Genomic DNA, 111,668 nt, shown 5'->3' on the forward strand with positions numbered 1-111,668 from the left:
AAGCACGATCGCACCGAGACCGTGGACAACAACGAGACCATCACCATCGGCGTCGACCGCACCGAGAAGGTCGGCAACAACGAGAAGATCAGTATCGGCGCGAACCGCACCGAGGACGTCGGCAGCAACGAGACCATCAGCATCGGCGTTGACCGCACCGAGAAGGTCGGCAGCAACGAGAAGATCAGCATCGGTGCCAATCGCACCGAGGACGTCGGCAACGACGAGACCATCAGCATCGGCGCGAACCGTAGCGAGTCGGTGGGCAACAACGAGACGATCAGCATCGGCGCCGACCGCAGCGAGTCGGTGGGCGCCAACGAGACCATCGACATAGGCGGCAACCAGAGCACCAGCATCGGCAAGAACGAGTCGCGCAGCGTCGGCCAGGGCCGCGATACCTCGGTGGGCAAGGACGATAGCCTGGACGTGGGCAAGAGCTTCACGCTCAACGCCGGCGACTCGATCACCCTGGTCACCGGTGCCGCCAGCATCCGCATGAAGAAGGACGGCAGCATCGTCATCAGCGGCAAGAACATCACCATCGACGGATCCGGGGCGATCAACGTCAAGGCCGACAAGAACGTGGTGGTGAAGGGACGCAAGATCCTCCAGAACTGAAGCGGCGCAGAGCCAGGGAGTCAGCGCATGAGTGTCGAGATCCATCTACCTGGGGCCACGACGGCCCTTCCCGCGCGGCTGGACGGCGTTGTCATCGGCGTCCTCCTCGACGTGCCGGACGCCGCCGCTCCGGTGGTCGCCTATCCCGGTTGCCCGAGCGAGCACGGCCTGGCGGCGGCCACCACCACTCAGCTCAGTCGCGCCGACATCGGCGCCCAGGTAGCGCTGATGTTCGTCGCCGGCGATCCGCGCCAGCCGCTGCTGATCGGCCGCATCCAGCGCCTGCCGCAGGAAGCGCTGGCGCAACTGGACGGCGAGCGCCTGGAGTTCAGTGCCGAACGCGAGATCGTCCTGCGCTGCGGCAAGGCCAGCATCACCCTGACCCGCGCCGGCAAGGTGATCATCCATGGCGCCTACCTCTCCAGCCGCTCCACCGGGGTCAACCGGATCAAGGGCGGTTCGGTGCAGATCAACTGAGCGCGGCGGGCCGGACATGGAACTGTTGAACGCCACCCCGCTGGCCGCCGCCTACAACCAGGGGCTCGACGCCGAAGGCCGGGAGTCGCTGGTGGTGATCGCCAAGGGCAGTTTCGACCTGCCGCTGGACGGTCGCGAGGCGCGCCTGCTGGACGAGCAGCAGGCGCTGCTGATGGTCGATGAATTCTATGGCGAGCCGGGGCTTTCCGCGCCGCGCCGGGAGTGCGAGTTCGTTCCCTTCAAGCCGTTCTGCGATGTGCTGGTGCTGGGCAGCGCCCAGGCGCCCGGCGGGCGGCCGGTACAGCAGTTGACCGCGGGCATCCGCGTCGGCCGGGTGAGCAAGGCGCTGACGGTGCATGGGCCGCGCCAGTGGGAACCGGGATTGCTCGGTGCCGGCGCGGGCGTCGCGCAGCCGTTCCAGCGCCAGGACATTTCCTACGCCAGTGCCTTCGGCGGCAGCCATGCCTCGCCGGACAACCCTGATTTCATGGATTGCTACATGGCCAATCCGGCCGGATGTGGCTGGTTTCCGCGCAGCGCCGACACCGCCGAGATCGTCGGCACGCCGATGCCGGCCACGGAAAAACTCGGCGAGCCGGTGGACAGCCCCCACGGCCGCTTCACGCCGATGGCGCTCGGCCCGCTCGGTCGCCACTGGCAGGCCCGGGTCGGCTTTGCCGGCCGCTACGACGACGCCTGGCTGGCCGAGCGCTTCCCGTTCCTGCCCGCCGATTTCGACGAGCGTTACTTCCAGTCCGCGCCGGCCGACCAGTGGACCGACCATCTGCGCGGCGGCGAGGAGGTCCTGCTGCTCAACCTCACCGGCGAGGAGCGCGCGGCCTTCCGCGTGCCGCGCAGGGAGGTGCCGGTGACCTTCTTCCTGAAAAAGGGTGGCCACGAAACCGCGCAGGCACGGATCGATACCCTGCTGGTGGACTGCGACGCCCGTCGCGTGGAAGTCACCTGGCGCATTCGCCGGCCGTTGAAGCGCAACCTGTTCGAGGTCGCCCAGGTGCTGGTCGGCAGCAAGTCCGCCGCCTGGTGGCGCGCCCGCGAGCTGGGCAAGGACTACTACCCCTCGCTTGCCGCACTGGTACGCAGCCGCCAGGCCGAGGAGGACGAGGCATGAGCCAGGTCCTGAGCATCGTCGCCTCCGGCATGGTCAGCGCGGTCGGCCTCAGCGCGCCGGCCAGCTGCGCGGCGATCCGCTGCGCCCTGGACAACTTCCAGGAGACGCGTTTCATCGACCAGGGCGGCGAATGGTTGGTCGGCGCTCCGGTGATGCTGCCCGAGCCGTCCTCCGGCTACGCGCAATTGGTGGGGATGGCTGCCATGGCCATCGCCGAATGTGTGGCCGGGTTGCCCGCCGAGGACATTCGCGAAATGCCGTTGCTGCTTGGCGTTGCCGAAGTCGACCGGCCCGGACGACTGGCGGGGTTGGAGCAGCCTTTGCTACAGGCCATCGAAGAGCGCCTGGGTTACCGCTTCCATGAACGTTCCTGCGTCATCCCGCGCGGTCGGGTGAGCGCCGCGGTGGCGCTCCTCAACGCGCGCAAGCTCATCGAACAGGGGTGTTCGAAGGTGCTGATCGCCGGAGTCGATTCCTACCTGACCGCGGCGACGCTGGCGGCCTACCAGGAACGCGACCGGCTGCTGGGCAGCCACTGCCAGGATGGCTTCATCCCCGGTGAAGGCGCGGCGGCGGTACTGGTGACGGCCGCGTGCGCCAGCGAGGAACCGCAATTGCTGTGCCTGGGGCTGGGGTTCGGGGTGGAGAAGGCTACCGTCGAAAGCGAGGGCCTGCCGCTGCGGGCGGACGGCCTCACCCAGGCGGTGAAAGCGGCGTTCGCGGACTGCGGGTTCGGTTACGAACTTGTCGACTATCGCCTGGCAGACCTCCCCGGCGAGCAGTATTACTTCAAGGAGGCCGCGCTGGCCTTGAGTCGAACCCTGCGGGTGCGCAAGGAGCGCGTCGAACTCTGGAGCCCTGCGGATTGCATCGGCGAGTGCGGAGCGATGACAGGCCCCGCGCTGCTGTGCATCGCCCTTGCCGCCTCACGCAAGGGGTATGCACACGGCCCGCAGGTACTCTGTCATTCGGGCAACGATGCTGGCGAACGGGCCGCGGTGGTGCTTGGCTACCAGCGAGTGAGGGCGAACTAGATGGCCAACGAGGTCTATGCCAACGGCCGCGAGCTCTCCTGCAAGTCGGCCTCGGGGAAATCGATAGCGTCGTTCCCCGACGTCTGCTTCACGCCGCCTCAGGCACCACCGACGCCGTTGGGCGTGCCGGTCCCCTACCCTAATACCGGCATGTCGAAGGACACCACCCGAGGTAGCCGGACCGTAAGGATCACCCGCAAGGAAGTGATGCTCAAGAACAAGAGCCACTTCAAGAAGAGCTACGGCGACGAGGCTGGGCGTGCGCCGAAGAAAGGCATCATCACCAGTACCAATACCGGCAAGGTCTATTTCACTTCATGGTCGATGGACGTGAAGATCGAAGGCCTGAACGTCGTCCGCCATCTCGACCTGACCACCCACAACCACAACCCCTCTCCCGGCAATACCGCGACCTGGCCGCACACCTCGAAGATGAAGGCGGCCTTCAAGCCGGGCGGCAAGTGTGCCGGCATGGAGCACCTGCGCCTGCAGCCCTACAGCAAGGCGTGCCCTAGCACGGCGGGCGGGGGCGCACAGACCGGCCACCACCTGATTCCTGGTCGCTGTATGCGCGGCAAGGCCGGCTACAGCCACTCCAAGGCCCCGGTGATCTGTGTGTCGCGCGGCAACCAGCACCAGGGCTCGCACAAGCGTTGTCACGCGAAGTTCGATCCGGTCGAACTGGACCACTTCGACAAAGGCAAGCCGTTCAAGTACGAAACCGCGCGCAACACCGCGGCTGCTTCGGCAGGGGGAGCGTTGAGCCCGCCGCGCGAGCTGACGAAAAAAGAAAAGGAGTGCGTCGCCTTCCAGCTCGACCAGTACTACAAGGCCAAGCCCAAGAAGGGGCCGGGCTGCACCACCGCCACGAACCTCCGCGCCTCGGGCGCGGCGGGAAAAGTCATACCACCCGCGCGTTCCGCGCCGGCACCTGCGGGACGTCCATAGGAACTGAACCATGGCAAAGAGCGAGACCGCCCTCTATTTCACCAACGTCATTGCGATCGGGCCTCAAGAGGCGCTGCTCGCCGGGCACCTCTACCTGGAGGGCGCGGAACCCAGCGTGACCCGGGTGATGATGATCGACCAGGACGACTGGTTCCACGTCTACGATATCCCCGAAGTCGTCTACAGCGCCCTGCAGAGGAGTCCGCGGCGCGGGCAGCAGAAAGGTGACTACTGCTTCCTGGGACGCGCCGGCCTGTTGCGTGAACACCCGTCCGGGCAGTCCAGCACGGATGCCACGCTGGACATCGACAACGTCTACCTGATGGATCTCTGCGAGGTGGACGGTGAGCTCTATGCCTGCGGCACCCAGAACCAGGTGCTGCGGCAGAACAAGGGCGTTTGGCAGCGTATCGACCAGGGGCTTTATGTCCCCCTGGGGGACGAGGTTACCGCTTGCCTGAACGGTATAGACGGGTTTTCGCGCGACGATGTGTATGCCGTCGGCGATGCCGGCGCCATCTGGCATTGGGACGGCAAGGGCTGGCAGGCATCGGCGGCGCCCACCAACCTGCCGCTCTACTGCGTGCACTGCGCCGCCGATGGCACTGTCTACATAGGCGGTTCCGGCGGCATCCTGCTACGCGGCAGCGCACAGGTCGGCTGGACCGATATCGGCGACCGCGACCTGTGCTCGGAGGTACTGGAGAATATGGTGGAGTTCGCCGGCAAGCTCTATGTGACCGCGACCGACCAGTTGCTCGAGTACGACGGTACGCGCCTGAGTGAGACCAAGGTGCCAGTGCAGGGTAAGAAGGCTTACTACGCCATCGATGCCAAACCCGAGGTGATGTGGGTGGTGGGCGATGAATGCGTGCTCAGCTACGACGGCGGCACCTGGCAGCGTCATGTCTGCCCGGAGAACTGATCGACGATGAATGTCGCCGCTGTCATCGACCAGCACGTCGAGGAGGCCGGCTTTCTGGCGGGGCTGCGCGACCATGCCGTGCGTGCTCCCCACTACGACCTGGCGCACCTGCTGGATCTCGACAATCGGATTGAGGCGCATCTGGATGCGTTGCAGATAGGTGGACTGAGGAGCCTGGACCTGGTGCTGAAGGCGCTGGACACAAACGCCGAGGGAGAGGTTTTCGTCGCTGCGATACTGGTGTTTCGTGGCACGAACGGTACAGCCCTGGCCCAGTTGTGCGAGCACCTACGGCGTTTTCCCGAGGGCGCGCGATTCTTCGCCGCAGCCCTCGGCTGGCTCGACTGGGGCCAGGCGCGGCCCTGGGTGGAGCGCCTGCTGGCCTCGCCCGAGCCGCTGTTCCGCGCCATTGGCCTGGCCGCCTGCGGCATGCACCGGCATGACCCGGGGCCGGCGCTGCTGTCCGCCCTTGGCCACGCCGACCCGGCGGTGCTGGCGCGCGCCGCGCGCACCGCCGGCGAACTGCGTCGGCGCGACCTGATGGCGAATATCCGCGCCTACCGCGCCCACGACGACCCGAGCCTGCGCTTCTGGGCCAACTGGGCCACCGCGCAGATGGGCGACGAGGAGGCGTTAGGGCCATTGCGTGCGTTCGCCGGGCAGCCCGGCCCGTTCCAGCTGCCGGCGACCATGGTGCTGCTCGCCTGGCAGCCGCGTGACACCAGCATGGCCTGGATTCGCCAACTGATGCAGGCGGCGGACACGCGGCGGATCGGCATCCAGGCCACCGGCCTGTTCGGCGATCCGGTGGCGGTGCCCTGGCTGATCCAGCAGATGCGCGACGAGAGTCTGGCGCGGGTCGCCGGCGAGGCCTTCAGCCTGATCACCGGCGCCGACCTGGCGTTGCTCGACCTGGAGCTGGAGGCCTTGCCCGACTACGACCCAGGCCCCAACGACGATCCCGACGACGACAACGTCGCCCTCGACGACGACGAGAACCTTACCTGGCCGGAGGCGGAGCGAGTCTCCGCCTGGTGGCGTGACAACGGCGCGCGCTTCGTCGCCGGGCGCGCCTACCTGCTCGGCGAACCTCTGGGCGAGGCGCGCTGCCGCCAGGTCCTGCGCAACGGCCAGCAACGCCAGCGAATGGCTGCGGCGTGCCTGCTGGCGCGCTTCGTGCCGAACCTGCCGCTGTTCCCCACCGGTGCGCCGGTGCGCCGCCAACTGGACCTGTTCTGATAGCTGGCTGGCACCGGGCGGCCAGGTCATGGCCGCTGGCGCGGTGCGCCGGGTTTTCCCATTCGACGAATTTCCCTGCACGTAGCCAACCGGTTGACTGAAACCTTTCACCACTTATGCGGGGCGAATGGAAATGCCACTCGTTAGCCATGATAGCCTGTCGACATCCTCTGGAAATATCGTGAAAAAAGCTGGCAACGTGCGAGATAGAGGGATTTTTTAATTTATGGTTAAGCTTCGGGCATTAGCGTTGAGCACCAGAAGTGACCGATCGGTCACGTAGGTCGCTCTGCGTTTGTTGTGCCTTTTTCCTATGGGGAAAGCGTCGGCAGACGTGGGAAAATTCAATCGATCCATTCATCGAGGTTCCGAACCATGCCAGACCGTATGCGGGGCGTTAAGTCCGATTCTCCAGAGCAGGAAAGCGCTGACGACGCATTGAAAAGGATTGTCGATGGATTCCAGCATTTCCGCCGGGAGGTCTTTCCCGAGCAGCAGGCGCTGTTCAAGAAGCTCGCCAACAGCCAACGGCCGCGGGCGATGTTCATCACCTGCGCGGATTCGCGCATCGTTCCCGAGCTGATCACCCAGAGTTCCCCCGGCGACCTGTTCGTCACCCGCAATGTCGGCAACGTGGTGCCGCCCTACGGGCAGATGAACGGCGGCGTCTCCACCGCCATCGAATACGCCGTGCTGGCGCTGGGCGTGCACCACATCATCGTCTGCGGCCACTCCGACTGCGGGGCGATGCGCGCCGTGCTCGACCCGCAGACCCTGGAACGCATGCCGACGGTCAAGGCCTGGCTGCGGCACGCCGAGGTGGCGCGCACGGTGGTGGCGGACAACTGCGACTGCGGCGCCAGCCACGACACCCTCGGGGTGCTTACCGAAGAGAACGTGGTGGCCCAGCTCGATCACCTGCGCACCCACCCCTCGGTGGCCTCGCGCCTGGCCAGTGGGCAACTGTTCATCCACGGCTGGGTGTACGACATCGAGAGTGCGCAGATCCGCGCCTACGACGCCAAACAGGGTCGCTTCCTGCCCCTCGACGGCGAGCATCCGGTGCCGATGGCCACGCCCGCGCCGCGCTACCTGAACTCGTGATAGCGGCGGCCGTGCGGGCCGCCGGATAACAACAGCGTTTTCGCGTCACCTTTCGCCGTTCCTGCCATGGACGACCTCTGGGAAGCCCCGTTCCGGGGCTGAACGGGTCGCTATTACAAGAAAAAACACACTGCGCACACACAACCGGCGCCGGGCCTGGTCCTGGCGTCGCTCCCTCGTCGTGGAAAAAATTCGCAGGAGAACTGTGCCATGCATGTTTCAAAGGTGTTTCCGTCCCTCCGGGACACGTTGCCGCGGGACCTGATGGCCTCCGTGGTGGTGTTCCTCGTCGCCCTGCCGCTGTGCATGGGCATCGCCATCGCCTCCGGGATGCCGCCGGCCAAGGGCCTGCTCACCGGCATCGTCGGTGGCCTGGTGGTCGGCTTCCTGGCCGGCTCGCCGCTACAGGTCAGCGGCCCGGCGGCCGGCCTCGCGGTGCTGGTCTTCGAACTGGTGCGTACCTACGGGGTGGCCATGCTCGGGCCGATCCTGCTGCTCGCCGGCGCCATCCAGCTGCTCGCCGGGCGGCTGCGCCTGGGCTGCTGGTTCCGGGTCACCTCGCCGGCGGTGGTATACGGGATGCTCGCCGGCATCGGCATCCTCATCGTCCTTTCGCAATTGCACGTGATGCTCGACCTGGCGCCCAAGGCGTCCGGCCTCGACAACCTGCTGGCATTCCCCCAGGCGGCGTTCGCCGCGCTCGGTTCGCTGGGCATGGACAGCGGCCTCGACGCGGCGCTGCTCGGGCTGGGCACCATCGCGGTGATGTGGGGCTGGGACAAGCTGCGTCCGCAACGCCTGCGCTTCCTACCCGGCGCGCTGCTCGGCGTGAGCCTGGCGACCCTGGCCAGCCTCTGGCTGGCGCTGGACGTGCGGCGGGTCGAGGTACCGGCCAACCTCGGCGAGGCCATCGACTGGCTACGCCCGGCCGACCTGCTGGCCCTGGCCGATCCCTCCCTGCTGCTGGCGGCGGTGGTGGTGGCCTTCATCGCCAGTGCGGAGACCCTGCTCTCGGCGGCGGCGGTGGATCGCCTGCACGACGGCCCGCGCTCGGACATGGATCGCGAGCTGTCCGCCCAGGGTGTCGGCAACATGCTTTGCGGCCTGCTCGGCGCGCTGCCGATGACCGGGGTGATCGTGCGCAGCTCGGCCAACGTCAACGCCGGTGCGCGAACCCGCGCCTCGGCGATCTTCCACGGCCTCTGGTTGCTCGCCTTCGTCCTCCTGCTCGGCAGCCTGCTGCGGCAGATTCCGGTGGCGAGCCTGGCCGGGGTGCTGGTCTATACCGGGGTCAAGCTGGTCGATTTCAAGGCCCTCGGCAACCTCTCTCGCTACGGCCGGATGCCGATGCTGGTGTACGCGGCCACCGCCCTGGCCATCGTCTTCACCGACCTGCTGACCGGCGTGCTGGTGGGCTTCGCCCTGACCCTGCTGAAGCTGGTGCTGAAGGCGGCGCGGCTGAAGATCGCCCTGCGCTACACCGGCGAGCATGAAGCCGAGCTGCGCCTGAGCGGCGCCGCGACTTTCCTCAAGGTGCCGGCGCTGTCGCGGGTGCTCGACGAGGTCAAGCCGGGGACCACCCTGCACGTACCGATGGATAACCTCAGCTATGTCGACCATGCCTGCATGGAGCTGCTCGAGGACTGGGGGCGGATGGCACCGGTGCAGGGCTCGCGCCTGGTGATCGAACCGCGCGCCTTGAAGCGTCGCCTGGAAGGGCGCCTGCGCGGCAGCGTCGGGTTGGGCGGCGCGCGCAATGGCGGGGCGGTCAGCCCAGGCTGAGTTCCACCCCGAGCTGCTTCGACAGGCACGGCCACTGCTGCCAGGCGGCGACCACCCGCGGGTTCTTCAGGTTCTCGCGGTAGGCGCGGGCCGAGTCGGCGTCGAAGGTGGTGGCGTCGAGCATGTTCTCCACCGCATGGTGGACGGCTTCGTCCAGCCGGTTGGCGAACGGCTCGCCGATCAACTGGTGGGCCACCAGGTTGGCCACGGTGGTGTCCAGCGGGATCAGCGCCTGGCCGAAGTGGGCGATGTAGCGGTCGTTCACTTCTTCCACCAGGCGGTGCGCCAGGTAGGCCTCGTCGAGCAGGGCGTCGAGGCCGTCGTGGCCGGCGAGCAACGCCGGCGGGGTGAGGAAGAACTGCTCGGCGACCTTCAGCACCGGCTTGATCCGTTCCTCGATGCCGGCTTCGCGGGCCACGCTGTTGGCGGCGTCGAGCAGGTCCGGTACCTGTTCGACGTAGGCGTGGACGAAGCGGGTGAGTATGTCTTCCGTGTTCTCGCCTTGCGGCTGGATGGTGCGATGCAGGCGGGGCAGGCGGCTGGCTATCAGATCAGCCAGGTGACCGTGGCGGGCTTCGCTGAGGTGCGCCTGCTGGATGAGTTCACGGAGGGCAGCGGTGTTCATGGGTTCTCCCATACAACGGGGATGGTGAAGAAGAGGAGAAACATAGCCGGCGGCGCGCGCCGGCTAAGACGCGATTGTCATAATCGCTTCGTGGTTATGCGAGGATGATATATCAGGCGGCCACCATTCGCCTGCAAAGCCACGCCGCTCGCGGCTTTTAGAGAAGAATCGGCACTTTCCAGCGACGTTTTTACGCTGCGTTGTTATGTCGCAGCCGCTGTCTATACTCCCACTCGAATGCTGAACCTGATGAACCCGGCCTGCCTTGCTGTGTGCCGAGGTGCGACGGTCAAAGTTCGTTGTCTTGGCGGTCCACCCCTTGGCCGTTGGCGTCTGCCGGCGGGATAAAAACAACGATAAGGGGAACCCGAATGCTGCGACATCCACGAGTCTGGATGGGCTTCCTTTTGCTCTCGGCGATCAGCCAGGCGAATGCCGCCTGGACGGTCAACATGGCCCCGGGCGCTACCGAGGTGAGCCGGTCCGTCTTCGACCTGCACATGACCATCTTCTGGATTTGCGTGGTGATCGGCGTGCTGGTCTTCGGCGCGATGTTCTGGTCGATGATCGTCCACCGCCGCTCCACCGGCCAGCAGCCGGCGCACTTCCACGAGAGCACCACGGTGGAAATCCTCTGGACGGTGGTGCCGTTCGTGATCCTGGTGGTGATGGCGGTGCCCGCCACCCGCACCCTGATCCACATCTACGACACTTCCGAGCCGGAGCTGGACGTGCAGGTCACCGGCTACCAGTGGAAGTGGCAGTACAAGTACCTGGGCCAGGACGTCGAGTACTTCAGCAACCTGGCCACCCCGCAGGACCAGATCCACAACCGGCAGGCGAAGGACGAGCATTACCTGCTGGAGGTGGACGAGCCGCTGGTGCTGCCGGTGGGCACCAAGGTGCGCTTCCTGATCACCTCCAGCGACGTGATCCATTCCTGGTGGGTGCCGGCCTTCGCGGTCAAGCGCGACGCCATCCCCGGCTTCGTCAACGAGGCCTGGACCAAGGTCGACGAGCCCGGCATCTACCGCGGCCAGTGCGCCGAGCTGTGCGGCAAGGACCACGGCTTCATGCCGATCGTGGTCGACGTCAAGCCCAAGGCCGAGTTCGACCAGTGGCTGGCCAAGCGCAAGGAAGAGGCGGCGAAGGTCAAGGAACTGACCAGCAAGGAGTGGACCAAGGAAGAACTGGTCGCGCGCGGCGACAAGGTCTACCACACCATCTGCGCCGCCTGCCACCAGGCCGAAGGCCAGGGCATGCCGCCGATGTTCCCTGCGCTGAAGGGCTCGAAGATCGTCACCGGGCCCAAGGAGCACCACCTGGAAGTGGTCTTCAACGGCGTGCCCGGCACCGCCATGGCGGCCTTCGGCAAGCAGCTCAACGAGGTCGACTTGGCCGCGGTGATCACCTACGAGCGCAACGCCTGGGGCAACGACGATGGCGACATGGTCACCCCGAAAGACGTCGTCGCCTACAAGCAGAAACAACAATAGGAGACCGCCATGAGTGCTGTGATCGATACGCCCGACCACCATGCCGGCGACCACCACCACGGACCGGCCAAGGGCCTGATGCGCTGGGTGCTGACGACCAACCACAAGGACATCGGCACCCTCTACCTGTGGTTCAGCTTCATGATGTTCCTGCTCGGCGGCTCGATGGCCATGGTGATCCGCGCCGAGCTGTTCCAGCCCGGCCTGCAGATCGTCGAGCCGGCGTTCTTCAACCAGATGACCACCATGCACGGCCTGATCATGGTCTTCGGCGCGGTGATGCCGGCCTTCGTCGGCCTGGCCAACTGGATGATCCCGCTGATGATCGGCGCGCCGGACATGGCCCTGCCGCGGATGAACAACTTCAGCTTCTGGCTGCTGCCGGCGGCCTTCGGCCTGCTGGTCAGCACCCTGTTCATGCCCGGCGGCGGCCCCAACTTCGGCTGGACCTTCTACGCGCCGCTGTCGACCACCTTCGCCCCGCACAGCGTGACCTTCTTCATCTTCGCCATCCACCTGGCCGGGATCAGCTCGATCATGGGCGCGATCAACGTGATCGCCACCATCCTCAACCTGCGCGCCCCGGGCATGACCCTGATGAAGATGCCGCTGTTCGTCTGGACCTGGCTGATCACCGCGTTCCTGTTGATCGCGGTGATGCCGGTGCTGGCCGGCGTGGTGACCATGATGCTGATGGACATCCACTTCGGCACCAGCTTCTTCAGCGCCGCCGGCGGCGGCGACCCGGTGCTGTTCCAGCACGTGTTCTGGTTCTTCGGCCACCCCGAGGTGTACATCATGATCCTGCCCGCCTTCGGTGCGGTCAGTGCGATCATCCCGACCTTCGCGCGCAAGCCGCTGTTCGGCTACACCTCGATGGTTTACGCCACCGCCAGCATCGCCTTCCTCTCCTTCGTGGTCTGGGCGCACCACATGTTCGTGGTCGGCATCCCGGTCACCGGCGAGCTGTTCTTCATGTACGCCACCATGCTGATCGCGGTGCCCACCGGGGTGAAGGTGTTCAACTGGGTGACCACCATGTGGGAGGGTTCGCTGACCTTCGAGACGCCGATGCTGTTCGCCGTGGCCTTCGTCATCCTGTTCACCATCGGCGGCTTCTCCGGACTGATGCTGGCGATCGCCCCGGCGGACTTCCAGTACCACGACACCTACTTCGTGGTCGCCCACTTCCACTACGTGCTGGTGCCCGGCGCGATCTTCGGCATCTTCGCCTCGGCTTACTACTGGCTGCCGAAGTGGACCGGCCACATGTACGACGAGACCCTTGGCAAGCTGCACTTCTGGATGAGCTTCATCGGCATGAACCTGGCGTTCTTCCCGATGCACTTCGTCGGCCTCGCCGGCATGCCGCGACGGATCCCCGACTACAACCTGCAGTTCGCCGACTTCAACATGGTTTCGTCGATCGGCGCCTTCATGTTCGGCACCACCCAGCTGCTGTTCCTGTTCATCGTCATCAAGTGCATCCGCGGCGGCAAGCCGGCCCCTGCCAAGCCCTGGGACGGCGCCGAGGGCCTGGAGTGGAGCATCCCTTCGCCGGCGCCCTACCACACCTTCAGCACCCCGCCCGAGGTCAAGTGAGGAGCGCGCCATGAGCGATGCCAAGGTCGATACCCGCCGCCTGGTCGGCCGCCTGCTGCTGGTGACCGTGCTGATGTTCGCCTTCGGCTTCGCCCTGGTGCCGCTCTACGACGTGATGTGCCGCGCCCTGGGGATCAACGGCAAGACCGCCGGCAGCGCCTACAGCGGCGAGCAGCAGGTGGATGTCGGGCGCGAGGTGAAGGTGCAGTTCATGACCTCGAACAATATCGACATGGTCTGGGAGTTCCGCTCCGCCGGCGACCAGTTGGTGGTGCATCCCGGCGCGGTGAACCAGATGGTGTTCTACGCGCGCAACCCGAGCGACAAGCCGATGACCGCGCAGGCCATCCCGAGCATCGCCCCGGCCGAGGCCGCCGCCTACTTCCACAAGACCGAATGCTTCTGTTTCACCCAGCAGGTGCTGCAACCCGGCGAGAGCATCGAGATGCCGGTGCGCTTCATCGTCGACCGCGATCTGCCCAAGGATGTGCGGCACGTGACGCTGGCCTACACCCTCTTCGATATCACTGCGCGGAAGCCGCCCGTACCGGTTGCGGGACGATAAGGAGAACAACATGGCAAGCCACGAACACTATTACGTCCCCGCCCAGAGCAAGTGGCCGATCATCGCCAGCATCGGCCTGCTGGTGACGGTGTTCGGCCTGGGTACCTGGTTCAACGACCTCACCGCCGGCCACAAGGAGTCCCATGGCCCGTGGATCTTCTTCGTCGGCGGGCTGATCATCGCCTACATGCTGTTCGGCTGGTTCGGCAACGTCATCCGCGAGAGCCGCGCCGGACTCTACAGCGCGCAGATGGACCGCTCGTTCCGCTGGGGCATGAGCTGGTTCATCTTCTCCGAGGTGATGTTCTTCGCCGCCTTCTTCGGCGCGCTGTTCTACGTCCGCCACTTCGCCGGTCCCTGGCTCGGCGGCGAGGGTGCCAAGGGCGTGGCGCACATGCTCTGGCCGAACTTCCAGTACAGCTGGCCGCTGCTGCAGACCCCGGACCCGAAGCTGTTCCCGCCGCCGAGCGCGGTGATCGAGCCGTGGAAGCTGCCGCTGATCAACACCATCCTGCTGGTCACCTCCAGCTTCACCGTGACCTTCGCCCACCACGCCCTGAAGAAGAACAAGCGCGGCCCGCTCAAGGCCTGGCTGGCGTTGACCGTGCTGCTGGGGATCGCCTTCCTGATCCTGCAAGCCGAGGAATACGTGCACGCCTACAACGAGCTGGGCCTGACCCTCGGCGCCGGTATCTACGGCTCGACCTTCTTCATGCTCACCGGCTTCCACGGCGCCCACGTGACCCTCGGCGCGCTGATCCTCAGCATCATGCTGATCCGCATCCTGCGCGGTCACTTCGATGCCGAGCACCACTTCGGCTTCGAGGCCGCCAGTTGGTACTGGCACTTCGTCGATGTGGTCTGGATCGGCCTGTTCATCTTCGTCTACGTGATCTGACCGCCACCGGGGGAATCAGAAATGCCAGGGCGCGTGGCTGTTCAGCTCGCCGCTGTAGAAGCCCCAGGCGACCAGCGCCAGGGTCGCCGCGGCGAGCACCACGCGGACGGTCAGCGAATTGACCACGCGGGAACCATGGCCCTGGTCCTTGACCAGGAAGAACAGGCCGCTGAACAGGCTCACCAGGGTAGCCAGCAGTAGCAGGACGATCGCCACTTTCAACATGGTGGGACTCCGGCGATGGGGGGATTCATGCAGTATAGCCAGCGCCTCGGGGAGGCCGGACGCAATGACAGACGCAGCATGCGTGGCGCGTTCCGCCCCGGCCTGCTGCCGACCCTGGTAGTCCTCGGCCTGCTGCCGGTGCTGCTCTGGCTGGGCACCTGGCAGTTGCAGCGGGCCGACGAGAAGCGCGCCCTGCTGGCCAGCTACGAGGCCCGGCGCGGCGCCGAGCCGGTGTCGCCCGGGCAGCTAGAGGGGCTGCGCGACCCGGCGTACGTCCGCGTGCGCCTGCACGGCCGCTTCGACGAGCGGCATACGCTGCTGCTGGATAACCGGCTGCGCAACGGGCAGGCCGGGGTCGAGGTGCTGCAACCCTTCTACGACCAGGCCAGCGGCCTCTGGCTGCTGGTCAACCGCGGCTGGGTCGCCTGGAGCGACCGACGCTCGCCGCCGGCGCTGGAAACCCCCGACCGCGTCCTCCTGCTCGATGCCTGGACCTACCTGCCGCCACCCGGCGGTCTGCACCTGGCCGACGCGCCGGCCGGCGGCTGGCCGCGCCTGGTGACCCAGCTCGACATCCCGGCGCTGTGGCAGGCCTTCGGTCGCGCCGGGCTGCCCTGGGAAATCCGCCTGGAACCGGGCGACGCCAGCTTCGACACCGACTGGCCCCTGGTCTCGATGCCGCCGGAGCGGCACACCGGCTACGCCGTGCAGTGGTTCGCCCTGGCGACGGCCCTGCTCGCCCTCTACCTCTACCTCGGTGTGCGCCGCGCACGGGAGAAAAACCATGAGTCTCGCGATTCCGATGCCTGAACGTCCGCGCCGCGCCCGTGGCCGCCTGCAACTGCTGGCGATCATCGGCCTGGTGGTGGGGCCGATGCTGCTCGCCAGCGCCATGTACAAATGGAATTTCTGGGTGCCGCAGGGGCGCAGCTACAGCGGCGCGCTGATCGGCAACGGCCAGACCCCCGCCGACCTCGGCGTGCAGGGACGCAGCCAGGGCGAGCAGTGGCAACTGCTGGTGACCGCGCCGGGCACTTGCGGCGAGGACTGCCAGCAACTGGTCTACCTGGCCCGCCAGGTCAACATCGCCCTCGGCCGCGAAGCCTCGCGCGCCGGCCACGCCCTGGCCGCCAGCGGCGAGCTGCCGGCGGCCTTCGCCAACCTGGTGAGGCAGGACTACCCGCGCCTGCAGCGCTACGGCCTGGACCCGGCCCTGTACGACAAGGCCGGCGGCGGCGAGCGGCCGCTGCTGTGGGTGGTCGACCCGCACGGCAACCTGGTGCTGCGCTACGACGCCAAGGCTAACGGCAAGAAGCTGCTGAAGGACGTGCAACTGCTGCTCAAGCTCTCGCATATCGGTTGATCGGCGTGGCCGGCGCGGTTCCCGGCCCGATGAGGACAGAACGACAAGAAAAAGGGGCCCGCGAATGTCAGGCGCAACCCGCAAACCCGGTTTCACCGTCGCCGTGCTGGCGACCCTGCTGGCCGCCGTGGTGGTCCTGCTCGGCGCCTATACCCGGCTGACCCACGCCGGCCTCGGCTGTCCGGACTGGCCAGGCTGCTACGGCTTCGTCCACGTGCCGCTGAGCGAGGCGCAACTGGCCCACGCCGAACTGCACTTCCCCGACGCCCCGGTGGAGGCACAGAAGGGCTGGAACGAGATGATCCACCGCTATTTCGCCGGCGCCCTCGGCCTGCTCATCCTTGGCCTGGCGTTGCATGCGCTGGTCCGCCGCGGGCGCGACGGCCAACCGCTGAAGCTGCCGCTGCTGCTGCTCGCGGTGGTGATCGCGCAGGCCGCCTTCGGCATGTGGACGGTGACCCTCAAGCTCTGGCCGCAGGTGGTCACCGCCCATCTGCTCGGCGGCTTCACCACCCTGGCGCTGCTCTTTCTCCTCGCCCTGCGCCTCTCCGGACGCTTCGCGGCGCGGCGCTACCCGGCGGCGACCCGCGGACTGGCGGGGCTGGCCCTGCTCCTGGTGATCGGCCAGATCGCCCTCGGCGGCTGGGTCAGCAGCAACTATGCGGCGGTGGCCTGCATCGACCTGCCCACCTGCCATGGCGAGTGGTGGCCGCGGATGGACTTCGCCAACGGCTTCCACCTGACCCAGCACATCGGCCCCAACTACCTCGGCGGCCAGCTCGACAGCGACGCGCGCACGGCGATCCACATGACCCACCGGATCGGCGCGCTGTGCGTGACCCTGGTCCTCCTGCTGCTCGCCTGGCGCCTGCAGCGCAGCGGCCTGGTCTGGCCGACCGCGCTGATGCTGCTCGGCCTGTCGCTGCAGATCGGCCTGGGCATCAGCAACGTGCTGCTGCACCTGCCGCTGCCGGTGGCGGTGGCGCACAACGGCGGTGGCGCCCTGCTGCTGCTCAGCCTGGTGCTGGTCAACTATCGCCTGCGCGCGCCGGCCAGCGTCCGCGCGCCGGCACCGTCGCCGCAGCGCGTGCGCCGCACGCTGCCGCCGGCGCAAGGTTCGCGGCTGAAGGCCGCCTGACAGACAGAAGGATGGAGGTAAGGATATGGCCACCGTCATCGATCGCCACAGCCAGCCGACCTGGCGCGACTTCCTCGAACTGACCAAGCCCAAGGTCGTGGTGCTGATGCTGATCACCTCGCTGATCGGCATGCTGCTCGCCACCAAGGCGCCGCTGGATGGCTTCGTGCCCTGGCAGGTGCTGATCTTCGGCAACCTCGGCATCGGCCTTTGTGCCGGTGCGGCGGCGGCGGTCAACCATGTGGTGGACCGGCGCATCGACTCGATCATGGCGCGGACCCACAAGCGGCCGCTGGCCGAGGGCCGGGTGTCGCCGAGCATGGCGCTGGGCTTCGCGCTGCTCCTGGCGCTGGCCGGGATGGCCGTGCTGCTGGCCTTCACCAACCCGCTGACGGCCTGGCTGACCCTCGCCTCGCTGCTCGGCTATGCGGCGCTCTACACCGGCTTCCTGAAGCGCGCCACGCCGCAGAACATCGTCATCGGCGGGCTCGCCGGGGCGGCGCCGCCGCTGCTCGGCTGGGTCGCCATCACCGGCCACCTGAGCGCCGAGCCGCTGTTGCTGGTACTGATCATCTTCGCCTGGACCCCACCGCACTTCTGGGCGCTATGCATCCACCGCAAGGACGAATACGCCAAGGCCGACATCCCGATGCTGCCGGTGACCCACGGCGAGCGCTACACCAAGCTGCACATCCTGCTCTATACCCTGGTGCTGTTCGCGGTGAGCCTGATGCCGTTCGTCATCCACATGAGCGGGCTGGTCTATCTGCTCTGCGCCCTGGCCCTGGGCGCGCGCTTCCTCGACTGGGCCTGGGCGCTCTACTGTGACAGCCGGCCACATGCGGCGATAAAGACCTTCAAGTACTCTATCGTCTACCTGTTCCTGCTGTTCATGGCGCTGCTGGTGGACCACTATCTGCCGCTGAAGCTGCTTCTCTGATCCCACTCTAGAGCCTTGCCCACCCATGACTCGAGTCAACAAGACCGTCCTCGTCCTCGTCGCCCTGGTCGCCCTGGTCCTCGGCCTCACCGTGCACAAGGTGCTCACCGCCCAGCGCCAGGCCGATCCCACCGTGCTGCTCGACGCCGGCATCGTGATCCTGCCGCAGACGCGCAAGGTGCCGGCGCTGGAGTTCACCAACCAGGACGGCCAGGCGGTCAGCACCGCCAGCCTCAAGGGTCGCTGGCACCTGCTGTTCTTCGGCTACACCTTCTGTCCCGATGTCTGCCCGACCACCCTCGCCCAGCTCCGCGAATTGCAGGGCAAGCTGCCGCAGGAGGTGCGCGACGACCTGCAGGTGGTATTCGTCAGCGTCGATCCGAACCGCGATACGCCGCAGCAGATCAAGCAATACCTGGGCTACTTCAACGCCGGCTTCCAGGGGCTCACCGGTACTCCGGAGAACATCCAGAAGCTGGCCAACGCCATGAGCATCCCCTACATCCCCGCCGACACCAGCAAGCCCAACTACACCGTCGACCACAGCGGCAACCTGGTGATCATCGGCCCGGACGGCGAGCAGCACGGCTTCATCCGCGCGCCGCTGAACAACGCCAAGCTGGAAGCCCAACTGCCCGGCGTGCTCAAGCCGCAGGCCTGATTCCCTTTCCTTCCCCCACCGTCCGCGGCGTTCCGGGCCTCAGGCCCGGCGCATGCCGATGTGCGGGATGTCGTCTTCCAGGTAGACCTCGGTGACTGCGACGAAGCCATAGCGGCTGTAGTAGCCCTGCAGGTGGGCCTGGGCCGAGAGGTATACCGGGGTGTCCAGCCAGAGGCGCTCCGCCGCCTGCAGCGCGCGTTCCATCAACTGGTGACCAAGCCCCTGGCCGCGCGCGGCCGAGGAACTGACCACCCGGCCGATCACCACCTGGCCCTCGTGGCGAACCGGGTCCAGCAGGCGCAGGTAGGCGAGCAACTGGCCGTCGCGCCAGGCCATCAGGTGATGGGTATCGCCGACCAGGTCGAGGCCGTCGACTTCCTGGTAGGGGCATTTCTGTTCCACCACGAAGACCTCGGTGCGCAATTGCAGCAGCGCGTAGAGTTCCTTCAGGGTGAGGTCGGCGTGGTGCTTGCAGGTCCAGTCGAGCGACATGGTCGGGATTCCGGGACAGGAGACAGGAACGCGGTTATGCCATGGGCGGCGGGCCGCTGGAAAGGCGTGGCCGGTCGGTTTCGTTTCAGAACCCACGCGGCTATCCTTTGCCGAACGGCTGGAGGTGTCTCATGCGTTGGGAAGAACTGAGCGAACAACCCTGTTCGCTGGCGCGGGTGCTGGCGATCCTCGGCGATCGCTGGACCCTGTTGGTATTGCGCGACTGCTTTCTCGGCGTGCGCCGTTTCGACGACTTCGAGCGCAGCCTCGGCGTGACCCGCCACGTCCTCGCCGACCGCCTCAAGCGCCTTGTCGAAGCGGAGATACTGGCCAAGGTGCCCTACCAGGAACGGCCGCTGCGCGAGGAATACCGGCTTACCGAGAAAGGGATGGAACTGTACCCGGCCATCCTTTCCCTGGTGAACTGGGGCGACCGCCACCTCGCCGGCGTCGAGGGGCCGCCACTCGAGCATGTGCACAAGCATTGCGGCCAGCACATGCATGGCGTGCTGGTCTGTTCCGAATGCGGTGAGCCGCTGCACGCGCGGGACGTGACGGTACGCGAGGGGCTGTTCTGGAAGGGGCGCCTGCTGCGGCGCGGCTGAGCGTTCCAGGCCTGGCCGCCGACGCGAATCGGCGGATAAACGCCGATGGCGTTACGGCAGGAAGGACGCTGTCGTACCAGGCTCCGCCGACCGGTCCCCTCTCTTCAGGGAGAGGACGTGCCGGGCAGGCCGGGACAGGCAGAGTAATTGGTGCGCGGATATCACTCGAGCCCTTGCCAGTTGACAAGTTCCTTTTAAGAACTAACTATCGTCTCTATTGGGTTCTAAAAAAGAACTAACAAGAGAGGCCTCTGCAATGACCCAGCGCAAAGCGGTTCTGGTAATGGGCGCCGGCGACGCCACCGGTGGCGCCATCGCCCGGCGGTTCGCCCGCGAGGGCTACGTGGCGTGCGTCGCCCGGCGCAACGCGGAGAAGCTGGAGCCGCTGGTGCAGGCCATCCGCGACCAAGGCGGCGAGGCCCTGGCCTGCGGCTGCGACGCACGCCAGGAGCAGCAGGTGATCGACCTCTTCGCCCGCATCGAGGGTGAGGTCGGTGCGCTGGAGGCGGTGATCTTCAACGTCGGCGCCAACGTCTGGTTCCCGATCACCGAAACCACCGAACGGGTCTATCGCAAGGTCTGGGAGATGGCCGCCTTCGGCGGCTTCCTCACCGGCCGCGAGGCGGCGCGGGTGATGCTGCCGCGGCAGCGCGGAACGATCATCTTCACTGGCGCCACCGCCTCGCTGCGCGGACGCGCGCATTTCGCCGCGTTCTCCGGCGCCAAGTTCGCCCTGCGTGCCCTGGCCCAGAGCATGGCGCGCGAGCTGGGGCCGAAGGGCATCCACGTCGCCCACCCGATCATCGACGGCGCCATCGACACCGACTTCATCCGCGAAACCCTGCCCGAGCTGTACAAGCGCAAGGAGCAGGACGGCATCCTCGATCCCGAGCACATCGCCGAGACCTACTGGCAGATCCACTGCCAGCCGCGCGACTGCTGGGTACACGAACTGGACCTGCGCCCCTGGATGGAAACCTTCTGATCCCCGCCACGGAAAGAGCCACGCATGAGCAAGCAAATCGAGTTCTTCTTCGACTTCGGCAGTCCCACCACCTACCTCGCCTGGACCCAACTGCCGCGCATCGCCGCCGCCCATGGCGCGAGCATCGCCTGGCGGCCGATGCTGCTGGGCGGCGTGTTCAAGGCCACCGGCAACCATTCGCCGATCGAGGTGCCGGCCAAGGGGCGCTACACCCTCCACGACCTGGCGCGCTATGCGAAACGCTACGGCGTGCCGCTGGCCTTCAACCCGGCCTTCCCGATCAACACCCTGACGCTGATGCGCGGCGCCCAGGGCTATCTCGGCGGCGAAGGGTTCCATCCCTACCTGAAAGCGGTGTTCGAAGCGTTGTGGGTACGACAGCAGAACCTCGGCAAGCCCGAGGTGGTCGCCCAGGTGTTGGCGGAGGCCGGGTTCGATCCGGATGAGTTCCTCCGCCTGGTTGGCGACGAGCAGGTCAAGGAGGGGCTCAAGGCGACCACCGAAGAGGCGGTGCGGCGCGGCGTCTTCGGCGCGCCCAGCTTCTTCGTCGGCGACCAGTTGTTCTTCGGCCAGGATCGCCTCGATTTCGTCGCCGAGGCCCTTGCCGGCTGACCTCCCCTTCCCCGCGGCGAGCCGCTCTGGCCCGCCGCCTTGCGCCATCCGAGCGCCCTTCTCCCGGCTGCGGCCCGCGCGTGCCGCGGTTCCTGGCCATTCGTCGCGCCCGCCGATAGCGGCTTGTCAGGCCGACTTCTTTGCGTATAGGCTGAACTGGTCAGACCGGTAATACCACAATAAAAATGCGTTCATCGCCCGCCTCCGCGAGGCCCGATGGAAGCGCCGAATGGAGACTCCTGCGATGTTCATCAAGCGCTGTTCCCGCTCGATATTCCTGCAAGTCGTGATTGGCCTGGTGATAGGCGTCATCTGCGGGGTCGGCATTCCCGACCTGGCCGTGCAGATGAAGCCGCTGGGCGATGGCTTCATCAAGCTGATCAAGATGCTCATCGCACTGATCGTCTTCTGCGTGGTGGTCAACGGCATCTCCGGCGCCGGCGACCTGAAGAAGGTCGGCCGCATCGGCCTGAAGTCGGTGATCTACTTCGAAATCCTCACCACCATCGCCCTGGTCCTCGGCCTGGTGGTCGCCTACAGCCTGGGCCTGGGCAGCGGCGCCAACATCCATCTCAACGAACTGCCCGCCGGCGACGTCGCCCTGTATACCGGGCGCACCCAGGAAATCCATGGCCCCGTGGCATTCCTCATGGGCCTGATCCCGACCTCTGTGTTCAGCGCCTTCGCCGAGAACGACATCCTCCAGGTCCTGCTGTTCTCCGTGCTGTTCGGCAGCGCCCTGAACCTGGTCGGCGAGCAGGCCAGCGGCGTGGCCCGCCTGATCAACGAATTCAGCCACATCGTGTTCCGCATCATGGGCATGATCGTGCGCCTGGCACCGCTCGGCGTGTTCGGCGCGGTGGCCTTCACCACCGCCCGCTACGGCGTCGACTCGCTCAGCCACCTGGGCGCGCTGGTGCTGGTGTTCTACGCCACCTGCCTGGTCTTCGTCATGGCGGTGCTCGGCAGCGTCCTGCGTCTCTCCGGGGTGCGCATGCTGCCGTTCCTGCGCTACTTCCGCGAAGAGCTGCTGATCGTGATGGGCACCGCCTCCTCCGACGCGGTGCTGCCGCAGGTGATGCGCAAGCTCGAGCACATGGGCATCCGTAGCTCCACGGTAGGCCTGGTGATTCCCACCGGCTACTCGTTCAACCTCGACGGATTCTCGATCTACCTGACCCTGGCGGTGGTGTTCATCGCCCACGTCACCGGCACGCCGCTGGCGATGACCGACCTGATCACCATCCTGCTGGTTTCGCTGGTCACCTCCAAGGGCGCCCACGGCATTCCCGGCTCGGCCCTGGTGATCCTCGCCGCCACCCTCACCGCGGTGCCGGCGATCCCGGTGGCCGGCCTGGTGCTGGTGCTTTCGGTGGACTGGTTCATGGGCATCGGCCGCGCGCTGACCAACCTGATCGGCAACTGCGTGGCCACCGTGACCATCGCCCGCTGGGAAAACGACATCGATATGCCGCGCGCGCAGGCCATACTCGACGGGCGCCTGGAGGCGCCGGCCAAGGCCGACGGCGAGCCGCTCAAGCGCAGTGCGGTGGCCGGGGAAGGCAAGCTGCATGGCTGACGCGCCGAGGCGCGTTGCACGTCCGATTGGCAAGTAAAGGGAGGCGACATGTTTTCTTCGTCCAAGCTGGTCAACGCGGTTGCCCAGCGCCTGCTCGACACCATCGAGCAGGGTCGCTGGGTCGCCGGCCAGATGTTGCCCGGCCAGCGCGAGCTGGCTGAGCAGATGGAAATCAGCCGGCCGAGCCTGCGCGAGGCGATCATGGTCCTGGAGACCCTGGGCGTGGTCCGTTCGCTGCCGGGCAAGGGCGTGATGGTCCTCGAACGCAGCGAACCGCTGCGCGAGGTCGCGGCGCCCGGCGAGGCGACCATGGAAGACGTCCTGCAACTGCGCTATGCGCTGGAGCCGTTCATCGTCGGCATCGTCGCGCAGAGCGCCGGGGCGGCGGAGATCAGCGAACTGCGGCTGTTGCTGCTGGACCTGCGCGAAGCGGTCGAGGATGGCGACCCGCAGGCTCTGGTTGAGGCCTACACGGCCTTCCACCGGCGCCTGGTGAAGCTCACCTCGAACCCGATCTTCCTCAGCGTTTCCGAACAGATCGGCAGCGCCCTGGAACGCAGCGACAACCTGGTGCGCCGCCAGCCGGAATACGCCGAGGAGATCCTCCAGGAACACGACGCCATCCTCCGTGCGATCCGCCAGCACGACAGCGAGCGGGCGAGCCAGGCGATGCGCCAGCACATCCTCAACGAAGGCGCGCGCCTGAACATCGACCTGCGCTTGCCGCAGGTCTGATCGCCCGCGCCAGGGTTCCAACCCGGGACCGTCGCGGCGCCCGGACGGCTTTCGTCCGCCGCCTGCGAAGGCCCACAAGCACGACTCGACAGGTGTGAACATGGTCGGATTCGAAGCACGTACCCAGCAGGGCGCCGCGCTGCGCCCCACCAGCCATTTCGTCTACGAAAGCATCTACACGGCAATCCTGGAAAAGCGCCTGGCGCCGGCCGCCAAGCTGAGCAAGGAAACCCTCGGGCAGATCTTCCGGGTCAGCAACGGCACCATCCAGCGTGCCCTCACCCGTCTCGCCGAGGACGGCGCGGTGGTGATGCCGCCGAAGGAAGTCGCCAGCGTCGCCCGCCCGGACGAGCGCCAGGCGCGGCAGGTGCTGGACGCGCGCCTGCTGGTGGAAAGCGAAGTGGTGCGGCAACTGCCCGCGGGGCTGGATCCCGCCGCCCTTGCCGAGCTACGGGCGCTGGTCGACGAGGAGCAGGCTTGCCTCGCGGCCCGCGACAGCGCCGGGCTGATCCGTCTCGCCGGGCGCTTCCACCTGCGCCTGGCCGAACTGACCGAGAATCCCTTGCTGCAGGGTTTCGTCCGTGGCCTGGTGGCACGCGCCTCGCTGGACATCGCGCTGAACAAGGGGGCGGTCTATACCGCCGAGGCCTGCGCCGCGCAGCGCGCCCTGCTCGATGCCCTGGAGGACGGCGACAGCGCGGCGGCGGCTGCGCTGATGGACGCTTACCTGCGAGGCCTGTTCGCCCGCATGCGCTTCCTGCCGCCACCCACCACCGACCTGCGCGAGGCATTCGGCATGAAGGCCCCTCGCGGGGAAAAACGCCGGAGGGCCTGACCTCCCCGGCCGCCGCCTACCAGATCTGGCAGGCGGTGGTGGCTGGTGGCCAGCCTATAGTGAAGCGGGTCAGGGATGGCGCCGTGCTGGTCGAAGTAGCCAAGGGTCCGTTGTGAGCGCCCGGTCCTGTCCGTGACGTCCTACAGGAAGCTGTGAACGCATGGTTAACGGAGATCGACATGGCATACGCAGAATGGATCGCAGTGAAGGTCGTGGTATCCAAATCCATCGGCACGGTGGGCATCCGCAACGCCACCTTGCAATGGGGCAAGTTCTACCGCTACACCAACAAGGACGACGAGATTTCCACCGAGGAAGTCAGCAGCATGAACGTGCAGGCCGGCAGCCCGCAATGGATCGCCTCCTGCGGACGGGAGAACGCTTCGTCCGGCACCCAGGGCAGCTTCGACTGCTACGACGGCAACACCAAGATGGGCACCTTCAGCTGGGATGACCCGTGGAAATCCGGCGCCACCAACACCTGGGGCTTCACGCCGGCATCGGCGGACTATGCCGGCATCACCAGCGGCGGCAACGCCACGGGCACGGACATCGGCGAGGTCACCCTGACCCTCGGCCGCTTCTCCTGACGGTACCTGGAGCTGGCCGGCAGTCCGTCGGTCAGCTCCAGCGCTCATCCCCGTCCGTGGCGAACGCTCGCCGCAGCGCCTCGATGGCGACCTTCACCTTGGCCGGCTGGGCCTCGCGCCGTGGCGTCACCGCATAGATGCCGAGCCCGGGAATCCTCCACTCCGGCAATAGCTGTTGCAGGCGCCCGTCGTTCAGCGCGTCGCGCACCTCCGGCAGCGGCTGGTAGGACACGCCGAGTCCGTCGAGGGTGAACTGACGCACCGCGAGCATCCCGTTGGCGGCCACCCGTGGCTCCAGGCGCAGTTTGCAGACTTCCCCGTCCGGCCCGCTGAGCGTCAGGTGGTTGAGGTGGTTCGAGGTGTTCAGGGAAATCCAGTCGACCTCGGTCAACTGCTCCGGACGGTTGATCGGCGCCCGTTGGCGCAAATAGGCCGGCGCCGCGCAGAGCACGCTGCTCCAGTCGCCGAGGTGGCGCGCCACCAGGCTGGAGTCGGCGAGATTGCCGACGCGGATCGCCAGGTCGATGCGCTCGGCGACCAGATCGATGCGCTCGTCCTGGAAGAACAGTTGCAGGCGCAACTGGCGGTGGTTCTCCAGCAACGGTTTCAGCGCCTGGGTGATCAGCGTGCCGGAGAACCCCACCGGCGCCGCCAAGCGCAACTCGCCCACCGGCGCATCGCGCCATTCGCCAAGCCGCCGCTCGGCTTCCTCGGCGATCGCCAGCATCTGCGCGCAACTGCGATAGAACGCCTCGCCGGCCTCGGTCAGGGTCAGCCGGCGGGTGGTGCGATGCAGCAAAGTGACCTGGGCGCGGCTCTCCAGCTTGCGGATCTGCTGGCTGACTGCCGAAGGGGTCATGCCCAGGCTCTGGGCCGCGGCTGCCATCGAGCCCTTGTCCACCACAGTGGCGAAGATCGCCATGCCTTTCAGCGAATCCATGCCGGTTCCTCCTTGCGGGAGACTGCGTCTGGGAAAAAATCACCGGAAAAAGCGCGAGAAAGCGTGCCCAGCGGGCGAGGTCGTCGGGTTTCGGAAAAATACGGATGCGTATGGGAGCGAAGCATAAGTCAGTTAAAGAACTAATCAGGTTGCAGTGGTCGCAAGTTGGTCGCTCTCATTTTTCTGGTCGAAAAATGTCCATTTCTTGTGAGTTATGGATGTTTTGTCCGAAATAAGTAACTACGTACAAGTCAAGGTAAATATTCGTTTTGAAACATCTTGTAACCGTGTGACCACTTTTAGGGGGTAATTTCGACCCTGTCGATGCGCAAAATCTGGATTTCCTTACCTTTTACCCGAAAAGGGGCGCTGAACGGCCAGCGCTCCAGGGTCAGGGTGCGTACGCCTGGCACCTCGCTGGGCCGCCCTGCCCCCTGGTTGGCTACCTGCTGCAGCGGTTTCACCTGCTCGACGATGTCCTGGACGGCTTTCAGGGCTTTTTCCGGGCCGATCAGCACGACGTAATGGTCGTAGATGGCGTCCAGGTCGGCGGCCGCCTTGCGGGTCCACTTCAGGCTCATTGCAGCCCCCAGCGCTTCTCGATCTCGGTGTGTTCCAGCAGGCGACCGGCATTGGCATCGGCCAAGCCTTCATCGATGGCAGCGACCTGCCACTGCTGCCTTTCCAGGTACTGCGCGAGCGCCTGCCGCAGGTGATACGGGCGGTCGCGGTGGGTGGCGCGGGCCAGTTCATCGAGGGCCGCGACCAGGGCGTCATCGGCGCGGAACGAGACTACGGTGCTCATTTTCTGATCAGCTTCGTTTTCGTTGTATACGGTGTTTACAGTGAAAACGAATGTATACGAAAGCCCTCGGGCGAGCAATCGCCAGGCTGTTTCGTCCGACGAAAAAACCTTTATCGATCAGTGGGTTGAATGAGGAGCCCGCCCCGAGCGGGGCGGGCGGAAGGGTGGCGCGGGATTACCAGGCCTGGTTGAAGTGGAAGCCCTGCCTGGGCGAGAAGCGGGTGTTGACGAGCTTGTAGCCTTCCTCGCCGCGTGGCTTGACCAGCGAGACCTGGCCGACCTGTGGTTGGGTGATCTGTTGCAGGGTGGTCAGGCTGGCCTGCTTGAGCACCTCGGGGTTCTTCGCCCAGTCCTTCACTTCGCGTGGCTTGACCTCGACGGTGACCAACCAGCCCTTTTCCACGGCCGGGCCGTAGTCGTCGGGCTTGGCGGGGTCCACCGAACGGACGCTGACGTCGAAGCCGCTGCTGTAGCAGAAGGCCTTCGACTCGGGCTTGTAGTCCTCGCGGCCGGCGGGCGTGAGGTCGTAGGAATCGCCGTCGCGGCGCAGCAGGCCGACGCCGACCAGCGCGTCGTAGACCGCAGCGTTGCCTTTCGCCGGGCCGGGGCCGGAGAAGCTGTCGGAGAGCGTCACCGGGAACGTCTTGAACAGGGTGGAGCTGGCGCAGGCGGGTTTGTCGAAGCCGCGCTCGGCGAGCAGGCGGGCGATCTCCTCGCTGGATGGAGCGGAGTCCGAGCAGGCGGCGAGGAACAGTGGGAGGGCGGCGACGAGGCCGCGCAGAACGCGTGTAGGCATGGGCATGTCCTTTGTCCATTGGCGCAGCCGGATCGGCTGCGCGGCGAATTCTAGCGGCTGTGGCACCATGGGCGCACATTCGACCCAAGGAGGAGAACCCATGCGCCTGCCTGCGAACCTCGGCCGCCTGCTGCCGGCCCTGTGCCTGGGCGTCCTGTTGAGCGCCTGCAGCACCTTCGGCCAGCGCGATCCGTTGCGTATCGACCTGGTCGGCCTGGAACCCCTGCCGGGGCAAGGCATGGAGATGCGCTTCATGGTCAAGCTGCGGGTACAGAACCCCAACGACGAGCCGATCGAATACAACGGCATCGCCCTCGACCTCGACGTCAACGGCCAGCCCCTGGCCAGCGGCGTCAGCGACCAGACCGGCGAGGTGCCGCGCTTCGGCGAGCGGGTGGTGAGCGTGCCGCTGACCGTCTCCGCCTTTTCCGCCTTCCGCCAGGCCTGGGGCCTGAGCAACAACGCGCCGACCCGGGGCATGCCCTACGTGGTGAAGGGCAAGCTCGCCGGAGGCCTGTTCGGCACCGTGCGCTTCAGCGAAAAGGGCACCCTCGACTTCTCCGGGCCGGCCGTCGGCGCGCCGAAGACCAAGGGGCTCTGAGGCGGTTCGGCAGGGGAGCGATAAACCCTATATAATCTGCGGTTTTCGTCCCCCCGCTGAAGAGAGAATGCCGTGAGCACGCTGCCGCCCTGTCCCCAATGCAACTCCGAATACACCTACGAGGATGGTGCGCTGCTGGTCTGCCCGGAGTGCGCCCATGAATGGTCGCCGAACGAGGCCGCTACGGCGTCCGATGATGGCAAGGTGATCAAGGACTCGGTGGGCAACGTTCTCCAGGACGGCGATACCATCACCGTGATCAAGGACCTGAAAGTGAAAGGTTCCTCGCTGGTGGTGAAGGTCGGCACCAAGGTGAAGAACATCCGCCTGGTGGACGGCGACCACGACATCGATTGCAAGATCGACGGCATTGGCGCGATGAAGCTGAAATCGGAATTCGTCAGGAAGGTCTGAGACGACCTTGCCTGAAGAAGCCCGGCCATTGGCCGGGCTTTTCTTTGGAGGGCTGTCTGGGTTCTTCCCCCGGTGGTGGACTCAGACCCGCGCCGTCTTCCCGGCGTAGTCCTCGCCGAGGCGCGGCTTGCGTCGCGCGTTGAGCAGCCCGAGGCAGACGGTGAAGATCGTCAGCAGAGCGGTGGCGAACACCTCGTGACGGTGCTCCGGCATGATCAGCATGATGCTCAGCGCGGCGACGATGAACAGGATCACCGCCCAGGTCAGCCAGGGATATAGCCACATGCGGAACTCGATGGGCTGGCCGCTGGCCTGCAATTGCTTGCGCATGCGCAACTGGGCCACGGCGATCACCAGGTACACCAGTAGCGCCACGGCGCCGGAGCTGGCGAGGAGGAAGGTGAAGACCTTCTCCGGTGCGAAGTAGTTGACGATGGTGGTGAGGAAGCCCACCGCGGTGCTGGCCAGCACCGCCGGGCGTGGTACGTGGGCGGTGTTGGTCAGCTTGAGCACGCTCGGGGCGTCGCCGCGCTTGGCCAGGGAGAAGACCATCCGCGACGAGGTGTAGATCGCCGAGTTCAGGCAGCTGGCCACGGCGACCAGTACCACCAGGTCGACGATCAGCTTGGCGTGCGGGATGTCCAGCAGCTCCAGGGCGCGCTGGTAGGAGCCGACCTGGATCAGCAGCGGGTCGTTCCACGGCACGATCGAGATCACGATGAAGATCGACACCAGGTAGAACAGGCCGATCCGCCAGATCACCGAGTTGGTGGCGCGGGTGATCTGCTTCGCCGGGTCCTTGGACTCGGCGGCGGCGATGGTGACGATCTCGGTGCCCATGAAGCTGAACATGGTCGTCAGCAGGGCGCCGAGCACCGCGCCGTAGCCGTTCGGCACGAAGCCGCCGTGGCTCGCCATCAGGCTGGACAGGCCGCTGACCTCGCGTTCCGGCAGGCCGCCGACGATGGCCACCGCGCCGAGCACGATGAAGGCGATGATGGCGATCACCTTGAGCAGCGCGAACCAGAATTCGAACTCGCCGTAGCGGGCCACGCTGAAGAGGTTGGTGACGGTGAGCAGGAAGGTCACCGCGAGGGCGAAGATCCAGGTGTCGATGGCCGGGAACCAGGCGTTGAGGATGGCCGCGGCGGCGATCGCTTCGAGGGGGATCACCAGCACCCAGAACCACCAGTAGAGCCAGCCGATGGTGAAACCGGCCCAGCGGCCGATGGAGCGATCGGCGTAGGTGGAGAAGGAACCGGTATCGGGGGAGGCGACCGCCATTTCGCCGAGCATGCGCATGACCAGCACCACCAGGGTGCCGGCGATCAGGTAGGCGAGCAGGGCGGCCGGGCCGGCGGCGGCGATGGCATGGCCGGAGCCGACGAACAGGCCGGCGCCGATCACCCCGGCGATCGACAGCATGGTGACGTGGCGTTGTTTCAGGCCGGGCGCGAGCGAGGCGTTGCGCTTGTTCGGCAGTTGTGAAGCCAGTACGACTTTGGACATCGTTGAGACCCTTTAATTGTTCTTGGGCAAGGTCTGGCCCGCCTTGTGGGCGACGCCATGGGTGCGGCCGTGGGTGAGGTTTCACGGCGGTGGAACGTTGCGGACTCCTGATTGCGGAAAAAGAAAAAAGGCATGGTCGTTACCGACCATGCCTGTTGTCGTCAGCCTTCAGAGGCTGGGGAAGGCGAATTGCGAGGCCTCGTGGCTGGCCCGCTGCGGCCAGCGCTGGGTGATGGCCTTGCGCCGGGTGTAGAAGCGCACGCCGTCCGGGCCGTAGGCGTGGAGGTCGCCGAACAGCGAGCGCTTCCAGCCGCCGAAGCTGTGGTAGGCCACCGGCACCGGCAGCGGGACGTTGACGCCGACCATGCCGACCTCGATCTCGTCGCAGAACAGGCGGGCGGCCTCGCCGTCGCGAGTGAAGATGCAGGTGCCGTTGCCGTATTCGTGGTCGTTGATCAACTGCATGGCCTCTTCCAGGCTGTTGACGCGAACCACGCACAGCACCGGGCCGAAGATCTCTTCCTTGTAGATGGTCATTTCCGGGGTCACCCGGTCGAACAGGCTGCCGCCGAGGAAGAAGCCGTTCTCGTGGCCGGCGACCTGGTAGCCGCGGCCGTCCACCACCAGCTCCGCACCCTGGGCCACGCCGCTGTCGATGTAGCCGGTGACCTTGGCCTGCGCGGCGGCAGTGACCAGCGGGCCCATGTCGAGGCCGCAGGAAGTGCCGGCGCCGATCTTCAGCGCCTTGATCTGCGGAACCAGCTTGGCGATCAGCGCGTCGGCCACCTGGTCGCCGACGCATACCGCCACCGAGATCGCCATGCAGCGCTCGCCGCAGGAGCCGTAGGCGGCACCCATCAGCGCGCTGACGGCGTTGTCGAGGTCGGCGTCGGGCATCAGCACCGCATGGTTCTTCGCGCCGCCCAGGGCCTGCACGCGCTTGCCGCGCTTGGTGCCCTCGGCATAGATGTATTCGGCGATGGGGGTCGAGCCGACGAAGCTGATGGCTTTCACTTCCGGCGCCTGGAGCAGGCCGTCCACGGCTTCCTTGTCGCCGTGCACCACGTTCAGCACGCCCTTCGGCAGGCCGGCTTCGTGGAACAGCTCGGCGATCAGCAGGGTGGAGCTGGGGTCGCGCTCGGAGGGCTTGAGGATGAAGGTGTTGCCGCAGGCGATGGCCAGCGGGTACATCCACAGCGGCACCATCGCCGGGAAGTTGAACGGGGTGATCCCGGCGACCACGCCGATCGGCTGGAAGTCGCTCCAGGCGTCGATGTTCGGGCCGACGTTGCGGCTGTACTCGCCCTTGAGGATTTCCGGGGCGGCGCAGGCGTACTCGACGTTCTCGATGCCGCGCTTGAGTTCGCCGGCGGCGTCTTCCAGGGTCTTGCCGTGCTCTTCGCTGATCAGCTTGGAAATCCGCGCCTCGTTCTGCTCCAGCAGTTGCTTGAAGCGGTACAGCACCTGTGCACGCTTGGCCGGCGGGGTGTTGCGCCAGGCCGGGAAAGCGGCCTTGGCGGCATCGATGGCTTTCTGCAGGGTCTTGCCGTCGGCCAGCGGGACCTTGTGGATGGCTTCGCCGGTGGAGGGGTTGAAGACGTCGGCGCTGCGGCCGTTGTCGGCGACCATTTCGCCGTTGATCAGGTGGTGGAGGGTGCCCATCTTGTCTTGTTCTCTCTTCGCTAGGGGTGACGAAAGGGCCGTGGCCCTTTCCCTTTACCCGCTCCCTGGGGAGCGGGTGCGGATTACTTGATCTCGGTCTCGACGAAGACCACTTCGTGTGCGCTGGCGTTGATCACGTTGTGCTCGACGCCGGCCTTGCGGAAGTAGGCCTGTCCGGCGACCAGCGGCGCGTGGCGGTCGCCCTCGGGGGTTTCCAGCAGCAGCGTGCCGTCGGTCAGCGGTACCACCACATAGTCGTGGCCGTGGCGGTGGCGCCCGGTTTCCGCGCCGGGGGCGAAGCGCCATTCGGTCACGATCACCTCGGCGTTGTCCACCTGCACGGTGGGTACGGCTTGCGGGCGGCCGCTCATCAGGCGATGCCGTTGAGCGCTTCGCCGACCGCGTCGAACAGGCGGTCCAGCTCTTCCGGCCTGGCGTTGAAGGTCGGGCCGAATTGCAGGGTATCGCCGCCGAAGCGCACGTAGAAACCCTGTTGCCAGAGCTTCATGCCGGCCTCGAACGGACGTACGGTCGGATCGCCGTCGCGCGGGGCGATCTGGATCGCGCCGGCCAGGCCGCAGTTGCGGATGTCGATGACGTTCTTCGCGCCTTGCAGGCCGTGCAGGCCCTTCTCGAAGTGCGGCGCCAGCTCGGCGGACTGCTGCACCAGGTTGTCCCTGGCCAGGATGTCCAGCGCGGCGAGGCCGGCGGCGCAGGCGACCGGGTGCGCGGAGTAGGTGTAGCCGTGGCTGAACTCCACCGCGTGCTCGGGCAGCGCCTGGTTCATGAAGGTGTCGTAGATCTCGCTGCTGGCGATCACCGCGCCCATCGGCACGGCGCCGTTGGTGACCTGCTTGGCGACGTTCATCAGGTCCGGGATGACGCCGAAGTACTCGGCGCCGCTGTAGGTGCCCAGGCGGCCGAAGGCGGTGATCACCTCGTCGAAGATCAGCAGGATGTTGTGCTGGTCGCAGATCTCGCGCAGGCGCTGCAGGTAGCCGACCGGCGGTACCAGTACGCCGGCGGAGCCGGACATCGGCTCGACGATCACCGCGGCGATGTTCGAGGCGTCGTGCAGCTCGATCAGCTTGAGCAGCTCGTTGGCCAGCTCGACGCCGCCGGTCTGGGCCATCCCGCGGGTGAACGCCATGCCCGGTTGCAGGGTGTGCGGCAGGTGGTCGACGTCCATCAGCTGGCCGAACATCTTGCGGTTGCCGCCGATCCCGCCGAGGCTGGTGCCGGCGACGTTGACCCCGTGGTAGCCGCGGGCGCGGCCGATCAGCTTGGTCTTCTGCGGCTGGCCTTTCAGGCGCCAGTAGGCGCGGGCCATCTTGATCGAGGTGTCGGCGCACTCGGAGCCGGAACCGGTGAAGAACACGTGGTTCAGTTCGCCTGGCAGCAACCCGGCGATCTTCTCGGCCAACTGGAAGGACAGCGGATGGCCGTACTGGAAGCCCGGCGAGTAGTCGAGGGTACCGAGCTGGCGAGCCACCGCCTCCTGGATTTCCTTGCGCGAGTGGCCGGCGCCGCAGGTCCACAGGCCGGACAGGCTGTCGTAGACCTTGCGGCCCTTGTCGTCGGTCAGCCAGCTGCCTTCGGCGGCGACGATGATCCGCGGGTCCTTCTGGAAGTTGCGGTTGGCGGAGAAGGGCATCCAGTGGGCGCGCAGGTTGAGTTCGCTGGAAACCGGCGGGGCCACGTTGAGCGGCTGGTTCATCGTTCGATCCTCGGGCTTTCTTGTTGGAAGGTTCCGCGCACGCGGCGGCGGAGCGTTGGATCAAGCTTGGCCCTGACGAAAGGTTAGATAAAGCTTATTCTTCTCACGTTTAGTTTCGACTGGGTAAAACAATAATGGCCAAATCCCGCAACCCGTCGCTCGGCCAGGTCAGCGATTTCGATATCCGCCTGCTGCGCATCTTCAAGACCATCGTCGAGTGCGGCAGTTTCTCCGCCGCCGAGAGCACCCTCGGCCTCAGCCGCTCGGCGATCAGCCTGCACATGGGCGACCTGGAGAAGCGCCTGGGCATGCGCCTGTGCCAGCGCGGCCGCGCCGGCTTCGCCCTGACCGACGAGGGCCGCGAGGTCTATCGCGCGACCCAGACCCTGCTGGCGGCGCTGGAGGGGTTCCGCGCCGAGGTCAACGACCTGCACCAGCACCTGCGCGGCGAACTCAACATCGGCATCATCAACAACCTGGTGACCCTGCCGCAGATGCGCATCACCCACGCTCTCAGCGCGCTCAAGGGGCAGGGACCGCAGGTGCGGATCAACATCGGCATGACCACCCCCAACGAGATCGAACTGGGCGTGCTCGACGGCCACCTGCATGTCGGCGTGGTGCCGTTGATCAGTCCGCTGTCGGGGCTCGAGTACCTGCCGCTGTATGACGAGCACGCGCAGCTCTATTGCAGCCGCGGCCACGCACTGTTCGAGCGCGCCGACGGCGATATCGCGGTGGACGAGGTGCTCGCCGCGGACGCCGTGGCGCCCAGCTACCGCCTGCCCGCCGAAGCCCAGGCGCGCCACCAGGAGCTGAACAACAGCGCCAGCGCCTCGGACCGCGAGGGCATGGCATTCCTGATCCTGACCGGCAACTTCATCGGCTACCTGCCGTCGCACTACGCTGCCGACTGGGTCGCCGCCGGGATGCTGCGGCCCCTGCTGCCGGAGCGTTTCCACTATGCCATCGCGCTGACCATCGTGACCCGCAAGGGACGCCGGCCGAACCTGGTGCTGGAGCGCTTCCTGGAGGCGGTGGCGGTGTCGTGAGGGCGCGGATGGAGTAACGCGAGCTTCGGCCGCCCGCCGAACGGCGTCTTTTCTCTACGGCGCGAGGAGGTGGCATGCAGCGACGGGCCGAGCCAACGCGGGAAAGAGACTCTCACCCCTTCACATGGCGCCGCTCCCCCATCACCCAGGTCTCCGCCACCGCGCGGTCGTCGCCCAGGGTGTTCAGCACGAACAGGGTATCGGCCAGGCCGCGCGCATGCTCCATGCGCTGGGCGATCATCGGCGTGGCGGCCAGGTCGAGGGCGACGAAGTCGGCTTCGCGGCCGGGCAGGAAGTTACCGACCAGGCCGTCCAGGTCGAGCGCCCTGGCGCCGCCGAGGGTGGCCAGGTAGAGCGCCTGGAACGGATCGAGGCTGGTGCCGCGCAATTGCTGGATCTTGTAGGCGTCGGCGAGGTTGGCCAGCAGCGACAGGCTGGTGCCGCCGCCGACGTCGCTACCGATGCCGACGCGGATGCCGTATTGCTGGGCGCGGCCAAGGTCGAACAGGCCGGAGCCGATGAACAGGTTGGAACTGGGACAGTGCGCCAGCGCCGCGTTCTTGTGCGCCAGGCAGCGGCATTCGCGTTCGGAGAGATGGATGCCATGGGCGAACACGCTGCGTTCGCCGACCAGGCCGGCGCGATGATAGACGTCCAGGTAGTCCTGCGCCTGGGGAAACAGCTCGCCGACCCAGGCGACTTCCTTGAGGTTCTCCGAAAGATGGGTGTGCAGGTAGACGCCGGGATACTCGTCCAGCAGGCGCGCCGCCGCGGCCAGTTGCTCGGGCGAGGAGGTCGGCGCGAAGCGCGGGGTGACCGCGTATTGCAGGCGCCCGTTGCCGTGCCAGCGCTCGATCAGCGCGCGGCTCTCGGCGTAGCCACTGGCCGCGGTATCGCACAGCGCCGGCGGCGCGTTGCGGTCCATCAGCACCTTGCCGGCGATCATCCGCAGGCGGCGCTTCTGCGCGGCCTGGAAGAATGCCTCGGCGGATACCGCATGGACCGTGCCGAACACCAGCGCGGTAGTGGTGCCGTGGCGCAGCAGTTCGTCGAGGAACAGCTCGGCCTGGGCGGCGGCGTAGCCGGCATCGGCAAAGCGCTGCTCGGCGGGAAAGGTGTGGGTTTCCAGCCAGTCCAGCAGTTGGGTGCCGTAGGAGGCGATCACTCCGAGTTGCGGGTAATGCACATGGCAATCGACGAAGCCGGGCAGCAGCAGGCGCTGCGGATGCTCCTCCAGCGGCAGGTCGGCGGGCAGTTGCGGCAGCAGGTAGGTTGCGTGATCGAGCGCGCGCACGTGGCCGTGTTCGATCCACAGCAGGCCGTCCTCGAAATACTCCCAGGCCTTGTCGCCGAGTTTCGCCGGGTCGCCGAGGAAATGCAGGATCCGCCCGCGATGGGCCGAACTGCTCATCGCGCTCCCGCCGTGGTCGGAGTGCAGGATAAGTGGGGGGACGAAGTTGCCAGCAGGTACTGCATCGTTCATCTCCTCTGCTGCCGGAATGGCGCTTTCGCCTCTTTAGTCCGGGAAATCGACGGAAATATCCCGTCTTTGGCGCGTGATCTCGCTTCCGCCATTATGCACTGTGCGCATGCTGTGGATAAGTCTGTGTGTAGCGCGTGTGCGGAAAGATTGCACGAGCCATTGCGGGATGTGCCCATCTGGCTTCCGGCAGGCGATCCGCGGAAAGCGTTCCGGCACCTTGAATCCGCCTTGCGAAATGCCCGGTCGGCAACTGGCGCTTCTGTGGGTTTGTCTGTGGAAAAGCTGTTCGCATTCCCCGTTGAAAAAATGCCTTCGGCGGTCGGGGGAAAGGCATTGGACGGAGCCGCAGGATTTCTCCCGGTTGGCGAAAGAGCCAGGGAAAAGGTGCTGTGGAATGCGCCACGACGGTGCATCGCGAAACTGTGGACAGCGGATCCACCCATGGCGCCGCCGAGCATGCTTCCGTCGATCGCCGCGGACTTTCCTGGAAAGCCGGAAAACCCAGTATTCATGGGCATCATGGCGTCTAAAGGGGACGTCCTGGAGACATTTTCACGGGCATTCCCGTTCCGCGGGTTTCCTGTGGAAAAGCTGTTGGCAAACTGTGCCGGAAGCGGGCCGCCGGGGCTGCCCCAGGGATTCGGCCGACCCGTGGCTTGGCCGGGAGAGATCGTCCTGCCGTGCTCCTCCGAACGGCTGTCGATATCTTGTGGATAAAGCTGTTGGCAAAGTGTTGGAAAAAATGCCTTGCCAGGTCGCGCCCATGGCCTGCCGGGTTGGCTGTTTTCTGTCCATCGCCAATGTTGCGAAAATCGCCGGGACGATCGGCGCGGGAGGCTTCCCAAGGTCCCGGATGGGCTCCCGACACGCTGTGGATAACTCTGTGAGCAAGGTGGTGATGACTGTTTTGCGACAAATGCTCACGCGGGTGCGCCGCAGGGTTGCCCGCAAATGTGCCGCGGCGTCTCAGGCGCGCCCCGGCTTGGTGCCGCTCGGCGCGGCAGCCTGGCCCGTGGCTCCCGGTGCAAGCCGCGTTCCAGGGCTTTCCTGACCTCCTGGCCAGGTATTTGCACCGGCCGCCGCATCGTCGAGCAACCGATCGGGTCCGCCATGTCCGCACCTTCCTCCTTCGCGCCGCCGCGCCTCGAACTGCGCGGGATCAGCAAGCGTTATCCGGGTTGCCTGGCCAACGACCGCATCGACCTGTGCATCGACGCCGGCGAGATCCACGCCCTGCTCGGTGAGAACGGCGCCGGCAAGAGCACGCTGATGAAGATCATCTACGGCGTGACCCGTCCCGATGCCGGCGAGATCCGCTGGCAGGGCGAGCCGGTGCAGGTACGCGACCCGGCTCGCGCCCGGGCGCTGGGGATCGGCATGGTGTTCCAGCATTTCTCCCTGTTCGAGACGCTCAGCGTGGCGGAGAACATCGCGCTCGCCCTCGGCGCCGAGGCGGGCAGCCCGCGCCGGTTGGAGGCGCGTATTCGCGAGGTGTCGCAGCGCTACGGCATGCCGCTGGAGCCTCGCCGGCTGGTCCATGGGCTGTCCATCGGCGAGCGCCAGCGGGTGGAGATCGTGCGCTGCCTGATGCAGGACATCCGCCTGCTGATCCTCGACGAGCCGACCTCGGTGCTGACCCCGCGCGAGGCCGAGGATCTCTTCGTCACCCTGCGCCGTCTTGCGGAGGAGGGCTGCAGTGTCCTCTTCATCAGCCACAAGCTGGCCGAGGTCCGTGCGCTCTGCCAGCGCGCCACGGTGCTGCGCGGCGGACGGGTGGCCGGACAGTGCGTGCCGGCGCAATGTTCCGATCTCGAGCTGGCGCGGCTGATGGTGGGCGACGCCGAGGGCCTGGCGGCGGAGTATCCGAAGGTCACCGGCGGCGCGCCTTTCCTCCAGGTGCGCGACCTGCACTGGCGCAACCCGGACCCCTTCGGCGTGTCCTTCGCTGGCCTCGACCTGGAGGTGCGCAGCGGCGAGATCCTCGGTATCGCCGGGGTCGCCGGCAACGGCCAGGACGAGTTGCTTGCCCTGCTCAGCGGCGAAGTGCGCCTGCCGCGCGCCCAGGCCGAGCGCATCCGCCTCGGCGGCTGCGCCGGCGCGCACCTGGCGCCGGATGCGCGGCGCCGCGCCGGCCAGGCCTTCGTGCCCGCCGAGCGGCTGGGGCACGGCGCGGTGCCGGAGATGAGCCTGGCGGACAATGCGCTGCTCACCGCCTTCCAGCAGGGACTGGTGAAGCGCGGGTTGGTCCGGCGGCGCAAGGTGCTGGCGCTGGCCGAGGAGATCATCCGCCGTTTCGCCGTGAAGGCCCCGGGTGCCGGGGCGCCGGCACGCAGCCTTTCCGGCGGCAACCTGCAGAAGTTCATTCTCGGCCGCGAGATCCTCCAGGCCCCGCGCCTGCTGGTGGCGGCGCATCCCACCTGGGGCGTGGACGTCGGCGCGGCGGCGCTGATCCACCGCGCGCTGATCGCCTTGCGCGATGCCGGTACGGCGATCCTGGTGGTCTCCGAGGACCTCGACGAGCTGTTCCTGCTCAGCGACCGCATCGCCGCGCTGTGTTCGGGTCGGCTGTGCCCGGCGGTCGCCACCGCGAGCGCTTCGCCGCAGCAGGTCGGCGGCTGGATGGCCGGTCAATTCGAGGCGCCGGCGGCGGTCGCCGGCGCCGTTGCCCAAGGGAGCCTGTGATGCTGTTGTCCCTGGAACCGCGCGGCCGGCAGTCGCGCTGGATGCTGCTGGCCTCTCCGCTGCTGGCGGGGTTGCTGACCCTGGTCTGCGGCGCGCTGCTGTTCGCCTGTCTCGGCCACGATCCCTGGCAGACCCTGCATACCGTGCTGGTACAGCCGCTCAGCGACCTCTATGGGCTCGGCGAGCTGCTGGTCAAGGCCATGCCGATCCTGCTCTGTGCCCTCGGCCTGGCACTGGCCTACCAGGCGCGCGTGTGGAACATCGGCGCGGAGGGCCAGTTGCTGGTCGGCGCCCTGGCCGGCAGCGCGGTGGCGATCCAGTTGCTCGACTGGCAGAGCCGCTGGGCGCTGGCCTGGGTGCTGCTCGCCGGCACCGCTGCCGGGGCGCTCTGGGCCGGGTTCGCCGCCTGGCTGCGAACGCGCTTCAACGCCAACGAGATCCTGACCACCATCATGCTCAACTACATCGCGCTGAACCTGCTGCTGTACGGCGTGCACGGGCCGTTGAAGGACCCGGATGGCTTCAACTTCCCGCAGTCGGCGCTGTTCGGCGAGGCCAGCCGCCTGCCGGCGCTGTTCGAGGACAGCCGGGTGCACCTTGGCGCATTGTTCGGCCTGCTGGCGCTGGCGGCGGTCTGGGTGCTGGCGCAGCGCAGCTTCCTCGGTTTCCAGGTCCGCGTGCTCGGCCTCGACCGCCGCGCCGCCGGTTTCGTCGGTTTCCGCGAGAAGCGCCTGGTCTGGTTCGTGCTGCTGTTCTCCGGCGCGCTGGCAGGCCTGGCCGGCGTCTGCGAGGTCGCCGGGCCGATCGGCCAACTGGTGCCGCAGGTCTCGCCGGGCTACGGCTATGCGGCGATCACCGTGGCCTTCCTTGGCCGTCTCAATCCGTTCGGCATCCTCTGCGCCAGCCTGCTGATGGCGTTGCTCTACCTCGGCGGCGAGGCCGCGCAGATGAGCCTCAACCTGCCATTGGCGCTGTCCGGGCTGTTCCAGGGGATGATGCTGTTCTTCCTCCTCGCCTGCGACGTGCTGATCCTCTACCGCCCACGTTTGCACGGACGCTGGCGCAAGCGCCCGGCGCTGCGCGACGCCCTGGCCTGACCGAACCGCCGAGGAACCACGATGGATATCGATCTGCTCGACAACCTGCTGTTCGCCATGGTCCGCACCGGTACTCCGCTGCTGCTGGTGGCGCTGGGCGAACTGGTCTGCGAGAGAAGCGGGGTGCTCAACCTGGGCCAGGAGGGGATGATGCTGTTCGGCGCGGTGATCGGCTTCATGGTCGCCTTCTCCAGCGGCAGCCTGTGGCTCGGCGTGCTCCTCGCGGTGCTCGCCGGCATGCTGCTGGCGGCGCTGTTCGCCGGGGTCGCCCTGTACCTGAACGCCAACCAGGTGGCCTGCGGCCTGGCGCTGACCATCTTCGGCGTCGGCCTTTCGTCGTTCGTCGGCGCCGCCTGGGTCGGCAAGCCGCTGCAAGGGTTCGCCCCGCTGGCGCTGCCGGTGCTGGGCGAGTTGCCGCTGCTCGGGCGCATGCTGTTCGCCCAGGACGCGCTGGTCTACCTGAGCCTGGCGCTGTTCGCCGCGGTCGCCTGGATGCTCCTGCGCAGCCGCGCCGGGCTGGTTCTCCAGGCGGTCGGCGAGAACCCTGACGCGGCCAGCGCGATGGGCCTGCCGGTGCTGCGCGTGCGCACCCTGGCGGTGCTCTTCGGCGGCGCCATGGCCGGCCTGGCCGGTGCCTACCTGTCGCTGGCCTACACGCCGATGTGGGCGGAGAACATGACCGCCGGACGCGGCTGGATCGCCCTGGCGCTGGTGGTCTTCGCCAGTTGGCGGGTGTTCCGCGTGCTGCTCGGTGCCTGGTTGTTCGGCCTGGCCAGCATCCTGCACCTGGTGGCCCAGGGGATCGGGCTGTCGATTCCGGCCAACCTGCTGGCGATGCTGCCCTATGCGGCGACCATCCTGGTGCTGGTCCTGCTCTCCCGCGATGCCCTGCGCACCCGGCTGTATGCCCCGGTTTCCCTGGGCCAGCCGTGGAAGGCCGGGCACTGACGAGGGCAGGTTCTTCGATTAGTTGTTTTAACTATTTATATATTCTTCGATAGATTTAGATAATTTCACTGATGGCCTAAATCAATGGGGCATTTTTGCCGAACCCCGTTAAGATTCTCCCAGTCGATTGAAACACCCCATTCAACTGAGAGAGGAACGACTGATGTCCCTGATCAACACTCAAGTCCAACCGTTCAAGGTCAACGCTTTCCACAACGGCAAGTTCATCGAGGTGACCGAGGAATCCCTGAAGGGCAAGTGGTCGGTCCTGATCTTCATGCCGGCTGCCTTCACCTTCAACTGCCCGACCGAGATCGAAGACGCCGCCAACAACTACGGCGAGTTCCAGAAAGCCGGTGCCGAGGTCTACATCGTGACCACCGACACCCACTTCTCGCACAAGGTCTGGCACGAAACCTCCCCGGCAGTCGGCAAGGCCCAGTTCCCGCTGATCGGCGACCCGACCCACCAGTTGACCAACGCCTTCGGCGTGCACATCCCGGAAGAAGGCCTGGCCCTGCGCGGTACCTTCGTGATCAACCCGGAAGGCGTGATCAAGACCGTCGAGATCCACTCCAACGAGATCGCCCGTGACGTCGGCGAGACCGTGCGCAAGCTGAAGGCCGCCCAGTACACCGCCGCCCACCCGGGCGAAGTCTGCCCGGCCAAGTGGAAGGAAGGCGAGAAGACCCTCGCTCCGTCCCTGGACCTGGTCGGCAAGATCTAAGACCGCGCCGGCGGCATTCGCCGCCAGCCTCTCCGGCGGACGATCCCTCGCGGATCGTCCGCCCTTCACCCAGCCAACGCGCCGTGCAGGGCGGATGTCCCATCCGCCGGGGATACGTTTGCCCGAATTTCGAGGAGCTGAACCATGTTGGACGCCAATCTTAAAACCCAGTTGAAGGCCTACCTGGAAAAGGTCAGCCAGCCGTTCGAGATCGTCGCGTCCCTCGATGACAGCGACAAATCCCGCGAGCTGCTGGGCCTGCTGCAAGACATCGTCGGCCTGACCGACAAGATCACCCTGAAGACCGACGGCAGCGATGCGCGCAAACCGTCGTTCTCGCTGAACCGCCCCGGTGCGGACATCGGCCTGCGCTTCGCCGGTATCCCCATGGGCCACGAATTCACCTCGCTGGTGCTGGCCCTGCTGCAGGTAGGCGGCCACCCCTCCAAGCTCGACGCGGACGTGATCGAGCAGGTCAAGGGCATCGAGGGCACCTTCGAGTTCGAAACCTACTTCTCGCTGTCCTGCCAGAACTGCCCGGACGTGGTCCAGGCGCTGAACCTGATGGCCGTGCTCAACCCGAACATCCGTCACGTCGCCATCGACGGCGCGCTGTTCCAGGATGAGGTCGAGGCGCGCCAGATCATGTCGGTGCCGAGCATCTACCTCAACGGCGAAGTCTTCGGCCAGGGCCGCATGGGCGTGGAAGAGATCCTCGCCAAGATCGACACCGGCGCCGCCGCCCGCGACGCCGAGAAGCTGACCGCCCGCGACGCCTTCGACGTGCTGGTGGTCGGCGGTGGCCCGGCCGGCGCCGCGGCGGCGATCTACGCCGCGCGCAAGGGCATTCGCACCGGCGTCGCCGCCGAGCGCTTCGGCGGCCAGGTGCTGGACACCATGGCCATCGAGAACTTCATCTCGGTGCAGGAGACCGAAGGGCCGAAGCTGGCGCGGGCGCTTGAAGAGCACGTGCGTCACTACGAGGTCGACATCATGAACCTGCAGCGCGCCAGCAAGCTGGTTCCGGCGAAGAACGCCGGCGAGTTGCACGAGGTGCAGTTCGAGAGCGGCGGCAGCCTCAAGGCCAAGACCCTGATCCTCGCCACCGGCGCTCGCTGGCGCGAAATGGGCGTGCCCGGCGAGCAGGAATACAAGGCCAAGGGCGTGTGCTTCTGCCCGCACTGCGACGGCCCGCTGTTCAAGGGCAAGCGCGTGGCGGTGATCGGCGGCGGCAACTCTGGCGTCGAGGCGGCCATCGACCTGGCCGGCATCGTCGCCCATGTGACCCTGCTGGAATTCGACAGCAAGTTGCGCGCCGATGCCGTGCTGCAACGCAAGCTCTACAGCCTGCCGAACGTCGAGGTGATCACCAGTGCCCTGACCAGCGAAGTGAAGGGCGACGGCCAGAAGGTCACCGGCCTGGTGTACAAGGACCGCAACTCCGAGGAGTTCAAGTCGATCGAGCTGGAAGGCATCTTCGTGCAGATCGGCCTGCTGCCCAACACCGAGTGGCTCAAGGGCAGCGTCGAGCTGTCGCCGCGTGGCGAGATCATCGTCGACGCCCGTGGCGAGACCTCGCTGCCCGGCATCTTCGCCGCCGGCGACGTGACCACGGTGCCGTACAAGCAGATCGTGATCGCCGTGGGCGAGGGCGCCAAGGCTTCGCTGAGCGCCTTCGACCACCTGATCCGGACCTCCGCGCCGGAGTGACCCGGCCAGCGACCGTCGAACCAGGGACGCCCGGAGCGCGAAAGCGCCCCGGGCGTTTTCGTTGGCGCGACCGCCCGCCTCAGGCCGGGATATCCAGGTTCGCGTGGCCCGGCGCGGCGGCCGCCTCGGCGTAGACCTTCTCGTCCTCCTCGATCACCCGCGAGGCCGGCCCCACCAGCAACGGGTCGGGCTCATGGGCGATGCGCCGGTCCTTGTCCGGGTAGTCCAGCGAGTGCAGGAAGTGGCGGATGCAGTTGAGTCGCGCGCGCTTCTTGTCGTCGGACTTGATGACCGTCCACGGCGCGTCGGCGGTGTCGGTATGGAAGAACATCGCCTGCTTGGCGGCGGTGTAGTCGTCCCACTTGTCCAGAGACTTGATGTCGATGGGCGACAGCTTCCAGTGCTTGAGCGGATCGTCGCGGCGCGAGATGAAGCGCCGCAGTTGCTCCTCGCGGCTCACCGAGAACCAGTACTTGAACAGCAGGATGCCGCTGTTGCTCAGCATGCGCTCCAGCTCGGGGGCCTGGCGCATGAACTCCAGGTATTGCAGTGGCGAACAGAAGCCCATGACCCGCTCGACGCCGGCGCGGTTGTACCAGGAGCGGTCGAAGAAGACCATCTCGCCGGCGGTGGGCAGGTGCTGGATGTAGCGCTGGAAATACCACTGGCCCTGCTCCTGGGAGGAGGGTTTCTCCAGGGCTACGATCCGCGCGCCGCGCGGGTTCAGGTGCTCCATGAAGCGCTTGATGGTACCGCCCTTGCCGGCGGCGTCGCGGCCTTCGAACAGGACCACCACGCGCTGGCCGGTCTCCTTCACCCAGCTCTGCACCTTGAGCAGTTCGATCTGCAGGTCGTGCTTGGCTTTCTCGTACTCGTTGCGGCGCATCCGCGTGTGATAGGGATAGTTCGCCGGCAGGCTCGCCGAGGTGCTGTCCTCGCTGCTGCCGTGGGGCGCGCTGGCGACCTGCAGGGCCACCGGCTTCTGGCTGATCGCCTGGATCTCCTCGCGGGCTTTCTGCGCCGGGCTGGCCACCCGCGGGCGGCGGGTCGCCGGCTTGCGTGGGGCGCGGCGGGCGGCTGGCCGGGCCGGCTTGGCCGGCTGCGCGGCGGGTTGCTCGGGGGAGGGGGGAGTGACAGTGGGTTCTTCGCTCATGCGGGGCTCCTTCCGTTCTACGTTTTCAGCTATGCAGTCCCCCACTCTATGCCCCTGCCGGAGGTCGTCCGTTGACCCCCATCAAACCGCGCCCGGCTGCCGCCGGGAGGAAAGCCTTACACCTCTCCGACAATCCCTTGTAGGATATCGCCACGCGCGCGGCGTCCCGTCGCCCCGCGGACCTGGATCAGCAGACAGGGTGAACACTGAGCTGGCTCTCATCAACCGAGGGCCGGCAGCGTTCGCGCCGGCCCGCCGATCCGACGAAGGTCCGCACATGTCCCGCACCTGGATTCGCAACCCCCTCGCCATCTTCACCGCCAACGGTCTCGACGCCGCCGGCGGCCTGGTCGTCGAAGACGGCCGCATCGTCGAGCTGCTCGGCGCCGGCCAACAGCCCGCGCAGCCCTGCGCCAGCCAGTTCGACGCCAGCCGGCACGTGGTCTTGCCGGGGCTGATCAACACCCATCACCACTTCTACCAGACCTTCACCCGCGCCTGGGCGCCGGTGGTCAACCAGCCGCTGTTCCCCTGGCTGAAAACCCTCTACCCGGTCTGGGCGCGGCTGACCCCTGAGAAGCTCGAACTGGCCACCAAGGTGGCGCTGGCCGAGCTGCTGTTGTCCGGCTGTACCACTGCCGCCGATCACCACTACCTGTTCCCCGGCGGCCTCGAACAGGCCATCGACGTGCAGGCCGGGGTGGTCGAGGAACTGGGCATGCGCGCCATGCTCACCCGCGGCTCGATGAGCCTCGGCGAGAAGGACGGCGGCTTGCCGCCGCAGCAGACGGTGCAGGAGGCCGAGACCATCCTCGCCGACAGCGAGCGACTGATCGCTCGCTACCACCAGCGCGGCGAAGGCGCCCGGATGCAGATCGCCCTGGCGCCCTGCTCGCCGTTCTCGGTGACTCCGGAGATCATGCGCGCCAGCGCCGAACTGGCGGCGCGCCACGACGTACGCCTGCACACCCACCTGGCGGAGACCCTCGACGAGGAAGACTTCTGCCTGCAGCGCTTCGGCCTTCGCACCGTGGACTACCTGGATAGCGTCGGCTGGCTCGGCCCGCGCACCTGGCTGGCCCACGGCATCCACTTCAACGCCGAGGAGATCCGCCGGCTCGGCGAGGCGGGCACCGGTATCTGCCATTGCCCGAGTTCGAACATGCGCCTGGCCTCGGGCATCTGCCCGACCGTGGAGCTGGAGGCGGCCGGCGCGCCGATCGGCCTGGGAGTCGATGGCTCGGCTTCCAACGACGCCTCGAACATGATCCTCGAGGCGCGCCAGGCCCTGTACCTGCAACGCCTGCGCTACGGCGCCGAGCGGATCACCCCGGAACTCGCCCTGGGCTGGGCAACCCGTGGCTCGGCACGCCTGCTCGGGCGCAGCGACATCGGCGAGCTGGCCCCCGGCAAGCAGGCCGACCTGGCCTTGTTCAAGCTCGACGAGCTGCGCTTCTCGGGTAGCCACGACCCGCTCTCGGCGCTGCTGCTGTGCGCTGCCGACCGCGCCGACCGGGTAATGGTCGGCGGCGTCTGGCGAGTGGTCGACGGTGCCGTGGAGGGCCTCGACCTGGCCGCCCTGATCGCCCGCCACCGCGCTGCGGCGAGTGCCCTGATCGCCGGTTGATGCGGGTTCCGGTAGGGGAAGCGCCGTGCTTCCTCTGTCGGTTCGCATAGGTCGGCGCGTGGCCCGCAACTGGCTAGACTGTGGCATTCCCCACCAGGAGCCGCCCCATGTCACGCGCCGCCCGCCCATGCAATCGCTTTTGCAGCCTTCTGCTAGGACTCGCCCTGCTGATGCCCGCCAGCCTTCCTCTGTCCGCTGCCGAAACGGTGGCGCCGCCATCGCCGCGGACGCTGATCATCGACACCGATCCGGGCGCCGACGATGTGATCGCCCTGCTGTTCGCCATGGCCTCGCCGAAGGAGCTGAAGATCCAGGCGCTGACCACCGTCGCCGGCAACGTGCCGCTGGAAAAGACCGCGCGTAACGCCCGGCTGGCCCGCGAGTGGGGCAAGCGCCCGGATATTCCGGTCTACGCCGGCGCCCCGCGACCGCTGCTGCGCACGCCGATCTACGCCGCCGACGTGCACGGCAGCGAAGGCATCAGCGGCGTCGAGGTGCATGAGCCGAAGCAGCCGCTGGCCGAAGGTAACGCCGTGGACTACCTGATCCGCACCTTGCGTGCGGCGCCGGAGAAGAGCGTGACCCTGGCCATGCTCGGCCCGGAGACCAACCTCGCGCTGGCCCTGACCCAGGCCCCGGACATCGTCAAGGGCATCCGCGAGATCGTGATCATGGGCGGCGCCCACTTCAACGGCGGCAACATCACCCCGGCCGCCGAATTCAATATCTTCGCCGACCCCCACGCGGCGGAAATCGTGCTCAAGAGCGGGGCGCCGATCACCATGCTGCCGCTCGACGTGACCCACAAGATCCTCACCAGCCCCGAGCGCATCGCCAAGCTGCGCAACCTCGGCAACCAGGCCGGCAAGACCGTCGCCGACATCCTCGACGCCTACGTCCAGTACGACATCAAGTACTACGGCCTGAAGGGCGGCCCGGTGCACGACGCCACGGTGGTCGCCTACCTGCTCAAGCCCTCGCTGTTCAAGGGCAAGCGGATCAACGTGCAGGTCGACAGCCGCGAGGGCATCACCTTCGGCCAGACCGTGGCCGACTGGTACGGCGGCCTCAAGCAGCCGGCCAACGTCGAGTGGATCAACGAGGGCGACGCCCAGGGGTTCTTCGACCTGCTCACCGAGCGTATCGCCCGCCTGCCCTGAGCGGGCTTCCCGCGGCGCCCGGCGTGGGCGCCGCGCTCAGAACGCGTAGCCGACGTTGAAGTAGTGGCCGATCCCGCTGGAGTCGGTGCGGCGTCCGTCCAGTTGCTCGCCGTCGCGCCACTGGGTCATGTTGCGGTAGACCTTGGCGCCGTAGCCGAACTTCCAGTGTTCGGTGTGATACCAGAGCCCGAGGTAGGCCTGGAAGCCGTTATCGGTACGGTATTCGTGCTCGAAGGCATCGTCCTTGTCGGGCAGCTTCGAGCCGAACTCGTAGTCGAAGAAGCCCTGGAAGGCGATGAAGCGCTTACCGCCGAACTGCGCCAGCGGCTTGAACCAGTTCATGTGGGCGACGTAGCCGTCCCAGGCGTTCTCGTTGGACGCGCCGTAGTTCTTGTCGATGTAGCGCGCGTAGAGATTGAGCCCCACCGTACCCAGCCAGGGCAGCTCGGTGTTGGTGCCGATGCCCGACCACAGCACGTTCAGCCCCGGTCCCTGGCGCGCGTCGGCATAGTAGTAGTCGAAGGCGACGAACCATTCGCGGATCGGGCCGATGGAGAAGTCGCGGCCGAGCAGGCGGTCGATGGAGAGACGCGGCTCGATGTCGACGAACCAGTTCTCGCCGTCGGGTACGTCCGAGCTGGCGTCGTCGAAGAGGTTCTTGTAGTCGATGTAGCCGTACAGGTCGAGCACCCCCTTGCGGCCGCCGAACTCCCATTCCAGGTAGCTGTCGTCGGTCAGGTAGGGGCCGCCGCGCTGGTTGAACGCGCGGTAGACGTGCAGGTTGTTCCAGAGCCCTTCGCGGGCGGCGTTCTCGTCGTTGTTTTCGGCGCCGAAGGCGGCGGCCGCGCACAGCGGGGCGGCACAGCACAGCAGGGCTTTGCGCATGGGAAGTCCTTGCCTGGAGTGGGACGGGTCGGACTCAGCCGCGGGATTGCCCGGCGAGTTGCCGGAGAGCCTGCTCGGCGTCGCCGACGACGATCCTGCCGGGCACCGCCAGCATCAGGTTGAGCGGCAGGCCGAACTCTTCCAGGGCCATGCCGTCGCGGTCGCGGGTCGGATCCTCGCCGACCAGCTCCGGGGCGTGCCGGCGGATCCGCTCGGCGTAGCTGCCGGCGTCGTCGACGTAGCCATAGACCGGCTTGCCGAGAGCGGTGGCGTAGCCGACCTCGAAGGCGGTGCCGCTGTCCGGCTCGGCGCCGCGGAAGAAGTTCAGGTTGGCCAGCACCGCGTCGGCGCGTTCGATCAGGCCGATGTTGGCGCGGTAGATCCAGGCCGCCTGTTCGCGCGGCTCGGCGAGCTGTTTCGGCAGCGCGTTGTCCAGCGGGTAGAGGCCCTCGAAACCGTAGCGTGCGCACAGTGCCTTGAGTGCTTCGCCGTGGGCGACGGCGTCGGCGCGGAACACATCGGGACCGGCCAGATAGAGTTTCCGCGGCCTGGCCGCGGCGCGTACACCCGGCAGGCTGCCGAGCAGGGCGCCGGCGGGCAGCAGCAGGGCTGCCAGGCGCAGGAAGGTACGACGGCTGCTGGAACCCTTGGATCGGTTCATCGGATGCCTCTTGCAGGCCGGCCTCCCGGATGGGGCCGTTGTTGTCCAGGATTATGGCCGGCAAGCGACGGGCCGGGCGGCGGCTATCTGCCAGCAGCTAGGCGACGGCCTTCCCGCGATGTCAGGCGCGCTCGAGTTCCTCGGCGAGGCGTCGCAGAGCCTCGCGCGGGCCGCCGGCGACCAGCCGCGAAGGCACCGCCAGCATCAGGTTCAATGGCAGGCCGAAACCCTCCAGTTGCCAACCGTCGCGGTCCTCGCCGGGGTGCTCGCCGAGCCATTCCGGGGCCAGCCGGGCGAGGCGCTCGGTGTAGGCGCCGGCATCGCTGAGGTAGGCATATACCGGCTTGCCCAGGGCCAGGGCGTAACCCACTTCGAAGGCGGTGCCGCTGTCCGGCTCGCTGCCGCGGAACGGTTCGAGGTTGGCCAGCACGCAGTCGGCGCGCTCGATCAGGCCGACATTGGCGCGGTAGATCCAGGCGGCCTGTGCGGCTGGCTCGCGGATGTCGGCGGGCAGGGCGTGGTCGAGCGGGTAGAGGCCGACGAAGCCGAACTCGGCGCAGAGCGCCTTGAGGGTTTCGCCATGGGCTTCGGCGTCGGGGCGGAAGACGTCCGGCCCGGCCAGGTAGATCGCGGTCATCGCGTGCGTGCCTTGTTACGGAAAGCCAGCGCCCATGGTAGCGCCATCGTGGCGGCGCCGGCATGCACCAAGCGATGGCGCGCTGCACCGTCCTGCAGCCGCGCCGGCATGACGCGGCGCGCAGAAGCGCGAGCTTGAGCGGAGTTGTCCGGGTGGTCAGGTAATTGCATCGGCGGGCGGGCTGAACGCGAAGCCACGCCCGATGGCCAACCCTGCACTCACCGGAGCACGCCCATCCATGAAACACCGTCGCACGCAATCCCGCATGTCCGTCCTGCGCCGCCTTGCCGCCGTCCTCGGCCTCGGCGCCTGCGCTCTCGCCGCCGAGGCCGCCGAACCACTGAAGATCGGCTTCGTCTATGTCGGCCCGGTCGGCGACCACGGCTGGACCTACCAGCACGAACTGGGCCGCCGCGAACTGGTGGAGCACTTCGGCGACAAGGTGAAGACCAGCTTCGTCGAGAACGTCGCCGAGGGCGCCGACGCCGAGCGGGTCATCCGCAACCTGGCGAAAGACGGCTACGGCCTGGTCTTCACCACCTCCTTCGGCTACATGAACCCTACCGCCAAGGTGGCCCGGCAGTTTCCCAAGGTGACCTTCGAGCACGCCACCGGCTACAAGCGCGACAGGAACCTCGGCACCTACCTGTCGCGCTCCTACGAGGGACGCTACGTCGGCGGCTTCCTCGCGGCGAAGATGACCCGCAGCCACAAGATCGGCTACATCGCCTCGTTTCCGATTCCCGAGGTGATCCGCGACATCAACGCGATCCAGCTGGCGCTGGACAAATACGACCCGCAGGCCGAACTCAAGGTGATGTGGGTGAGCACCTGGTTCGATCCGGGCAAGGAGGCCGACGCGGCCAACGCGCTGATCGACCAGGGCGTCGACGTGGTGTTCCAGCACACCGATAGCCCGGCGCCGATCCAGGCCGCCGAGCGTCGCGGGGTGTACGCCGTGGGCTACGCCTCGGACATGCAGCACTTCGGTCCGAAGACCGTGCTCACCTCGATCGTCAACGACTGGGGCCCGCACTATATCCGCTCGGCCCAGGCGGTGATGGACGGCACCTGGAAATCCGAGGACTTCTGGGGTGGCCTGGCCGAGAGTACGGTGGTCCTGCCGCTGAACCAGGAGGTGCTGCCGGCGCCGGTGCGGGAAGAGGCGGGCAGGCTGATCGAGTCGATCCGCAGCGGAGCCTTCCACCCCTTCACCGGGCCGATCCGCGACCAGTCCGGCAAGGAGCGTTTCGCCGCCGGCGTCAGCGCGACCAATGCCGACCTGGCGTCGATGAACTATTACGTGGAAGGCATCAAGGCCGACCTGCCGAAGTGAGCCCTGGCCTTGTATGGAAAAAGTCGCCGAGCGCAGGCACTTTCCGTACAGGACCCATCGAGGAGAGCGCGATTGGACCGTCTACCCATCATCGACATCGCCCCGCTCTACGGCGCCGACCGTGGCGCCTGGAACGACGTGGCGCGGCGGATCGACCAGGCCTGCCGCGAGTGGGGCTTCTTCTACATCGCCGGACACCCGTTGCCGGCCGCGCGCTTCGAAGCCCTGCTGGCGGCGGCGCGGGAGTTCTTCGCGCTGCCCGTCGAAGAGAAGCTGAAGATCGATATCACCCGTAGCCGCAACCATCGCGGCTATGGCGCGATCGCCACCGAGCAGCTCGACCCGGCGTTGCCCAGCGACTTCAAGGAGACCTTCGACATGGCCCTGCACCTGCCGGCGGAGCATCCCGACGTGCGCGCCGGCAAGTCCTTCTACGGGCCCAACCGACACCCCGACCTGCCCGGCTGGGAGGCCCTGCTGGAAGGACACTATGCCGACATGCTGGCGCTGGCCCGTACCGTGCTGCGCGCCCTGGCCATCGCCCTGGGGATCGAGGAGGACTTCTTCGATCGCCGCTTCGAGCAGCCGGTCAGCGTGTTCCGCCTGATCCACTATCCGCCGGCCTCGGCCCGGCAGAGCGCCGACCAGCCCGGCGCCGGCGCGCACACCGACTACGGCTGCGTGACCCTGCTCTACCAGGACGCCGCCGGTGGCCTGCAAGTGCAGAACCGCCAGGGCGAATGGATCGACGCGCCGCCCATCGACGGCACCTTCGTGGTCAACATCGGCGACATGATGGCGCGCTGGAGCAACGACCGTTACCGCTCGACCCCGCACCGGGTGATCAGCCCGCGCGGGGTGCACCGCTACTCCATGCCGTTCTTCGCCGAACCGCACATGGACACCGAGATCCGCTGCCTGCCGGGCTGCTTCGACGCGGACAACCCGCCGAAGTATCCGCCGACCACCTGTGGCGAGTGGCTGACCTCGCGCTTCGCGCAGACCTATGCCTATCGGCGCGGCGAAACGGCCTGAGCCGCCCGTCGCGCGCGGGAGCGGCTCGCGGGTTTCCCTCGGGCCTGACTCCCGGGACAGGTTAAACTTGCCGGCAAAGACCAGCCTGATCGAGAACCCACCCCATGTACGAATGGCTCAACGCCTTGCCCAAGGCCGAACTGCACCTGCACCTGGAAGGTACCCTGGAGCCGGAGCTGCTGTTCGCCCTCGCCGAGCGCAACCGCATCGCCCTGCCCTGGAACGACGTCGAGACCCTGCGCAAGGCCTACGCCTTCAACAACCTGCAGGAATTCCTCGACCTCTACTACGCCGGCGCCGACGTGCTGCGCACCGAGCAGGACTTCTACGACCTGACCTGGGCCTACCTGCAGAAGTGCAAGGCGCAGAACGTCGTCCACGTCGAGCCGTTCTTCGACCCGCAGACCCACACCGATCGCGGCATTCCCTTCGAGGTGGTGCTCGCCGGCATCCGCGCCGCGCTGCAGGACGGCGAGAAGCTGCTGGGCATCCGCCATGGGCTGATCCTCAGCTTCCTCCGCCACCTCAGCGAGGAACAGGCGCAGAAAACCCTCGACCAGGCGCTGCCGTTCCGCGACGCCTTCATCGCCGTCGGCCTCGACAGCTCGGAAGTCGGGCATCCGCCGAGCAAGTTCCAGCGGGTCTTCGACCGCGCCCGCAGCGAAGGCTTCCTCACCGTCGCCCATGCCGGCGAAGAGGGGCCGCCCGAGTACATCTGGGAAGCCCTCGACCTGCTCAAGGTCGAGCGCATCGACCACGGCGTGCGCGCCTTCGAGGACGAGCGGCTGATGCGGCGGCTGATCGACGAACAGATCCCGCTGACCGTCTGCCCGCTGTCCAACACCAAGCTCTGCGTGTTCGACGACATGAGCCAGCACACCATCCTCGACATGCTCGAACGCGGCGTGAAGGTGACGGTGAACTCCGATGACCCGGCCTACTTCGGCGGCTATGTCACCGAGAACTTCCATGCCTTGCAGCAGAGCCTGGGAATGACCGAGGAGCAGGCCAGGCGCCTGGCGCAGAACAGCCTGGATGCGCGCCTGGTGAAGTGAGGGGCGGCGCGCCGGGCAACCCGGCGCGCGACCCGCAAGGCGTTTCGTCGTCGCCGGCTTCTCGGTATTGATGATAAGCATTATCATTTGCGGGCTGCTCAGCATTCCCATGGCGCCGCCCCGGCGCCGGCTTTCGTGCAGCCGTCCCTCACCGATGCCCGACCGCGACCTACCCTCCGGCCCGCGCCCGGATGCCTTGCCGGCAGACGGCGAGGCGGCGCGCCGCGCGGATCTGCTCAAGACCTTCCTGGCCCAGCGCCAGCGCATGGAAAGCCTGGTCAGCCGCTGGGTCGGCTGCCGGGCGACCGCCGCCGACCTGGTCCAGGAACTGTTCCTGCGCTTCTGGCGGCGCCCGGCCGCCCCGGTGGAGGAGCTTGGCAGCTACCTCCTGCGCAGCGCGCGCAACCTGGCCATCGACCACTTGCGTGGCGAAGGATCGCGGCAGCGGCAACTGGACGACTGGCTGCCGGAGCAGCGCCAGGGCGAGCCGGTCGGTCCCGAGCAGGCGCTCGAGGCCGGCGACCAGTGGCGCCGGGTCGAGGCCGCCTTGCGCGGCCTGCCCGAGCGGACCCGGCGGATTTTCCTGCTCAATCGCATCCACGGCCGCACCTACGCGGAGATCGCCCAGGCCATGCAGCTTTCCCAAAGCGCCGTGGAAAAACATATGATGCGCGCCCTCGACGCCTGCAAGGCGAGCCTGGCCGGCCCGGCCGGCGAGCAGGCAAGGAGCGCCCAGCCATGACCCGACCCGATAGCGACGCCGCGCCCTACGATCCCGTCCTCGAGCAGACCGCCCAGGCCTGGCTGGTGCGCCTGCGCGGTACGCCGGATGCGGCGACCCGGCGGGCCTTCGAGGACTGGCTGGCGCAGCGGCCGGCGCATGCCGAGGCCTATGCCCGCGCCGAGGCGCTCTGGCGCCTGACGGAAATACCGGCGAGCCGCCTGGCCATCGAAGAGGCCGATGCCCTGGAAGCCTACCTGCGGCCGCGCCGAGCGTCGCGCAACCCGCGGCGCTGGGCCTACCCGCTGGCCAGCGTCGCCTGCCTGCTGGCGATGCTCTGGCTGGGCGGCTGGTGGCAGCCCGGCGACTGGCTGCAGGACTGGCGTGCCGACTATGTCGCCGCGCCGGGACAGGTCGCCGAATGGAAGCTGGCCGATGGCTCCTACCTGAGCCTGGACGCCGGCAGCGCGGTGCGCGTGCGTATCGACGGCGGCCAGCGGCGGGTCGAACTGCTGCGCGGCGCCGCGGCGTTGCGGGTGAAGCGCGACACGCTGCCATTCGTGGTCGAGGCCGGCGAAGGCCGGGCGCGGGTACTGGGCACCGAGTTCGAGGTCCGTCGCGGCGCCGGGGAGACCCGCGTCACCGTGCTGCAAGGGCGGGTCGCGGTGAGCGCCGGCACCGGTGCGGGCGCCGCCGAGGAAGTGCTGGGCGCCGGCCAGCAGGTCGGCTTCGCCGACGGCAAGCTGGGCCGGCCCGTGGCCATCGACGCCGCCGCCGCGCTGGCCTGGCGCCAGGGTTGGCTGAGCTTCTACCGGCGGCCGCTGGCGGAAGTGCTCGACGAACTCGCTCGCTACTACCCCGGACGCATTCTCCTGCTCGACGACGCGCTCGGTCGCCAGCCGGTCAGCGGCAGCTTCCGCAGCGATGATCCCGAAGCCGCGCTGAAGTCGCTGCAGGCGGTGCTCGGCTATCGCCAGCAGATCCTGTTCGGACGCCTGGTGGTGATTCGCTGACGGTGGCCCCGGTCCGTTTGGCCGCAGGAATCTTTCCCGGCGAAGAATTTTTTTGCCCTGCGGGGTGAGGTAAATCCGGCGCCGCTTCGTGTAGTGCTCATGACCGCGATTGATTCGCATTAGAAAAGCGACCGACACGAGCAACCCATGACCCCGTTCCCGCGCTTCGCCCTGCGTACTCTCCCCGCCCTGTTCCTCAGCCTCGGCTGTCTCGCCGCCACCGCGCAGGCCGCCGAGGCGGTTCGCTACCGCTTCAGCCAGGCTGCCGCGCCGCTGGCCCAGGCGCTCAACGCGTTCAGCCGGGCCAGCGGGCAGACGCTGCTCTACACCGCCGAGCTGCCGCCGCAGGCGACCGCCCCGGCATTGCACGGTTCGCTGGACGCGGAGGAGGCGCTGCAACGCCTGCTGCAGGGCAGCGGCCTGCGCGCGCGGCGGATCGACGAGCGCACCCTGACCCTGGAACCGATCCCCGCCAGCGGCGCGCTCGACCTCGATGCCACGACGGTCTCCGCCGCCGCCCCGGCGCAGGGCTACCGGCCGGCGGCCAACGCCTCGATCAGCCGCGGCGATGCGCCGCTACTGGATATCCCCCAGGCGATCAGCGTGGTCCCGGCACAGGCGCTGCAGGACCAGCGCCCGCGCAACCTTGACGACGCGCTGGGCAACATCAGCGGCATCACCCAGGCCAACACCCTTGGCGGTACCCAGGACGCGGTGATGAAGCGCGGCTTCGGCGACAACCGCGACGGCTCGATCATGCGTGACGGCATGCCCTCGGTGCAGGGCCGCAATTTCACCGCCACCGCCGACCACGTCGAGGTGCTGAAGGGGCCTGCATCCCTGCTCTATGGCATCCAGGACCCGGGCGGGGTGGTCAACGTGGTGAGCAAGAAGCCGCAACTGCAACAAGCCAACGCCCTGACCCTGCGTGGCTCGGCCTACGCCCACGGGCGCAACGGCAGCGGCGGCCAGCTCGACTCCACCGGCCCGCTGGGCGACAGCGGACTGGCCTACCGGATGATCCTCGATCATGAGGACGAGGATTACTGGCGCGACTTCGGCAAGAGCCGCGAGACGCTGGTGGCGCCCTCGCTGGCCTGGTACGGCGAGGACACGACGGTCAACCTGAGCTACGAGCACCGTGAGTTCACCACGCCGTTCGACCGTGGCACGGCCATCGACCCGCGTACCAACCGCCCGCTGGACATCCCGCGCAGCCGGCGCCTGGACGAGCCCTTCAACATCACCGAGGGCCGTTCCGAGCTGACCCGCCTGGATCTCGAACGGCAGCTCGACGACACCTGGAAGGCCCACTTCGGCTACGGCTACAGTCGCGAGACCTACGACGACAACCAGGCCCGGGTGATGGCCGTGAACGCCGACGGCACCCTGACCCGGCGCATGGACGGCACCCACGGCGCGGTCAGCAGCGACAGCTTCGCCACCCTCGGCCTGAGCGGAACGCTGCAACTGGCCGGGATGCAACATGACCTGCAATTCGGCATGGACCACGAGAAGCGCAAGATCTTCCGCGCCGACCTGCTGCGCGACAGCAAGACCAGCCGCTTCGACTACCTCGACCCGGTCTATGGCCAGGTGGTGCCGTCGACCCGGGTGGTCGCCGGCGACAGCGACCAGACCGACAAGCTGCGCAGCGACTCGCTGTACTTCCAGGACTCGATCCACCTGGACGAACGCTGGATCCTGGTCGGCGGCGCGCGCTACCAGATCTACGACCAGCTCGCCGGGCGCGGCCGGCCGTTCAACGCCAACACCGATATCAACGGGCAGAAATGGGTGCCGCGCGGCGGCCTGGTCTACCGCCTGAGCGACGAGGTTTCGCTGTACGGCAGCTACACGCGCTCGTTCAAGCCGAACTCGACCATCGCCCCGCTGAGCACCGGCGAGACCATCGATTCGGCGATCCTGCCGGAGCAGGCGACCTCCTGGGAGCTGGGCGCCAAGCTGGATGTGCCGGGGCGTCTCAGCGGCACCCTGGCGCTGTTCGACATCCGCAAGAAGAACGTGCTGGTCAACGAACTGGACGGTGCCGGCAACAGCAGCGTGCGCGCCGCCGGCCGGGTCCGCTCGCGCGGCCTGGAGCTGGACCTCACCGGCCAGCTCAGCGAACGCTGGAGCCTGATCGGCAGCTACGCCTGGCTCGCCGCGGAAGTCACCGAGGACCCGACCCTGGAGGGCAAGCGCCTGCAGAACGTGGCGCGCAACACCGCGTCGCTGTCGGCGGTCTACGAACTCGGCCAGCTCTTCGGCGGCGACCGCCTGCGCCTGGGCGGCGGCGCGCGCTACGTCGGCAAGCGCCCGGGCGACCCGGCCAATTCCTTCGACCTGCCGTCCTACACCGTGGCCGATGCCTTTGCCAGCTACGACACCCGCTTCGGCGGACACGGTGTGAAGTTCCAGCTCAACGTGAAGAACCTGTTTGACCGCACCTACTACCCGTCCAGTGCCAATCGCCTGTACGTGGCGATGGGCGAGCCTCGGCAGTTCCAGCTGTCGACGACGGTGGAGTTCTGAGTCGGCGCTCGTTCCTGGCGGGGTTCCTGGCGTCCTCCTGGACGATGGGAGGCCTCTCCCGCCCTCTGGCCAAGCAGGGAGAAGGGCCGCCGCGGTGCTGCCCGGCGCAGGATCGGTGAATCGTTCCGTTCGACGATGCTCCATCCAGTGCCTTCTCCCTTCAGGGAGAGGGACGCGGAGCAGCGCCAGGGCGCGATCTCATCGCACGCCACCTCGTCCCCAACCTGCCCGTTGGGTACCATGCCCGCACCACTCGCCGCCACGGCCACCCCATGAACCTCGACAACCGCATCAAGTTCCGCCACCTCGCCTGCTTCCTCGAAGTCGCCCGCCAGCGCAGCTTCGCCAAGGCGGCGGACGCCGTGGCGGTGTCGCAGCCGGCGATCTCCAAGACCCTCAAGGAACTGGAGGAAATCCTCGGCGCGCGCCTGTTCGAACGGAGCAAGGCCGGCGCCGAGCTGACCGAGGCGGGGGTGACCTTCCTGCGCTATGCCGGCCCCTGCGTGCAGGCCCTGCGCGACGGGGTGAACACCCTGCGCGGCCACGAGGCGCAGGTCGAGACGGTGCGGGTCGGCGTGCTGTCGACGGTGGAGAGCCTGGTGGTGCCCGAGGTGATCCGGCGCCTGCACCGGCGCCACGGTGCGCTGGTGGTCAGCGTCGCCACCGGACCCAGCGCCTACCTGCTGGCGCAACTGAAGGTCGGCGAGCTGGACCTGGTGGTCGGGCGGATGACCGATAGCCCGGACATCCAGGGCCTGACCTTCGAGCACCTGTACAGCGAGTCGATGATGCTGGTGGTGCGTCCCGGCCACCCCCTGCTCGCCGCGCCCCTCGGCGACCCGCAGCGGCTGGCCGAATTCCCGCTGGTACTGCCGCTGGCCGGCACCACCATCCGCCGCCACGCCGACAGCCTGTTCGTGCAATGGGGCATCGCGCTGGCCGGACAGCGCCTGGAAACCCTCTCGCCGACCCTCAGCCGCAGCTATGTGTTGCGCAGCGAGGCGATCTGGGTGGCGCCGCGCGATGCCGTGCGCCTGGACGTCGGCAATGGCGAGCTGGCCGAGCTGGACCTGGGTATCCGCGAACCGGGCGGTTCGGTCGGGCTGTGCCACAACGCGGCCTTGCCGTTGCCACTGGGGGCGCAATGGTTCAGCGCGGTGTTGCGCGAGGTGGCCGCCGAGTTGCACTGATGAAGCATAACCAAATGGTTATGTATGGGGCCGGATAATTCACTGTCCCCGCCCCGCCTCCTGCGCAAGACTTCGTTTTCCATGCCTGAATCCACAAGCCTGGCGACCGATAACGCGAATAACAGGAGCCCGACATGCACGACGCCGAAAGCCGTCGTTTCGTCATCCGTGACCGAAACTGGCACCCCAAAGCCTTGACCCCCGACTACAAGACCTCCGTGCCGCGCTCGCCGAGCCAGGCGCTGGTGAGCATCCCGCAATCGCTCTCGGAAACCAGCGGGCCGGACTTCTCCCACCTCAGGCTCGGCCGCCACGACAACGACCTGCTGCTCAACTTCGACCACGGCGGCCTGCCCCAGGGCGAGCGCATCATCATGTTCGGCCGGGTCTTCGACCAGCACGGCAAGCCGGTCCCGCACACCCTGGTGGAGATGTGGCAGGCCAACGCCGGCGGGCGCTACCGGCACAAGAACGACCGCTACCTGGCGCCGCTCGACCCGAACTTCGGCGGCGTCGGCCGGACCCTCACCGACAGCGAGGGCCACTATTACTTCCGCACCATCAAGCCCGGGCCCTATCCCTGGCGCAACGGCCCCAACGACTGGCGCCCGGCGCACATCCACGTGTCCGTCAGCGGCCCGGCGATCGCCGCGCGGCTGGTCACCCAGATGTACTTCGAGGGCGACCCGCTGATCCCCAAGTGCCCGATCATCCGCACCCTTGCCGACCCGGAGGCGGCGCAGAGCCTGATCGGCCGGCTCGACATGAGCATGGCCAACCCGATGGATTGCCTGGCCTACCGCTTCGACATCGTCCTGCGCGGGCAGCGCAAGACCTTCTTCGAAAACGCCTGAGGAGCCGACCATGAGCCACGAACTGCTGCGGGAAACCCCTTCCCAGACCGCCGGTCCCTACGTCCACATCGGCCTGGCGCTGGCCGCCGCCGGCAACCCGACCCGCGACCTGGAGATCTGGAACCGCATGGCCCGCGAAGACGCGCCGGGCCAGCACATCCTCCTGCTCGGCCACGTCTACGACGGCAACGGCCACCTGGTGCGCGACTCGTTCCTGGAGTTCTGGCAGGCCGACAGCGAAGGCCGCTACCAGGAGCGCTACGATCCGGAGCGACCGTTCAACAGCTTCGGCCGCACCGCCACCACCTTCGATGCCGGCGAGTGGACCCTGCACACGGTCAAGCCGGGGGTGGTGCGTAACGCCCAGGGCGTGCCGATGGCGCCGCACATCAACGTCTCGCTGTTCGCCCGCGGCATCAACATCCACTTGCAGACCCGGCTGTACTTCGATGACGAGACCGAGGCCAACGCCGCCTGTCCGGTGCTCAACCTGATCGAGCAGGCGCCGCGTCGCGACACCCTGCTCGCGCGGCGCTGCGAAGTGGACGGACAGCTCGCCTACCGTTTCGACATCCGCATCCAGGGCGACAACGAGACGGTGTTCTTCGACTTCTAGGTGCATCGATCGCGCGGGAAGGAAGGGCGCCCTTGCCGGAGCGGCAAGGGCGTACCCAGAACCCGCCGATGGGTACCTGACATTACTCCCGGAGGGCGATGGGTAGCCCCGACAGTACTACAGTCGGAGGCGCTCCGGTCAATTGCGATGATCGAACGAGTGTCCGATAATCGGCGAGCCTTTCCGTGACCCGAGCCCGAACGTCCATGAGCGAACTCCCGGAACACCCCGCCACCCTGGCGCCGCCGACCGTCCTTTCGCCAGCCAAGCGCATCGAGGCCTTCACCGGCGATCCCAACTTCATGACCTCGCTGGCCCGTGGCCTGGCGGTGATCCATGCGTTCCAGGAGCGCAAGCGGCACCTGACCATCGCCCAGATCAGCCACCGCACCGAAATACCCCGCGCCGCCGTGCGTCGCTGCCTGCACACGCTGATGCAGCTTGGCTACGCCACCACCGACGGGCGCACCTACTCGCTGTTGCCGAAGGTGCTCACCCTCGGTCACGCCTACCTGTCGTCGACGCCGCTGGCGATCACTGCGCAGCCGATCCTCGACCGCCTCAGCGAACAGCTCCACGAAGCCTGTTCGATGGCCACCCTGGAGGGCGACGACGTGCTCTACATCGCCCGTTCGGCCACTCCCCAGCGGCTGATTTCGGTGGACCTCAACGTCGGCAGCCGGCTGCCCGCCTATTGCACCTCGATGGGCCGCATCCTCCTCGCCGCGCTGGACGACGACGCGCTGCACGCCTACTTCGGCGGAGTGGAGATGCAGGCCAAGACCAGCCGTACCCTGTATACCCCCGAGACCCTGCTGCCGTGCCTGGTGGAGATTCGTCGCCAGGGCTGGTGCATCGTCGACCAGGAGCTGGAAGTCGGCCTGCGCTCGCTGGCGGTGCCGGTACGCGACTCCGCCGGCCACGTGCTCGCCGCGCTGAACGTCGGCACCCATGCCGGGCGGGTCTCCCGCGCCGAACTGGAAAGCCGTTTCCTGCCGTTGCTGCTGGAGGCCAGCCGCGAGCTGAGCGCGCGCCTGTTCACCTGACGCCGGAGGCGATCCCCTCCACAAGTTTGGAAAAGGAACCCCCGCTTCCATCTGATAGTCGCAATCCTTGGGGACGCGGCTAGAATCCCTGCCAATTCTGGGAGTTTCCGGCCGTATCGGCCGGTATCTGTATGGATCGCGAAGGGGAAGGCATGTCAGACGCCAGAGGCGCTTTTCATTCCAAAGGTCGCTGGTCGCGGATGGCGCTGCCCGCCATCCTGTGCGCCAGCCTGCTTGTCGGTTGCGGCGCCGAGCCGCCCGCCGAGGAACACGTCCGTGTGCTGGCGCAGACGGTGAAGATGGCCGAGTTCGCCTCGGCCACCTCGATCACCGGCGACATCCAGGCACGGGTACAGGCCGACCAGTCGTTCCGTGTCGGCGGCAAGATCGTCGAGCGCCTGGTCGATGTCGGCGACCACGTCGCGGCTGGCCAGGTGCTGGCGCGGCTCGACCCGCAGGACCAGCGCAGCAACGTGGAGAACGCCCAGGCGGCGGTCGCCGCGCAGCAGGCGCAGTCGAAGCTCGCCGACCTCAACTACCAGCGGCAGAAGGCGCTGCTGCCCAAGGGCTACACCAGCCAGAGCGAGTACGACCAGGCGCTGGCCTCGGTGCGCAGCGCGCAGAGTTCGCTGAAGGCCGCCCAGGCGCAGTTGGCCAACGCCCGCGACCTGCTTTCCTATACCGAGCTGCGTGCCTCCGACGCCGGGGTCATCACCGCCCGCCAGGCCGAGGTCGGCCAGGTGGTGCAGGCCACCGTGCCGATCTTCACCCTGGCCCGCGACGGCGAGCGCGACGCGGTGTTCAACGTCTACGAGTCGTTGTTCAGCCACGATGTCGACGGCCAGCGGATCACCGTCAGCCTGCTCGGCAAGCCGGAAGTCACCGCCAGCGGCAAGGTCCGCGAGATCACCCCGACGGTGGACGAGCGCAGCGGTACGCTGAAGGTCAAGGTCGGCCTCGACTCGGTGCCGGCGGAAATGAGCCTCGGCAGCGTGGTCAACGCCAGCGTCGCCGCGCCGGCCGAGCACAGCGTGGTGCTGCCCTGGTCGGCGCTGTCCAAGGTCGGCGAGCAGCCGGCGGTCTGGTTGCTCGACCAGCAAAGCAAGGCGCGTCTGCAACCGGTGCGGGTGGCACGCTACGCCAGCGAGAAGGTGGTCATCGACGGTGGCCTGGAGGCGGGCCAGACAGTGGTCACGGTGGGCGGCCAACTGCTCCATCCGGGCCAGGTGGTCGAGGTGGCCCAGCCGCCGCAGCCGACCCAGAGCACCGCCAGCCGCGACGCCGTGGGCGGAGGCCAGCCATGAAGCCGTTTTCCCTCGCCGGCCTGTTCGGCTTCGCCCTGCTCCTCTCCGGCTGCGGCGACGAGCCGCCGCCGGCACCGCCGCGGCCGGTGCTGACGGTGACCGTGAAGACCCTGAAGAACGACGACCTCGGTCGCTTCGCCGGGAGCATCCAGGCGCGCTACGAGAGCGTGCTCGGCTTCCGCACCAACGGACGGATCGCCTCGCGCCTGTTCGACGTCGGTGACTTCGTCGGCAAGGGCGCGCTGCTGGCAACCCTCGACCCCACCGACCAGCAGAACCAGTTGCGCGCCAGCCAGGGCGACCTGGCCAGCGCCGAGGCGCAGTTGATCGACGCCCAGGCCAATGCCCGGCGCCAGGAAGAACTGTTCGCCCGCAGCGTCACCGCCCAGGCGCGCCTGGACGATGCGCGGACCCGCCTGAAGACCAGCCAGGCCAGCTTCGACCAGGCCAAAGCGGCGGTGCAGCAGGCCAGGGACCAGCTTTCCTACACGCGCCTGGTGACCGATTTCGACGGCGTCATCACCACCTGGCACGCCGAGGCCGGGCAAGTGGTCAGCGCCGGCCAGGCGGTGGTCACCCTGGCCCGGCCCGAGGTGCGCGAGGCGGTCTTCGACCTGCCCACCGAGGTCGCCGAGAGCCTGCCGGCCGACGCGCGCTTCCTGGTCAGCGCCCAGCTCGACCCGCAGGCCAGGACCACCGGCAGCATCCGCGAGCTGGGTCCGCAGGCCGACGCCTCGACCCGCACCCGTCGCGTGCGCCTGAGCCTGGCGCAGACGCCGGAGGCGTTCCGCCTCGGCTCGACCATCCAGGTCCAGCTGAGCAGCGCCGGTAGCGTGCGCAGTGTGCTGCCGGCCAGCGTGCTGCTGGAGCGCGACGGCAAGACCCAGGTCTGGGTCGTCGATGGGAAACAGTCCAGCGTGGCCCTGCGCGAGGTACAGGTGCTCAGCCGCGACGAACGCCAGGTGGTGATCGGACAGGGCCTGGCCGACGGCGACCGGGTGGTCCGCGCCGGAGTCAACAGCCTCAAGCCCGGCCAGAAGATCAAACTCGACGAGGATGCGCGATGAAGGGCGGTTTCAACCTGTCGGACTGGGCCCTGCGCCACCAGTCCCTGGTCTGGTACCTGATGGCGGTATCGCTGGTGATGGGCGTGTTCTCCTACCTCAACCTGGGGCGCGAGGAGGATCCCTCGTTCGCCATCAAGACCATGGTCATCCAGACCCGCTGGCCGGGCGCCACAGTGGACGACACCCTGGAGCAGGTCACCGACCGCATCGAGAAGAAGCTCGAGGAGCTGGACTCGCTGGATTACGTGAAGAGCTACACGCGACCCGGCGAATCGACGGTCTTCGTCTACCTGAAGGACACCACCAAGGCCGGCGACATCCCGGATATCTGGTACCAGGTGCGCAAGAAGATCTCCGACATCCAGGGGGAATTCCCCCAGGGCATCCAGGGACCGGGTTTCAACGACGAGTTCGGCGACGTGTTCGGCAGCGTCTACGCCTTCACCGCCGACGGCCTGGACTTCCGCCAGCTGCGCGACTACGTGGAGAAGGTGCGCCTGGACATCCGCTCGGTGAAAGACCTGGGCAAGGTGCAGATGATCGGTGCGCAGAACGAGGTCATCTACCTCAACTTCTCTACCCGCAAGCTGGCCGCCCTCGGTCTCGACCAGCGCCAGGTCGTGCAGAGCCTGCAGGCGCAGAATGCGGTGACCCCATCCGGCGTGGTCGAGGCCGGCCCCGAGCGCATCTCGGTGCGCACCTCAGGCAACTTCCGTTCGGAAAAGGACCTGCAGGCGGTCAACCTGCGGGTCAACGATCGTTTCTACCGGCTGTCCGACCTGGCCAGCATCAGCCGCGATTTCGTCGACCCGCCGACCTCGCTGTTCCGCTACAAGGGCGAGCCGGCCATCGGCCTGGCGGTGGCGATGAAGGAGGGCGGCAATATCCTCGAGTTCGGCGAGGCGCTCAATGCGCGCATGCAGGAGATCACCGGCGAACTGCCGGTCGGGGTCGGCGTGCACCAGGTGTCGAACCAGGCCCAGGTGGTGAAGAAGGCGGTCGGCGGTTTCACCCAGGCGCTGTTCGAGGCGGTGGTGATCGTCCTCATCGTCAGCTTCGTCAGCCTCGGCCTGCGCGCCGGGCTGGTGGTGGCCTGCTCGATCCCGCTGGTGCTGGCGATGGTCTTCGTGTTCATGGAATACACCGACATCACCATGCAGCGGGTTTCCCTCGGCGCACTGATCATCGCCCTCGGCCTGCTGGTGGACGATGCCATGATCACCGTGGAGATGATGATCACGCGCCTCGAACTGGGCGACTCGCTGCACGACTCGGCGACCTACGCCTACACCTCGACGGCCTTCCCGATGCTCACCGGGACCCTGGTGACGGTGGCCGGCTTCGTGCCCATCGGGCTCAACGCCAGCTCCGCCGGCGAGTACACCTTCACCCTGTTCGCGGTGATCGCCGTGGCCCTGCTGCTGTCGTGGATCGTCGCGGTGCTGTTCGCCCCGGTGATCGCCGTGCACATCCTGCCGAAGACTCTCAAGCACAAGTCGGAGCAGAAGAAGGGGCGCATCGCCGAGCGTTTCGACAGCCTGCTGCACCTGGCGATGCGCCGGCGCTGGACGACCATCTTCCTCACCGCGCTGCTGTTCGGCGTGTCGCTGTTCCTGATGAAGTTCGTCCAGCACCAGTTCTTCCCGTCTTCCGACCGTCCGGAACTGCTGGTCGACCTCAACCTGCCGCAAAACAGCAGCATCCACGAGACCAGGGCGGTGATGGACCGCCTGGAAGCGACGCTGAAGGACGACGAGGACATCGACCACTGGAGCGCCTACGTCGGCGAAGGCGCGATCCGCTTCTACCTGCCGCTGGACCAGCAGTTGCAGAACAACTTCTATGGCCAGCTGGTGATCGTCACCAAGGACCTGGAGGCCCGCGAGCGCGTCGCCGCGCGCCTGCGCGATCGCTTGCGCAAGGACTACGTCGGCATCAGCACCTACGTGCAGCCGCTGGAGATGGGGCCGCCGGTGGGACGGCCGATCCAGTACCGGGTCAGCGGACCGCAGATCGACAAGGTCCGCGAGTACGCCATGGGCCTGGCCGGCGTGCTCGACGGCAACCCGAACATCGGCGATATCGTCTACGACTGGAACGAGCCCGGGAAGATGCTCAAGATCGACATCGCCCAGGACAAGGCGCGCCAGCTCGGGCTGTCCTCCGAGGACGTGGCGCAGATCATGAACAGCGTGGTGACCGGCAGCGCGGTGACCCAGGTGCGCGACGACATCTACCTGGTGAACGTCATCGGCCGCGCCGAGGATAGCGAGCGCGGCTCGCTGGAGACCCTGGAGAGCCTGCAGATCGTCACGCCCAGCGGCACCTCGATCCCGCTCAAGGCGTTCGCCAAGGTCAGCTACGAGCTGGAGCAGCCGCTGGTGTGGCGCCGCGACCGCAAGCCGACGATCACGGTGAAGGCGTCGCTGCGCGGCGAGATCCAGCCCACCGACCTGGTCGCCCGGCTGGCGCCGGAGGTCAAGCGCTTCGCCGACGGCCTGCCGGCGAACTACCGGATCGAAGTGGGCGGCACGGTGGAGGAGAGCGGCAAGGCCGAGGGCCCGATCGCCAAGGTGGTGCCGCTGATGCTGTTCCTCATGGCGACCTTCCTGATGATCCAGTTGCAGAGCGTGCAGAAGCTGTTCCTGGTGGCCAGCGTCGCGCCGCTGGGGCTGATCGGGGTGGTCGCGGCGTTGCTGCCGACCGGCACGCCGATGGGCTTCGTGGCGATCCTCGGGATTCTCGCGCTGATCGGCATCATCATCCGCAACTCGGTGATCCTGGTGACCCAGATCGATGCCTTCGAGAAAGACGGCAAGACGCCCTGGGAAGCCGTGCTGGAAGCCACCCACCACCGCACCCGGCCGATCCTGCTGACGGCGGCGGCGGCCAGTCTGGGGATGATCCCCATCGCCCGCGAAGTGTTCTGGGGGCCGATGGCCTATGCGATGATCGGCGGCATCGTTGCCGCCACGCTGCTCACGCTGATCTTCCTGCCGGCGCTGTACGTCGCCTGGTACCGGATTCCGGAACCGGGACGCTGAGCGCGACGGAAGGGGAAGGGGGCGCCGCCGTAGCAGAGTCTGTGCGGGGGGAAGGAGAGCGGACGGTGGGTGGGCCATCCGCCCCGACGCCGGGCAGGGTATGCCCGGCGTTGCTACGGCGACGGCGGCCAGTATAGGCAGCCCGGCGCCAGGGAAAATCCGACCAATTTACGAATCTGTTTTGCAACCGAGGTAATAGTGGACACATTGCAAGGCATGCGCGTGTTCGCCAGGGTGGTGGACAGCGGCAGCTTCACTTCCGCCGCCCAGGCCCTGGACCTGTCCACCGCGCAGGTATCGCGGCTGATCTCCGACCTGGAGGCGCACCTGCAGACGCGCCTGCTGCACCGCACCACCCGGCGCCTGGCCCTGACCGAGGCCGGCGAGCGCTACCTGGAGCGGTGCCGCGGGATCCTCGAGGACATCGAGGTCGCCGAGGCCGAAGCCGCCGGCGCGCACATCCGCCCCTGCGGCCGCTTGCGCGTGCAGTCGCTGATGGGCATGGGCCAGCATCACCTGGTGCCGATGATCGCCCGCTACGGCGCACTGTTCCCCGACGTGGTGATCGAGCTGACCCTGTCCCAGCGCAACCCGGACATGCTCGAGGAAGGCCAGGACGTGCTGATCACCGGCGAGCGCCAGTTGCCCGACTCGGAGTTCGTCGCCCAGCGCCTGGGCAGCATCCACAGCGTGCTCTGCGCCAGTCCCGGCTACCTGCAACAGCACGGCGTGCCGCGCTCGGTGGACGACCTGGAGCGCCACGTCTGCCTGCGCCTGCAGGACCCGGCCTACCCGGAGGGCTGGATCTTCGCCGACGAGCAGGGCGAGCGCACCGTCAGCCCGCAGAACACCTTCATGGTCAATGTCGCCGAGGTCATGGCCCAGGCGGCCAAGGCCGACCTCGGCATCGCCCTGCTGCCCAGCTACGTGGCGGCCGCGGCGCTGCGCAACGGCGAGCTGCTACGGGTGTTGCCCGGCCATGCCATGCACGAGCGGACCATCTATGCGCTGTATCCCTCGCGGCGTTACCTGGACGCGAAGATCCGCACCTGGGTCGATCTGTTGCAACAGGAACTTCCCCAGGCATTCGCCCGCGACGAAACCACCATGCAAAGTTCAAGTTACTGGGCACAGTGAAGGATTGTTGTTATTGAGGTAATACTCTCTCGTCTGTTTGGCTATTTTTCCGAGCATGGCGGTTAACTAATATGGCGCCTGTCCCAAGTGAACAGGGTGTCATCGGAGACCCGCCATGAATCGCCAGATCCTTGCTGCCGCCATACTCAGTTTGTTTTCCCTCGCATTTTCCCAGGCCGGTTTCGCCGAAGAGTCCTCGCTGATGACCAACCGCATGGTCGACGCCAACCAGCAGGCCATCGAGCACCAGCAGGAACTTTCCGCCTCCGCCGCGCAGGCCGGGGCCCGCAGCGACTCCTGATCTAGCGCATGGCGCCAGCCGCGCCATGGCTTCCCCCGGGTACTCGGGAAGCGTGAGCCTGGGTACCCTGTCCTTGCGCCGCATATGATATGCGGCGTTTTTTTTGCCTTCCTGACCGTTCGGAGAATTCTTGCAGAATATGTAAAAGACTTTCGTTGGATATCGGGTTTTTCCGATAGTGGCAAAAAAATATAATCGCGCCAGCTCAATGGATAATTGTCGCTGGCTGTCGACGATATTCGTTCTGTCTTCATCGATCTCGCCATGCAAGAGCGGGACGTGGAAAGCCTAAAGCCTGATGAGTCGAAGAGACTTTCAATAGAAGAGTCCGACTGCGTTCCAACCGGTTTCCAGTGTCTGGAAATACACTGGCAAGACTTCCCGACGCCGAACTTTGATTGCTCCTATTCGACGTCTTCTCAAGGCCGCTGATACCAGCGGCCTTTTTTTTCGGGTTGCGCCCGGCTGGGCGCCCCATGGGAGCGATCGCCCGCGCGAGGCCAGCAGAAGCGTCGCCGGGAACGACACCACAACACGCTTTCCGGCCTTGCCGGATTTCACCACGCTGTAAGAAGGAGCAACCGCAATGAGGAATCTGTTCGCCTTGACGCCGATGGCGCTGGCGCTGTGCACCGCGTCCGCCGCCTGGGCCGATGAGGGGGAAGCCAAAGAAGGCTTCATCGAAGGCTCCAGCCTCCAATTGCTGACCCGCAACTACTACTTCAACCACGACCGCCGGCACGCTTCCGGGCACGACAGCAAGGAATGGGCGCAAGGCTTCATCGCCACCTTTCAGTCCGGCTACACGCCCGGCGTGGTCGGCTTCGGCGTCGACGCCTACGGCATGCTCGGGCTGAAGCTCGACGGCGGCGGCGGTACCGGCGGCACCAGCATCCTGCCGATCACCGCGCCGAGCAAGGAAGGCTACGAATCCGGCAAGGCACCCGATGAGTTCTCCAGTGGCGGGGCGGCGCTGAAGATCCGCGCCTTCGACACCGAGCTGAAGCTGGGCGACCAGTTCCTCAGCAACCCGGTGGTCGCCGGCGGCGAGTCGCGCATGCTGCCGCAGACCTTCCGCGGTGTGAGCCTGACCAACAACAGTTTCGAGGACCTGACCCTCACGGCTGGCCAGGTCAGTTTCACCAAGTACTACAACCAGAGTGGCCACCGTCGCCTCGGCTCGTACTACGGCGAACTGCCGGGCGACCGCGACAGCCATCATCTCAGCTGGCTGGGCGGCACCTGGGGCGGCATCGAGGGCTTCACCAGCAGCCTGTACGCCGCCGAACTGCAGAACGTCTGGAAGCAGTACTACGCCGACGTCGACTACACCTACGAGGTCGACGACAACTGGTCGCTGAACCCCGGCGCGCACTACTACAAGACCGTCGACAGCGGCGACTCGCTGCTCGGCCGGATCGACAACAACACCTACAGCCTGCATTTCGCGGTCGGCTACAAGCAGCACACCGTCACCGCGGTGCTGCAGAAGGTCAACGGCAACACGCCGTTCGACTACATCAACCAGGGCGACAGCATCTTCCTCGACAACTCGCAGCAGTATTCCGACTTCAACGGTCCCAACGAGAAGTCCTGGAAGCTGCAATACGACTACGACTTCGTCGCCCTCGGCCTGCCCGGCCTGAGCGCCTCTGCCTCGTACTCGCGCGGCAAGCTGGACCTGACCCGGGTCGATCCGGACAGCCCCGGCTACGGCGGCTGGTACAGCGCCGACGGCAAGAACGCCAAGCACTGGGAACGCGACCTCGACCTGCAGTACGTGGTCCAGGGCGGTCCGGCCAAGGACCTCTCGCTGCGCCTGCGCTGGGCCACCCACCGCGGCACCGGCGGCTACAGCGCGGTGGACAACGACATCGACGAATACCGGGTGATCGTCGACTACCCCATCGACGTGTTCTGAGCCCCGCGCGCTGGGCCCTTCGCCGGGCTCAGCGCTGGCGGAACAGTTCGCCGGGAGTGAAGCCGAAGAGTCCCTTGAAGGCGGCGATGTAGGCCGAGGTCGAGTCGTAGCCGCTGTCCAGGGCGGCGCCGGTGACGCTGTCGCCGGCCTCCAGCGCGTTGAGCGAGGCGAGCAGGCGCTGGCGTTGGCGCCAGAGCCGGTAGTTCATCCCGGTCTCGCGCTGGAACAGGCGCGACAGGGTCTTTTCCGAGGTGCCCAGGCGCTGCGCCCAGTCGCCCATGGTCAGGCTCTGGGTCGGTTCGTCGATCAGTGCCTGGCACAGCCGCAGCAGGCGCGGCTCGCGCGGCATCGGCAGGGAGAAGGCGACCTCCGGCAGCAGCCGCAACTGGTCCAGCAGCACCTGCACCAGCCGCGACTCGGCGCTGTCGCCCTCCGGGTAGTCCACCGGCAGTTCGCAGAAACTCTTGATCAGCTCGCGCGCCAGCGGCGTCACCTCCAGCACCCGGCAACGCGTCGGCGCCCAGGCGCAGGCGTCGCCACGGATGTACAGGCTGCGCATCTCGGCGCGGGTGGAGGTGACCACCTCGTGTTCCAGCTGCGCCGGAATCCAGATCGCCCGCTGCGGCGGGGCGAAGAAGCTGCCCTCGGCGGTATGTACGCCGAGCACGCCGCTGATGGCGTAGGAAAGCTGTACCCAGGCGTGCCGGTGGCGCGAGGTCCAGGAGCCGGCGCGCAGGCTTTCGGCGCGCGCGTAGACCGGCCGTGGCAGGCGGGCGAGGGTGGGAATCGGGCGGTGCAGTTCCGCAGGCTGTCCGTTCATCGTCATGACTTGGCGTCGTGTCGCTAGTCGGCAGAGTCTGGCAGGGCTAACCTGCCGCCTCAAGTTTCCCGGAGCCCACGCCGATGCTCGACTTCTCCGCCCACGCGCTTCCCTACGCCTCGCAACGTTCGCCGGTCCATGCCCGCCGCGGCATGGTCGCCACCTCGCAGCCGCAGGCGGCGCAGGTCGGGTTGGAGATATTGCGCCGTGGCGGCAACGCCATCGACGCGGCGATCGCCACCGCCGCCGCGCTGACGGTGGTCGAGCCGACCGGCTGCGGGATCGGCGGCGATGCCTTCGCCCTGGTCTGGACCCGCGGCCGTCTGCACGGCCTGGACGCCAGCGGGCGCGCGCCGGGCCTGCTCGATCGCGAGCGGGTGCGCGCCGCCGGCCACGAGCGGATGCCGCTGTACGGCTGGACGCCGGTCACCGTGCCGGGCTGTCCGGCGGCCTGGGCCGAACTGTCGCGGCGCTTCGGCAAATTGCCGTTCGAACAACTGCTGCGGCCGGCGATCGAGCTGGCCCGCGATGGCTTCCCGGTCTCGCCGGTGATCGCCCGCCTGTGGCAGAGCGGCCTGGACAAGTTCCGCGCGGTGTTGCCGCAGCGGCCCGAGCTGCGGGCCTGGTTCGACGAGTTCCTCATCGACGGCCGGGCGCCGCGCGCCGGCGAGGTGTTCCGCCAGCCGGGCCAGGCCGACACCCTGGACGAGCTGGCGCGCAGCCAGTGCGAAAGCTTCTATCGCGGCGAGCTGGCCAGGACCATCGTCGGCCACGCCGAGCGCAGCGGCGGCTACCTGCGCGCGGAGGACCTGGCCGGCTACCAGGCGAAGTGGGTCGAACCGATCTCGCTGAACTACCGTGGCTATGACGTCTGGGAGATTCCGCCGAGCGGCCAGGGCCTGATCGCCCTGATGACCCTGAACATCCTCAAGGGCTTCGAATTCGGCGAGCGCGACTGCGCGCGGACCTGGCATCGCCAACTGGAGGCGATGAAGCTGGCGTACGTCGACGGGCTGCACTACATCAGCCAGCCGCAGTCGATGCGGGTCTCGGTCGAGGAACTGCTGCACGTGGACTACGCCGCCAGCCGCCGCGCGCTGATCGGTGAGCGCGCGCTCGATCCCAGCCCCGGCCAGCCGAAGCCGGGCGGTACGGTGTACCTGGCCTGTGGCGACGAGGAGGGCAACCTGGTCTCGTTCATCCAGAGCAACTACCACGGCTTCGGCTCCGGCGTGGTGGTGCCTGGCACCGGCATCGCCTTGCAGAACCGCGGCGCCGAGTTCAGCCTCGATCCGGACCACGTGAATTGCCTGGAGCCGGGCAAGCAGACCTTCCACACCATCATTCCCGGTTTCCTCAGCAAGGACGGCGTGCCGCTCGGCCCGTTCGGCGTGATGGGCGCCTATATGCAGCCGCAGGGCCACGTGCAGATGGTGATGAACCTGGTGGACTTCGGCCTCAACCCCCAGGCCGCCCTCGACGCGCCGCGCTGGCAGTGGCTGGGCGGGCTGCGCGTCGGCATCGAACATGCCGCGCCGCGCGCGCTGGCGGCGGAGCTGGCGCAGCGTGGGCACCAGGTGGAGATCGCCTACGACTCGACCAGCTACGGGCGCGGCCAGATCGTCCTGCGCGACCCGGCCAGCGGCGTGCTCTGTGGCGGCACCGAGCCGCGCACCGATTCGCAGATCGCGGTGTGGTGAGGGGACCCATGTGGGTGAGGCGGGGAGACCTGTCCGGCGGATAATGCCCAAGGCGTATCCGCCCTGCGGATGGCGAAGCAAGAAGTCCCGGCAGGCATAGGCTGCCAGGCGACCCGTACTCGAGCGCGCTCCGCTACGCGACATCGAGAGCGCTTTCTGGATGTCATGCCACCGGAGTCTCCCAGGCCCTGGCGAATTTACGTCCGGGCGTCCTGAAACCCGACGAAAAACCCCATTCGGGGATGAATTCCGCCCGCCGTCTCTGGCATCATCCGCGCCGCTTCTCGCCCGAACGCCGGGGCGGTGATGTGTAGAAATACCACGCAGTGTTTTGTGTACAAAATCCTACTGATTCTTTTTGTCACAAAACGCTTTTGTGTATCCAGTTTTCTTCGCGCTGCCATCCCAAAGTCGAGCACGCCCCTCCCGACCATGCACCAGCGCAAGGCAGAAACTGTCCTTGGGGTCAGGTTTTTGCCGTCGTAGAGAGGTTGGAGGCATTTCGCCGCCTTTGTCCAGAACACTGAAAAAACAGGCGTTCCCTTCGCCGTTGGAAACCCGGCGAAGCGCCCGCGCCGTCTTGGCTTCGTTCTTGCTATCCATGGCGAGGCCTGACCGCTCGGACAGGTTCGCCCACTAGAAAAAAAGCTATTCACTCCAGGAGCGTTTCAATGAGCCGCACACTCGCCACCGTGATGCTAGCCGGGGGGCTGCTGGCCGCAGGCCAGGCTGTCGCCGAAGACCATGACATGACGCCGACCCACGAGACCGACTCGGGGCCGCTGCTCTGGCACAACGAGAGCCTGACCTACCTCTACGGCAAGAACTTCAAGATCAACCCGCCGATCCAGCAGACCTTCACCCTGGAACATGCCAGCGGCTGGACCTGGGGCGACCTGTTCATCTTCTTCGACCAGATCAACTACAACGGCAAGGAAGACGCCAGCAACGGCAAGAACACCTACTACGGCGAGATCACTCCGCGCCTGAGCTTCGGCAAGCTCACCGGAGCGGACCTCTCCTTCGGCCCGGTTAAGGACGTGCTGCTGGCCGGCACCTACGAGTTCGGCGAAGGCGATACCGAGGCCTACCTGCTCGGCCCGGGCTTCGACCTGGCGATCCCCGGCTTCGACTACTTCCAGCTCAACTTCTACTACCGCAAGCCCGACGGCAACCGCGTGCGCGCCGGCGCCTGGCAGATCACCCCGGTGTGGTCCTACACCATTCCGGTGGGCAACTCCGACATCCTCATCGACGGCTACATGGACTGGGTGATCAACAACAAGAGCGCCAGCACCAGCCGCCGCAACCAGAGCGACTACCACGCCAACCTGCACTTCAACCCACAGGTCAAGTACGACCTGGGCAAGGCCCTCGGCTACGAGGCGAAGCACCTGTACGTGGGCCTGGAGTACGACTACTGGTCCGACAAGTACGGCGTGAAGGACTCGCAGTACTTCACCACCGACCAGAACACCGCCAGCTTCCTGGTCAAGTACCACTTCTGAGTCCGTCGCGCGGGGCTGCCGGCCGGGCCCCGCCAGCGCGCCCCGTCATTGCGCGCCGTGCATCGGCACGGTGCGCGACGGTCGCCTCCGTGGTCCTTGCGTTTGCCTCCCGTTGTTCGCTCGACCCACGCCGGGCGCGCCCTGCAGCCTGAGCGGCAGGAATAAGCTGATCACCTGGACAGCTTTTTGCAGAAGCCGTGCATCCTCCTCCTGTCCGAGGAGCGCCACTTGAGACGGCCCGATGCATAGCGAAGACCAACGCCCCAACGACCTCATCTACGGCCTCGACGACCGGCCGCGCCCGCTTCCCGCCTTCCTTGCCGCGCTACAGCACGTGCTGGCCAGCTTCGTCGGTATCGTCACTCCGCCGCTGGTGATCGGCTCGCTGCTCGGCCTCGGCGAGCACCTGCCGTACCTGATCAGCATGGCGCTGATGGTTTCCGGCGCCGGCACCCTGATCCAGGCGCGCCGGCCGTTCGGCATCGGCGCCGGAATGATCTGCCTGCAAGGCACCAGCTTCGCCTTCCTCGGCGCCGTGCTGGCCGCCGGGATGCTGGTGAAGCAGCGCGGCGGCGGTCCCGAGGAGATCCTCGCGATGATCTTCGGCGTGTGCTTCTTCGGCGCCTTCGTGCAGATCGTCCTCAGTCGTTTCCTCGGCCATCTTCGCCGGGTGATCACGCCGCTGGTCACCGGCATCGTCATCACCCTGATCGGCGTCAGCCTGATCAAGGTCGGCATCACCGACCTCGGCGGCGGAGCCGGGGCCACGGACTTCGGCGCACCGGCCAATCTCGCGCTGGGCGCGCTGGTGCTGCTGAGCATCGTCCTGCTGAACCGCTCGCGCCTGCCCTGGCTGCGCCTGGCCGCCATCGTCATCGGCCTGGCGCTGGGTACCTTGGCGGCCTGGGCGACCGGCCTGTTCGTTCCGCGGGCGCTGCCCGAGCTGCCGCTGGTCAGCCTGCCGCAGCCGTTCCGCTTCGGCTTCGCCTTCGACTGGATGGCCTTCCTGCCGGTGGCGCTGATCTACCTGATCAGCAGCATCGAGACGGTCGGCGACCTGACCGCCAACTGCATGCTCTCGCGGCAACCCCTGGAGGGGCCGGCGTACCTGCAGCGGTTGCGCGGCGGGGTGCTCGGCGACGGCGTCAGTTGCCTGCTGGCAGCCACCTTCAGCGCCTTCCCGAACACCACCTTCGCGCAGAACAACGGGGTGATCCAGCTCACCGGGGTGGCCAGCCGGCACGTCGGGATCTATATCGGCGGCGTGTTGCTGGCGCTCGGCCTGTTCCCCTGGGTCGGCGCGATCCTCCAGCAGATCCCCAAGCCGGTGCTCGGCGGCGCCACCCTGGTGATGTTCGGCAGCGTCGCCGCCGCCGGCATCCGCATTCTCGGCCAGACCGCGATGGACCGCCGCAGCGTGCTGATCATCGCCGCCTCGTTCGGCGTCGGCCTCGGCGTGGCCGCGCAGCCGACCCTGCTCGACCAGATGCCGGCGGTGGTGAAGACCCTGTTCGACTCGGCGATCACCAGCGGCGGCATCACCGCCATCCTGCTCAATCTGCTGCTGCCCGAGGAGCGCGTTGCCGAAGCGGCGCAGGCCAGCGCGAAGGGCGGCGCCCTGGCGCGCTGGCGCAAGCCGCTGGGTTGATACGGGCGTTTGCAAATTTTTCCGCGCCTGGCTTGTGTCCCGCGGCCGGGCTGGGGTATCAACGCGGGGATCACGCCGATGGAAACCTGCGCATGACCCTGACAGTGCCCGCCCACGACCCGGCCGCCCGCGACAAGCCGGCCGGGCGCATCCGCCAGAAGAACGAGGAGGCGATCCTCGCCGCGGCCGAGGAGGAGTTCGCCCGCCACGGCTTCAAGGGCACCAGCATGAACACCATCGCGCAGAACGTCGGCCTGCCCAAGGCCAACCTGCACTACTACTTCGGCAACAAGCTGGGCCTCTACACGGCGGTGCTGAGCAACATCCTCGAACTCTGGGACAGTACCTTCAACACCCTCGGCGTCGACGACGATCCGGCCGAGGCGCTGGCCCGCTACATCCGCGCCAAGATGGAGTTCTCCCGCCGCTACCCGCTGGCCTCGCGGATCTTCGCCATGGAGATCATCAGCGGCGGCGAGTGCCTCACCGCGCATTTCAACCAGGACTACCGCAGCTGGTTCCGCGGCCGCGCCGCGGTATTCGAGGCCTGGATCGCCGCCGGCCGGATGGACCCGGTGGATCCCGTGCACCTGATCTTCCTGCTCTGGGGCAGCACCCAGCACTACGCCGACTTCGCCAGCCAGATCGGCCTGGTCACCGGCCGCAAGCGCATGTCCAGGCAGGACTTCGCCGCCGCCGCCGACAACCTGGTGCGGATCATCCTCAAGGGCTGCGGACTGACCCCGCCGGCGGCCTGAACGCGATGCCGAGCACCCTGCAAGGCCTCGCCGAATACCGCGAGGAAATCCGCAAGAGCCGCTTCCACACCATCGCCGCGCCGGTGGCCGACGAGGACGAGGCGCAGGCGTTCATCGCCGCCCACCGCGACGCTTCCGCCGGACACAACTGCTGGGCCTGGAAGTGCGGCGCGCAGTACCGCTTCAGCGACGACGGCGAACCCGGCGGCAGCGCCGGGCGGCCGATCCTGGCGGCCATCGAGGGACAGGACATGGACTGCGTGGCGGTGCTGGTCAGCCGCTGGTTCGGTGGCATCAAGCTCGGCACCGGCGGCCTCGCCCGCGCCTATGGCGGCGGCGCAGCCAAGTGCCTGCAGCAGGCGCCGCGCAGCGAGCTGGTCGAGCGCTGCCGGGTGCGCTTCGCCTGTGCCTTCGCCGACCACGCGCTGCTCAAGGCGCGCAGCCTGGCGCTGGGCGCCAGCGTGGCGGCGGAAGACTACGGCGCCGACGGCGTCGTCCTGACCCTGGAGTTGCCGGTGGCGCGCTTCGAGGCGCTTCAGGCGCTGCTGGTGGACCTCAGCCGAGGCCAGGTGCGGCCGCAGCGGCTGGACGCCTGAGGAGGCTCAGCGCGCTGGAGCCGGGCGGGAAGGGGCAGGAAGCGGCGGGAGCGCGGCGAACACGCATTTGTCGCGGCCGCTGCGCTTGGCGTCGAGCAGTGCGGCGTCGGCGCGATTGACGGTCTGCGAATAGGTTTCGCCGATGCGGTGTTCGGTGACGCCGACGCTGGCGGTGACGCTCAGCGCCTCGGTGCCGACGCGTACCGCCAGGGTCCGTACGCTGTCGCGCACCCGCTCGAGTACCGGGCCGGCATCCTGCAGGCGGGTCTGCGGCAGCAGCAGGAGGAATTCCTCGCCGCCCCAGCGGCCGCAGAGGTCGTATTCGCGCAGCTCGGACTCCATGGCCCGGGCGATTTCCACCAGCACCCGGTCGCCGCTGTCGTGGCCCCAGGTATCGTTGACCTGCTTGAAGAAGTCCACGTCGAGCATCGCCAGCACGTAGCTCTGGCCGTGGCGCTGGGAGCGTTCGTTCTCCTCCCTGAGGCGCTCCAGCAGCATGCGTCGGTTGGGCAGGCCGGTCAGCGGGTCGCGGATCGAGGCTTCCTTCAGCGCCAGGTTGAGGTCGCGCATCATCTGCTGGTAGCGGTCGGAGATCCGCGCCACCTTTTCCAGGCGCCGCAGTTGCTTGTGGTAGCGCTCGGACAGCGACAGGTTCTGCTCCCGCGCCATCGACTGGAAACCGTCGGAGATCCGGGCGATGCGCTCCAGCCGCACCAGTTGCTCCAGCGATTGCTGGCGCAGGCGGGCCAGCGCCTGGTGCAGCGGATGCCCGTGGAACTGCGGATCGGCCAGCAGGCCGTCGATCCAGGCGTCCAGTTCGCGTTCGCGGCTCATCGTCGGCTACTCGTCGTGGGCCTGGATGGCGAAGGGGAAGCTGCAATCCTCGCGGAACTCCTCGGCCAGCTCGGCGACCCGTTCGTTGCGCCGGTCGTAGTGCCAGCGCAGGCTGACCGGGCGACCGCCCTGGTGGGCCTCTTCGAGCAGGTCGAGGATGTCCATCATGGCCTTGATCGAACTGGTGTTCAGGTACAGCAGGCGCAGGTCCAGTTCCAGCGGCCGCTGCCCGTCGGCGAGGAAGCGCTCGACCCAGTCGATCACCTGGCCGAACAGTTCATAGGAGTTTTCCGGGTAGGAATCGCCTTGCATGGACAGGCGTCCGGCCTGCCAGTCGCCCTGGATGGCGGGCGTGGACTGGGTGCCGGGTATGTGCAGGTCACTCATGATGGTGTTCTTCCTAAAACACGGGGTCAGATCACGGCGCGCAGGCTGAAGAAGGCGCGCCCGTCGGGCTGTTCCTTCAGCGATGCGGCCAGTGGTTCGCTGGACTTGCGGGCGATGTCCAGCAGGCCGAGACCGGCTCCGCTGGCGCAGCCGCTGTCGCGCGGGCGGCGTAGCTGCTCCTTGTAGGCGGCCTTGAGGGCGGCCTTGTCGAGGTTGGCGATGGCCTGGATGCTGCGCACCAGGCTCTGGCCGTCGTCGCGCTCCACCAGGTTGCCGGCGGACACCACGTAGTGGCCGTCCTCGTTGCGGGCGATGGCTACCGTGGCCGCCGCCTCGTGTTCGCCGTAGCCCTTGAGATTGGCGTAGTGGCGGATGTTCTGGGTCATCTCGATGTACACCGCGAAGACGTCCATCGCTTCGCTCGGCTTGGCCTGTTCGGCGTGCAGGTAGTTGCGCAGCGCGTGGCCTATCTCCTCGATCAGGCTGCGCGAGATCGGTCCGTTGAAGCAGAGCAGGATGCGTTGGCGGGTGTAGCTTTCACGCATGGCCAGCAGGTCTAGCGTTTCCATGGGTGCCCCTAGTCGAATCGGAAGGACAGGATGGTGATGTCGTCGCGTTGCGGGTGCTCGCCCTGGTACTCGGCGAGCGTCGCCACGAAGGCCTCGGCCTGCTCGGGGAGCGGCTGCCGTGCGTGGTCGCGGAGCATGTCGGCGAAGCGCCGGCTGCCGAAGCCGAAGCCGTGTTCGCCGCCGGCCTGGTCGAGGAAACCGTCGGTGCTCAGGTAGAAGGTCCAGCCCGGCGCCAGCGGTACCTCGATGTTGCGGTAGTCGCCACGGCGCTTGTCGCCGATCGCCCGGCGCGCGCCCTTGAGTTCCTGGACCTCCTCGCCGTCGCTGGCGTACAGCGAGATCTTCGCCCCGGCGAAGGCCAGCTGGCGGCGCCGGCGGTCGACCCAGACCAGCCCGGCATCCATGTTGGTGGCCAGCGCCTGGGGGATCTGCTCCTGGCTGAGCATGCTGCGCATCGCCTGGTCGGTCTCGCCGAGGATCGCCGCCGGGTCGCGGCTGCCCACCGCCTCGATGGCGTGGTCGATGGCGGCGCGGGCGAGCATGGTCATCAGCGCGCCGGGCACGCCGTGACCGGCGCAGTCGACCACGCCGATCAGGTAGCCGTCGGCCTGCTCGCGGTACACGTAGAAGTCGCCGCCGACCACGTCGCGCGGTTTCCACAGGATGAAGTGATGCTCGCCGAGGGTGGCGCTGAGCTGGCGGTCGGGGAGGATCGCGCGCTGGATCAGGCTGGCATAGTCGAGGCTGTCGCCGATCTTCTTCTGCGCGGCGGCCATCTCGCGGTTGGCTTCCTCCAGCGCCTGGGTGCGCTCCTGGACCTTGTCTTCCAGCTCGGCGGTGTGCCGGCGGACCTGGTCGGCCATGCTGGCGAAGGCCTTCGACAGCGAGCCGATCTCGTCCTGGCGCGCCAGCGGCAGCGGCGTGTCGTAGCGTCCGGCGGCGATCGCCTTGGCCGAGCGCTTGAGGCTGCGCAGGGGGCGCAACAGCAGGCGCTCGACGGCATAGGCGAAGCCCAGCAGCAGGGCCACCAGCAACAGCAGGAACGTGCCCGCCAGCGGCCATAGCCAGCGGTTGTCGAGGACCTGGGCGGCGTGCAGGTCGACGGCGGTGAGCACGTACCAGCGCAGTTGGGGAATGTAGGCCACGGCGAAGAGTTGCTGGCGGCCGTCGAGGCCGGCCCACAGGCAGTGCACCGAGCCGGCCTTGGCGCGGGCCAGGCGCATGGCCTCGCGCAGGGCGTCGCGCTGTTCCGGCTGGTCGAGTAGGTCGAACACCCGGTGGCGTTCGCTGGCGCCGCCGGCGGCGGAGCTGTAGGCGATCAGGCGGCGGTCCGGGTGGGCCTGGATGGCGCCGTCGTCGCCGACGATCATCGGCGTCACGCCCGGCTCGCGGGCGATAATGAAGTCGTCGAGGAAGCCGCTCAGGTCCAGGCCGCTGCCGGCCAGGCCGATGGGCCGGCCCTGGTCGCGGATCACCAGGTTGAACCAGACCTTGGTCAGGTTCAACTTGCTGTCGACATTGACGTTGATGTTGTAGGCGGCGCTGTTGCGCAGGGTATTGAAGTACCAGGCGTCTTCCGGGTCGCCGGCCTCCAGGGTGTAGCGCGGCCGTTCGCTGTAGGGTTGGCTGCCGTCGTTGAAGTAGTAGTGCTGGGAGCCGCTGGCGATGATGAAGTAGGCGTGGTCGCGGAAGTCGCCGCGGTAGCCCTCGGCCTCGCGGAAGAACAGCGCGCGGCGCGCCGGGTCGTCTTCCTTCAGCAGCCAGTCGCGGGTCACCACCGATTCGGCGAAACGGCGCGACAACGCCAGTTCGCGGGAGACCGGGGCGAGGATCTTCTGCCGGTGCAGCAGGGTGAAGTTCTTCGCGTAGGCCAGGCCGAAGTGCGTACGGATGTCGTCCATCGCGCGCCAGCCCAGCAGCACCGCCGGGACCAGTGCCAGGGCACAGGCCAGCAACAGCGCCACCACCGATTTGCCGCGCAACCCCCAGTTCGCCGCCATGGCTATCCCTATCAGTTTCTCGCCCGGCCCGCGGCCGAAATCATGGATCGAAAGCGTGTGTCGAACTTTTGGCGAAAGGGCCAATTGTGCAGATGTGCATTATTTCAGGCAACGTAATTTGGTTTTATTTCGCCATTAATTTGACGTCACAATGATGGCGAGCAGGCAAAGGCCCGTGGTTCGGGCCTGTCGTCGGCGGGGTCTCGGCGGGGGAGGTTGCGGGGGGCGGCGAAAAAGCGCAGCGGGCCGGCCAGGATCCCGCTCAGAGGCGGTTGCCGCTGCCGCGCCGGGCGGCTTGCTGGAGCAGCGCGGCGGCGATCCGTTCGAGCGGCAGCACGTCTTCCGCGGCGCCCAGTTCCACCGCTTCGCGGGGCATGCCGTAGACCACGCAGGTAGCCTCGTCCTGGGCCAGGGTGTAGCCGCCGGCCTGGCGGATCGCCAGGAGCCCGCGCGCGCCGTCCTTGCCCATGCCGGTGAGCAGGCCGGCGAGCAGGTTGCGCCCGGCGCAGCGAGCCAGCGACTCGAACATCACGTCCACTGCCGGGCGGTGGCCGTTGACCTGCGCCTGGCGGTTCAAACGCACCACGTAGTTGGCGCCGGAGCGCTGCACCTCCATGTGGTGGTCGCCCGGCGCGACCAGGGCGTGGCCGGGCAGTATGCGGTCGCCGTCGCGCGCTTCGCTGACGCTGAGCCGGGTCAGGCGATCCAGGCGCTCGGCGAAGCTGCGGGTGAAGCCGGGAGGCATGTGCTGGGTGATGACCACCCCGGGACTGTGCGCCGGCAGGCCGAGCAGCACTTCCTTGAGCGCCTCGGTGCCGCCGGTGGAGGCGCCGAGGGCGATGATCTTCTCGGTGCTGAGCAGCGGCGCTGCGCTTTCCGGCGGCGCCGGCGCGTCCGCCGCACGGCGGCGCAGGCGGGCGCGGGCGACGGTCTTGAGCTTGGCGCGGATTTCCTCGGCATAGGCCTGCATGCCTTCGGCGATGCCCAGCCGGGGCTTGGCGATGAAGTCCACCGCGCCCAGTTCCAGCGCGCGCAGGGTGGCTTCGGAGCCGCGCTCGGTGAGCGAGGAGATCATCAGCACCGGGGTCGGCCGCGCCTTCATCAGCTTGTCGAGGAAGGTCAGGCCGTCCATCCGCGGCATTTCCACGTCGAGGCTGATCACGTCCGGCGCGTGCTGCTTGATCAGGTCGCGGGCGACGAAGGCGTCCGGCGCACAGCCGACCAGGCGTAGCTCCGGGTCGGCCTGGATGATCTCCTTGAGCAGGCTGCGGATCAGGGCGGAATCGTCGACGACCAGGACACTGATGGGCATGGCGGGCTCTCCCGGAGAGTCAGAACAGGTCGATGGGGCCGCCGTCCGCGTTGCGATCGATACGGCGGCGGTAGTCGCGTTCACGCTGCAGCACGGTGTCGTTCTTCAGCTCCACCAGGGACTTCACCAGGACCCGGCCATTGCGCGGGAAGAAGTAGATCTTGCGCGGGAAGGCCTCCAGCACGTCGCTGGCGAGCAGCGGGATACGCTCGGTGGCCAGGTAGTCGAGGGTGAACTCGACGTTGCGCTGGCCGATGGCGGCGCTGATCTGGCGCAGTACCGAGCCGCCGCCGAAGACCTTGGCCTGCAGGCGCTCGCGGCTGGCGCCGAGGGCCAGCATGCGGTTGATCAGCAGTTCCATGGCGTGGCTGCCGTAGCGCGCCGACGGCGAGGCCGGGTCGCCGCCGAGGCCGCGCTCGGGGAGCATGAAGTGGTTCATCCCGGCGATGCCGTTGAGCGGGTCGCGCAGGCACACCGAGACGCAGGAGCCGAGCACGGTGACGATCACCAGGTCTTCGCCGCTGGCGAAGTACTCGCCGGGCAACAGCTTCACCGCATCGCAGGCGAAGTACGGATCGTAGTAGCGGTTCAGCGGCGCGCCTTCCCGGGCCTGGAGATTCATCGCGATCAGGCCGGGCTGTAGACGGTCTGGCCGACGGGCCGCACCAGGTGGCTGGCGTGGACGAAGTTCTCCGAATGCCCGGCGAAGAACAGGCCCTCCGGCCGCAGCAGGGCCACCATGCGTTCCAGCAGGCGGGTCTGGGTCGGCTTGTCGAAGTAGATCATCACGTTGCGGCAGAAGATCGCGTCGAGTTCCCCGGCGATCGACCAGTCCGCTTCCAGCAGGTTGATCTGGCGGAACTCCACCAGTTGCCGCAGTTCCTCCACCACCCGCGCCTTGCCGGCGTTGGGCCCGGTGCCACGGAGGAAGAAGCGTTTCTTCAGCGGCGCCGGCATCTGCTCCAGGCGTTCCAGCGGATAGACGCCCAGGCGGGCGCAGTCGAGCACCCCGGTGTCGATATCCGAGGCGACGATCTTCACCGGCGGATCGAAGCTGCCCAGCGCCTCCACCAGGGTAATGGCGATCGAATAGGGTTCCTCGCCGGTGCTCGCCGCCGCCGACCAGATGCGCAGCGGGCGATGCCGCTGCAACTGGCGGCGGGCGAGGTCGGCGAGCAGGGGGAAGTGGTGGCGTTCGCGGAAGAATGCGGTGAGGTTGGTGGTCAGCGCGTTGACGAACAACTGCTGCTCGCCCGGCTCGCGGTCGAGGTGGGTGAAATATTCGGCGAAGCTGCCGAGCCGCAGCAGGCGCAGGCGCCGCGAGAGGCGGCTATAGACCAGTTGCGCCTTGCTCTCGGCCAGGCTGATGCCGGTCAGCCGGTAGAGCCGCTCGCGTACTTGCTGGAAGTCCTCGCGGGTGTAGTGGAACTCCTGGTTGCCGAACACCGGCGAAGGCGTGGAGGTGGGCATTGGCGTCGGGTTTCCCTGGTCGACCCTAAGGGCTTGCCGTCCTCCGCCTGGCGGAGGCGCGGCGTGGTCTCAGAACTCTTCCCAGCCGTCTTCCTTGCGCGCCTTGCTGGCCCGCGCCATGCCGCTGCGGGCCAGCGGCGCCGGCGCGCTGGGGCGTGGCGCGGACGGCCGCGCGCTGGCGAGCTGGACCACGCTCGGCGGAGTGTCCAGCCTGAACACCGCCACCGACTGGTTGAGCAGGCCCGCCTGCTCCTGCATGGCCTCGGCGGCGGCCGCGGCTTCCTCCACCAGCGCGGCGTTCTGCTGGGTCATGTCGTCCATCTGCGAGACCGCGCTGTTCACCTCTTCGATGCCGGTGCTCTGCTCGGCGGAGGCGGCGGCGATCTCCGACATGATGTCGGTGACCCGGCGGATCGCTACCACGATGTCGCTCATGGTCTGTCCGGCCTGGGCCACCAGGGTGTTGCCGTTCTCCACCTTGTCCACCGAGTCGGAGATCAGCGTCTTGATCTCCTTGGCCGCGGCGGCGGAACGCTGGGCGAGGGTGCGCACTTCCCCGGCGACCACCGCGAAGCCGCGGCCCTGCTCGCCGGCGCGGGCTGCCTCGACCGCGGCGTTGAGGGCGAGGATGTTGGTCTGGAAGGCGATGCCGTCGATCACCCCGATGATGTCGGCGATCTTGCGCGCCGACTCGTTGATCGAGGACATGGTGCTGACCACCTTCTGCACCACGGTGCCGCCCTGGGTCGCCACTTCCGAGGCATTGGCCGCCAGCGAGTTGGCCTGGCGGGCATTCTCGGCGTTGAGCTTCACCGTGCTGGTCAGTTCTTCCATGCTCGAGGCGGTTTCCTCCAGGCTCGACGCCTGCTGCTCGGTGCGCGCCGACAGTTCGGCGTTGCCGCTGGCGATCTCGCTGGCGGCGGTGTTGATGGTGTCGGCGGCCTCGCGAATCTGCCCGAGCATCCGCGACAGGCTCAGCGCGGTCTCGTTGGAGAAGTCCTTGAGCTGGCCGAAGGTGCCCTGGTAGTCGGCCTCGATGCGCTGGGTGAGGTCGCCCTGGGCCAGCGCCCCGAGCATCCGCGAGACGTCGCGCAAGCCGCGGTCGGCGGTATCCACCAGGCTGTTCAGGTCCTTCGCCAGCCTGAGGAAGAAGCCTTCCTTGCCGGCCTCCTCGACGCGCTTGCTGAAGTCGCCGGCGGCCGCCGCCTGCACCAGTTGCGAGACTTCCTGCTCGGCGCGGTGTTCCTCGGTGCGGTCGGTCCATTGCACGGCGGAGCCGAGGCGTTCGTTGGCGTCGTTGAACACTGGCACCACGTCGAGGGAGAAGCGCCGGCCGCCGAGGTTGAGCTCGGCCTTGTGCACGCCGGTGAGGTTGGCCAGCAGGTGCCGCTGGTGCGCCGGGTTCTTGTGGAACACGTCGATGTTGGCGCCCATCAGGCGGCCGGCGTCGAAGTTCGGCAGTTGCTTGCGGATATCCGCTTCGGCGCGGCCGAGCATCTCGCTGACGGTGCGGTTCATGTAGATGATGTTGAGGTCGTTGTCGGCGATCATCACGTTGGCCGAGACGTTGTCCAGCGCGCTCTTGATCCGCGCGTTGTAGGCCGCCGTGGCCAGTTGCGCCGAGGTCGCCTCGGCGGCCCCGCGCAGGCGCTCGCGAACGCCGTCGATGGCTTCGGTGATCTGCGCCTTCTTGCCCGGCAGGCGGTCCATCAGCGGCTCGAAGTTGCCCTGGCCGTAGGCGGTGACCACGCTGACCACCTTCATCTTCACCGCGATGTGCGCGGCCACCAGTTCGTTGACGCCCTTGGCGATGCGCGCCGCGCGACCTTCCAGGCGTTCGGCGGGAATCGTCTGGTCGATCCAGCCGGCTTCGTGCTGGCGGCTCATCTCCGCCAGCCCCGCCTCCAGGCTTTCCACCTGCTGGAGTTCGGCGCGTTGTTCGCGCAGTTGCCGCTGCAGCGCCCGCAGGCTGTCGTAGAGACGCTCGTAGCCGGGCGCCGGGGCCTCGCCGACGGCGGTGTCGAGCTGGCCGTCGGCGAACGACTGGAGGAGCGTGGCGATCCGGTCGGCGCGTTGCTGCGCCACCGCATGTGCATTGAACAGACCCATTTCGATATCCCCTGCCTATCCCTCGTTGGCGCCGCTCAGGCCGCGGCTTCGTCGACCAGCGCCATTTCGCGGCTGGTCATCAGTCTTTCGATGTCCACCAGGATCAACATGCGCTCGCCCGCGGTGGCCAGGCCGAGCAGGTATTCGGTGTCGAAGCTGGCGCCGAACTCCGGCGGCGGCCTGATCGCGTCGCCGCCCAGGGCGATCACGTCGGATACCGAGTCCACCACCACGCCGACGATGCGCCGGCCGATGTTGAGGATGATCACCACGGTGAACGGGTCGTAGGTGACCTCGGCGAGGTGGAACTTGATGCGCAGGTCGACGATCGGCACGATCGCCCCGCGCAGGTTGATCACGCCCTTGATGAAGGGCGGCGCGTTGGCGATCGCGGTGACCTGGTCGTAGCCGCGGATCTCCTGCACGCGGAGGATGTCGATGGCGTACTCCTCGCGGCCCAGGGTGAAGGTCAGGTATTCCTGCGCCGGGCCGTTCGCCTGGCTTGCCTCAGTGCCGTTCATCGGCGGTGTCCTCCCGCGCCGCCAGGCGTGGCAGCGCATCGACGTCGAGAATCAGGGCGACGCTGCCGTCGCCCATGATGGTGGCGCCGGCGATACCCTCCACGCGGCGGAAATTCTGTTCCAGGCTCTTGATCACCACTTGCTGCTGGCCGACCAGTTCGTCCACCTGCAGGGCGAAGCTGCGCCCCTCGGACTCGAGGATCACCACGATGCCCTGCTCCGGCGCCGGCGCTTCGCCGCCGATGCGCAACAGCTCGTGCAGGCTGAACAGTGGCAGGTACTCGCCGCGTACGCGGATCATCGCGTTGTCTTCGCCGCCGAGGCCGCGCACGTCGTCGCTGCGCGCCTGCAACGACTCGACGATGTAGGTCAGCGGAATCACGTAGTTGACCGCTTCGACGGCGACGATCAGGCCGTCGAGGATCGCCAGGGTCAGCGGCAGGCGGATGCCGATGCGAGTGCCCATGCCGGGCGCCGAGTCGATGTCGATGCGCCCGCCCATGGCACCGATGTTGCGCTTCACCACGTCCATGCCGACGCCGCGTCCGGACAGCTCGGTAACCGTCTCGGCGGTGGAGAAGCCGGGCATGAACACCAGTTGCCAGACCTCGGCGTCGCTCATCCCGTCATGCACCGGCAGGTTGCGCTCGCGGGCCTTGGCGAGGATGCGCGGACGCGACAGGCCGCGACCGTCGTCGGAAACCTCCACCACCACGCTGCCGCCCTGGTGGCTGGCGGCGAGCTTCACCGTGCCGCTCGCCGGCTTGCCGGCGGCGAGGCGTTCGGCGGGTGTTTCGATGCCGTGGTCGATGCTGTTGCGGACGATGTGGGTGAGCGGATCGCTGAGTTTCTCGATCACGCTCTTGTCCAGTTCGGTGTGCTCGCCGTGCAGGTGCAGCTCGACCTGCTTGCCCAGGCGCGTGGCGGTGTCGCGCACCAGCCTGGGGAAGCGGCTGAAGATGAAGTTGATCGGCAGCATGCGGATCGACATCACCGATTCCTGCAGGTCGCGGGTGTTGTGTTCGAGCTGGGCCAGGGCGTGCTGCAAGCGCTCGTGGTGGCTCGGATCGAGCTGCTCGCCGAGCTGGCCGAGCATGGCCTGGGTGATCACCAGTTCGCCGACCAGGTTGATCAGGCTGTCGATCTTTTCCACGCTGACCCGGATCGAGCCGGACTCGCCGTCGCCACGCACGGGCGCGACTGCGCCCCTGGCCGGCGCGGCGACGGCTTGCGCGGGCGCGCTGGGCGCGGCGGGGCTGCCGGGGGCGCCGTCGAACAGGCCGAAGGCGCGTTCCTCCGTGGGCGGGGAACCCGGCGCGTCATCGAAGAGGCCGAACGCTTCGCTCGCGGCCGGCGCGCCGGGCGCCTCGTCGAAGAGCCCGAACGCTTCCGGCGCGGCCGCTCGTTCCGGAGCGCCCGGGCCTTCGTCGAAGAAGCCGAAGGCATCGTCGCCCGCGGTTTCCCTGGCGGGACTGGTGGGCGCGTCGTCGAACAGGCCGAAGCCTTCCTCCGCCGCTTCCTGTTCCGGCGCACGCAGCCAGCCGCGCAGCCGCTCGACCGTCTCCAGCAACGGCACCCCGGGGTCGGGACGGCCGCTGCGATGGGCGTCGAGCAGGCGCTGCAGCACGTCGCGGGCTTCGAGGAAGGAGCTGATCATGTCCGGCCGCAGGCCCATCTGGCCGCAGCGGATGCGGTCGAGCAGGGTCTCCAGTTCGTGGGTGACGGCGGTGATGTCGTCGAAACCGAACATTCCGCTGGAACCCTTGATCGAATGCGCGGCGCGGAAGATGCCGTGCAGCGTCTCGCTGTCCGGCCGGTCCAGGTCGAGACCGATCAGGAGGAGTTCGAGGGTGGCCAGGTGTTCCTCGGTTTCCTCGAAGAACACCTGGAGAAACTGGCTCATATCCTGGGGCATGGGACCTCCCCCGCGGGGGAACGGGAATCAGGGCAGGACCTTGCGCGTCACTTCGAGCAGTTTCGGCGGGTCGAACGGCTTCACCAGCCAGCCGGTGGCGCCGGCGCTGCGTCCCTGCTGCTTCATCGCGTCGCTCGATTCGGTGGTCAGCATGAGGATCGGCACGCTGCGGTAGCCGGCCAGGTTACGCAGGCTGCGGATCAGCGACAGGCCGTCCATGTTCGGCATGTTCTGGTCGGTGAACACCAGGCTGTAGCTCTTGCTCTGGGCCTTGCCGAGGCCTTCCTTGCCGTCCGCGGCCTCGTCCACCTCGTAGCCGGCGGACTTCAGGGTGAAGCTCAGCATCTGGCGGATAGACGCCGAGTCGTCGACGATCAGAATCGGTTTGCCCATGGTCTTGCGTCCTCACGGTGTCCCTACCGCAGCGCCAAGTTCGGCGGCGAAGGTGGTGTGTGCCAGGTGGCTGTGACGGAGGGCTCTGATGGCCCTTTGCTAGTTCCAGTAAAGACAATGTCCGGTGGATTTCAATTATTGGCGCCGGTTTCTCGTCGGATAGTTATCCGGTTAGACGGATTGGCTATCGATACCCCTCAGAACAATTCCACTTCGCCCACGTTGACGCTGTTCTGGCTCACCGGGCTGGGCAAGGGCCGGCGCAGTTCCTCGACCTCCCGCGCGACCCGTTCGGGCCATTCCTGGCGCGGCCGCGCCTCCAGCGCGCCGAGGCCGAGGGCGAAGGCGCCAAGACGCGCATGGTGCTTGCGCATCTGGCCGAGCAATTGGCTGCCCATGTCCTGGAATTGCAGGGCGGTGACTGCCGCATCGACGCCCTGGCCGACTTCCAGCGAGAGCCGGTCCAGTTCGTGGATGACCTTCAGGGTGTGCCGGTTCATCGCCTCCAGGTCATCGAGCATGCCCTGGATCTTCTGCTTGGAATCGAGGGCGAAGGACATGTCCTTGTCGGCCAGTTGCGAGATCGCGCTCTCGGCGTCCTGGATCTCGTGGTGGACCACGTCGACGTGCTTGCGGATGGCGGCGGAAAACTCCGTGGAGCGGGTCGACAGCGCGCGCACCTCATCGGCGACCACGGCGAAGCCGCGGCCGCTCTCGCCGGCTCGGGCGGCCTCGATGGCGGCGTTGAGGGCGAGCAGGTTGGTCTGCTTGGCGATGGCGTCCATGTCCTGGGTCGACTGCAGGATCTCGGTGATCTTCAGGCGCACCTGGTCCATGCGTTCCACCAGTTGCTGCGAGGTCCGGCTGGTTTCCAGGGTAGCCTCGACGAACAGGCTGAGGGTCTGCTGGGTGGTCCTGACGAAGTCCTGGAAGTTGATGCCTTCGTCGACCTGGCCGCGCCCGTCGTAGCGCTCGATCAGTGAATGGGACAGGCCGCGCTGGGTATCGATGCGTTCGGCGAGGCCGTGGAAGCTGTCGCTGAGCTGGCGGATCGCCGAATGCAGCAGTTCATCGATCTGCCGGGCGTGGCCGTCCAGTTGCGCGGTTTCGTCGGCGAGCGCCCGTTGCGCCGCGCTCCAGGCCGGCGAAGCGGCATCCGCCTGCGGGCTGGCATTCGCTACCGCTTGCCGAGGGTCGCGCAGGAGGAGGAAGAACATGGCCAGGCTGGCGAACCAACCGAGCGCCAGGGCCAGCCAGACGCCGAGGCCGACGGCATGCAGCCCGGCGCACAACGCCCAGGGTAGGGAAAGCAGGCCCAGCTTCAGTAGCAGGGGCCGGGATGGTAACGAAACACCGAGGGACTCGCGCATGCTGCACTCCATGTGCCGGATCGGAGCAGGGCTTCCAGGTGGTCCCGGGACCGTGCGGAAGACACCTTCCAAGCTCGTCGGCGGCGTTTTCTAAAACTAGAGTCCCAATTGGTAATGTCAAACTGCCGTTTTTCCGGCGAGGCCGGTGCCAGGGCCTTTTCCCGGTTGCCGAAGCGACGGATGGCTGGCGCTAGCCGGTTGGGAAGGCGGAGAAGCGCCGGGCCAGGTCCTGGCGGCGGAAGTAGTCGACGACGAAGTCGACGAAGACCCGGGTCTTGGCCGGTAGCAGCTTGTTCGCCGCGTAGTAGAGGCTGGTGTTGCCGGCGTCGACGTACCAGTCCGGCAGGACCCGCACCAGGGCGCCGGACTCCAGGTAGGCATAGGCGTGCTGCATGCATACCAGGGTGATGCCCAGGCCCATGGCGGCGACCTCGCAGGTGGCTTCCGGGTCGCTCATGGTCATGCGTTCGCGCAGCTCGATCGGCGCCTCCTCGCCGTTGCGCCGGCGCAGCGGCCAGGAGCGCACGCGGCCGGTCTGCGGCGAGCGGATGCGGATCCCGTCGAAGCCGCCCAGGTCGCCTGGATGGCGGATCGGCGGCTTGTCGCGGAGGTAGGCGGGCGAGGCGAGGAGGATCAGGTGGCCCGGCGTCAGGTTGCGCGCCACCACCCCGGGAGGCAGTTCGAAACCGCCGCCGATGGCGGCGTCGAAGCCTTCGCCGATGAGGTCGACCTGGCGATTGTCGAAATGCCAGTCGGGCACGATGTCGGGATAGCGTTCGAGGAACTCGCCGAGCAGCGGCAGGATGTAGTCGCGGCCGAAGGCCAGCCCCATGCTGACCTTCAACGTGCCGCTGGGTTGGTTGCCGACGCTGGAGACGTTGGCGAGAGCGGTCTGGATGCCCTCCAGGCTGCCGCCGACCTCTTGCAGGAAACGCTCCCCGGCTTCGGTCAGGGTCAGGCGCCGGGTGCTGCGCTGGAACAGGCGCACGCCGAGGTTGCTTTCCAGGCGGGCGACGTTCTTGCCCACCCCGGCCGGCGTCAGGCCCAGGCGCCTGGCGGCCTCGGCGAAGCTGCCGGCCTCGGCGCTGCGGACGAAGCACTGGATATTGCTGAGGGTTTCCATGGGAAAGGGCCCGCATAAACCATTGGTATCGGCTGAATATAGCGATTACCCGCTACCAGGTCTGCAATGGACGGCGGAAACTCGGGGCCTGTCTATCCACTCCGATGGAGATTTCCATGTCCGTATCCTCTGCATCCCTCGCCGGCAAAGTCGCCTTCGTCCAGGGCGGTTCCCGCGGCATCGGCGCCGCCATCGTTCGCCGGCTGGCCGCCGAAGGCGCCAGCGTCGCCTTCACCTACGTCAGCTCGGCGGACAAGTCCCGGGCCCTGGCTGCCGAACTCGAAGGCGCCGGAGCCAGCATCCTGGCCCTGCATGCCGATAGCGCCGACGCGGCCGCGCTCGTCGCCGCCGTCGACGAAGCGGCGGCTCGCTTCGGACGCATCGACATCCTGGTCAACAACGCCGCTGTCCTCGCCCTCGGTTCGGTGGAAGAGCTGCCGCTGGCCGACTTCGAGCGGACCCTGGCGATCAACGTGCGCAGCGTCTTCATCGCCACCCAGGCGGCGGTCAAGCACATGGGCGACGGCGGGCGGGTGATCAGCATCGGCAGCACCAATGCCGAACGTATGCCGTTCGCCGGCGGCGCCACCTACGCGATGAGCAAGTCGGCGCTGGTCGGCCTGACCAAGGGCCTGGCCCGCGACCTCGGCCCGCGCGGGATCACGGTGAACAACGTGCAGCCGGGTCCGGTGGATACCGACATGAACCCGGACGACGGCGACTTCGCCGAGACCCTCAAGGGCCTGATGGCGCTGCCGCGCTACGCCCGCAGCGAGGAAATCGCCAGCTTCGTCGCCTACCTGGCCGGGCCGGAAGCGGCCTACATCACCGGGGCCAGCCTGACCATCGATGGCGGTTTCTCGGCCTGACCCGGGGCGCCTCGTTCCGCCCGGCGAAGTAGCCCCTCTCCCCGACCTTATGGCCAGACGTTCCCTCCTGAAGGGAGAGGGCGAGGGGAGAGGTTCCGCTTATCGCACCAGGAAAGGCGAAGCCCCCTCTACGACACCGGTCTCGCTGACGTAGCGCTTCCAATGCTCGATCAGCTCCGCCAGCTTGCCCGGCTGGCTGTCAGCGAGGTCGTGGATCTCGCCCGGGTCGCGGGCCAGGTCGTAGAGCTGCCAGGTGGCCGGACCCACCGGGGCCGGCAGGTACACCGCCTTCCAGTCGCCCTGGCGGATCGCACGCATGCCGAACAGCTCCCAGCCGGTCACGGTGTTCTCGTCGTGGGCCGCCTCGGTCTCGCCGGAAAGCCAGCCCAGCCACGACCTGCCGCGCGGTTCGGCGATCTCGCGGCCGCGCCAGCGCTTGCCTGGGTGGCGGACACCGGCGAGGTCGAGGAGGGTCGGGGTGACGTCCATCACCGTGGCGAAGGCATGGCTGATCGCGCCCTGCCGGCTTAGCCGCGGGTAGCGCACCAGCGCCGGCACGCGAATGCCGCCCTGGGTGGTGAACGCCTTGTACAGGCGCGACGGCGCGGTGGCCGCCTGGGCCCAGCGCGGGCCATACCAGACGTAGGAATTGGCGCGGCCGATGTTTTCCAGGCTGTTGTCGTAGTGCCGGTCGAGAAAGCCCAGCAGGTCCGGGCCGAATTTCGGGAACGCCTCCAGCAGGGCGCCTTCGGCGCCGTTGTCGGACATGAACAGGACGAAGGTGTTGTCCAGCTCGCCCTGCCGGCGCAGGTAGTCCACGACCCTGCCGATGTTCCAGTCCATGCGCTCGACCATCGCCGCGTAGACCTCCATCGCCCGCGCCGACTTCGCCCGTTCCTCGTCGTCCAGGGCTTCCCACTCGCGGCTCAGGGCGAGCACCGGATGGGCTTCGACGTCCGCTTCCACCAGGCCCAGCTCCTTGAGCCGGGCCAGGCGTTCCTGGCGCAGCGCTTCTGGACCGGCGTCGTAGCGACCGCGGTACTTCTCGACGATCTCCCGCGGCGCCTGTAGCGGCCAGTGCGGCGCGGAGAACGGCAGGTAGGCGAAGAACGGCCGGCTCTGGTCGCGCTCCTTGAGGTAGTGCAGCAGCTTGTCGCCGAAGGCGTCGGAGGAATAGAAGCCCTCCGGCAGCGTGTCGAGGTAGCGCTCGTCTTCCACGTAGAGCGCTGGCGTACCCTTGAGGATGCGCGGAGTGCTTTCGTCGTAGGGAGGCTCGAAGCCATAGTGGTTGGCGGCGCCCGGCAGCAGCGAGAAGGAACGCTCGAAACCGCGTGCATGGGGCGTCTGTTCCGGCTTCAGACCGAGGTGCCACTTGCCGGCCATGAGGGTCTGGTAGCCGGCCTCGCGGAGCAGCTCCGGCAGCGCCACCACGCGCTCGTTGAGATGCCCTTCGTAACCCGGCTTGCCTGCCAGTTCCGGGGTCAGCGCCTCGGCCATGGTGCCGATCCCGGCGATGTGGTGGTCGGTGCCGGTGAGCAGCATCGAGCGGGTCGGCGAGCAGGTCGAGGCGGTGTGGAAGTCGGTCAGGCGCAGGCCGGCGATGGCCAGGGCGTCGAGGTTCGGCGTGGCGATCTCGCCGCCGAAGGCGCCGATATCGGAGAAGCCCAGGTCGTCGGCGACGATCACCAGGAAGTTGGGGCGTTTGCTCATGCGCGGGTCTCGTCTGGATGGGAGGAGAGGGTGGGGCCCTCGCCCCCGCCCTTCCCGCAGGGGGAAAGGGCCAGGGCAAGGGGCTTTTCAGCAAGCGAGGAATTCGAACGGCAGGTTTTCCACCCGTCGCGGCGGCGGCGCGACGTACTCGCCGTCGGCGGTCAGTTCGTGCAGCAGCGCTTCGCGCTGGCGCAGGAAGTCGAAGCCACCGCGCTCGCGCGGGTGCGCCAGGTCCACCTCGACCACCCGCCTGATCCGCCCCGGGCGCGGCTCCATCACCACCACCCGGTCGGCCAGGTAGAGCGCTTCCTCGACGTCGTGGGTGACCAGCAGGGTGGTGATGCGGGTGCGCCGACGGATCGCCAGCAACTCTTCCTGCAACTGCTGGCGGGTCAGTGCGTCGAGGGCGCTGAACGGCTCGTCGAGCAGCAGCAGGCGCGGGCTGGCCACCAGGCCGCGGGCGATCGCCACGCGCTGGGCCATGCCGCCGGACAACTGGTGCGGGTAGGCACGCTCGAAGCCGTGCAGGCCGACCAGGCGGATGTATTCGTCGATCCGCGCCGCCTTGTCGGTTTCGCCAAGGGCTTCGTTGACCAGGCCGAGGGCGACGTTCTGCTGCACCGTCAGCCAGGGGAACAGGCGGTGCTCCTGGAACACGATGCCGCGTTCGCCGCCGATGCCGGCGATTGGCCGGCCGTCGACGCGGATCTCGCCGTCGTAGTCGCGGTCCAGGCCGATCAGCAGGCGCAGCAGGGTCGACTTGCCGCAGCCGCTGGCGCCGACGATGGCGATGAACTCGCCCTCGCCGATCTCCAGGTCGAACTGCTGGATCGCTTCCAGTCGCCGGCCGTCCACGGCGAAGTGCTTGCGCACCTGGCGGAAGCTGACCAGCGGGGTGCCCGTGGCGGGCGCGGTGAATGCGTTCATGCGTGTCTCCAGCGCGTGGCGCGCGCTTCGATGCGTTGGCCGAGAGCATTGAGCAGGGCGCCGGTGAGGCCGACCAGGAGCATGCCGGCACCGATCAGGTCCATGCGGAACAGTTGCTGGGCGCCGATCATCAGGCTGCCGATGCCGCCGTCGGAGGGCATGAAGTACTCGGCGCCGATGGTTCCCAGCCAGGCGTAGATCAGCGCCAGGCGCAGGCCGGCGAACACCGACGGGGCGGCACCCGGCAGGACCAGCCGGAGCAGCCGTCGCCAGGGACCCAGGCGCAGCACCCGGGCCGCCTCGCCGAGGCTCGGCGGCAGGCTGGCGATGCCGCGCTGGGTGGCCAGCAGCAGCGGGAAGAAGGCGGCGATTGCGACGAACGTCAGCTTGGCCGGTTCGCCCAGGCCGAACCAGGCGGTGAGCAGCGGCACCCAGGCGAAGATCGCCACCTGCCGCAGTGCCGCGAAAGTGGGGCCGAAGAAGCGTTCCGCCGGGCGCCACAGGCCGAGCAGCAGGCCGCCGAGGAAACCCAGGCCGCCGCCCAGCAGGAGGCCGCCGAGCGTGCGCTTCAGGCTGTCGAACAGGGCGCCCGGGAGGCTGCCGTCGAGCGCTCCGCTCCAGGTCGCCCGCGCCACTTCCAGAGGGCTGGCGAGGATCGCCGGATCGACCCATTCGGCGCTGCTCGCCGACTGCCACAGGAGCAGCAGCGCCAGCGGCGGCAGCCAGACCTGCAGGCGCTGCCAGCCGCGTCCCGGCGGGCGCCGGCGGAATTCGCCGGTGGCGGCTTGCGGCCAGTGCAGCAGGCGGCGGTCGAGCCACTGGATGGCGCGGTCCATGCCCACCCCGACCAGGCCGATGACGAGGATGCAGACGAACACGATGTCGAGCATGAACAGTTGCCGGCCCTGCACCATCAGGTAGCCGATGCCCTCGCTGGAAGCCAGCAGCTCGACCGCCAGCAGCGAGGTCCAACCCTGCGCCAGGGCCAGGCGCAGCCCGGTGAGGAAGGCCGGCAGCGCCGCCGGCAGGATCAGCCGCCAGACCAGCAGGCGTGGCGGCAGGCGCAGCACCGCGGCGGCTTCGCGCAGCTTGGGCTGGGCGTCGCGCACGCCGACCAGGGTATGGATGGTCACCGGCACCACGACCGCTTTCACCAGCACCACCAGCTTGAGCAGTTCGCCGATGCCGAAGAACAGCATGAACAGCGGGATCCAGGCCAGCGTGGGGATCTGCGCGAGGGCGCTGAAGGTGGGGAGGACCAGGCGCTCGGCACGCGGACTGAAGCCCAGCCAGGCGCCTAGCGCGGCGCCGCTGGCGACCCCGGCGAGCAGGCCCCAGGCCAGGCGCCGCAGGCTGATCGCCAATTCGCTCCAGAGTTCGCCGGCGAGCAACTCGCGGGCGCTCTGCCAGACCAGCTCGGGAGTCGGCAGCACCTGGGCCGACATCCAGTGGCGATGGCTGGCGACCCACCACAGCAGCGCCAGCCCGAGGGGCAGCAACCAGGGCAGCAGGCTGTCCCCCAGGCGCCGGGCGAAAGCCGCGGAGGGCGGCGGCGCCAGGCGCGGCAGGGGCCGGCTCCAGGCGGGCGAAAGAGTTTTATCGATATTCTTCATGGGAATATAAATCGCCACATCAATGCATTTTTTCGCTAAGAAGGGTCATTTAAAGAAAGGCGCCAGGCAGCGGCAAATGCATTTGGAGAATATTTTCCATGCTCTGGCTGCATATGACGCGGAGAGGCCCGTGCGGCCTGTCATACTGCTTATGGTTATAAAAAAATGAATTTTTATTATTTATTTTCGAGGCGCCGCTGTGCATAGCTAGCCGCTCACCCGCTCCCGGCGGGAATCCCTCTCTTCCCGTTCCAAGGAGCCGCCCCATGAAAGCGCTTACGTCTTCCCTGCTCGGTCTGTTCGCCGTGCCTGTCCTCGCCGGCCTGCTCGGTGCCTACGTGCCGCTGGCGAGCGCCGCTCCGCCGAAGGAAATCCGCATCGCGGTGCCGGACGTCAGCGCCGGCAGCTCGCACTCGGGTGGCGGCGTGGTCGACGTGCTCTACACCCGGCAGTTGCTGGAGAAGGAGTTCGCCAACGACGGCATCGCGGTGAAATGGAGCTTCTTCAAGGGCGCCGGTCCGGTGGTCAACGAAGCGTTCGCCAATGGCCAGGTGGACTTCGCCTACCTCGGCGACCTGGCGGCGATCATCGGCAAGTCCGGAGGCCTGGACAGCCGTCTGCTGGCCGCTACCGCGCGAGGGGTCAACCACTATCTCGGCGTGCAGCCGGGGTCCGGGATCAAGACCCTGGAGGATCTCAAGGGCAAGCGCGTAGGCATCTTTCGAGGCACCGCCAGCCAGTTGTCGTTCGACAATGCCCTGGCCAGCGTCGGTCTCAGCGAGAAGGACCTGAAGGTGATCAACCTCGACTTCAGCGCCGCCCTGTCCGCCCTCGCAGCCAGGCAGATCGATGCCACCTGGGGCCTGGCCGGGCTGTTCGCCCTGCGCGACCGCGGGCTCGCGGAAATTCCGCTGAGCACCCGCGACCTGAACGGCGCCGGCACCCTGCAGGCGCTGCTGGTCGGCTCCGGAGCGTTCGTCGATGCCCATCCGGACATCACCGAGCGGCTGCTCAAGGTGCAGTTGCAGGCCCAGGACTGGCTGGCCCGCGAGGAGAACCGCGACGCCTACATCGAACTGGTGTCGAAGCAGGCCAGCTACCCGGTGGTGATCCTGCAGAGCGAGTACCGTGGCCGCAAGCTGGGCGACGCCCTGTCGCCGCGCCTGGACGCCGATTTCCTTGGCCGGCTGGATGCTTCGATCCAGGCGGCCAAGCGTTTCGGCCTGATCCGTCGCGAATTCAGCGCCGAGCAGTGGGCCGCGCCGGAACTGCTGGAGGCGGCCGGCAAGCTGGCGAAGGCCAAGGCCGTGGCGCAGGCGGCGGAGTGACGCCGAGCCGGGGACGGCCGAGGCGGCGCCGTTTCGTAGCAATTTGTAATATGTTTCGAAATTCTTGCACCGACCCAACCAATGACTGGATCGAGCGAAGTATCCAGCCGTTGGTCGGGGATTCTGCGTATATCGCGTCATGAAAGTTTCACGCGGGTAATCCGCAGGTTATTCCGCGATCATTTCGTTCGTTAATCGCCCCATATATTCAGATACAAAATCGGCACTGCCAATTCTTCCAGTTTTCCCTTCCGACAATTCTCCCGACCCTCCCCGGAAACAACTCCAAGTATCTCGCGGCGAACCGCCGCGTCCCGCATCTAGCCTGCCCATCACTACGACAGCGCGGCGCCAGCGCCGGGCCTCGCCCTGCGCGTCGGCGGCATTCCTGATTTTCTTTCGGAGGAGAGCGGTCATATGAATCTCGATAGCAAATTGTTCGACGCGACACTCGATCTCGAACGCGTGAAAGTTTCGGTGAGAACGCTGGTGAAGTTATCCCGCCAGGAACAATCGGCGATCATCCGGACCCTCAACGAGTTTGGTTTCCTGCTGTTGCGCAGCGAACAGGGCGAAGACAGGCAGGAACTTCTCGCGCTCAAGGAGTTGTTCGGCCGCGCCGCCCCCCACCCGCGCGCCGACGCCGACGGCATCGTGCCGATCAGCAATGCGCGGTATGTCAGCGGCTACCTCGGCTCCACGCCGCTGGAGCACAAGCTGCACACCGACGGCGCTTTCCTCGACACCCCGGAGCAATTGTGCAGCCTGCAATGCGTGCGCAACGCCCGGGAGGGCGGGGAGACTCTGCTGGCCAGCGCCGGACTGGCCTTCGAGCGCCTGCGCCGGCGCATGCCGACCAAGCATCTCGGCCTGCTGCGCGGCGACGCCCTGACCATCGTGCGCAAGCACCAGAGCAGCACCCAGCCGGTGTTCCGCCTGAACGGCGAGGCGCTGGGCATCAAGTTCCGGCAGAACGACGGGGCGGCCGAGGTGGTCGAGCACCCTGTGGCGGTGGAGGCCTTCGCCGAACTGGTGGCGGCGCTCGAGGATCCGGCCTGCCAACTGCGGATCAAGCTCGAGCCGGGGGAAATCCTGGTGCTCGACAACACCGCGGTGTTGCACGGGCGCACTGCCTTCTGCGCCAACGAACTGCGCGAGATGCGCCGGCTCAACTTCGACGGCCACGGCCGCCTGCGAGCGGAGCTGGAACTGGGCTTCAAGGTGGGGTTGTGATCGCACAGTTCGTCGCGGTGGTGCTGCCGATCCTGATCTGCACCGGCATCGGTTTCGCCTGGAGCCGTTCCGCCGGGCCGGTGGATACCCGCGCGCTGGTGTTCCTGGTGGCCAACGTCGGCTTTCCCTGCCTGCTGCTGTCGTCGCTGGACCGCCCCGGCCTGTCCATTGGCATGGTGGCCGGGGTGTTCCTCGCCACCGCGCTGGCGGTGCTGGCGTTCGCCCTGCTGGGCCTGGTCTCCCTGCGCCTGCTGCGGATGCCGGTGCGGCGCTACCTGCCGTCGATCATGCTGCCGAACTCCGGGAACATGGGCATCCCCATCGCCTACCTGGCCTTCGGCGAGGAGGCGCTGGTGTATGCGGTGGCGTTCTCCACCCTGATCCAGGTGGGTCACGCGACGCTCGGCGTCTGGTTCGCTTCGGGCGATATCACCCCGGCGAGCATCCTGCGCAACCCGATGATCTATGCCCTGGCCGTGGCGCTGGGCCTGATCGCCCTGGGCTGGAGCCTGCCGCCGCCGTTGCGCGATGTGACCCGCCTGCTGGGCGGGATTACCGTGCCGCTGATGCTGGTGATGCTCGGCCTGTCGCTGGCCGGTCTGCGCCTGCACGAGACCTGGCGGCCGTTGCTGCTGTCTCTGGTGCGGGTCTGGGGCGGTTTCGCGGTCGGCTATGGGATCGCTGCCGGCCTGGGCATGGAGGCGGTGGCGGCGGGCACCTTCGCCATCCAGTGCGGGATGCCGACCGCGGTGCTCACCTACCTGTTGGCCAAGCGTTACGACGGCCCGGTGAACGAAGTGGCAGGCATGGTGCTGATCACCACGCTGCTGGTGCTGCTCTCCACGCCTTTGTTCATCCAGTTGCTGCCGCGCGCGTGAGGACGATCCGGGCCGCCTCGCGGGGCGGCCCGGGGCGTCACCAGATCGAGCGGGAGTAATCGACGACCAGCCGGGTTTCGTCGATGTCGCCGTCGAGATAGCTCGCGTTGCCCCGGTGCCAGGCCTGCGAGGCGCGCAGCGCGAGGCCGGCGAGGGGGCCCGCCTTGACCCGATAGGCGAAGCCGAGGTCGCTTTCCCGGTGCCGCCCGTCACGCCCGTAGAGTCCGGCGTAGATGCTCTTGGCGGCACTGCTGGCGCTGGCCCCGGCACGGCCGCGGGCATGCAACGCATGCAGGCTGAGCCCAGGCAGGCCGAGCGCGCCGAGGTCCAGGTCATAGCGTAATTGCCAGGAACGCTCGCCCGGTCCGTTGAAGTCGGAGTAGCCCACCGAGTTGGCCAGTACCATGGACGCGCTGGAGCGCCCGTCGCCGAAGGCCATGTAGTCGAACGGCTGCTCGCCATGGACACGCTGGTAGGCCAGGGTGATGCGCTGCGGCCCCTGTTCGTAGCCCAGGGCCAGGGAGCTGGCCAGGGTGTCGATGCGGCCGAAGCGGCTCTGGCCGCTGTCGCGGGTGCGGTAGGCGTCGAGGTCGACCCGCAGCGCGCGCTCCCCGCCCAGCGGCTGGCGATGGCTGGCGCCGAAATAGGCCTGCTGCCAGATGTCGTCGAAGCGCGAGGCGTAGAGCGACAGTTGCAGCCGCTCCGTGGCCTGCCATTGACCGCCGAGGAAGCCGACCGCGTCGAGGCGCACCGGATAGGCGCCGAGGCGTCCGTAGACGGTGCTGATGTCGCCACGGACCTTGGATTCGCCGGGGCCGGAGGCGGCGGTGAAACGCCCGCCCTCGAGCAGCAGCCCGTCGAACGAGCGGTCCTCCAGCAGCAGGCCGTAGGCCATGCCGGCCAGCGTGCGGTTGCTGCTGGCGGCGAACACCGGCGCGCTGGTGGTGGTCTGGCCGTACTTCAGGCGGGTTTCGCCGTGGCGTAGCCTGAGGGCGCCGCCGACCTTGCCGTAGCGATGGTCGGGATGGCCGTCGGCGCCGACCGGCAGGTTGCCGGTGCCGGTGCGGCCGCCGCCGCTGTCCAGTTGCAGGCCGAGCATGGCATGGGCGTCGAGGCCGAAGCCGAGGCTGCCCGGCGTGTAGCCGGAGGCGAACTGGAGGCGCAGGCCCTGGGTGGTTTCCTCGCGGTAGCCGTTGCGCTCGCTCCTGGGCTTGAAGCGGTTGCGCCCGGCGTTGTTCGGGCTGTCGCGGTAGTCGCGGTTGAAGTAGTAGGTGCGGGCGAGGAACTGCAGTTCGCTGTCCTCGACGAAGCCCCCATCCCCGGCCGTCGCGGCCGCCCCTTCGGAAAGCGTGCCGGCGACCAGGCCGGCGAATACAGCGCGTCTGAGATTTTGCATTTATTGTTTTCTCCCACCTGAGTGCCAGGTGGGCGCAGTCTCGGAAGTCGCTCCGCAGGCCGCTTGTGTTTCCCTGCCTCGGCTTTTGCCGGGGCCTGCCATTGGCAGGGGCTGGCATGTGCAACGGCAGGCCGGGTCAAGCATTTCGGAAGTCACCGACGGAGAGTGTGGCGTCGGCCGTCATCCGCAACGGCCGTGGGTGGGAGCCTCGGCTCCCGATGCAACCTCGCCTCAGGGAATACGCTTCATGAACAACAAGACCCTATGCCCTTCGCTCTTGCTCTGCCTTTCGCTGCTCGCACCGCTGTCTTGTCTCGGGGAGACCGCCGCCGCGCCCTATCCGCTGGCCCACCCACCGCGCCTGGCCGACTACCTCCCGCCGCCGCCGGCGGCGGACTCGGCTGCGGCCGTCGCCGATCTCGGCGCGGTGCTGGAGGCGCAACGCCTGCGCACGCCCGAACAGGTACGCCGGGTACGCGCCCACGACCAGTGGGAGGACAACGTCTTCCCCTTCGCCGGCGACCTGCTGGGCGCGTCGTTCGACAAGGAACGCCTGCCGCTGACCCGGAGCTTCTTCAACCGCGCCCAGGAAAACCTGGTCGAGGTGCTGATGCCGGCGAAGAAGCACTTCGCCCGCCCGCGTCCCTACGAAGTGACATCGAAGGTGAAGCCGGTGCTGCCGCCGCCGGAGGGGGAGTCCTATCCCAGCGGCCACACCATGGACAGCTACTTCAAGGCCTCGCTGCTGAGCATGCTGGTGCCGGAGCATCACGATGCGTTCTTCGCCCGCGCCGAGGAGCATGCGCAGAGCCGGGTGCTGGCCGGCGTGCACTTCCCCAGCGACCTGGAAGGCGGGCAGACCGCCGCCGCGGCGCTGGTGGCGAGCCTGCTGGCCGATCCGGCGGTGGCCGCCGACTTTGCCGCGGTGCGCGAGGAGCTGCGCGGCGCGCTGGGGTTGCCGAAACTCCAGTAGAGGAAGGGAAACCGCGCGGCGGCTCAGGCCGCCGCGTGTTGCGCCTGGTCCAGTTCCACCAGCGTCTCGATCATCGCCTTGGCCGCCGCCGAAAGCCGGTAGCCGCTGCGGCTGATGATGCCGCAGCGGGCGCTGAGGCTATCCAGGTTCTGCGGCAGGTTGCGCCACTGTAGCGGTTGCAGTTCGCCGCGCTGCAGGTAGGGGCGCAGGGTCTCGTCGCTGGCGATGCCGATGGCGTCGGTCTGGCGAACGATGCGGATCAGCGCGTGCATGTTCTCGCAGCGGATGTTGGCGGCGAAGTCGATCTTGCCGCTGAGGTTCGCCAGCAGCTTGCGGATGCCCGGGGGAATCAGGGTCGAGGCCAGCGGGTAGTTGAACAGGTCGTTGGTGGACAGGCTGTCCTTGCCCAGCAGCGGATGTTGCGGACGGCAGAAGAACTGGCCGCGGCGCGGGGTCAGCGGGCGCGTCTGGAAGTTCGGGTCGGCCTCGAAGTCGCGGATGTCGGCGACGAAGAATTCGATCTCTTCGCGGAGCAGGGAGCGGCTGAGCTTTTCCCAGTTGTCCACGTCCAGGCTGATCTGCACCCGCGGGTGGCGGTTGATGAAGTCGGCCACCGCGTCCGGCACCAGTTGCTGGGCCGGCGCCGGCCCGCTGCCGAAGCGCAGCTCGCCGGCATCCAGCTTGTTCAACTGGGCGATCTCGTGGATCAGGTTGGCCGACCCCTGCACCAGGCTCAGCGCGTGTTGCAGCACCACCTGGCCTTCCGGCGTCGGGCGCAGGTCCTTGCTGCCACGGTCCACCAACTGGCAGCCAAGCTCCTGCTCCAGGCCCTGGATGCTGCGGCTGAAGGCCGGCTGGGTGATGCCCATGGCGTCCGCCGCGCGGACGAAACTGCGGTGTTCGGCGAGGGCGATGAAGTAACGCAGTTGGCGCAGATCCATGATGCTTTACCGGCATTGGAAATATTGGACAAAGGCATTTGCCGTTCGGGATGTGCTGGTTTTAAATGCAAGCTCTTATTCCGTCAACAAAGAACAAATTAGAAAAATATGCGATTTAGTAATAAGCATAGATAGACCCCAGGAGCTGAACATGGTCCACCGTGCCTTTGCCGCGCCACCTCCGCCGTTCCGAATGCCCTTCCGCGTCGCCGGCGGCTGTCGTCCCTGACAGTCGCCCGGGGCTGAGCCGTCCGCCGGCCCCCCTTCGAACCTTTCGCCAGATCGCTGCCTTGCGCGGCATGGCCGCCTGCTGCCTGCGTCCGGCTGTGCCGGAACCGAGGACATTCACGATGAAGTATCACTACCGCTTGCCGCTCCGCCGAACGCCGCCCGGCGGCTCCGACTACGCCCTGGCCCTGCTGCTCGCCCTCGGCGGTGCGTTGCCGGCCAGTGCCGCCGATGCTCCCGCGCCCGCCGAGGAGGCGCCGCCGCTGGCCGGCAGCGCACCGGCCAAGGCCGATACGGCCCTGGGCAAGGTTACCGTCACCGCGCGTCGCCGCGAGGAGGATTCGCAGAAGGTACCGACGCCGATCACCGTGCTCGGCGGCGAGACTCTCGAGGCCCAGCGCATCTCCCGGGTGCAGGACCTGCAGCAGGTGCTGCCCAGCGTCAATGTCGCCTACATCCATGCGCGGCAGTCGAGCGTCGCCGTGCGCGGCATCGGCAACAACCCCGCCAGCGACGGCCTGGAAGGCAGCGCCGGGATCTACCTCGACAACGTCTACCTGGGGCGGCCGGGAATGGCCGTGTTCGACCTGCTGGACATCGAGCAACTGGAGCTGCTGCGCGGTCCGCAGGGCACTCTGTTCGGCAAGAACACCACCGCCGGGGTGCTGAACATCAGCACCCGCGCGCCGACCTTCACTACCGAACGCACCGTCGAGGTCTCCGGCGGGCAGGACGGCTACTTCCAGGGCCGCGGCACGGTTTCCGGGCCGCTCGGCGAAACCCTCGCCGGACGCCTCTCGGCCTATCGCACCCGCGACGACGGCTACATCAAGAACATCCACGACGACAACTATCTCAACGGCGGCGAGCGCCAGGGCGCGCGTGGGCAATTGCTGTTCGAGCCGAACGAGGACTTCAGCCTGCGCTGGATCGCCGACTACAACGAGGAGGATTCGAGCAACGGCAGCATGGTGGTCTACGGCGCCGCCGAGCGTTTCTGGCAGCGCGCCGCGCTGGTCGGCGCTTCGCCGTTGCGCGATCCGCAGCGCAAGAAGGTCAACATCAACGGCCGCCAGCACGTCAGCGTGCACCAGGGCGGCAGCTCTCTGGAGGCCAACTGGAACCTCGCCGGCGGCTACCGCCTGACCTCCATCAGCGCCTACCGCTACTGGCACTTCTCCCCGGCCAACGACGAGCAACTGAACGTCTCGGCGATCAACGACACCGGGGTGGAAGTGCACGACCGGCAGTTCTCCCAGGAGATCCGCCTGGCCTCGCCCACCGGCGGTGCCTTCGACTACGTGGTGGGCGCCTACGCGTTCAGGCAGAACCTCGGCAACAAGACCTTCACCTCCTACGGACCGTTGGCCGACCTGTACCTGCTCGGCGCCAATCTCGGCGCGCTGAACGACACCTACTCGAAGGCCAACGGCAAGATCGAGACCGACAGCTTCGCGCTGTTCGCCCAGGGCACCTGGCACCTCAGCGAACGCCTGGACTTCACCGCCGGCCTGCGCGGTACCTACGAGGAGAAGAACGCCAAGGTCGAGCGCTTCGCTCCGCTGGGCGGCGCGGCGGTCGGCGGGGTCGGCGCGGCGGTGCGCAACGGCCAGCTCGGCGCCTACGATTCCGGCGATCTCAGCCAGTACAACTTCGCCCCTTCGGCGTTGCTCAGCCTCAGCTACCAGTTCAGCGACGACCTGCTCGGCTACGCCAGCCTGTCCCACGGCGAGAAGTCCGGCGGGGTCAACCTGGCGGTGGGCAGCGCGCCGAGCGCCGGCGCCGATTCGCTGCTGGTCGGACCGGAGCGCGCCAACGACGCCGAGCTGGGCCTGAAGAGCACGCTCTTCGACCGGCGCCTGCTGCTCAACGCCAACCTGTTCTGGACCGGCATCCACGGCTACCAGGCCACCACCCTGTACCAGGCGCCGGGCTCGACGCAGTTGGTGCAGGTGCTGGCCAACGCCGGCAGCGTGCGCTCGCGCGGCCTGGAATTCGAGGCCACCGCGCTGCCGTTGCGCGGCCTGACCCTGAACTTCAACGGCTCTTACAACGACGTCACCTACCTGTCGTTCAAGGATGCCCCGTGCCCTGCGGAAGTCAGCACCCGGCCCGGCGCGCCGAGCAGTTGCGACCTCAGCGGGCAGCGCGTGGTCGGCGCCTCGAAATGGATCGCCAACCTCAATGGCGAATACCAGTGGCGCCTCGACGACCGCTTCCAACCCTACGTCAGCGCCAGCTACGCCTACCGCTCCGCGGCCGAGGGCACGCTGGACAACTCCGACCTTTCGAAGATCGACGGCTACGCCCTGGTGAACCTCGCCGCCGGCCTGCGCAGCGATCTCGGCGACGGCCAACTGGACACCTCGGTATGGCTGAAGAACGCCTTCGACAAGGACTACTACCTGAGCGCCTTCGCCAGCATCAACGGCTCCTACACCGCATCGGTGGGACAGCCGCGCACGCTCGGCGTATCGCTGCGCTACGACTTCTGAGCCTTCACCCACGCAGTACCCCACGCATGAGGAACATGACATGAGCAATGCAGCACAAGCCCTCGCCACGCCGGTACGGCTCGACGTCCGGCCGGTCGCCGGACGGATCGGCGCGGAGATTCGCGGCGTGACCCTGTCCGGCGAACTGGACGCCGCCACCGTCGAGGCGATCCAGGCCGCCCTGGTACGCCACAAGGTGATCTTCTTCCGGGACCAGAGCCATCTCGACGACCAGACCCAGGAGGCCTTCGCCCACTTGCTCGGCGAACCGGTCGCCCACCCCACAGTGCCGTCCCGCGAAGGCACCCGCTTCCTCCTCGAGCTGGATGGCGCCGAAGGCCGCCGGGCCAACTCCTGGCATACCGACGTGACCTTCGTCGAGGCCTACCCGAAGGCCTCGATCCTGCGCAGCGTGGTGGCCCCGGAGTCCGGCGGCGACACCGTCTGGGCCAACACGGCGAGCGCCTACGCCGACCTGCCGGCGGAGCTGCGCGAGCTGGCCGACCGGCTCTGGGCGGTGCACAGCAACGAGTACGACTACGCCGGGGTCAAGCCCAGCGCCTCGCTGGAGCAGTTGGAGAACTACCGCAAGGTGTTCACCTCGACCGTCTACGAGACCGAGCACCCGGTGGTCCGCGTGCATCCGCAAAGCGGCGAGCGGACGCTGCTCCTTGGCCACTTCGTGAAACGCCTGAAGGGTCTTTCGCAGCATGACTCGGCGCACCTCTTCGCGGTGCTGCAGGGACACGTCACGCGCCTGGAGAACACCGTGCGCTGGCGCTGGCAGGCCGGCGACGTGGCGATCTGGGACAACCGCGCGACCCAGCACTACGCGATCGACGACTACGGCGACCAGCCGCGCGTGGTGCGCCGGGTGACCCTTGGCGGCGACGTGCCGGTAGGCATCGACGGACAACGCAGCCGGACGATCCGGAAGGCATGACGGACCCGGCCCTCTCCTCGCCGGGGAGGGCGACCACAGGCAGAACGAACCCGCGAGGACCCCTTACATGAGCCAATCCGCCACCGCCCGGCAACCCGAACCCGAGGTCGCCGAGGCATTCCGCATCACCCCCCTGGAGGCGCCGCTGGGCGCCGAAGTCCGTGGCCTCGACGCGCGTCGCCCGCTGGCGCCGGAGCAGGTCCTGGCGCTCAAGCAGGCGCTGCGCGAGCACCACGTCCTGGTGTTCCGCCAGCAGCACCTCGACGATGAGCAGTACTTGCGCTTCGCCACCCTGTTCGGCTCGGTGTTCCAGCCGCCGGCGGACATCCCGGTGCTGTCCTCGGGTGGCGACGGCAAGGTGCCGGACATCGTCAAGGTGGCCAACACCGGCGACGGCGAACTGGGCAACTTCGCCCTGCCGGCACACATCGACCACCAATGGACGCCGGTGCCGTCCTCCGGCTCGTTGCTCTACGCGCTGGAGGTGCCGTCCAGTGGCGGCGAGACGCGCTTCACCAACCTGGCGCGCGCCTACGAGAGCCTCGACGAGGCGACCCGGCGCGAGATCGATGGCCTGCGCCTGATCAACTACAACCCCTTCATCCGCCTGCGCGAGGGCGGCTACGGCGGCGGTTTCGCCACCTACCGCACGCCGGACATCGAACCGATCCAGGGCAGCGAGCACCCACTGGTACGCACCCACCCGGAAAGCGGCCGGCGCGTACTGTTCCTCAGCGCCCACACCGAGGTGGAGATTCCCGGCTACGACCCCGCGCGGGGCCAGGCGCTGATCGGTCGCCTGCGCGAACATCTGGCGCGCCCGGAACTGAGCTACAGCCACGCCTGGTCGGTGGGCGACATCGTCTGGTGGGACAACCAGGCCGTGCTGCATGCGCGCAACGCCTTCCCGGCCAGCGAGCGGCGGCGCCTGAAGCGCATCAGCCTGGCGGGCAGCCGTCCGTTCTGAACCGGCATCCCCCAGCGTGCGCCGGCTCCTCCGTTGCCGACCGACGCCGGTCGCTGCGCACCGCTCTGGCGAGCCCCTTCCGTTCCGGCGAATAGCTAGCAGAACTGCGACATGCTGTCGCAGTTCTGCCATTTCTCCGCGTCTATCCTGCCCATAGGGCAATTCGCCTTTGGTCTAACGAGCTGGCCTGCAGCGCCCATGGAAAGGCGATCCTGACTTTGTAGTCAAAGTTTAGCTTTGCTACTTTGGCCAGGCATCAGGGATTGCTGATACAGCGTATTAAAAACATTAATTACCCCGGCATTCCGCGGCGCTGGCAGGATATTTTCCCGTCGAAGCCGTAGCGGCTTGACCTGATAGCCGGTCATTCACGGCAGGGATGTCATATTCTCGCGCGGGCTTCCCCGGATAGGCTGCACGCCAGTCAGGACGCGCCCGGCGGCGATGGGCGGGAATTGTTGGTCGGTTTATGACTTGTAGTTTCTCTGTCGTATGCCTTCAGAACTTGTTGAAGGCTTTTCGGCTCGATTGCACAATGCCGCGCCAAGGTTCGTTCGCGAATCGCGGTATGTGAGCTAGACCTCCGCAGCCGGTGCGCCATCCGCAGTGCCCCGGACTACTCGACAATCACGCAGGAGATTCGTGAGTGCAGATCGGTGTCCCCCTCGAGACCCATGCCGGTGAGACGCGGGTTTCCGCCACCCCGGAAACCGTCAAGAAGCTGATCGGCCAAGGCCACCAGGTGATCGTCCAGAGCGGCGCCGGCGTCAACGCCAGCCAGCCGGACAGTGCCTATGAAGCCGCCGGCGCGACGATCGGCAGCGCCGCCGAGGCCTTCGGCGCCGACCTGGTGCTGAAGGTGGTCGCGCCCAGCGCCGCCGAGCTGGCCCAGATGAAAAGCGGCGCCGTGCTGGTCGGCATGCTCAACCCCTTCGACAACGAGAACATCGCCCGCATGGCCGAGCGCGGCATCACCGCCTTCGCCCTCGAGGCCGCGCCGCGTACCTCGCGGGCGCAGAGCCTGGACGTGCTCTCCTCGCAGGCCAACATCGCCGGCTACAAGGCGGTGATGCTCGCCGCCAACCACTATCCGCGCTTCATGCCGATGCTGATGACCGCCGCCGGCACCGTGAAGGCCGCCCGCGTGCTGATCCTCGGCGCCGGCGTCGCCGGCCTGCAGGCGATCGCCACGGCCAAGCGCCTGGGTGCGGTGATCGAGGCTTCCGACGTGCGTCCGGCGGTGAAGGAGCAGATCGAGTCGCTCGGCGCCAAGTTCGTCGACGTGCCCTACGAGACCGACGAAGAGCGCGAGTGCGCCGAAGGCGTCGGCGGCTATGCGCGGCCGATGCCGGCCTCGTGGATGGAGCGCCAGGCCAAGGCCGTGCACGAGCGCGCCAAGCAGTCGGACATCGTCATCACTACCGCGCTGATCCCCGGCCGCAAGGCGCCGACGCTGCTGCACGAGGCGACCGTGGCGGAGATGAAGCCGGGCTCGGTGGTCATCGACCTGGCCGCCGCCCAGGGCGGCAACTGCCCGCTGACCGAGGCCGACCAGGTCGTGGTCCGGCACGGCGTGACCATCGTCGGCCACAGCAACCTGGCCGCGCTGGTACCGGCGGACGCCTCGGCGCTATACGCGCGCAACATCCTCGACTTCCTCAAGCTCACCCTGAACGCCGAAGGCTTCAGCGTGAACCTCGAGGACGACATCGTCGCCGCCTGCCTGATGTGCCGCGACGGGCAGGCGGTGCGCAAGAACGGCTGAGCCGCTGCGTCGGGAAGCTTCGATAACGATAAATGCGCACGCCTCGCGCCTGCGCCCTGAAGACCGGTGAAAACGATGGATATCATTTCTGACGGGATCTACAACCTGATCATCTTCGTGCTGGCCGTGTACGTCGGCTACCACGTGGTATGGAACGTCACCCCTGCCTTGCACACCCCGCTGATGGCGGTGACCAACGCGATTTCCGCGATCGTCATCGTCGGCGCCATGCTCGCCGCCGCCCTGACCGTGACCCCGCTGGGCAAGGCCATGGGCACCCTCGCCGTGGCCCTGGCCGCGGTCAATGTGTTCGGTGGCTTCCTGGTCACCCGGCGCATGCTGGAAATGTTCAAGAAGAAAGCGCCGAAGGCGGGGGGCCACTGATGAGCATGAACCTGGTCACCCTCCTGTACCTCATCGCCTCGGTCTGCTTCATCCAGGCCCTGAAAGGCCTGTCGCACCCGACCACCTCGCGCCGCGGCAACCTCTTCGGCATGGTCGGCATGGCCATCGCCGTGGCCACCACCGTCGGCCTGGTGTTCAAGCTGGGCGCGGAGATCGCCACCACCGGCGTCGGCTACATCGTCGTCGGCCTGCTGGTCGGCGGCACCGCCGGCTCGATCATGGCCAAGCGCGTCGAGATGACCAAGATGCCCGAGCTGGTCGCCTTCATGCACAGCATGATCGGCCTGGCCGCGGTGTTCATCGCCATCGCCGCGGTGGTCGAGCCGCAGTCGCTGGGGATCGTCGCGCACCTGGGCGACACCATTCCCACCGGCAACCGCCTGGAGCTGTTCCTCGGCGCGGCCATCGGCGCCATCACCTTCTCCGGTTCGGTGATCGCCTTCGGCAAGCTCTCCGGCAAGTACAAGTTCCGCCTGTTCCAGGGCACCCCGGTGCAGTTCTCCGGGCAGCACCTGCTGAACCTGGTGCTCGGCCTGGCGACCCTCGGCCTGGGCCTGGTGTTCATGTTCACCGGCAACCTCACCGCCTTCGCCGTGATGCTGGCGCTGGCCTTCGTCCTCGGCGTGCTGATCATCATCCCCATCGGCGGCGCCGACATGCCGGTGGTGGTGTCGATGCTCAACTCCTATTCCGGCTGGGCCGCGGCGGGGATCGGCTTCTCGCTGAACAACTCGATGCTGATCATCGCCGGCTCGCTGGTCGGCTCTTCGGGCGCGATCCTCTCCTACATCATGTGCAAGGCGATGAACCGCTCGTTCTTCAACGTCATCCTCGGCGGCTTCGGCGCCGAAGCCGACGCCGGCGGCCCGGCGGGCTCCAAGGAGCAGCGTCCGGTGAAGTCCGGTTCGGCCGACGATGCCTCGTTCCTGCTGACCAACGCCGACAGCGTGATCATCGTCCCCGGCTACGGCCTGGCGGTGGCCCGCGCCCAGCACGCGCTGATGGAACTGGCGGAGAAGCTGACCCATCGCGGGGTCACCGTGAAGTTCGCCATCCACCCGGTCGCCGGGCGCATGCCGGGGCACATGAACGTGCTGCTGGCCGAGGCCGAGGTGCCCTACGAGCAGGTGTTTGAGATGGAGGACATCAACTCCGAGTTCGGCCAGACCGACGTGGTCCTGGTGCTCGGTGCCAACGACGTGGTCAACCCGGCGGCGAAGAACGATCCGAAGTCGCCCATCGCCGGCATGCCGATCCTCGAGGCCTACAAGGCCAAGACCGTGATCGTCAACAAGCGCTCCATGGCCAGCGGCTACGCCGGCCTGGACAACGAGCTGTTCTACCTGGACAAGACCATGATGGTGTTCGGCGACGCCAAGAAAGTCATCGAAGACATGGTCAAGGCGGTGGAGTGATTCCCCGCTGAGTCCACCAGAACCCCGGCCCAGGCCGGGGTTTTTCGTTTTCGCGGGTTGTCCGCGCAGCGTTCTCCGCCGCTTCCAACGGCGAAAACACCAGCCTTTCAGGAATATTTTTCATGCCCGCAAGGCATGGGTTTTTCGTCGGATCGCTGTAGCCCGCCAACCACGCGGCCTGTGGCGACAGGGGCGAAACCCATAGCTCCAGAAGTTATTTCCATAACAAAAATAATTACTTCAGGCGCTAAGCCTCCTTGCCAATCATGCAACTCCCTGCGCCGCTAGGACTCCAGCACGGACCTGAGCGGCCATCGAGTTCGTCAGTGCAAGGAGCTTTTCATGGCAACACCCCAGCCCGTCGATGCCCGCACGCAGCCCTGGCGCGAGACGCCCGGCGGCGACCTGGTGGCGCTCGGTCGGCCGGTTCGCCAGGCGTTGCACCTGGTTCGCCACAACCCGGCACAGGGTCGGGTGCTCAGCCGGCGCGAGACGATCCTGCTGGTCCTGTTCGCCCTGACCCTGCACGGAGCGGTGATCCATTGGCTGAGCCAGCAGAGAACCCCGGCGCTGCCCGAGGTGCCGCCACAGGTGCCGCCGATGACCATCGAGTTCACCGCCCCGGCGCCGCCGGTGGTGGAACCGCCGCCGCCCGAGCCGTTGCCGCCGGTGGTCGAGGAACCGCCACCGCCGGTGGTCGACGAGAACGCGGTGAAGCCGCCGCCGCCGAAGCCGGTGCCAAAGCCGAAACCCAAGCCCAAGCCGCAACCCCGGCCCAAGCCGGCGCCGAAGGCCGTCGAGCCGGCTCCGCCCGCGCCGCCGCAACCCGCCGCGCCACCCGCCCCGCCGGCGCCAGCCGCCGCCCCGGCGCCGCTGACGCCGCCGTCGGCGAACGCCGGCTAC

103 protein-coding genes and 1 pseudogene (1 of these 104 running past the window's edge) are annotated in these 111,668 nt (G+C 67.4%); 68 read left to right on the forward strand and 36 right to left on the reverse strand.

Annotated elements, in window-relative coordinates; genetic code table 11:
• The 9 genes and pseudogenes from vgrG1b to LT948_RS21755 all read left to right on the forward strand — a co-directional run.
• A pseudogene (gene vgrG1b / locus LT948_RS21715) lies at window positions 1–621 on the forward strand (type VI secretion system spike protein VgrG1b); the annotation flags it as partial.
• Window positions 622–648: 27 nt separating this feature from the next.
• A complete protein-coding gene (locus LT948_RS21720) occupies window positions 649–1,098 on the forward strand; it encodes a DUF6484 domain-containing protein (RefSeq protein WP_003136987.1) in 450 nt (149 codons plus the stop codon).
• 16 nt (window positions 1,099–1,114) lie between these two features.
• Window positions 1,115–2,227 carry a DUF2169 family type VI secretion system accessory protein gene (locus tag LT948_RS21725; protein WP_003083696.1) on the forward strand — a complete coding sequence of 371 codons (1,113 nt, stop codon included), beginning with the start codon at window positions 1,115–1,117 and terminating at the stop codon, window positions 2,225–2,227.
• On the forward strand, window positions 2,224–3,261 hold the full coding sequence (locus LT948_RS21730) for a 3-oxoacyl-ACP synthase (protein ID WP_003161052.1): 1,038 nt from the start codon (window positions 2,224–2,226) through the stop codon (window positions 3,259–3,261). Before LT948_RS21725 ends, LT948_RS21730 begins: the two co-directional genes overlap by 4 nt.
• On the forward strand, window positions 3,262–4,209 hold the full coding sequence (locus LT948_RS21735) for a DUF4150 domain-containing protein (protein WP_003123791.1): 948 nt from the start codon (window positions 3,262–3,264) through the stop codon (window positions 4,207–4,209).
• 10 nt (window positions 4,210–4,219) lie between these two features.
• A complete protein-coding gene (locus LT948_RS21740) occupies window positions 4,220–5,134 on the forward strand; it encodes a WD40/YVTN/BNR-like repeat-containing protein (RefSeq protein WP_003110650.1) in 915 nt (304 codons plus the stop codon).
• Window positions 5,135–5,140: 6 nt separating this feature from the next.
• Entirely contained in the window at window positions 5,141–6,373 is a 1,233-nt protein-coding gene (locus LT948_RS21745) for a TIGR02270 family protein (protein ID WP_033954851.1), read from the forward strand.
• Window positions 6,374–6,748: 375 nt separating this feature from the next.
• Window positions 6,749–7,477 (forward strand): carbonic anhydrase, encoded by a 729-nt coding sequence (locus LT948_RS21750; RefSeq protein ID WP_003083701.1) that lies wholly within the window; start codon window positions 6,749–6,751, stop codon window positions 7,475–7,477.
• 210 nt (window positions 7,478–7,687) lie between these two features.
• Window positions 7,688–9,259, forward strand: coding sequence for a SulP family inorganic anion transporter (locus tag LT948_RS21755; protein ID WP_003083703.1), 1,572 nt, complete (start codon window positions 7,688–7,690; stop codon window positions 9,257–9,259).
• On the opposite strand, the gene LT948_RS21760 is transcribed toward LT948_RS21755, so the two are convergent.
• Window positions 9,246–9,884: a hypothetical protein gene (locus LT948_RS21760; RefSeq protein ID WP_003083705.1), complete on the reverse strand. Its 639-nt coding sequence runs from the start codon at window positions 9,882–9,884 to the stop codon at window positions 9,246–9,248. The genes LT948_RS21755 and LT948_RS21760 overlap by 14 nt on opposite strands.
• Before the next feature lie 371 nt (window positions 9,885–10,255).
• Between LT948_RS21760 and coxB the strand changes: the two genes are divergently transcribed.
• Genes coxB through LT948_RS21780 form a run of 4 tightly spaced genes read left to right on the forward strand, consistent with a single transcriptional unit; the run spans window position 10,256 to window position 14,445 of the window.
• Window positions 10,256–11,380, forward strand: a complete 1,125-nt coding sequence (gene coxB / locus LT948_RS21765) for a cytochrome c oxidase subunit II (RefSeq protein WP_003101203.1) — start codon at window positions 10,256–10,258, stop codon at window positions 11,378–11,380.
• A gap of 9 nt (window positions 11,381–11,389) precedes the next feature.
• Window positions 11,390–12,982, forward strand: coding sequence for a cytochrome c oxidase subunit I (gene ctaD / locus LT948_RS21770; RefSeq protein WP_003083723.1), 1,593 nt, complete (start codon window positions 11,390–11,392; stop codon window positions 12,980–12,982).
• A 10-nt stretch (window positions 12,983–12,992) separates the two neighbouring features.
• The gene (locus LT948_RS21775; protein ID WP_003083725.1) at window positions 12,993–13,547 is read left to right on the forward strand and encodes a cytochrome c oxidase assembly protein; all 555 of its coding nucleotides are present in this window, start codon (window positions 12,993–12,995) and stop codon (window positions 13,545–13,547) included.
• A gap of 10 nt (window positions 13,548–13,557) precedes the next feature.
• A complete protein-coding gene (locus LT948_RS21780; RefSeq protein WP_003083728.1) occupies window positions 13,558–14,445 on the forward strand; it encodes a cytochrome c oxidase subunit 3 in 888 nt (295 codons plus the stop codon).
• A 15-nt stretch (window positions 14,446–14,460) separates the two neighbouring features.
• Here LT948_RS21780 and LT948_RS21785 read toward each other — a convergent pair whose 3' ends face one another.
• Window positions 14,461–14,670, reverse strand: coding sequence for a twin transmembrane helix small protein (locus tag LT948_RS21785; RefSeq protein ID WP_003110653.1), 210 nt, complete (start codon window positions 14,668–14,670; stop codon window positions 14,461–14,463).
• A 15-nt stretch (window positions 14,671–14,685) separates the two neighbouring features.
• Here LT948_RS21785 and LT948_RS21790 point away from each other — a divergent pair, with 15 nt between their 5' ends.
• The 5 genes from LT948_RS21790 (at window position 14,686) to senC (ending at window position 18,772) form a co-directional block, all read left to right on the forward strand.
• Window positions 14,686–15,480: an SURF1 family protein gene (locus LT948_RS21790; protein WP_003128316.1), complete on the forward strand. Its 795-nt coding sequence runs from the start codon at window positions 14,686–14,688 to the stop codon at window positions 15,478–15,480.
• Window positions 15,455–16,033 carry a hypothetical protein gene (locus tag LT948_RS21795; protein WP_003110655.1) on the forward strand — a complete coding sequence of 193 codons (579 nt, stop codon included), beginning with the start codon at window positions 15,455–15,457 and terminating at the stop codon, window positions 16,031–16,033. The genes LT948_RS21790 and LT948_RS21795 overlap by 26 nt, the downstream gene beginning before the upstream one ends.
• A 64-nt stretch (window positions 16,034–16,097) precedes the next feature.
• Window positions 16,098–17,171 (forward strand): COX15/CtaA family protein, encoded by a 1,074-nt coding sequence (locus tag LT948_RS21800; protein WP_003115033.1) that lies wholly within the window; start codon window positions 16,098–16,100, stop codon window positions 17,169–17,171.
• Between the two features lie 25 nt (window positions 17,172–17,196).
• The gene (gene cyoE, locus LT948_RS21805) at window positions 17,197–18,111 is read left to right on the forward strand and encodes a heme o synthase (RefSeq protein ID WP_003083746.1); all 915 of its coding nucleotides are present in this window, start codon (window positions 17,197–17,199) and stop codon (window positions 18,109–18,111) included.
• Window positions 18,112–18,136: 25 nt separating this feature from the next.
• On the forward strand, window positions 18,137–18,772 hold the full coding sequence (gene senC, locus LT948_RS21810) for a cytochrome c oxidase copper chaperone SenC (protein ID WP_003083748.1): 636 nt from the start codon (window positions 18,137–18,139) through the stop codon (window positions 18,770–18,772).
• Window positions 18,773–18,811: 39 nt separating this feature from the next.
• On the opposite strand, the gene LT948_RS21815 is transcribed toward senC, so the two are convergent.
• Window positions 18,812–19,264 carry a GNAT family N-acetyltransferase gene (locus tag LT948_RS21815; protein ID WP_009314933.1) on the reverse strand — a complete coding sequence of 151 codons (453 nt, stop codon included), beginning with the start codon at window positions 19,262–19,264 and terminating at the stop codon, window positions 18,812–18,814.
• A gap of 131 nt (window positions 19,265–19,395) precedes the next feature.
• On the opposite strand from LT948_RS21815, the gene LT948_RS21820 reads away from it, so the two are divergent.
• From LT948_RS21820 to LT948_RS21850, 7 genes are all read left to right on the forward strand, one after another.
• Entirely contained in the window at window positions 19,396–19,869 is a 474-nt protein-coding gene (locus tag LT948_RS21820; protein WP_003083753.1) for a winged helix-turn-helix transcriptional regulator, read from the forward strand.
• A gap of 256 nt (window positions 19,870–20,125) precedes the next feature.
• Window positions 20,126–20,854, forward strand: a complete 729-nt coding sequence (locus tag LT948_RS21825) for an SDR family oxidoreductase (protein WP_003083755.1) — start codon at window positions 20,126–20,128, stop codon at window positions 20,852–20,854.
• 24 nt (window positions 20,855–20,878) lie between these two features.
• On the forward strand, window positions 20,879–21,466 hold the full coding sequence (locus LT948_RS21830; RefSeq protein WP_003083757.1) for a 2-hydroxychromene-2-carboxylate isomerase: 588 nt from the start codon (window positions 20,879–20,881) through the stop codon (window positions 21,464–21,466).
• Between the two features lie 229 nt (window positions 21,467–21,695).
• On the forward strand, window positions 21,696–23,045 hold the full coding sequence (locus tag LT948_RS21835) for a C4-dicarboxylate transporter DctA (RefSeq protein WP_003142411.1): 1,350 nt from the start codon (window positions 21,696–21,698) through the stop codon (window positions 23,043–23,045).
• A 48-nt stretch (window positions 23,046–23,093) separates the two neighbouring features.
• Window positions 23,094–23,780: a FadR/GntR family transcriptional regulator gene (locus LT948_RS21840; RefSeq protein ID WP_003083762.1), complete on the forward strand. Its 687-nt coding sequence runs from the start codon at window positions 23,094–23,096 to the stop codon at window positions 23,778–23,780.
• A 100-nt stretch (window positions 23,781–23,880) separates the two neighbouring features.
• Window positions 23,881–24,615, forward strand: a complete 735-nt coding sequence (locus LT948_RS21845) for a GntR family transcriptional regulator (RefSeq protein WP_003117208.1) — start codon at window positions 23,881–23,883, stop codon at window positions 24,613–24,615.
• 179 nt (window positions 24,616–24,794) lie between these two features.
• Window positions 24,795–25,205 carry an aegerolysin family protein gene (locus tag LT948_RS21850; RefSeq protein ID WP_003110659.1) on the forward strand — a complete coding sequence of 137 codons (411 nt, stop codon included), beginning with the start codon at window positions 24,795–24,797 and terminating at the stop codon, window positions 25,203–25,205.
• Window positions 25,206–25,236: 31 nt separating this feature from the next.
• On the opposite strand, the gene LT948_RS21855 is transcribed toward LT948_RS21850, so the two are convergent.
• From LT948_RS21855 to LT948_RS21870, 4 genes are all read right to left on the reverse strand, one after another.
• Window positions 25,237–26,145, reverse strand: coding sequence for a LysR family transcriptional regulator (locus tag LT948_RS21855; RefSeq protein WP_057386940.1), 909 nt, complete (start codon window positions 26,143–26,145; stop codon window positions 25,237–25,239).
• Between the two features lie 299 nt (window positions 26,146–26,444).
• A complete protein-coding gene (parE, locus tag LT948_RS21860) occupies window positions 26,445–26,726 on the reverse strand; it encodes a type II toxin-antitoxin system toxin ParE (protein WP_003083773.1) in 282 nt (93 codons plus the stop codon).
• Complete coding sequence (locus LT948_RS21865; RefSeq protein WP_003083775.1) at window positions 26,723–26,950, reverse strand: CopG family ribbon-helix-helix protein; 228 nt, start codon at window positions 26,948–26,950, stop codon at window positions 26,723–26,725. The genes parE and LT948_RS21865 overlap by 4 nt, the downstream gene beginning before the upstream one ends.
• Before the next feature lie 175 nt (window positions 26,951–27,125).
• A complete protein-coding gene (locus LT948_RS21870) occupies window positions 27,126–27,746 on the reverse strand; it encodes a hypothetical protein (protein ID WP_003101226.1) in 621 nt (206 codons plus the stop codon).
• Between the two features lie 100 nt (window positions 27,747–27,846).
• Here LT948_RS21870 and LT948_RS21875 point away from each other — a divergent pair, with 100 nt between their 5' ends.
• Both LT948_RS21875 and LT948_RS21880 read left to right on the forward strand, forming a co-directional pair.
• Entirely contained in the window at window positions 27,847–28,347 is a 501-nt protein-coding gene (locus tag LT948_RS21875; protein ID WP_003101228.1) for an LEA type 2 family protein, read from the forward strand.
• A 72-nt stretch (window positions 28,348–28,419) separates the two neighbouring features.
• Window positions 28,420–28,761, forward strand: coding sequence for a zinc ribbon domain-containing protein YjdM (locus LT948_RS21880; RefSeq protein WP_003101229.1), 342 nt, complete (start codon window positions 28,420–28,422; stop codon window positions 28,759–28,761).
• 81 nt (window positions 28,762–28,842) lie between these two features.
• Here LT948_RS21880 and gabP read toward each other — a convergent pair whose 3' ends face one another.
• The 4 genes from gabP to bauA all read right to left on the reverse strand — a co-directional run bounded on the left by gabP (window position 28,843) and on the right by bauA (window position 33,649).
• The gene (gene gabP / locus LT948_RS21885; RefSeq protein ID WP_003083784.1) at window positions 28,843–30,270 is read right to left on the reverse strand and encodes a GABA permease; all 1,428 of its coding nucleotides are present in this window, start codon (window positions 30,268–30,270) and stop codon (window positions 28,843–28,845) included.
• 168 nt (window positions 30,271–30,438) lie between these two features.
• Complete coding sequence (locus LT948_RS21890) at window positions 30,439–31,932, reverse strand: CoA-acylating methylmalonate-semialdehyde dehydrogenase (RefSeq protein WP_003083788.1); 1,494 nt, start codon at window positions 31,930–31,932, stop codon at window positions 30,439–30,441.
• Window positions 31,933–32,015: 83 nt separating this feature from the next.
• Entirely contained in the window at window positions 32,016–32,303 is a 288-nt protein-coding gene (gene bauB, locus LT948_RS21895) for a beta-alanine degradation protein BauB (RefSeq protein WP_003083790.1), read from the reverse strand.
• Window positions 32,303–33,649, reverse strand: coding sequence for a beta-alanine--pyruvate aminotransferase (bauA, locus tag LT948_RS21900; RefSeq protein WP_023115964.1), 1,347 nt, complete (start codon window positions 33,647–33,649; stop codon window positions 32,303–32,305). The genes bauB and bauA overlap by 1 nt, the downstream gene beginning before the upstream one ends.
• A gap of 134 nt (window positions 33,650–33,783) precedes the next feature.
• On the opposite strand from bauA, the gene bauR reads away from it, so the two are divergent.
• The gene (gene bauR / locus LT948_RS21905) at window positions 33,784–34,701 is read left to right on the forward strand and encodes an HTH-type transcriptional activator BauR (RefSeq protein WP_003083805.1); all 918 of its coding nucleotides are present in this window, start codon (window positions 33,784–33,786) and stop codon (window positions 34,699–34,701) included.
• A 112-nt stretch (window positions 34,702–34,813) separates the two neighbouring features.
• On the opposite strand, the gene guaD is transcribed toward bauR, so the two are convergent.
• A complete protein-coding gene (guaD, locus tag LT948_RS21910; protein ID WP_003142418.1) occupies window positions 34,814–36,184 on the reverse strand; it encodes a guanine deaminase in 1,371 nt (456 codons plus the stop codon).
• A 1,110-nt stretch (window positions 36,185–37,294) separates the two neighbouring features.
• Between guaD and LT948_RS21915 the strand changes: the two genes are divergently transcribed.
• The 5 genes from LT948_RS21915 to ahpF all read left to right on the forward strand — a co-directional run bounded on the left by LT948_RS21915 (window position 37,295) and on the right by ahpF (window position 43,348).
• Complete coding sequence (locus tag LT948_RS21915; RefSeq protein WP_023085742.1) at window positions 37,295–38,866, forward strand: ABC transporter ATP-binding protein; 1,572 nt, start codon at window positions 37,295–37,297, stop codon at window positions 38,864–38,866.
• A complete protein-coding gene (locus LT948_RS21920) occupies window positions 38,866–39,963 on the forward strand; it encodes an ABC transporter permease (RefSeq protein WP_003112631.1) in 1,098 nt (365 codons plus the stop codon). Before LT948_RS21915 ends, LT948_RS21920 begins: the two co-directional genes overlap by 1 nt.
• Before the next feature lie 21 nt (window positions 39,964–39,984).
• Window positions 39,985–40,911, forward strand: a complete 927-nt coding sequence (locus tag LT948_RS21925) for an ABC transporter permease (RefSeq protein ID WP_003083821.1) — start codon at window positions 39,985–39,987, stop codon at window positions 40,909–40,911.
• Window positions 40,912–41,074: 163 nt separating this feature from the next.
• Entirely contained in the window at window positions 41,075–41,638 is a 564-nt protein-coding gene (ahpC, locus tag LT948_RS21930) for an alkyl hydroperoxide reductase subunit C (RefSeq protein WP_003083828.1), read from the forward strand.
• 144 nt (window positions 41,639–41,782) lie between these two features.
• A complete protein-coding gene (ahpF, locus tag LT948_RS21935) occupies window positions 41,783–43,348 on the forward strand; it encodes an alkyl hydroperoxide reductase subunit F (protein ID WP_003107146.1) in 1,566 nt (521 codons plus the stop codon).
• 79 nt (window positions 43,349–43,427) lie between these two features.
• Here the strand turns inward: ahpF and ppk2 are convergent, their stop codons facing one another.
• Entirely contained in the window at window positions 43,428–44,324 is an 897-nt protein-coding gene (gene ppk2, locus LT948_RS21940; RefSeq protein WP_003128346.1) for a polyphosphate kinase 2, read from the reverse strand.
• A 454-nt stretch (window positions 44,325–44,778) separates the two neighbouring features.
• On the opposite strand from ppk2, the gene LT948_RS21945 reads away from it, so the two are divergent.
• Entirely contained in the window at window positions 44,779–46,128 is a 1,350-nt protein-coding gene (locus LT948_RS21945) for an 8-oxoguanine deaminase (protein WP_073656963.1), read from the forward strand.
• A 107-nt stretch (window positions 46,129–46,235) separates the two neighbouring features.
• A complete protein-coding gene (locus tag LT948_RS21950; RefSeq protein ID WP_003106723.1) occupies window positions 46,236–47,288 on the forward strand; it encodes a nucleoside hydrolase in 1,053 nt (350 codons plus the stop codon).
• A 36-nt stretch (window positions 47,289–47,324) separates the two neighbouring features.
• Here LT948_RS21950 and LT948_RS21955 read toward each other — a convergent pair whose 3' ends face one another.
• The 3 genes from LT948_RS21955 to LT948_RS21965 form a co-directional block, all read right to left on the reverse strand.
• Window positions 47,325–48,173: a nucleoside-specific channel-forming Tsx family protein gene (locus tag LT948_RS21955; RefSeq protein ID WP_003111661.1), complete on the reverse strand. Its 849-nt coding sequence runs from the start codon at window positions 48,171–48,173 to the stop codon at window positions 47,325–47,327.
• Window positions 48,174–48,207: 34 nt separating this feature from the next.
• Window positions 48,208–48,834 carry a nucleoside 2-deoxyribosyltransferase gene (locus LT948_RS21960; RefSeq protein WP_073656964.1) on the reverse strand — a complete coding sequence of 209 codons (627 nt, stop codon included), beginning with the start codon at window positions 48,832–48,834 and terminating at the stop codon, window positions 48,208–48,210.
• Between the two features lie 121 nt (window positions 48,835–48,955).
• The gene (locus LT948_RS21965) at window positions 48,956–49,471 is read right to left on the reverse strand and encodes a nucleoside 2-deoxyribosyltransferase (protein ID WP_003162250.1); all 516 of its coding nucleotides are present in this window, start codon (window positions 49,469–49,471) and stop codon (window positions 48,956–48,958) included.
• 238 nt (window positions 49,472–49,709) lie between these two features.
• Between LT948_RS21965 and LT948_RS21970 the strand changes: the two genes are divergently transcribed.
• From LT948_RS21970 to LT948_RS22045, 16 genes are all read left to right on the forward strand, one after another.
• Window positions 49,710–50,807 (forward strand): BMP family ABC transporter substrate-binding protein, encoded by a 1,098-nt coding sequence (locus LT948_RS21970; RefSeq protein ID WP_003118576.1) that lies wholly within the window; start codon window positions 49,710–49,712, stop codon window positions 50,805–50,807.
• A 72-nt stretch (window positions 50,808–50,879) separates the two neighbouring features.
• Window positions 50,880–51,842, forward strand: coding sequence for an oxidoreductase (locus LT948_RS21975; RefSeq protein WP_033994484.1), 963 nt, complete (start codon window positions 50,880–50,882; stop codon window positions 51,840–51,842).
• A 104-nt stretch (window positions 51,843–51,946) separates the two neighbouring features.
• Window positions 51,947–52,897, forward strand: a complete 951-nt coding sequence (locus LT948_RS21980) for an adenosine deaminase (protein ID WP_003083850.1) — start codon at window positions 51,947–51,949, stop codon at window positions 52,895–52,897.
• A gap of 196 nt (window positions 52,898–53,093) precedes the next feature.
• On the forward strand, window positions 53,094–53,639 hold the full coding sequence (locus LT948_RS21985) for an RNA polymerase sigma factor (protein WP_073656969.1): 546 nt from the start codon (window positions 53,094–53,096) through the stop codon (window positions 53,637–53,639).
• Window positions 53,636–54,631 carry a FecR family protein gene (locus tag LT948_RS21990; protein WP_049243810.1) on the forward strand — a complete coding sequence of 332 codons (996 nt, stop codon included), beginning with the start codon at window positions 53,636–53,638 and terminating at the stop codon, window positions 54,629–54,631. Before LT948_RS21985 ends, LT948_RS21990 begins: the two co-directional genes overlap by 4 nt.
• 147 nt (window positions 54,632–54,778) lie before the next feature.
• Window positions 54,779–57,166, forward strand: a complete 2,388-nt coding sequence (locus tag LT948_RS21995; protein WP_073656965.1) for a TonB-dependent siderophore receptor — start codon at window positions 54,779–54,781, stop codon at window positions 57,164–57,166.
• 272 nt (window positions 57,167–57,438) lie between these two features.
• Entirely contained in the window at window positions 57,439–58,356 is a 918-nt protein-coding gene (gene pcaQ / locus LT948_RS22000; RefSeq protein WP_023114784.1) for a pca operon transcription factor PcaQ, read from the forward strand.
• Window positions 58,357–58,490: 134 nt separating this feature from the next.
• Window positions 58,491–59,210, forward strand: a complete 720-nt coding sequence (gene pcaH / locus LT948_RS22005) for a protocatechuate 3,4-dioxygenase subunit beta (protein ID WP_073656966.1) — start codon at window positions 58,491–58,493, stop codon at window positions 59,208–59,210.
• A 10-nt stretch (window positions 59,211–59,220) separates the two neighbouring features.
• Entirely contained in the window at window positions 59,221–59,826 is a 606-nt protein-coding gene (gene pcaG / locus LT948_RS22010) for a protocatechuate 3,4-dioxygenase subunit alpha (protein ID WP_003102189.1), read from the forward strand.
• Window positions 59,827–60,032: 206 nt separating this feature from the next.
• The gene (locus LT948_RS22015) at window positions 60,033–60,872 is read left to right on the forward strand and encodes an IclR family transcriptional regulator domain-containing protein (RefSeq protein ID WP_003083866.1); all 840 of its coding nucleotides are present in this window, start codon (window positions 60,033–60,035) and stop codon (window positions 60,870–60,872) included.
• Between the two features lie 152 nt (window positions 60,873–61,024).
• Complete coding sequence (triA, locus tag LT948_RS22020; RefSeq protein ID WP_025991806.1) at window positions 61,025–62,176, forward strand: triclosan efflux RND transporter adaptor protein TriA; 1,152 nt, start codon at window positions 61,025–61,027, stop codon at window positions 62,174–62,176.
• The gene (gene triB / locus LT948_RS22025) at window positions 62,173–63,243 is read left to right on the forward strand and encodes a triclosan efflux RND transporter adaptor protein TriB (RefSeq protein ID WP_003083872.1); all 1,071 of its coding nucleotides are present in this window, start codon (window positions 62,173–62,175) and stop codon (window positions 63,241–63,243) included. Before triA ends, triB begins: the two co-directional genes overlap by 4 nt.
• Window positions 63,240–66,287, forward strand: coding sequence for a triclosan efflux RND transporter permease subunit TriC (triC, locus tag LT948_RS22030; RefSeq protein WP_003083874.1), 3,048 nt, complete (start codon window positions 63,240–63,242; stop codon window positions 66,285–66,287). Before triB ends, triC begins: the two co-directional genes overlap by 4 nt.
• Before the next feature lie 198 nt (window positions 66,288–66,485).
• On the forward strand, window positions 66,486–67,424 hold the full coding sequence (locus LT948_RS22035; RefSeq protein ID WP_003083876.1) for a LysR family transcriptional regulator: 939 nt from the start codon (window positions 66,486–66,488) through the stop codon (window positions 67,422–67,424).
• A gap of 115 nt (window positions 67,425–67,539) precedes the next feature.
• On the forward strand, window positions 67,540–67,725 hold the full coding sequence (locus tag LT948_RS22040; RefSeq protein WP_003083879.1) for a hypothetical protein: 186 nt from the start codon (window positions 67,540–67,542) through the stop codon (window positions 67,723–67,725).
• Window positions 67,726–68,311: 586 nt separating this feature from the next.
• Window positions 68,312–69,646, forward strand: a complete 1,335-nt coding sequence (locus LT948_RS22045) for an OprD family porin (protein WP_033995898.1) — start codon at window positions 68,312–68,314, stop codon at window positions 69,644–69,646.
• 28 nt (window positions 69,647–69,674) lie between these two features.
• Here the strand turns inward: LT948_RS22045 and LT948_RS22050 are convergent, their stop codons facing one another.
• Entirely contained in the window at window positions 69,675–70,472 is a 798-nt protein-coding gene (locus LT948_RS22050; protein ID WP_003083886.1) for an AraC family transcriptional regulator, read from the reverse strand.
• Between the two features lie 77 nt (window positions 70,473–70,549).
• Here LT948_RS22050 and LT948_RS22055 point away from each other — a divergent pair, with 77 nt between their 5' ends.
• Complete coding sequence (locus LT948_RS22055; RefSeq protein ID WP_033995899.1) at window positions 70,550–72,166, forward strand: gamma-glutamyltransferase family protein; 1,617 nt, start codon at window positions 70,550–70,552, stop codon at window positions 72,164–72,166.
• A 345-nt stretch (window positions 72,167–72,511) separates the two neighbouring features.
• On the opposite strand, the gene LT948_RS22060 is transcribed toward LT948_RS22055, so the two are convergent.
• The gene (locus LT948_RS22060) at window positions 72,512–72,769 is read right to left on the reverse strand and encodes a hypothetical protein (RefSeq protein ID WP_123903201.1); all 258 of its coding nucleotides are present in this window, start codon (window positions 72,767–72,769) and stop codon (window positions 72,512–72,514) included.
• Between the two features lie 68 nt (window positions 72,770–72,837).
• Between LT948_RS22060 and LT948_RS22065 the strand changes: the two genes are divergently transcribed.
• From LT948_RS22065 to LT948_RS22080, 4 genes are all read left to right on the forward strand, one after another.
• Window positions 72,838–73,674 (forward strand): outer membrane protein OmpK, encoded by an 837-nt coding sequence (locus LT948_RS22065; protein WP_003083898.1) that lies wholly within the window; start codon window positions 72,838–72,840, stop codon window positions 73,672–73,674.
• A gap of 241 nt (window positions 73,675–73,915) precedes the next feature.
• Complete coding sequence (locus tag LT948_RS22070) at window positions 73,916–75,322, forward strand: uracil-xanthine permease family protein (protein WP_003102211.1); 1,407 nt, start codon at window positions 73,916–73,918, stop codon at window positions 75,320–75,322.
• A gap of 92 nt (window positions 75,323–75,414) precedes the next feature.
• Window positions 75,415–76,080 carry a TetR/AcrR family transcriptional regulator gene (locus tag LT948_RS22075; protein ID WP_003083903.1) on the forward strand — a complete coding sequence of 222 codons (666 nt, stop codon included), beginning with the start codon at window positions 75,415–75,417 and terminating at the stop codon, window positions 76,078–76,080.
• 5 nt (window positions 76,081–76,085) lie between these two features.
• Complete coding sequence (locus tag LT948_RS22080; protein WP_003102213.1) at window positions 76,086–76,676, forward strand: IMPACT family protein; 591 nt, start codon at window positions 76,086–76,088, stop codon at window positions 76,674–76,676.
• 6 nt (window positions 76,677–76,682) lie between these two features.
• Here LT948_RS22080 and siaD read toward each other — a convergent pair whose 3' ends face one another.
• The 13 genes from siaD to LT948_RS22145 all read right to left on the reverse strand — a co-directional run bounded on the left by siaD (window position 76,683) and on the right by LT948_RS22145 (window position 90,679).
• Window positions 76,683–77,510 carry a biofilm formation regulator diguanylate cyclase SiaD gene (gene siaD / locus LT948_RS22085; RefSeq protein ID WP_003083910.1) on the reverse strand — a complete coding sequence of 276 codons (828 nt, stop codon included), beginning with the start codon at window positions 77,508–77,510 and terminating at the stop codon, window positions 76,683–76,685.
• A gap of 6 nt (window positions 77,511–77,516) precedes the next feature.
• Complete coding sequence (gene siaC, locus LT948_RS22090; protein WP_003083913.1) at window positions 77,517–77,897, reverse strand: biofilm formation regulator SiaD modulator protein SiaC; 381 nt, start codon at window positions 77,895–77,897, stop codon at window positions 77,517–77,519.
• Window positions 77,898–77,923: 26 nt separating this feature from the next.
• Window positions 77,924–78,466 (reverse strand): biofilm formation regulator kinase SiaB, encoded by a 543-nt coding sequence (gene siaB, locus LT948_RS22095; protein ID WP_003083916.1) that lies wholly within the window; start codon window positions 78,464–78,466, stop codon window positions 77,924–77,926.
• Window positions 78,467–78,474: 8 nt separating this feature from the next.
• Entirely contained in the window at window positions 78,475–80,466 is a 1,992-nt protein-coding gene (siaA, locus tag LT948_RS22100) for a biofilm regulation protein phosphatase SiaA (protein WP_003083920.1), read from the reverse strand.
• A gap of 262 nt (window positions 80,467–80,728) precedes the next feature.
• On the reverse strand, window positions 80,729–81,778 hold the full coding sequence (locus LT948_RS22105; RefSeq protein WP_003083922.1) for a protein-glutamate methylesterase/protein-glutamine glutaminase: 1,050 nt from the start codon (window positions 81,776–81,778) through the stop codon (window positions 80,729–80,731).
• A 19-nt stretch (window positions 81,779–81,797) separates the two neighbouring features.
• Complete coding sequence (gene cheD / locus LT948_RS22110) at window positions 81,798–82,400, reverse strand: chemoreceptor glutamine deamidase CheD (RefSeq protein WP_003102220.1); 603 nt, start codon at window positions 82,398–82,400, stop codon at window positions 81,798–81,800.
• Window positions 82,401–82,405: 5 nt separating this feature from the next.
• Window positions 82,406–83,248 carry a CheR family methyltransferase gene (locus LT948_RS22115; RefSeq protein ID WP_003083930.1) on the reverse strand — a complete coding sequence of 281 codons (843 nt, stop codon included), beginning with the start codon at window positions 83,246–83,248 and terminating at the stop codon, window positions 82,406–82,408.
• Window positions 83,249–83,317: 69 nt separating this feature from the next.
• A complete protein-coding gene (gene aer2 / locus LT948_RS22120; RefSeq protein WP_003123817.1) occupies window positions 83,318–85,357 on the reverse strand; it encodes an aerotaxis transducer Aer2 in 2,040 nt (679 codons plus the stop codon).
• A gap of 35 nt (window positions 85,358–85,392) precedes the next feature.
• Window positions 85,393–85,878: a chemotaxis protein CheW gene (locus LT948_RS22125; RefSeq protein ID WP_003083938.1), complete on the reverse strand. Its 486-nt coding sequence runs from the start codon at window positions 85,876–85,878 to the stop codon at window positions 85,393–85,395.
• Window positions 85,865–87,793 carry a chemotaxis protein CheA gene (locus tag LT948_RS22130; RefSeq protein ID WP_033995901.1) on the reverse strand — a complete coding sequence of 643 codons (1,929 nt, stop codon included), beginning with the start codon at window positions 87,791–87,793 and terminating at the stop codon, window positions 85,865–85,867. The genes LT948_RS22125 and LT948_RS22130 overlap by 14 nt, the downstream gene beginning before the upstream one ends.
• A gap of 27 nt (window positions 87,794–87,820) precedes the next feature.
• Complete coding sequence (locus LT948_RS22135) at window positions 87,821–88,186, reverse strand: response regulator (RefSeq protein WP_003083943.1); 366 nt, start codon at window positions 88,184–88,186, stop codon at window positions 87,821–87,823.
• A gap of 197 nt (window positions 88,187–88,383) precedes the next feature.
• Complete coding sequence (gene cttP, locus LT948_RS22140; RefSeq protein ID WP_409977424.1) at window positions 88,384–89,568, reverse strand: trichloroethylene chemotactic transducer CttP; 1,185 nt, start codon at window positions 89,566–89,568, stop codon at window positions 88,384–88,386.
• 178 nt (window positions 89,569–89,746) lie between these two features.
• Complete coding sequence (locus LT948_RS22145) at window positions 89,747–90,679, reverse strand: LysR family transcriptional regulator (protein WP_003083951.1); 933 nt, start codon at window positions 90,677–90,679, stop codon at window positions 89,747–89,749.
• Between the two features lie 116 nt (window positions 90,680–90,795).
• Here LT948_RS22145 and LT948_RS22150 point away from each other — a divergent pair, with 116 nt between their 5' ends.
• A complete protein-coding gene (locus LT948_RS22150; RefSeq protein ID WP_073656000.1) occupies window positions 90,796–91,548 on the forward strand; it encodes a 3-oxoacyl-ACP reductase family protein in 753 nt (250 codons plus the stop codon).
• 99 nt (window positions 91,549–91,647) lie between these two features.
• Here the strand turns inward: LT948_RS22150 and atsA are convergent, their stop codons facing one another.
• The 3 genes from atsA to LT948_RS22165 form a co-directional block, all read right to left on the reverse strand.
• Complete coding sequence (gene atsA, locus LT948_RS22155) at window positions 91,648–93,258, reverse strand: arylsulfatase AtsA (RefSeq protein ID WP_003128393.1); 1,611 nt, start codon at window positions 93,256–93,258, stop codon at window positions 91,648–91,650.
• Between the two features lie 87 nt (window positions 93,259–93,345).
• Complete coding sequence (locus LT948_RS22160) at window positions 93,346–94,185, reverse strand: ABC transporter ATP-binding protein (protein WP_003137062.1); 840 nt, start codon at window positions 94,183–94,185, stop codon at window positions 93,346–93,348.
• Entirely contained in the window at window positions 94,182–95,798 is a 1,617-nt protein-coding gene (locus LT948_RS22165) for an ABC transporter permease (RefSeq protein WP_073656968.1), read from the reverse strand. Before LT948_RS22165 ends, LT948_RS22160 begins: the two co-directional genes overlap by 4 nt.
• Before the next feature lie 266 nt (window positions 95,799–96,064).
• On the opposite strand from LT948_RS22165, the gene LT948_RS22170 reads away from it, so the two are divergent.
• The 3 genes from LT948_RS22170 to LT948_RS22180 all read left to right on the forward strand — a co-directional run bounded on the left by LT948_RS22170 (window position 96,065) and on the right by LT948_RS22180 (window position 99,237).
• Entirely contained in the window at window positions 96,065–97,126 is a 1,062-nt protein-coding gene (locus tag LT948_RS22170; RefSeq protein WP_003128395.1) for an ABC transporter substrate-binding protein, read from the forward strand.
• Window positions 97,127–97,543: 417 nt separating this feature from the next.
• Window positions 97,544–98,359 (forward strand): TauD/TfdA family dioxygenase, encoded by an 816-nt coding sequence (locus LT948_RS22175; RefSeq protein ID WP_003107194.1) that lies wholly within the window; start codon window positions 97,544–97,546, stop codon window positions 98,357–98,359.
• Window positions 98,356–99,237: an AEC family transporter gene (locus tag LT948_RS22180; RefSeq protein ID WP_003083960.1), complete on the forward strand. Its 882-nt coding sequence runs from the start codon at window positions 98,356–98,358 to the stop codon at window positions 99,235–99,237. The genes LT948_RS22175 and LT948_RS22180 overlap by 4 nt, the downstream gene beginning before the upstream one ends.
• Before the next feature lie 37 nt (window positions 99,238–99,274).
• Here LT948_RS22180 and LT948_RS22185 read toward each other — a convergent pair whose 3' ends face one another.
• Complete coding sequence (locus LT948_RS22185; RefSeq protein WP_023100100.1) at window positions 99,275–100,633, reverse strand: OprD family porin; 1,359 nt, start codon at window positions 100,631–100,633, stop codon at window positions 99,275–99,277.
• Window positions 100,634–100,880: 247 nt separating this feature from the next.
• Between LT948_RS22185 and LT948_RS22190 the strand changes: the two genes are divergently transcribed.
• Window positions 100,881–101,606, forward strand: coding sequence for an acid phosphatase (locus tag LT948_RS22190; RefSeq protein ID WP_019485358.1), 726 nt, complete (start codon window positions 100,881–100,883; stop codon window positions 101,604–101,606).
• A 23-nt stretch (window positions 101,607–101,629) separates the two neighbouring features.
• Here LT948_RS22190 and LT948_RS22195 read toward each other — a convergent pair whose 3' ends face one another.
• Entirely contained in the window at window positions 101,630–102,547 is a 918-nt protein-coding gene (locus LT948_RS22195; protein WP_003117232.1) for a LysR family transcriptional regulator, read from the reverse strand.
• Window positions 102,548–102,897: 350 nt separating this feature from the next.
• On the opposite strand from LT948_RS22195, the gene LT948_RS22200 reads away from it, so the two are divergent.
• From LT948_RS22200 to LT948_RS22230, 7 genes are all read left to right on the forward strand, one after another.
• On the forward strand, window positions 102,898–105,270 hold the full coding sequence (locus LT948_RS22200; protein ID WP_023092271.1) for a TonB-dependent receptor: 2,373 nt from the start codon (window positions 102,898–102,900) through the stop codon (window positions 105,268–105,270).
• Window positions 105,271–105,310: 40 nt separating this feature from the next.
• Window positions 105,311–106,213 (forward strand): TauD/TfdA dioxygenase family protein, encoded by a 903-nt coding sequence (locus LT948_RS22205; RefSeq protein ID WP_003110976.1) that lies wholly within the window; start codon window positions 105,311–105,313, stop codon window positions 106,211–106,213.
• A 67-nt stretch (window positions 106,214–106,280) separates the two neighbouring features.
• Complete coding sequence (locus LT948_RS22210; RefSeq protein ID WP_023092272.1) at window positions 106,281–107,180, forward strand: TauD/TfdA dioxygenase family protein; 900 nt, start codon at window positions 106,281–106,283, stop codon at window positions 107,178–107,180.
• Window positions 107,181–107,826: 646 nt separating this feature from the next.
• Window positions 107,827–108,945, forward strand: a complete 1,119-nt coding sequence (locus tag LT948_RS22215) for a Re/Si-specific NAD(P)(+) transhydrogenase subunit alpha (protein WP_003083972.1) — start codon at window positions 107,827–107,829, stop codon at window positions 108,943–108,945.
• Between the two features lie 75 nt (window positions 108,946–109,020).
• The gene (locus tag LT948_RS22220) at window positions 109,021–109,329 is read left to right on the forward strand and encodes an NAD(P) transhydrogenase subunit alpha (RefSeq protein WP_003083974.1); all 309 of its coding nucleotides are present in this window, start codon (window positions 109,021–109,023) and stop codon (window positions 109,327–109,329) included.
• A complete protein-coding gene (locus LT948_RS22225; RefSeq protein WP_003083975.1) occupies window positions 109,329–110,765 on the forward strand; it encodes an NAD(P)(+) transhydrogenase (Re/Si-specific) subunit beta in 1,437 nt (478 codons plus the stop codon). Before LT948_RS22220 ends, LT948_RS22225 begins: the two co-directional genes overlap by 1 nt.
• Before the next feature lie 342 nt (window positions 110,766–111,107).
• Window positions 111,108–111,668, forward strand: the 5' portion of a protein-coding gene (locus LT948_RS22230) for an energy transducer TonB (RefSeq protein WP_003117234.1). Its footprint extends 252 nt past the window's final position; the window shows 561 of its 813 coding nt (coding positions 1–561); the start codon lies at window positions 111,108–111,110; the stop codon falls past the right edge of the window.

The organism is Pseudomonas sp. CP-1 (genome assembly GCF_021213715.1).
GTDB classification, from domain to species: domain Bacteria; phylum Pseudomonadota; class Gammaproteobacteria; order Pseudomonadales; family Pseudomonadaceae; genus Pseudomonas; species Pseudomonas aeruginosa.

Excerpts from the sequence above, each read along its gene's own strand:
- bauR (WP_003083805.1), top strand. The coding sequence starts at position 33,784 with ATGGCCAAATCCCGCAACCCGTCGCTCGGCCAGGTCAGCGATTTCGAT.
- LT948_RS21955 (WP_003111661.1), bottom strand. The coding sequence starts at position 48,173 with ATGCGCAAAGCCCTGCTGTGCTGTGCCGCCCCGCTGTGCGCGGCCGCC.
- LT948_RS21830 (WP_003083757.1), top strand. The coding sequence starts at position 20,879 with ATGAGCAAGCAAATCGAGTTCTTCTTCGACTTCGGCAGTCCCACCACC.
- LT948_RS22040 (WP_003083879.1), top strand. The coding sequence starts at position 67,540 with ATGAATCGCCAGATCCTTGCTGCCGCCATACTCAGTTTGTTTTCCCTC.
- atsA (WP_003128393.1), bottom strand. The coding sequence starts at position 93,258 with ATGAGCAAACGCCCCAACTTCCTGGTGATCGTCGCCGACGACCTGGGC.
- LT948_RS21745 (WP_033954851.1), top strand. The coding sequence starts at position 5,141 with ATGAATGTCGCCGCTGTCATCGACCAGCACGTCGAGGAGGCCGGCTTT.
- siaD (WP_003083910.1), bottom strand. The coding sequence starts at position 77,510 with ATGAGCCGCGAACGCGAACTGGACGCCTGGATCGACGGCCTGCTGGCC.
- LT948_RS22225 (WP_003083975.1), top strand. The coding sequence starts at position 109,329 with ATGAGCATGAACCTGGTCACCCTCCTGTACCTCATCGCCTCGGTCTGC.
- LT948_RS22135 (WP_003083943.1), bottom strand. The coding sequence starts at position 88,186 with ATGGGCAAACCGATTCTGATCGTCGACGACTCGGCGTCTATCCGCCAG.
- cttP (WP_409977424.1), bottom strand. The coding sequence starts at position 89,568 with ATGGAGTGCAGCATGCGCGAGTCCCTCGGTGTTTCGTTACCATCCCGG.
- LT948_RS22080 (WP_003102213.1), top strand. The coding sequence starts at position 76,086 with ATGCCGAGCACCCTGCAAGGCCTCGCCGAATACCGCGAGGAAATCCGC.
- LT948_RS22195 (WP_003117232.1), bottom strand. The coding sequence starts at position 102,547 with ATGGATCTGCGCCAACTGCGTTACTTCATCGCCCTCGCCGAACACCGC.
- LT948_RS21795 (WP_003110655.1), top strand. The coding sequence starts at position 15,455 with ATGAGTCTCGCGATTCCGATGCCTGAACGTCCGCGCCGCGCCCGTGGC.
- LT948_RS22065 (WP_003083898.1), top strand. The coding sequence starts at position 72,838 with ATGAGCCGCACACTCGCCACCGTGATGCTAGCCGGGGGGCTGCTGGCC.
- LT948_RS21995 (WP_073656965.1), top strand. The coding sequence starts at position 54,779 with ATGACCCCGTTCCCGCGCTTCGCCCTGCGTACTCTCCCCGCCCTGTTC.
- pcaQ (WP_023114784.1), top strand. The coding sequence starts at position 57,439 with ATGAACCTCGACAACCGCATCAAGTTCCGCCACCTCGCCTGCTTCCTC.
- LT948_RS21725 (WP_003083696.1), top strand. The coding sequence starts at position 1,115 with ATGGAACTGTTGAACGCCACCCCGCTGGCCGCCGCCTACAACCAGGGG.
- LT948_RS21720 (WP_003136987.1), top strand. The coding sequence starts at position 649 with ATGAGTGTCGAGATCCATCTACCTGGGGCCACGACGGCCCTTCCCGCG.
- bauA (WP_023115964.1), bottom strand. The coding sequence starts at position 33,649 with ATGAACCAGCCGCTCAACGTGGCCCCGCCGGTTTCCAGCGAACTCAAC.
- LT948_RS21855 (WP_057386940.1), bottom strand. The coding sequence starts at position 26,145 with ATGGATTCGCTGAAAGGCATGGCGATCTTCGCCACTGTGGTGGACAAG.
- LT948_RS21960 (WP_073656964.1), bottom strand. The coding sequence starts at position 48,834 with ATGAACCGATCCAAGGGTTCCAGCAGCCGTCGTACCTTCCTGCGCCTG.
- coxB (WP_003101203.1), top strand. The coding sequence starts at position 10,256 with ATGCTGCGACATCCACGAGTCTGGATGGGCTTCCTTTTGCTCTCGGCG.
- LT948_RS21735 (WP_003123791.1), top strand. The coding sequence starts at position 3,262 with ATGGCCAACGAGGTCTATGCCAACGGCCGCGAGCTCTCCTGCAAGTCG.
- LT948_RS21915 (WP_023085742.1), top strand. The coding sequence starts at position 37,295 with ATGTCCGCACCTTCCTCCTTCGCGCCGCCGCGCCTCGAACTGCGCGGG.
- bauB (WP_003083790.1), bottom strand. The coding sequence starts at position 32,303 with ATGAGCGGCCGCCCGCAAGCCGTACCCACCGTGCAGGTGGACAACGCC.
- LT948_RS21730 (WP_003161052.1), top strand. The coding sequence starts at position 2,224 with ATGAGCCAGGTCCTGAGCATCGTCGCCTCCGGCATGGTCAGCGCGGTC.
- LT948_RS21820 (WP_003083753.1), top strand. The coding sequence starts at position 19,396 with ATGCGTTGGGAAGAACTGAGCGAACAACCCTGTTCGCTGGCGCGGGTG.
- LT948_RS21870 (WP_003101226.1), bottom strand. The coding sequence starts at position 27,746 with ATGCCTACACGCGTTCTGCGCGGCCTCGTCGCCGCCCTCCCACTGTTC.
- LT948_RS22200 (WP_023092271.1), top strand. The coding sequence starts at position 102,898 with ATGAAGTATCACTACCGCTTGCCGCTCCGCCGAACGCCGCCCGGCGGC.
- LT948_RS21840 (WP_003083762.1), top strand. The coding sequence starts at position 23,094 with ATGTTTTCTTCGTCCAAGCTGGTCAACGCGGTTGCCCAGCGCCTGCTC.
- LT948_RS21750 (WP_003083701.1), top strand. The coding sequence starts at position 6,749 with ATGCCAGACCGTATGCGGGGCGTTAAGTCCGATTCTCCAGAGCAGGAA.
- LT948_RS22185 (WP_023100100.1), bottom strand. The coding sequence starts at position 100,633 with ATGCAAAATCTCAGACGCGCTGTATTCGCCGGCCTGGTCGCCGGCACG.
- LT948_RS21945 (WP_073656963.1), top strand. The coding sequence starts at position 44,779 with ATGTCCCGCACCTGGATTCGCAACCCCCTCGCCATCTTCACCGCCAAC.
- LT948_RS21965 (WP_003162250.1), bottom strand. The coding sequence starts at position 49,471 with ATGACCGCGATCTACCTGGCCGGGCCGGACGTCTTCCGCCCCGACGCC.
- ctaD (WP_003083723.1), top strand. The coding sequence starts at position 11,390 with ATGAGTGCTGTGATCGATACGCCCGACCACCATGCCGGCGACCACCAC.
- LT948_RS21760 (WP_003083705.1), bottom strand. The coding sequence starts at position 9,884 with ATGAACACCGCTGCCCTCCGTGAACTCATCCAGCAGGCGCACCTCAGC.
- LT948_RS22075 (WP_003083903.1), top strand. The coding sequence starts at position 75,415 with ATGACCCTGACAGTGCCCGCCCACGACCCGGCCGCCCGCGACAAGCCG.
- aer2 (WP_003123817.1), bottom strand. The coding sequence starts at position 85,357 with ATGGGTCTGTTCAATGCACATGCGGTGGCGCAGCAACGCGCCGACCGG.
- LT948_RS21825 (WP_003083755.1), top strand. The coding sequence starts at position 20,126 with ATGACCCAGCGCAAAGCGGTTCTGGTAATGGGCGCCGGCGACGCCACC.
- LT948_RS21980 (WP_003083850.1), top strand. The coding sequence starts at position 51,947 with ATGTACGAATGGCTCAACGCCTTGCCCAAGGCCGAACTGCACCTGCAC.
- ahpC (WP_003083828.1), top strand. The coding sequence starts at position 41,075 with ATGTCCCTGATCAACACTCAAGTCCAACCGTTCAAGGTCAACGCTTTC.
- LT948_RS21890 (WP_003083788.1), bottom strand. The coding sequence starts at position 31,932 with ATGGGCACCCTCCACCACCTGATCAACGGCGAAATGGTCGCCGACAAC.
- gabP (WP_003083784.1), bottom strand. The coding sequence starts at position 30,270 with ATGTCCAAAGTCGTACTGGCTTCACAACTGCCGAACAAGCGCAACGCC.
- cyoE (WP_003083746.1), top strand. The coding sequence starts at position 17,197 with ATGGCCACCGTCATCGATCGCCACAGCCAGCCGACCTGGCGCGACTTC.
- LT948_RS21740 (WP_003110650.1), top strand. The coding sequence starts at position 4,220 with ATGGCAAAGAGCGAGACCGCCCTCTATTTCACCAACGTCATTGCGATC.
- pcaH (WP_073656966.1), top strand. The coding sequence starts at position 58,491 with ATGCACGACGCCGAAAGCCGTCGTTTCGTCATCCGTGACCGAAACTGG.
- LT948_RS22220 (WP_003083974.1), top strand. The coding sequence starts at position 109,021 with ATGGATATCATTTCTGACGGGATCTACAACCTGATCATCTTCGTGCTG.
- siaA (WP_003083920.1), bottom strand. The coding sequence starts at position 80,466 with ATGGCGGCGAACTGGGGGTTGCGCGGCAAATCGGTGGTGGCGCTGTTG.
- LT948_RS22175 (WP_003107194.1), top strand. The coding sequence starts at position 97,544 with ATGAATCTCGATAGCAAATTGTTCGACGCGACACTCGATCTCGAACGC.
- LT948_RS21845 (WP_003117208.1), top strand. The coding sequence starts at position 23,881 with ATGGTCGGATTCGAAGCACGTACCCAGCAGGGCGCCGCGCTGCGCCCC.
- LT948_RS21785 (WP_003110653.1), bottom strand. The coding sequence starts at position 14,670 with ATGTTGAAAGTGGCGATCGTCCTGCTACTGCTGGCTACCCTGGTGAGC.
- LT948_RS22165 (WP_073656968.1), bottom strand. The coding sequence starts at position 95,798 with ATGAAGAATATCGATAAAACTCTTTCGCCCGCCTGGAGCCGGCCCCTG.
- LT948_RS21835 (WP_003142411.1), top strand. The coding sequence starts at position 21,696 with ATGGAGACTCCTGCGATGTTCATCAAGCGCTGTTCCCGCTCGATATTC.
- LT948_RS21925 (WP_003083821.1), top strand. The coding sequence starts at position 39,985 with ATGGATATCGATCTGCTCGACAACCTGCTGTTCGCCATGGTCCGCACC.
- LT948_RS22055 (WP_033995899.1), top strand. The coding sequence starts at position 70,550 with ATGCTCGACTTCTCCGCCCACGCGCTTCCCTACGCCTCGCAACGTTCG.
- LT948_RS22045 (WP_033995898.1), top strand. The coding sequence starts at position 68,312 with ATGAGGAATCTGTTCGCCTTGACGCCGATGGCGCTGGCGCTGTGCACC.
- LT948_RS22060 (WP_123903201.1), bottom strand. The coding sequence starts at position 72,769 with ATGGATAGCAAGAACGAAGCCAAGACGGCGCGGGCGCTTCGCCGGGTT.
- LT948_RS21775 (WP_003083725.1), top strand. The coding sequence starts at position 12,993 with ATGAGCGATGCCAAGGTCGATACCCGCCGCCTGGTCGGCCGCCTGCTG.
- LT948_RS22050 (WP_003083886.1), bottom strand. The coding sequence starts at position 70,472 with ATGACGATGAACGGACAGCCTGCGGAACTGCACCGCCCGATTCCCACC.
- triA (WP_025991806.1), top strand. The coding sequence starts at position 61,025 with ATGTCAGACGCCAGAGGCGCTTTTCATTCCAAAGGTCGCTGGTCGCGG.
- siaC (WP_003083913.1), bottom strand. The coding sequence starts at position 77,897 with ATGAGTGACCTGCACATACCCGGCACCCAGTCCACGCCCGCCATCCAG.
- LT948_RS21950 (WP_003106723.1), top strand. The coding sequence starts at position 46,236 with ATGTCACGCGCCGCCCGCCCATGCAATCGCTTTTGCAGCCTTCTGCTA.
- LT948_RS22125 (WP_003083938.1), bottom strand. The coding sequence starts at position 85,878 with ATGAACGGCACTGAGGCAAGCCAGGCGAACGGCCCGGCGCAGGAATAC.
- LT948_RS22130 (WP_033995901.1), bottom strand. The coding sequence starts at position 87,793 with ATGCCCCAGGATATGAGCCAGTTTCTCCAGGTGTTCTTCGAGGAAACC.
- triB (WP_003083872.1), top strand. The coding sequence starts at position 62,173 with ATGAAGCCGTTTTCCCTCGCCGGCCTGTTCGGCTTCGCCCTGCTCCTC.
- LT948_RS22070 (WP_003102211.1), top strand. The coding sequence starts at position 73,916 with ATGCATAGCGAAGACCAACGCCCCAACGACCTCATCTACGGCCTCGAC.
- LT948_RS21780 (WP_003083728.1), top strand. The coding sequence starts at position 13,558 with ATGGCAAGCCACGAACACTATTACGTCCCCGCCCAGAGCAAGTGGCCG.
- LT948_RS22205 (WP_003110976.1), top strand. The coding sequence starts at position 105,311 with ATGAGCAATGCAGCACAAGCCCTCGCCACGCCGGTACGGCTCGACGTC.
- guaD (WP_003142418.1), bottom strand. The coding sequence starts at position 36,184 with ATGAACGATGCAGTACCTGCTGGCAACTTCGTCCCCCCACTTATCCTG.
- LT948_RS22190 (WP_019485358.1), top strand. The coding sequence starts at position 100,881 with ATGAACAACAAGACCCTATGCCCTTCGCTCTTGCTCTGCCTTTCGCTG.
- LT948_RS22015 (WP_003083866.1), top strand. The coding sequence starts at position 60,033 with ATGAGCGAACTCCCGGAACACCCCGCCACCCTGGCGCCGCCGACCGTC.
- parE (WP_003083773.1), bottom strand. The coding sequence starts at position 26,726 with ATGAGCCTGAAGTGGACCCGCAAGGCGGCCGCCGACCTGGACGCCATC.
- LT948_RS22210 (WP_023092272.1), top strand. The coding sequence starts at position 106,281 with ATGAGCCAATCCGCCACCGCCCGGCAACCCGAACCCGAGGTCGCCGAG.
- pcaG (WP_003102189.1), top strand. The coding sequence starts at position 59,221 with ATGAGCCACGAACTGCTGCGGGAAACCCCTTCCCAGACCGCCGGTCCC.
- LT948_RS22105 (WP_003083922.1), bottom strand. The coding sequence starts at position 81,778 with ATGCCCATCAGTGTCCTGGTCGTCGACGATTCCGCCCTGATCCGCAGC.
- LT948_RS21850 (WP_003110659.1), top strand. The coding sequence starts at position 24,795 with ATGGCATACGCAGAATGGATCGCAGTGAAGGTCGTGGTATCCAAATCC.
- triC (WP_003083874.1), top strand. The coding sequence starts at position 63,240 with ATGAAGGGCGGTTTCAACCTGTCGGACTGGGCCCTGCGCCACCAGTCC.
- LT948_RS21815 (WP_009314933.1), bottom strand. The coding sequence starts at position 19,264 with ATGTCGCTCGACTGGACCTGCAAGCACCACGCCGACCTCACCCTGAAG.
- LT948_RS21755 (WP_003083703.1), top strand. The coding sequence starts at position 7,688 with ATGCATGTTTCAAAGGTGTTTCCGTCCCTCCGGGACACGTTGCCGCGG.
- LT948_RS21920 (WP_003112631.1), top strand. The coding sequence starts at position 38,866 with ATGCTGTTGTCCCTGGAACCGCGCGGCCGGCAGTCGCGCTGGATGCTG.
- cheD (WP_003102220.1), bottom strand. The coding sequence starts at position 82,400 with ATGAATCTCCAGGCCCGGGAAGGCGCGCCGCTGAACCGCTACTACGAT.
- LT948_RS21800 (WP_003115033.1), top strand. The coding sequence starts at position 16,098 with ATGTCAGGCGCAACCCGCAAACCCGGTTTCACCGTCGCCGTGCTGGCG.
- LT948_RS22170 (WP_003128395.1), top strand. The coding sequence starts at position 96,065 with ATGAAAGCGCTTACGTCTTCCCTGCTCGGTCTGTTCGCCGTGCCTGTC.
- LT948_RS22115 (WP_003083930.1), bottom strand. The coding sequence starts at position 83,248 with ATGCCCACCTCCACGCCTTCGCCGGTGTTCGGCAACCAGGAGTTCCAC.
- LT948_RS21990 (WP_049243810.1), top strand. The coding sequence starts at position 53,636 with ATGACCCGACCCGATAGCGACGCCGCGCCCTACGATCCCGTCCTCGAG.
- senC (WP_003083748.1), top strand. The coding sequence starts at position 18,137 with ATGACTCGAGTCAACAAGACCGTCCTCGTCCTCGTCGCCCTGGTCGCC.
- LT948_RS21970 (WP_003118576.1), top strand. The coding sequence starts at position 49,710 with ATGAAACACCGTCGCACGCAATCCCGCATGTCCGTCCTGCGCCGCCTT.
- ahpF (WP_003107146.1), top strand. The coding sequence starts at position 41,783 with ATGTTGGACGCCAATCTTAAAACCCAGTTGAAGGCCTACCTGGAAAAG.
- siaB (WP_003083916.1), bottom strand. The coding sequence starts at position 78,466 with ATGGAAACGCTAGACCTGCTGGCCATGCGTGAAAGCTACACCCGCCAA.
- LT948_RS21790 (WP_003128316.1), top strand. The coding sequence starts at position 14,686 with ATGGGGGGATTCATGCAGTATAGCCAGCGCCTCGGGGAGGCCGGACGC.
- LT948_RS22145 (WP_003083951.1), bottom strand. The coding sequence starts at position 90,679 with ATGGAAACCCTCAGCAATATCCAGTGCTTCGTCCGCAGCGCCGAGGCC.
- LT948_RS21875 (WP_003101228.1), top strand. The coding sequence starts at position 27,847 with ATGCGCCTGCCTGCGAACCTCGGCCGCCTGCTGCCGGCCCTGTGCCTG.
- LT948_RS22160 (WP_003137062.1), bottom strand. The coding sequence starts at position 94,185 with ATGAACGCATTCACCGCGCCCGCCACGGGCACCCCGCTGGTCAGCTTC.
- LT948_RS22150 (WP_073656000.1), top strand. The coding sequence starts at position 90,796 with ATGTCCGTATCCTCTGCATCCCTCGCCGGCAAAGTCGCCTTCGTCCAG.
- LT948_RS21865 (WP_003083775.1), bottom strand. The coding sequence starts at position 26,950 with ATGAGCACCGTAGTCTCGTTCCGCGCCGATGACGCCCTGGTCGCGGCC.